We start from the raw sequence: 111,521 nt of genomic DNA on the forward strand, positions 1-111,521 counted from the left end.
GTCACCGGGGACGGACCCGTCACCTCCGCCCCGGCCGCGGGACCCCAGGCCCGGTCCGTCAAGTCCTCCGCGTACCGGCTGCAGCCGGTGACCGGCTACGGCCCGCCGCGTGCCGCGCCCCGCCGGACCCTGGTACGCCGCGAGGCACCGCTGAAGGTGTCCGGCCGCGGCCGCACCATGGTGCTGACCTTCGACGACGGCCCCGATCCCCGCTTCACCCCGGACATCCTCGACACCCTGGCCGAGTACGACGTGCGCGCGATGTTCTTCGTGTGCGGCGAAATGGTCGCCGGCGGCAGGAGGCTGCTGGCCCGGATGGCCGAGGAGGGCCATGTCGTCGGAAACCACACCTGGTCCCACCCGTTGCTGACCCGCCTCACGCGCCGTCAGATCCGCTCCCAGATGGAGCGCACCAGCGACGCCATCGAGGACGCCTGCGGGGAGCGCCCCGAGTGGTTCCGCGCGCCCTACGGCGCCTGGAACCGCGCCGCCTTCCAGCTCGGCGCGGAACTCGGCATGGAACCGCTCGGCTGGACTCTCGACACCCTCGACTGGACCACCCCGGGAGTCCGGTCCATCGCGAACCGGGTCGAACACGGCGCCGCCCCCGGCGTCGTGGTGCTCTCGCACGACGCCGGGGGCGACCGCTCGCAGAGCGTACGGGCCCTGCGGCGCTATCTGCCGGAACTGCTGGACTCCGGCTACCACGTCACCGTGCCCCGGCGGCACTACGCGTGAAGGACGCCCTCGGGCCTTTCGCCCGCCCGGCCGGGAGCGCTCAGCGCACCTCGACCAGGCGGGCGAAGGCGACGACGTTCCCCGCGTAGCCCTCCTGCTTGGAGAACCCCCCGCCGCAGGTGATGACCCGCAGTTCCGGCGCGCCCTTGGACGCGTAGACACGGTCACCGGGGAAGTTGTTCTTCTCGAAGACCTCGACGCCGTAGATCTCGAACATCGCGGTCTTTCCGTCCTGACGGGCGACCTCGACGCGATGGCCCTTCTTCAGAGCCCCGAGTCCGTAGAACACGGCCGGTCCCTGCTGGTTGTCGACATGGCCGACCACGACCGCGGTGCCCTTCTCGCCGGGGGTGACGGCACCGGTGAACCAGCCGGCCAGGTTGGGGTCCTCCGGCGGCGGTGCGCCGACCCAGCCGTCCGCGTCCAGGCCCACGGGGATCATCGGCGCGTCGACCTGGATCGCCGGGATCCGGACCCGGTCCGGGAGGGCGTAGGGCAGGGGCCGTACGGTCCCGGCGAAGGTGCCCTCGGGTACCCGGTTGTCCGCGGCGGCCGCCGTCGCCGGCTGCGGTGGGCCCTCGTCGAACTCCCCCGAACCGTTCCGGATGAGGGCGAGGCCGGTCAGCAGGACCAGCGCTATCACGCCCCACGGGGCGCGCTTCCTCGGCCGCGCCTCCTCTTCCGCCTGGGCCAGCTCGGACGCAGACATTCGCCATCCCCTCTCGACATGGCCGTCGCCGTGTCAATCGCGCCTATCCGAACGCTAAGTGGCACACGCGAAACCGGCGACGGGGCGGGGGCGAACGGGTGGCCCGGGGACGGAAGGGGTGCCTCGCGGACAGCAGGTGCGCCATCCGAGTTGCCACGGCGAGGAAATTTCTGACGGTCCGTGACCTGCGGCGATGTCCGATTGTGCGGTTTCCCCGCACCGCCTGGTCTCACCAGGACGGACCATTCCCGAAATGCGGCCCGTCGCACGGCAACTGACTGTCTCTCTGGGAGGCGCTTTCTCGCCGATCGACCGGGGACGGGTCCCGGGGCGTCTTCCGCGGAGGTTCACATGCGTAACACTCGTGCCCTGGCGGTCGCCGGCGCGGCGGTCGCCGCCCTCGGCCTCTCGGCTCCCGCGGCCGTGGCGTGGGAGACGCCCAGCAACATCACCGCCCTGCCCAGCGTGATCGCCCCCGGCGGCCAGCTGACCATCACGGTCGACGGCTGCCGGGGCGGCGGCACGGCGACGTCCAACGCCTTTTCGCCTACGCGGCTCTCGCCGGTCGGCGGCGGCGGAGGCGGAGGCAAGGGCAACGAGGGCGACCGGGGCGGCGCCGGCAGCGGGACCGCGCGGGGCACCGCCGTCATCAACAGCAACGCCCGCCCGGGCCCGTACGACATCACCGTCGACTGCAACGGCAGGCGGATGACCAAGCCGCAGGCCTTCACCGTCATCGGCGGTGTCCGCGGCGGTATCGGCGGCAGCACCACCACCGGCGCCACCCCGACCGACGTCGCCATCGGCGGTGGTCTCGTGGCCGCGGCCGTCGTCGGCGGCGGCGTGTTCTGGATGCGCCGCCGGGCCGAGCGGCGCATCTGACGCCTCGCTCCGCGCTCCTTCGACGACTCACCGCCTCGCACGTGAACGGCCCTCGCCCCGGCGCCCCTCCTGAGATCTTCAGGGGAGCCGGGGCGAAGGCCTGCGCCCATGGCGTCCATCGGCCGGCGTCCTGGTCGCGGCTAACCGGCGTCCTCGTCGGTGCGGCGGCGCGAGAAGTGGTAGGCGACGCCGAGGGATCCGGCGATCAGTGCGGCGCCGAGGCCGATCTCCTTGAGGTCGAAGCCGGCGAGGGTGCCGCCCTCACCGGCGTGCACACCCTTGTGCGGATGGCGCGTCGGGTGATGGGTGGGGTGGTGTGTCGGACGGCCGCCCGCGATCGTCAGGCGCGCGGTGCCGCTCGACTCGTCACACTCGAACTCCACGTCGTACACGGCGCCGGGCTTGGCGTCCCAGTCGACGGCGGCCGTCGCCCAGGACTCCTCCGGCGGGATGATGACCATGTCGAAGACCTCTGAGTTGACCGCCGCCTCCCCCTGGCACGCCTCGTTGCGTTCCACCCGCAGGGTGACTTCACCGCCCGCCGCCACGGTGGAGGGCATGACGCTGAAGCCGAAGTCGGTCTGGATGGCCGCGTCCGCGGCGGGCACGCAGGAGGTGAGGGCGCCGGCGCCCAGCAGTACGGCCGAAGCGAGGCCTATCGCGCGCATGGTGAATCCTCCGGGTCCCGAGGAGCAGTCGCGGACCTGTTCCGCTCACGTCACACATGCACCTCGATGCCCGAAACGCTAAGAAGGCGAGCGTGGTGGCGCGATCGCAGTAGCGCGAATGGGGCATGGGTGTGGGCCGCCCGGGGGAACGCCGCCCACGCGACCGGGGGACGGTGACGGTGTGTCGCGCGCCCCCCGGCCGGAAACCGTGCTGTGCGGCGCCGTCAGTCCCCGACGCCGGGGAAGAGGTTCAGGAACGGGTCCGCCGTGGCGGTCACGCCCCTGCTGTAGGGCGAGTCGAAGTCCCAGATCAGGAACAGCAGGAAGGCGATCAGAGCCGAGAACAGCCCGGCGAGGACCAGCTCGCGGGTCGTTCTGCGGATCTGCAGGGCGAAGATCATCCCGATGGTGACGACGGCCCCGGCGATCAGCCCGAACCACACCACCCCCGGCATGGTCTCCCCGGTCGACTCCGCCCGGGCGATCCGGGCCTGGTTCGCCGCGGTCACCTGGTCCAGCAACGGCTGGTAGGCCTGGGCCTCGAAGTCCGTCGCCGGCTCGTAGTCGGTGACGTCCTGGCGGATCCGCTCGAAGAGCTCGGCGCCGCGCGGGCTGACCTCGCCCTTGTCGGCCATGGTGTCCCACTCGGTGGTCACGACATGGCTCACATACGTCCGGATGTCGTCCCGGATGCGGTCGCGTTCCTCGGCCGGATAGACCCGTACCCGCTCCGAGATCTCGTGCAGCGCGGTCGCCTCGGCTTGGACGTGGTCCTGTGCGGCGCTGCGCCCTTCCCAGACACCGGCGATCGCCAGGCCCAGGACGATGGCGTAGACCACGCCGATCCACATGGTCATGTACTCGATGACGTCCGGGGTCTCACTGGGGTCCTCGTCCTCGGGCGCCGCGCGGTGGCGTACGAAGGTGATGATGACCACCACGGCACAGGCGGCCAGCATCGCGAGGGTGAGAACAAGCCATTCCGGCAAGAGGTACCTCCAGGGCTTCAGGGATCAGCGCGCGCGCAGCGCGGCGACGGCCACCACCGCGGGCACCGTGACGAGCAGGACGAAGGTGAGCGGCGACAGCGTGCCGTCCGCCCTCCGGGGCCGCGGCGGCGCGGCGCGGTAGCGCGGGTAGTGCACGGGCGTAGCGGACGGACGCGGCGCGGGGGTGGCCGGCGGGGCCGGTGCCGGCGGCGGGGGAGCGGGTGCCGGTGGCACGGACTTCGGGACCGGCCGGGGCGTGGGCGGTGCGGGGCGTGGCGCGGGCGGCGGTGGAGGCGGCGGCTCGGGCCGGGCCGTGGGGGCCGGCTCGGGGGGCGGGGGCTTCGGCGGGGGCGGCGGGTCCGGCGTCGGCTTCGGCGGCGGCTTCGGTGGTGGGGTCGGTGTGGGGGACGGGCTCGGCGTGGGTGTGGGGCACGGCCAGGTCTTCTTGCTGCCGGCGTACGCCACCGCCCCGGTGCCGTCCGGCCCCGTGGAGGCGTACGCGCAGGCGTCGGCCACCGCGACCCCGGCCGGTGCGCCGACGAGTGCCCAGGTCAGCGTCGCCGCCGCCAAGGCCCGTGCCGCACGGGCGGGTTGAGTCGAGAGGGGTCCTTGCACGACGAAGATCATGTGCCCTGTGCCGCCTGCACGGGCCGGAGCGCAAGGGGATTGCCCCGAAAGGGGGATGTCCGGGGCCACCGGTGTGATCGGCGGTCACCCGCGGGGTGTTTCCCGCGTACGGGTGTACGGCGGCGCGAGGGGCTCGTCACAGGTTCCGGAAAGAAATTTGGCCGACGGTTGAACACAAAGGCTGCTCCCGTGCGTACTCATGGCCGTGCGGCGGCGCAGCAGGGCGCTGCAACACCCTTGCGATTATGGGGAGTTGACGATGAAGACCTCCTGGCGGAGCGCCTCACTCGTGGCGAGCGCCGCGGCGGTCCTGGCGCTGACGACGGCGTGCGGTCAGGACAGCCCACCGGCGGCCAGCCAGAACGTGGGCGCCACGGCCGCGCCCGGGGACTACGGAAGCATCGGCTCGGGCACCGCGGGCGCGGCGGGCGGCGCCGCGAGTGCCCAGCCGTCCGCGCCGAGCGCCTCCAGCCCGTCCAACCCCGCAGGCAAGCTGTCCGTCTCCACCGCCGAGAAGGTCGGCAAGGTGGTCACCGACAGTCTCGGCCTCACCCTGTACCGGTTCGACCAGGACACGGAAGAGCCGCCCAAGTCGAACTGCGACGGTGACTGCGCCAAGACCTGGCCGCCGGTCCCGGCCGACGACGCCCAGGCCGGCGAGGGCATCGACAAGGCGCTGCTCGGTTCGGTCACCCGGGCCGACGGCACCAAGCAGCTCACCGTCGGCGGCTGGCCCGCCTACCGCTACGCCAAGGACGTCAACGCCGGTGACGTCAAGGGCCAGGGCGTGGGCGGCAAGTGGTACGCGCTCGCCCCCGACGGCAAGAAGGCGCAGGGCGGTGCGGGCGGCGGCGAGGCGGTCGAGGCCGGGCTGTCCACGCGCAACGACGCCAAGCTCGGCGAGATCGTCGTCGACAAGAACGGCATGACCGTGTACCGGTTCAAGAAGGACGAGGCCTGGCCCAAGCCGGTCTCCAACTGCACCGGTGCGTGCCTGGAGAAGTGGCCGCTCGTGGAGCCCGTCGACTTCGCCGACACCAAGGGCATCCAGAAGAAGGGCTACATGATCTTCGACCGGACCGACGGCAAGGGCAAGCAGCAGACGATCAACTGCTCGCCCATCTACACCTTTGCCGGCGACAAGGCCCCGGGCGACACCAACGGCCAGGGCGTCGGCGGCACCTGGTACGCCGTGCGGCCCGACGGAAAGCTGGTCGGCGCGTCGGAGAAGTAGAGAAACCTCCCCAGGGTTGATCGTTTCGTCCACCCGAAGCGCAGGCCCGGCCCACCCCTCCGTGCTCCACGGAGGGGTGGGCCGTTTTGCCGTGCTTCACCTGAACTCATTGAATTCCGCACACTCTTCCCCTTCCGGACCGGAACTCTCCGGAACGCCTCGGGTGCTGTTCGTCATATGTTCGAAGGGCATGCGGAGGGGTATCAATGCGGCACGTGCCGCAGGCAGTGACCGGGAACGGATGGTCAATTTCCGTTTCGGGTCGCTCCATTGGCGGGCGATCAGTAGCCTCTGCTCGAACACCGGATCGCCTAACGCCTTGGAGAGATAGATGGACCGTCCCGCCTGGGCCCCCCGGAGCATCGACATCTCGGTGCCCAGCGTTTCCCGGATGTACGACTACTACCTGGGCGGATCGCACAACTTCGAGGTCGACCGGGAAGCGGCCCGCAGGGCCATGGAGTTCATGCCTGGACTCCCCAAAGTCATGCAGGCGAACCGGGCTTTCATGCGCCGCGCCGTGCGCTACGCGGCCGGCCAGGGCGTCTCCCAGTTCCTGGACGTAGGCTCCGGCATTCCCACCTTCGGCAATGTGCACGAGGTGGCGCAGGCCGCCCGCCCCGGCGCGCGCGTGGTGTACGTCGACCACGACCCGGTGGCCGTGGCGCACAGCCAGGCGGTCCTGGAGGGCAGCGACGACGTGGGCGTCGTCGCCGCGGACCTGCGCAAGCCGCAGGAGATCCTGCGCAGCCCCGAGGTGGAGCGGCTGATCGACTTGAATCAGCCAGTGGCGCTGCTCCTCGTTGCCATACTGCACTTCGTGGAAGACGAGGACGACCCGTACGGGGCGGTGGCCGAACTGCGCGAGGCGCTCGCGCCCGGCAGCCTGCTCGTGCTCAGCCACGCCTGCTACGAGGGGATCCCGCTGCCGCCGGAGCGGGCCGGGGGTGCGGTGGACGTGTACGAGGACATCCGCAACCCGCTGATCATGCGCTCGCGCGAGGAGATCGCGCGGTTCTTCGAGGGGTACGACATGGTGGAACCCGGACTGGTGGCGATGCCGCACTGGCGCCCCGACACCGCACCCGAGGACGAGGATCCGTACGCGTTCTCCGGGCTCGCGGGCGTGGGGCGTACGGCGTGATCGCGGAACCGGACGGGCCGGAGGACAGACTGCGCCGGTTCGCGACGATCTGGAGCCGTGCCGTCTTCCCGGTGACGTCGACGTCGTCGACCCGCCCCGAGTTCGAGGCGCAGCTGCTGCCCCTGGCCCGGCGGCTGAGCGAGGCACTGCTGGCCCGGACCTTCGACTCCGACGCGGGCCGGGCGGTCGGCGCCGCCCTCGTGGACGCGCACTGCACCGACCCGGAGGCGCTCAGCCGCACCCTGGACTGCGTCGACGCCTACCTGGTCCTGTACTGCGGCGGCGACGGCGACCAGGAGGACCTGCGGGCCCGGTGCGCGCGGTTGCAGCACGCGATGGCCGCCGGTTTCGCCCGGACGCTGCGCGAGCGGACCCTGGCCGAGCAGGAGGCCATCGCCCAGGCGGCCCTCCAGGCACAGGGCGTGGTGGCGCAGGCCCTGCACGCGAGCGAGGCGCGGTTCCGCGCCGTCTTCGAGGGCGCGGCCATAGGCATCGGCATGGCCGACCTCGAAGGCAACATACTGCAGGTCAACGGCGCGCTGCTGCGCATGTTCGGGGTCTCCGAGCCGACGCTGCGCAGCCGCAACGTCCGGGAGTGGATCCACCCCGACGACGCCCCACAGACCTGGCGGCTCTACGACGAACTCGTCCGGGGCGAGCGGGAGCACTACCACCTGGAGAAGGCCTTCTACCGGCCTGACGGAACCGTCCTGTGGACCAATCTGACGGTCTCCCTGCTGCGGGACGCCGACGGCGATCCGCAGTACCAGCTCGCCCTCATGGAGGACACCACCGAGCGGCGGCTGCTCAACCTGCGGCTGCGCTACGAGGCCACGCACGACGCGCTGACCGGGCTGCCCAACCGCACCTTCTTCTTCGAGCGTCTGGAGAAGGCGCTGGGCGCCGGCGAAGGCCAGCGGTTCGGGCTGTGCTACCTGGACCTCGACGGCTTCAAGACCGTCAACGACAGCCTCGGCCACGCGGCCGGCGACCGGCTGCTGGTGGAGGTCGCCGACCGGCTCCAGTCCTGCGCCACCGCGCCCGGCGAGATGGTCGCGCGGCTCGGCGGTGACGAGTTCGTGGCGCTGACCACCGGCCCCGACACCCAGGACGCGGTGGACGAGCTCGCCGGACGCATCATGAACGCGCTGCTCGCGCCGATCAGCGTCGACGGCCGGGAGCTGACCGTGCGCGGCAGCATCGGCGTCGTGGAGGGCCCGGCCGGGGAACGCAGCCCGGCGGAGGTGCTGCGCAGCGCGGACATCACCATGTACCGGGCCAAGTCGGCGGGCGGCAACCGCTTCGAACTCGCCGACGCGGAGGCGGACGCCCGGGCCATCACGCGGCACGGGCTGACCACGGCGCTGCCGACGGCGCTGGAGCGGGGCGAGTTCTTCATCGAGTACCAGCCGCTGGTGCACCTCGGCGACGGCAGCGTCCGGGGAGCCGAGGCCCTGGTGCGCTGGCTGCACCCGCAGCACGGCGTGCTCGGGCCGGACCGGTTCATCCCGCTCGCGGAGCACACCGGGCTGATCGTGCCCCTCGGGCGGTGGGTGCTGGAGCAGTCGGTGCGCCAGGCCCGCGAGTGGCGGGAACTACGCGGTGGCGTCGAGGCGGCGGGGCCGCTGCGGATCAACGTGAACCTGTCGCCGTGCCAGCTGACGCATCCCGGGCTGGTCCAGGACACGGTCGACATCCTGGAGCGCACGGGCGTCGCGCCGGACGCGCTGTGCCTGGAGGTCACGGAGTCGGCGCTGATCGGGGCGGACGACGATCTGCTGAAGCCGCTGCGGCGCCTGGCGGAGATGGGTGTCGACATCGCCCTGGACGACTTCGGCACGGGCTACTCCAACCTCGCCAACCTGCGCCGGCTGCCGGTCAGCATCCTGAAGCTGGACCGGTCCTTCACCCAGAGCATGCAGCAGTTCCCGGCGGACCCCGTCGACCTGAAGATCGTCGAGGGCATCGTCTCCCTGGCCCACAGCCTGGACCTGGCGGTGACGGTGGAGGGCGTGGAGACGGGAGCCCAGGCCGAACAACTGCGCATCCTCGGCTGCGACACGGCCCAGGGCTGGTACTACGCGAGGCCGGGCCCACCGGAGCGCCTGCACGAACTGGCACTGGTGGACGCCACGGGCTAGAGGGGAGCGCCCTCAGAGGCGCGGGCGACCGCGCCATTTTGGGGGCGCGGGGAACTGCGCGAGCAACCACCACGGCCCCGCACCCCTGCACGGCGCCCCAAGCCCGCGGCGCTCATGGCACAGACCGCCTCACCGCTCGAGCAGCATCCGCTGCAACTCCCGAGCGGCCCGGGGCGGCGCCACATCGCTGCGGTGCGCCAGCGCGATCGTGCGATGCAGCCCGGGGCGCGCCAGCGGTGTCACCCGCAACCCCCGCCCCGCTCTCGCCGCCACCATCCGGGGCACCACGGCGACCCCCAGCCCGGCCCGCACGAACCCCAGCACCGCGTCCATCTCCCCGCCCTCCACGGCGAAGTCGGGTTCGAACCCCTCCGCACGGCACGCGGCCACGGTCAGCTCCCGCAGGTCGTACCCGTGCCGGAACATCACCAGCCGCTCACCCTCCAGGTCACCGACCCGCACGGTGCGGCGCCCCCGGCCCGGACGAGGGGCATCCGGCGAGGAGACCACGACAAGATCCTCCCGCAGCAGCTCGACCGTGGTCAGCGCCGGCGACGGCGTCGGCAGCGGCAGCACCACCAGCGCCAGATCCAGCGCTCCCCGCGCCAGCTCCCGTACCAGATCGTGCGAGCCGCCCTCCTCGATCAGCAGCCGGATCCCGGGGTAGCGGTCGTGGAACGCCCGCAGCACATCCGGCAGCAGCCCCGTGCACAGACTCGGTGTCGCGCCCAGCCGCACCCGGCCGCTGCGCAGCTGCACCAGCTCCTGCACCTCGTGCCGGGCCGTGTCGGCGTCGGCCAGGATGCGCCGGGCCAGCGGGAGGAGCGCCTCCCCGGCGTCCGTGAGCGTGATGTTGCCCCGGGCGCGCAGGAACAGATCCGCGCCCAGTTCCCGCTCCAGCGCCTTGATCTGCTGGGAGAGCGACGGCTGGGCGACATGGACCAGATCGGCGGCCCGGGTGAAGTGCCGGGTCTCGGCGACGGCCACGAAGTACTGGAGCTGCTGGAACTGCATGCATCCACCATAGCTCCAGCCTATGGATTCAAGCCGGACCATGTCTTGGACCGATCGCCCGAGGATCCGTAGCGTGCTGTTCCATGGCTCTGGCAACGCGGACGGACCGACGGCCGTCTCTCGCACGCACCGTGTGGGACTCCACCGTCGGCAAGAAGACCGTGATGGCGGTCAGTGGTCTGATCATGCTGCTGTACCTGGTCGTCCACATGATCGGAAACCTGAAGATCTTCTTCGGGGCGGGGGAGTTCAACCACTACGCGCACTGGCTGCGCGTCGTCGGCGAGCCGTTCATGCACGAGGAGTGGACGCTCTGGCTCGTCCGGATCGTGCTGGTCGTGGCCGTCGTCGCGCACGCCACCTCGGCCTACCAGCTCAGCCGCCGCGACATCAGGGCACGGCCCAGCAAGTACGTGCACAAGAAGGCACGGGCGAGCTACGCGACGCGGACCATGCGCTGGGGCGGGATCATCCTCGGCCTGTTCATCGTGTGGCACATCCTCGACCTGACGACCGGCACCGTGCACTCCGGCGGCTTCCAGGAGGGCCGCCCGTACCAGAACGTCGTGGACACCTTCTCCACCTGGTACGGCAACGCCGTCTACATCGTCGCGATGCTCGCGCTCGGCCTGCACGTCCGGCACGGCTTCTGGAGCGCGGCCCAGACCCTCGGCGTCGGCAGCCGAAGGCGCGACCGCGCCCTGAAGACCGTCGCCGACGTCCTCGCGCTGCTGCTCACGGCCGGCTTCATCGCCGTACCCGTGGGCGTCATGACCGGAGTGGTGAGCTGAAGATGACTTCGTACGCCGACTACACGACCGGCGAGCCGGTCGTCGACACCAAGGCCCCCACCGGGCCGGTCAACGAGCGGTGGGACACGCGCCGCTTCGAGGCCAAGCTGGTCAACCCCGCCAACCGGCGCAAGCACACCGTGATCGTCGTCGGCACCGGACTCGCCGGCGGCTCCGCCGGGGCCACCCTCGCCGAACAGGGCTACCACGTCGTCCAGTTCTGCTACCAGGACTCGCCCCGCCGCGCCCACTCCATCGCCGCGCAGGGCGGCATCAACGCCGCGAAGAACTACCGCAACGACGGTGACTCCGTCCACCGCCTGTTCTACGACACCGTCAAGGGCGGCGACTTCCGCGCCCGCGAGTCCAACGTCCACCGGCTCGCGCAGATCTCCGTCGAGATCATCGACCAGTGCGTGGCCCAGGGCGTGCCCTTCGCCCGGGAGTACGGCGGACTGCTCGACACCCGCTCGTTCGGCGGCGTGCAGGTCTCCCGCACGTTCTACGCCCGCGGCCAGACGGGTCAGCAGCTGCTGCTGGGCGCGTATCAGGCACTGGCGAGGCAGATCGCCGCCGGCAACATCGAGATGCACCCGCGCACCGAGATGCTCGACCTGATCGTCGTCGACGGACGGGCGCGCGGGATCGTCGCCCGTGACCTGGTCACGGGGAAGATCGACACGTACTTCGCGGACGCCGTCGTGCTCGCCTCCGGCGGCTACGGCAACGTCTTCTACCTGTCGACGAACGCCATGAACTCCAACGCCACCGCCATCTGGCGGGCGCACCGGCGCGGCGCCCACTTCGCCAACCCCTGCTTCACCCAGATCCACCCCACCTGCATCCCGCGCACCGGCGACCACCAGTCCAAGCTCACGCTGATGAGCGAGTCGCTGCGCAACGACGGGCGCATCTGGGTGCCGAAGGCGAAGGGCGACCGGCGGCCCCCGAACGAGATCCCCGAGGACGAGCGCGACTACTACCTGGAGCGCATCTACCCGTCGTTCGGCAACCTCGTCCCGCGCGACATCGCCTCCCGCGCCGCGAAGAACGTCTGCGACGAGGGCAGGGGAGTGGGCCCCGGCGGCCAGGGCGTCTACCTCGACTTCGCCGACGCCATCGCCCGCATGGGACGCAAGGCGGTCGAGGCCAAGTACGGCAACCTCTTCGACATGTACCAGCGGATCACCGACGAGGATCCGTACGAGGTGCCGATGCGGATCTACCCCGCCGTGCACTACACGATGGGCGGGCTGTGGGTCGACTACGACCTCCAGACCACCGTCCCCGGCCTGTTCGCCATCGGCGAGGCCAACTTCTCCGACCACGGCGCCAACCGGCTCGGCGCCTCCGCGCTGATGCAGGGACTGGCGGACGGCTACTTCGTCCTCCCCTCGACCATCAACGACTACCTGGCCCGCAACCCGCACCACGACGCGGTGACCGCCGAACACCCCGTCGTCCAGGAGGTGCTGGCCGAGACCCACGACCGGCTCAACCTGCTGCTGTCCGTCGACGGCGACCGCACCCCCGACTCCTTCCACCGCGAGGTCGGCGAACTCATGTGGGAGTTCTGCGGCATGGCCCGCACCGACTCCGGCCTGCGCAAGGCCCTGGAGCGCATCCCGCAGATCCGCGAGGAGTTCTGGCGGCGCATCAAGGTGCCCGGCACCGGCGAGGAGCTCAACCAGTCGCTGGAGAAGGCCAACCGCATCGTCGACTACCTGGAGCTCGCCGAGCTGATGTGCCTCGACGCGCTGCACCGCGAGGAGTCCTGCGGCGGCCACTTCCGCGAGGAGTCCCAGACGCCCGACGGCGAGGCCGCCCGCAGGGACGAGGAGTTCGGGTACGCGGCCGCCTGGGAGTTCACCGGCACCGGCGAGGCTCCCGTCCTGCACAAGGAAGACCTGGTCTTCGAGTACGTCCACCCCACCCAGCGGAGCTACGCATGAAGCTCACCCTGCGCGTCTGGCGGCAGCGCAACGCCGACGCCGACGGCACGATGTCCACGTACGAGGTGGACGGGATCTCACCCGACATGTCCTTCCTGGAGATGCTCGACACGCTCAACGAGGAGCTCATCGTCAAGGGCGAGGACCCCGTCGCCTTCGACCACGACTGCCGTGAGGGCATCTGCGGGGCGTGCTCGCTCGTCATCAACGGCGACGCGCACGGGCCCGAGCGCACCACCACCTGTCAGCTGCACATGCGGTCGTTCGAGGACGGCGACACGATCGACGTCGAGCCGTGGCGGGCATCCGCGTTCCCGGTGATCAAGGACCTGGTCGTCGACCGGTCGGCGTTCGACCGGATCATCCAGGCCGGCGGCTACATCACCGCGCCGACCGGGGCGGCACCCGAGGCGCACGCCACGCCGGTGCCGAAGCCGGACGCCGACCTCGCCTTCGAGCACGCCGAGTGCATCGGGTGCGGGGCGTGCGTGGCGGCCTGTCCCAACGGGGCGGCGATGCTGTTCACATCCGCCAAGATCAACCATCTCAATGTGCTGCCGCAGGGGGCGCCCGAGCGGGAGACGCGGGTGCTGGACATGGTGGAGCAGATGGACGAGGAGGGGTTCGGGGGGTGCACGCTCGCGGGCGAGTGCGCCACGGCCTGCCCCAAGGGGATTCCGCTCATGTCCATCACCAGCATGAACAAGGAGTGGTTGCGGGCCGCGCGGAAGGTGAAGCGGTAGCGCCGTAGGGACTTTGCGCTTGGGCGGCTGCGGATGGGCTGTGGCTGGTCGCGCAGTTCCCCGCGCCCTGGGGCGTCGCAGTTCCGCGCGTCCAGGAGCGCAATGAACGTTCGCCGGTAGGTGCGGACGGGCGGGGCCGGGGGTGGTGCTCTCCCGGTCCCGTCTCGCGTTCCGTCCGTCACACGCCGGGGTCGGCCAGCAGGGGCCCCAGCGGGCCGAGGTCCAGGTTGAGGTCGCTGCGCCGCAGCCCGTGCTGTGCGCACAGTTCGTCCATGCGCTCGTCCAGCAGCATCAGCGCGGTACCGAGCCGGTCCTCCTGCTCGGCGCTGAGCGTCCCCTCGTCGAAACGGCGGACCGCCTGGCGTTCCATGAGCTGCCGCAGGAGCTCCACCACGGTCAGCACCAGGGCCGCCAGATCGTTCGTGACGCGCTCGGGATCGAGGTCCAGCGCGTGGGTGCGCGGGGCGGTCACAGCGGCCCGCTGTCCGACCAGGGCGCCGGGACCCGGTCACTGACCGACGCCAGCAGGGCGCGCAGGGAGATCCGCACCAGCGGCACGTCGGCGATGGCCAGCACCAGGTCACCGCTGATCACGACGCCCGTCGCCAGCACCCGGTCGAGCAGGTCGACGAGCGGCACCCCGACGGGTGCGTACGGCTCCGGGGTGTCCCAGGGCACCGCCGTGCGGTCGGCACCGCCGGGCACGGGTACGGTCATGCGCCGGCCTCCTGCTGCGCGACACGCTCCGCCTCGTCCGAGCGGGCGAAGGAGTACGGGATCCAGGGCCCCGACAAGGTGACCTCCACGGCCGACCGGTGGGCGTCGCGGGCCAGTTCACCGACGGCCCGGACGAACTCGGCGCGCCTGCGGTCGTCGACCAGATACGCCGCGTTGAGCAGCTGCGGGACGCTCCTGCCGGTCAGCTGCTCGCTCTGCGGCCGGTGCCGCGTCGCCGCGACGGCGTACCGCCGCAGCTCCCGGTCGACCGCGTGGGCCCGCGCCAGCGCCCGCTCGCGCTCCTCGCGTTCGCTGCGTCGCCGCTCGCTCACCCGGCGCAGGTACGACCGCCCGTCGGCGGGCCCGTCCCCGGCGGCGCCGGACGCGTGCCCCGTTCCGGGGCCGTGCACCTTCACCGCCCACTCGGTGCGGTTGCGCAGCCGGTCCAGCAGGGTGCGCAGCGACGCGGCCCGGGCGGTGACGGCCCGCACGGCGTTGTGGTCGTCCAGGTACAGCGTCGCCATCGGCAGGGGGACGACCGGGCCCGCGCTCGCGGCCGTCTCCACGCCCCGGTGGTGGGCACGGGCGCAGCGCTCCAGTTCGTCCGGCCGGTTGAGCCGCTCCGCGAGCGCCTCCTCGCCGAAGGCCGCCGCGGGAACGTCCTGCACCAGCAGGTACAGCGGCCCCGCGGCCAGGACGCGCAGCGGACCGCCGCCGTCATGGCCCGGCGTCACCGACACCGCCTCGTTCCGCGGAGGCGTGTCCGTCACGGCGAACGCACAGGTGACGGTGGGGTGCGGCAGGTCCGGCCCGGTCGCGGGGGCCCGGTCGGCCGGCAGTGTGCTCATCGGGCCACCTCGGAGGTGTCGGCGTCCTCCAGGGCCTCGAGACGGGCGCGCAGCCGCGCGTTCTCCTCGCTGAGCGCGTCGCGCGCTGCGCGCGAGGACAGCGCCGGGTCCGTCTCCCACCAGTCGATGCCCGCCTTCTTGGCGGTCTCCACCGAGGCGATGAACAGGCGCAGACGGATGGTGAGCAGTTCGATGTCGAGCAGGTCGATCTTGATGTCGCCCGCGATGACGATGCCCTTGTCCAGGACGCGTTCGAGCAGGTCCGCGAGGCTTCCGGAGGGCGGGCCGGCCGGCTCTGTCTGGGGGCCCGCGGGCCAGGTGCCGAGGTCGGTCACGAGGCGCCCCCGCGATGTCCGGTGTACCGGACCGGACTGTCCAGTCCGGTGTACCGGACCGGACTGTCCAGGCAGGCGAGCAACCGCTCCTCCTCTTCCTCGAAGGTCGCCTCGTCGATGGCGCCCTCCTCCAGGGCCCGGTTGAGTGCCGCCAGCCGCGCCTGCACCGCACGCGGGTCCGAGGCCTGGCGTTCGGCCTCCCGGAGCAGGTGGTCGGCGACCCAGAGCGTGCCGCGCACCGGGGCGAGCGGCAGCAGCAGGAGCCCGGTCACGAGTCCCACCGGGTCACCGGCCGACCGTGGCGGACGGCGCGTCGACGAAGCTGTAGCACGGCAGCGGACCGGTCACGCCGAGTGCCAGCCGGTCCCCGACGTCGCGTGCCTGCGCGGCCACGGCCTGCCGGAAGCGCTGTTCGTCGGCGGACCGCACCAGGAACGACGTGCTGAGCACCTGCTCGTCGTCGACCGGCCCCTGCGCCGTGCGCACGGCGAGCGGGGCCAGGCGGTCGAGCACCTGCCGTGCCGCGCCCCGGGCCTCGCGCGCGACGCCCTTGGCGAGCGCCTCGCCCAGCCGCACGTTCGCCTCGTAGCCGGGGCGCTGCTGTGTCCGGCGGGCGAGCGTGCGCAGTGTGTCGTCCCTGCGCACGAGGTCGGCGAAGCAGCCGGGCACCACCGTGCCCTTCACGTTCATCTCGACGCAGCCCCGTACCCCGTCGAGCTGGGACATCAAGCGGGCCCGGTCGGTGCGCAGTTGGCCGCGCAGCGAGTCCGCGTCGGGGGTCAGGACGGCGAACCGCATCGGCAGGACGGGGCCCTGCGCGGCGAGCTCGCCGAGCACTGCCTGATGGGCCATCAGGTCCCGGCGTCGCGCCCGGACGGACTCCGGCGCGTCCGAGACGGCCGCGCACAGCCCGTCCTCGGTCAGCAGCCGCACCGCCGCGCCGTCCACCCCGGGCGCCCGCGGGGTCCGGACGCCCTCGGGGGCGATGCCGTACACGTACAGGGTGCCGAGCGTGCCGGCGGTGGTGAGGGCGGCGGTGGCCGTCACGGTCATTCCTCCTCGGCCTTGCGGCGCCGGGGCCGCGGGCGGTCTTCGTCACTGCGGCGCTTGCGCGCCGGGCGCGGGGCGCGCTCGGTACCGGAGTCGGCGTCGTCGTCACCCTCGTCGTCGTCCGGGGTGAGGACTTCGCGCACCTTTTCGGTCAGGGAACGGGCGGTGCGTTTGGCGCCCGCCTTGCCGATGGTCCTGGAGACCGGTCCGCCGAACAGCTCGGGCACGGTCTTGGAGCGGGTGTCGTGCTCCAGGTCCAGGCGGTTGCACGCCTCCGCGAAGCGCAGGTAGGTGTCGACGCTGGCGACCACGATGCGCGCGTCGATCTTGAGGATCTCGATCCCGACCAGCGAGACGCGTACGAAGACGTCGATCACCATGCCGCGGTCGAGAATCAGCTCCAGCACGTCGTAGAGGGTCCCGGCGCGGGGAGCACAGACGATCTCGTCGCTGTAGACGGTCATGCGGCGGTCCTTCCGGTGGGCGGTTGCGGCGGTCCGGTCACTGGTCCTGGGCACCGCGCCGGAACCGCGCGACCCGGCGGTACTGCACCAGCTCACCCGCCGAGTCCAGTTCCACCCGGTAGGTCGCGAGCAGGCTGGTGGTGTCGGGGATGCGGGCCAGTTCGAGCACGTCGACGTCGACGACCCAGCCGTCGTCCTCGCCGCGGCACACCGCGGACACCCCTTCGAGGGGGTGGCTGATCAGCTCCGTGAGCGCCTCGGCGGCGCGCCGGGCGGCCTCACCGGCACCGTGCACGGTGCGCCGGCGCTTGGTGGAGGGGGCCGAGCCCCCGCGTCGCCCGCCGGCTCCGGGTTCTGTCATGCAGCTCACTCTCGCCGCAGGAGCCGCTGTCCGCGTGCGCAGTTAGGCCATCCGGGCCTCGGGCGTGAAACCGGCCGGGGCACGCGGGCGCGAGCCGTTCAGCAACCCCACACCCGTTCTCTCTGCACATGACACGCGAAGGTCAGCCGGCCTCGGGAGAACAGAGGCGGAGGTTCGCACGCCACCGCTCAGCGCCCCGCTTCCCCGACCGGCCCGTGACCAGGAGAGTGCCATGACCGGCGTACTGACCGTCGACCGCCCCGCGCAGCCCACGGCCCCCACCCGCTACACCGTCGCCCTCGCCCGCGACGAGGAGGACGTGCGTGCCGCCCAGCGGCTGCGGCACGATGTCTTCGCCGGGGAGCTGGGCGCCCTGCTGGCCGGCCCGCAGCCGGGCCTCGACGTCGACTCCTTCGACGCGTACTGCGACCACCTGCTCGTCCGGGAGGAGACGACCGGCCAGGTCGTCGGCACCTACCGGCTGCTGCCGCCGGAGCGCGCGGCGGTCGCCGGGCGGCTGTACTCCGAGGGCGAGTTCGACCTGACCGCGCTCGACACGATCCGGCCGCAGCTCGTCGAGGTCGGCCGCTCCTGTGTGCACCCCGACCACCGCGACGGCGCGGTCATCGGCCTCATCTGGGCCGGCATCGCCCGCTACATGGTCGACCGGGGCCATGAATGGCTCGCCGGCTGCTGCTCCGTCCCGCTCGCCGACGGCGGCACCCTCGCGTCCGCCACCTGGGACCGGGTCAGCGACAAGCACCTCTCGCCGCAGGAGTTCCGGGTGCGGCCCCTGCTGCCGTGGACGCCGGGCCCCGCGCCCGCCGACCGTCTCGAACTGCCCGCCCTGCTGCGCGGCTACCTGCGCCTCGGTGCCTGGGTGTGCGGCGCACCGGCCCACGACCCGGACTTCGGCGTCGCCGACCTGTACGTGCTGCTGCCGATGAGCCGCGTCAACGCGCGCTACCTGCGCCACTTCCTCTCCCTCGTCCCGGCCTGATGAGCGTCTGGCTGCCCACCGCGCCCTGCACGCCCCGCGCCTGTGTCGAGGCGTCGGCGACCGTGCGGGCGCGGGCCGTGCCGCGCGCCGTGCTGCGGCTCGGCGCGGTCCTGCTGCTCCTGCTCGCGGGGATCGCGCTGACGCCCTTCGCCGCCCGGATCCCGCTCTCCCTGATCCGGCGCTGGTGCCGGTGGATCGTGCGGGCCGCCGGTGTCCGCGTCCGTATCACCGGTGCCGCCGCTCCCACCGGTGGACTGCTGCTGGTCGCCAACCACATCTCCTGGCTGGACATCCCGCTGCTCGCCGCCGTCCGCCCCGCCCGGATGCTGGCCAAGACGGAGGTACGGCACTGGCCGGTCGCCGGTGCGCTGGCCGCCCGCGGCGGCACCCTGTTCATCGACCGGGACCGGCTGCGGGCCCTCCCGGACACGGTCGCCCGGATCGCCGGTGCGCTGCGCGAGGGCGCCGCGGTCGCGGCCTTCCCCGAGGGCAGCACCTGGTGCGGCCGGGCGCAGGGCACCTTCCGCGGGGCCGTCTTCCAGGCCGCGCTGGACGCCGGGGTGCCGGTCCAGCCGGTGCGCCTCGGTTACCGGCTCAGCGGAGGCACGCCCTCCACGGTCCCCGCGTACGTCGGCGACGACACACTGCTCGCCTCCCTGTGGCGGGTGGCGACGACCCGCGGTCTGATCGCGGAGGTCGAGGTCCGCGACCCCATCGCACCGGGCGGCGGCCCCGACCGCCGCGCCCTCGCCCGCGCGGCACAGCAGCAGGAGACGGCCGCGCCCGCCTGGACGCACACGGTGCTCGTCGCGTAGGGACCTCAGCGGGAGCCGGTCAGGGTGCGCGCCGGATATACGGCGCCGTCCGGCTCTCCGCCGAACGCGCGACGTCCGCCGGTGGCCCCGCCGCCACGATGCGCCCGCCCGCGTCGCCGCCGCCCGGGCCGAGGCCGATCACCCAGCCCGCGCGGGCGACGACCGACATGCCGTGCTCGACGACGACCACGGTGTGCCCGGCGTCGACGAGGCCGTGCAACTGGCGCAACAGGACGTCCACACCGGCCGGATGGAGACCGGTCGTGGGGCGACTCTAACCGGAGGTGATCGCGGCCAGTCGGCGGTAGGAGTCCAGCAGGGCCTCGCGGTCGTAGGTGCTGGTCGTGACGAGGACCTCCTGCGCGCCCGTCTCCTTCAGCAGCGTCTCCAGCTCCTGCGCGACCTGCTCCTCGGTGCCGGCGATGTGGCCGGTCAGACCGGACTCGAAGAAGCCGCGCTCCTTGCCGGTCATCGTGAGTGCCTCCACGCGCTCGGCGGGCGGCAGCGGCGGGAAGGTGCCGTGGGTGCGGGAGTGCGCCATGGACCAGGCCTCGGGGATGAGGGCGAAGGGGCGCGCGCTGCACGGCGAGGTGCTTCCCGTGCAGCGCGCGGTACTGGCGAGGATGCTCACCGGCGACTGAGCGTCCGCCGGTGGCCGCTCAGATGGCCGACGCCTCCCGCCACAGCGTGGCGAGTGCCTGGTCGCCCGTGGCGCTCGGCAGGGGCGCCCGGTTCCACAGCGCCAGGTACAACTGCCCGGCCGGGGCTGACAGTTCGCACTCCGCCTCCCCGGACTCGTCCCGTGTGGTCACGGGCGGCTCCTGCGACAGGCGCAGCGTCCACACCGCGCCGGTGTCCTCGGTGCGGATCCGCAGGACACGCGGCTCGGAGGTGCGTACACGGCTCCTGGAACGGGCGTGGAAGCCGCGCAGCAGTTCGTCGATGCCGTCGGTCGCGAACTCGGGGGTGACGTCCGTCGGGGCCCCGCCGCGGGCGGACTCCGCGTCGACCCGGTGCACGGCCGTCTCGTGCGCCTGCCGCCGGGCCCAGAAGGCCAGCGGGGACGGCGCGGGCAGGAAGGCGAAGCACTCCACGTCGTGCGAGGCGCCGGCCAGTGTGCCGAGGAGCCGGCGGTGGCTGTCGCGGTACCAGGCGATGAGCTCCGCGCCGTCGAGGCCGGCGGGTTCGGCCGGCGGACGGCGTTCGGTGAGCTGCTCGGCGACGTAGGCGGCGGCCCAGCGGTGCACGGCGCCCGTGTGCCGCAGCAGATCGCGCACCTGCCACCCGGGGCAGGTCGGCACCTTCGCCTCCGTGCCGGCCTCCTCGGCGGCCGCTGCCAGCAGCCGGCCCTCCGTCTCCAGTGCGTCAAGGAACTCGGCGGTCTCCATGGCGCCGAGTCTGCCGCATGAAGCGCTCTCGAAGCCCGGGGATTTCCGGCGGCCGCCCGGGGGCTACGGCAGCGGCGTCCCGCCCGTCGCGTTGAGGATCTCGGCGGTGATGTACGACGCCTCCTGTGAGGCCAGGAAGACGTACGCCGGAGCCATCTCGGCGGGCTGGGCGGGCCGTCCGATGGGAGCCTGCTTGCCGAACGTCCGCGTGTCCGGCAGGGTCGCCGGGATCAGCGGCGTCCACACCGGGCCCGGCGCCACCGCGTTGACGCGGATGCCCCTCTCGATCAGCATCTGCGCCAGCCCCTGGGTGAAGGTGACGATCGCACCCTTCGTCGTCGCGTAGTCCAGCAGATGGGGACTGGGCTTGTACGCCTGCACCGACGTGGTGTTGATGATGCTGCCGCCCTCCGGGATGTGCGGCAGGGCCAGCTTGCACAGCCAGAACATCCCGTACAGGTTCGTGCGCATCACCCGGTCGAACTGCTCGGTGGTGATCGCCTCGATGCCGTCGGGCTGCGACATCTGGTACGCCGCGTTGTTCACGAGGATGTCGATCCGGCCGAACTCCGCCGCGGCGCGGTCGATCAGCGCCCGGCAGTTCTCCTCCTCCCGTACGTCGCACGAGACGGGCACGGCACGCCGGCCGGCCTCCTCGACGAGCCGGGCCGTCTCGGCGGCGTCGTCCTTCTCGTCATCCAGATGGGTGAACAGCACGTCGGCTCCCTCGCGGGCATACGCCAGGGCGACCGCGCGGCCGATCCCGGAGTCCCCGCCGGTGATCAGGGCCTTGCGGTTGGCCAGCCGGCCACTGCCCCGGTAGGACTCCTCGCCGTGGTCCGGGGGCGGGTCCATCGGGCCCGTCCAGCCCGGGTGCGGCTGGTCCTGGGAGGGAAACTCCGGGGTCGGGTGCTGCTCTCGGGGATGCTGCTGTTCGGTCACGGGTCTGCCTCCTCGTCCGCGGCGGTACGTCCCGGTGATCGCACCGGGCGTGGCCACGGGTACCCAGGATCACCGGCATCCCCCCTGGTGGCGCCCCTTCTCTCAGTCCCCGGCCGTTCGCCGCGCGGACGCTCCGACCAGGGCTCCGACGGCCGCCGCCACCGCCGCCAGGACCGCCACGCTGGTCAGTGCCGCCGGCAGGGAGAACCAGTCCGCCATGAAGCCGATCGCGGGCGGGCCGAGGAGCATGCCCCCGTAACCCAGCGTGGAGGCCGTCGCCACGCCGTCGGGGCCGGCGAGGGCCCCCGCCCGCTCGACGGCCACGGGGAAGAGGTTCGCGAGGCCGATCCCCGTGATCGCGTAGCCCAGCAGGGCCGCCCAGAGCGAGGGGGCGAGGGCGCCGAGCAGCATGCCGGCCGCCGCGGTGGTGCCGCCGGCGACGACGGTCCGGGTCCGCCCCAGGCGCTCCAGGAGCGTCGTGCCGGTCAGCCGCCCCACCGTCATGGCGAGCGCGAAGCAGGAGTAGCCCACGGCCGCGGCACCCGCCGAGGCGTGCAGGTCCTGCTCGAGGTGCAGGGCACCCCAGTCGGCCAGCGCCCCCTCGCCGTACGCGGTGCACCCCGCGATGAGGCCGAAGACGATCACCAGCGCACGGGTGCGGCCGTCCAGGAGGCGCGGGGCCCCCTCGGCGGGAACGCCCCGCTCCGGGGGCGCCGGCGGCTCGTGCCGCAGGAGGGTGGGGCCCGCCGCCGCGGTGACGAGCAGGCCGACGAGCGTGAGCAGCAGCAGGTGCCGCGTGGGGGAGAGGACCCCCGCGACCAGCGCGCCCAGCCCCGCTCCGACCATGCCGCCCAGGCTGAAAGCCGCGTGGAAGCTCGGCATGACCGGCCGCCGCAGCGCCGCCACGAGTTCCACGGCCGCGCTGTTGAAGGCGACATTGATCCCGCCGTACGCGGCCCCGAAGAGCATCAGGACGAGGCCCAGCGCGAGCGCCGAGTGGGTCAGCGGGGGCAGGGCGACGGAGAGGGAGAGCAGCACCGCGCAGACGACCGTGACCCGGTGGTTGCCGTAGCGGCGGCACAGGCGACCGGTGAGGGTCATGGTGATGACGGCCCCGGCGGAGACGCCCAGCAGGGCGAGGCCGAGGGTACTGGCGGAGGCGCCGGTCTGCGCCTTGATGGCGGGGATGCGCACGACCCATCCGGCGAAGACGAAGCCGTCGAGGGCGAAGAAGACGGTCAGGGCGATGCGGAGTCGGGTCAGGGAGCTGTTGTCACCCGGCACGTCGTTGTGCGTTCGGGTTTTGTTTATTTGCGGCACAAACTCAGGCTAGGTGGGTGCGGGGGCGAGGACAAGGTGCGACTCTGGGACGAGACCCATCGCTGAGGAGCGGACACAGCCGCCGCAGGAGCGCAGGAGGGCACATGGGACGTGACGTGCCGGCCCTGGTGTTCACCCGGGAGGACCGCCGTCGGTACCGGGAGAAGATGCACACCGACCTCGAGGTGCTCGCCCGGATGCTCCACGAGTCCGGCTTCGAGAGCGAGCGTCCCCAGGTAGGCCTCGAGATCGAGCTCAACCTGGTGGACGACGCCGGGCTGCCCGTGATGCGCAACACCGACGTGCTCCAGGCGATCGCCGACCCCGCCTGGTCCAGCGAGCTCGGCCGCTTCAACCTGGAGATCAACATCCCGCCGCGGCAGCTCACGGCAGGCGGCCCCGGCGCCTGGGAGCAGGCGATCCGCGACGCCCTCAACCACGCCGAGGACCGCGCGGCCGCGGTGGGCGCGCACCTGATCATGGTCGGCATCCTGCCGACCCTGGGCGAGTCCGACGTCAGCGGGTCCGCCCTCTCCGGCGACCCGCGCTACCGGCTGCTCAACGAGCAGATCTTCGCCGCCCGGGGCGAGGACCTGCGGATCAAGGTCGACGGTGTGGAACGTCTGTCGACGTACGCCGACACCATCACGCCCGAGGCCGCCTGCACCAGCACCCAGTTCCATCTCCAGGTCGATCCGAGGGCGTTCCCGCACTACTGGAACGCCGCCCAGGCCATCGCGGGCGTGCAGATCGCCCTCGCGGCGAACTCGCCCTTCCTGTTCGGCAAGGAGCTGTGGCGCGAGACCCGCATCCCCCTCTTCGAACAGGCCACCGACACCCGGCCCGAGGAGATCAAGGCCCAGGGCGTACGGCCCCGGGTGTGGTTCGGGGAGCGCTGGATCACCAGCGTCTTCGACCTCTTCGAGGAGAACGTGCGCTACTTCCCGGCCCTGCTGCCGCTGTGCGAGGACGAGGATCCGCAGAAGGAGCTGGACAGCGGCGGCGTTCCCCAGCTCGGCGAGCTGACCCTGCACAACGGCACGATCTACCGCTGGAACCGCCCCATCTACGCGGTCACCGACAGCGGCCCGCATCTGCGCATCGAGAACCGCGTGCTGCCCGCCGGCCCCACCGTGGCCGACATCATCGCCAACGGCGCCTTCTACTACGGGCTGACCCGCGCCCTGGTTGACGAGGACCGGCCGGTGTGGACGCGGATGTCCTTCTCGGTCGCCGAGGAGAACCTGCACACCGCGGCCCGCGACGGCATCGACGCCCGTCTGTACTGGCCCGGCGTGGGCGAAGTGCCGGTCACGGAACTGGTGTTGCGGCGGCTGCTGCCCCTGGCCCACCGGGGCCTGGAGCTGACCGGCATGGACGCCGCGTGGCGCGAACCGCTGCTGGGCATCATCGAGCAGCGCTGCGTCACCGCCCGCAACGGCGCCCTGTGGCAGGCGGAGATGGTGCACCACCTGGAGAAGGCCGGCATCTCCGACCGCTTCGAGGCACTGCGGCAGATGACCAGGACGTACATGGACTACATGCATATGAACGCGCCCGCGCACACCTGGCCCGTGGACTGACCTCAGTCGGGCAGGCCGTGCCACTGCGCGGCAGCCGTCAGGGGGACGAGCGGGGGCAGCTCGGCCGAGGTCGTCAGCTCGACCCGGCGCCCCTCGGCCGCCGAACGCAGCAGGGCGGTCATCGCCTCCAGCACGTGCAGGGCCAGTTCACCGCTCGCGCGCGGTGGCCGCCGCTCGTCGGCGGTCAGGAAGTCGAGCAGGCCGACGCCGCGTGCGCCGTCCGCGTAACCCGCCGACGTGGCCAGGGCGCGCCAGCGGGTGTCGCCGAGCGCGTGCAGGCGTACCTGCCCGTCGAAGCGGTTGGGGTCGGGCACGGACAGGGTGCCGCCGGCGCCGTGCACCTCGATGGGCGTGGCCGTGGTGGCCACGCCGTCGAAGCTCGTCGTGAGCGTCGTCAGCGTCCCGTTCACATGCTCCAGCACTCCGGAGACATGGCTGTCCACCTCCACCGGTATGCGCTCGCCGGCGCGCGGGCCGGATCCGATCACGCGCTCGGCGCGCAGCCGCCCGGCCGCCCCGGTCACGGCACGCACCGGCCCCAGCAGATGGACCAGGGACGAGAGGTAGTACGGCCCCATGTCCAGCAGCGGGCCGCCGCCGGCCGTGTAGTAGAAGTCGGGGTGGGGATGCCAGCGTTCGTGGCCCGGGGTGACCATCACGGCCGAGGCGAACTGGGGTCGTCCGATACTCCCGGCCTCCACGGCCGCCCGCGCGGTCTGAACTCCCGTGCCCAGCACGGTGTCCGGGGCGCAGCCGACACCGGTGCCCGCCTTCGCGGCGGCCTCCAGCACGGCCCGGGCGTCCTCCAGGCCCGCGGCCAGGGGCTTCTCGCCGTACACGTGCTTGCCGTGCCGGATCGCCCCGAGGGCTATCTCCGCGTGGGCGGCCGGAGTGGTCAGGTTCAGGACCGTGTCCACCTCCGGGCTGCTCAGCAGCTCCTCGACCCTCAGGGCCCGGGCGCCGGGCAGTCCGGCGGCGGCCGCGGCCGACCGGGAGGCGTCGAGGTCGGCGACCGCGGTGACGCGTACGCCGGGGTGGCCGACGAGCGTGTCCAGGTACGCGCGGGAGATGACGCCGAGCCCTACGACCCCGACGCGGTGCGCGTCACCCACAGCATGCCCCTCTCGATGATCGTGCGGACCTGGGGGTTCTCCAGCACGTCGACGCTGTGCCCCGGCGTCGTCACCACGATCTGCCCGGCGCCCCACCGGCGGGTCCAGACCGCCGGTGAGGTGACCGGCCGGTGCCAGGGCTGCCACGGCCGGACGGGATGCGTGGTGGTGGCCAGGACGTCGATCAGGTCGTCGTGGAGCACCCAGTACTGCTCGGTGTCCAGTGCGAAGTCCTCGATGCCGGCCGTGATCGGGTGCGCGCGGCCGGCATCGGTGATGTGGAGGGTGTGGGGCAGGAAGTTGTCGTCCGCCGCACCCCGGCGCTCACACGGTTCCTTGCCGGGGTGTGTGGCGAACTGGCCGCCGACCAGGTGGAGATAGTCCGAGGAGGCACGGAACGAGTCGGCGATGCCGCCGTGCCAGCCGGTGAAGCCGGTACCGGCCACGACCGCGGAGCTCAGCCCCGCCACCTGGTCGCGTGTGATCTCCGACATCGTCACGCACTGCACGACCAGGTCCGTGCCGGCCATCTCGGCGGCATCCGCGTAGATCTCGGTCGACTCCTCGATCCGGACGGCGTATCCGTTGCTCCGGAGGAAGGGCAGGAACAGTTCCGTGGCCTCGACCGGCTGATGCCCTTCCCAGCCGCCTCGCACCACCAGGGCTCTCTTCTGCGTCATCGTGATCTCACTATGCGCCGGTCGCCGCGATGGGAGAAGAGGGCCGGACCTCACGAAAGTTTCGCGGCGGCGGCCCGCGCCGAGATCATCCAACAGGCCGCCGTGTAGCGGACTTCCGTGCCGTGCACGAACGGGTCGAAGGCGGGCCGGACCACCTCGACGATCTCTGCCCGGGTGCGCTCGTCGGCGTCGGGCAGCACCGTGCCGAGCGGGCCGAGCCGGGTGAAGTAGGTGACGAGGTCCTTCTCGGGCAGGGTGCAGAGCACATCCACCGGCTCGATGTCGACCCCGGCCCAGCCGCTCTCCGCCAGGATGCCGTGCACCCGATGCGGGTCCGCCAAGGCGAACTGGCCCGGCTGGTCCGGCCGGCGGGCGGGAAGCTCCGGCAGGAAGGGGGCCGCGGCGCGTTCCGCCGTCGTCATGAACGGGTTCTCCTCGGCGCCCCGCCACACGACGCACCGCAGCGCGGCCCCGTCCTTCACCGTGCTCCGCAGATTGGTGAACGCCCGTACGGGGTCGCTGAAGAACATGACGCCGAAGCGCGAGACGACGGCGTCGAAGGCGGCGGGTTCGAACGCGTACTCCTGCGCGTCGGCCAGGATGAAGGACGCCGGTACGCCCTCCTGCTCGGCACGCGCCCGGGCCTCCTCGATCATCGGGCCGGAGATGTCGACACCCACGCAGTGCCCGAGCCTGCGTGCGACGGCCCGGGTGATGCTGCCCGTGCCACAGCCGACGTCCAGCACACCGGCCGCGTGTTCGGCGGACACGGCGTCCACGAGCAGCTCCTCGATCGGCCCGAACATCTCGTTCAGCATGCCCTGGAGATCCACCCAGGCGTGGCCGGCGGGCCCGTTCCAGCGGGCGGCCTGTTCGTCGTAGGACCTGCGTGAGGCATCCATCGTCGTATCTCCCTCTGCTTGTTTTCACCGGGACGGGATGACAGCGTTCTACTTCAAGTCGACTTGAGGTCAAGACAATGACAGACCTGGACATAGCGGAGGTGGCGCACCGCGCGGGAGTGCCCGCCTCGACGCTGCGCTTCTACGAGGAGAAGGGGCTGATCTCCTCGACCGGCCGGCGCGGCATGCGCCGCCAGTACGATCCCGGGGTGCTGGAGCGGCTGGCGCTGATCGCGCTGGGGCGGACGGCCGGGTTCTCCCTCGACGAGATCGCGCAGATGTTCGCGCCGGACGGGCGGCCACGCATCGACCGGGACATGCTGTCGGCCAAGGCGGACGAACTGGACCGCACCATCCGCGAACTGGGCGTCCTGCGGGACTCCCTGCGGCACGCCGCCGCGTGTCCCGCGCCGACCCACCTGGAGTGCTCCACCTTCCGCCGCCTGATCGCCGCGGCGGCGTCCGGCCGGGTGGCGACCCCCGCAAGGTGGCCTCCCGGGCGCCGTTGACGGGCCACGCGCTCCCGGCCCGGGCGGTCACCGGAGCACCGGCGAGAAAAACGTTCCAGGCCCGGTCACGTTATACTTGCGGCGCCCATGAAGACCGTCGTCGTGCCTGGTCGCGCGGCCGCAACAGCGAGGGGGGTGGACGCCGTTCCGGCACGCCCCGCCCGCATCCAGGACGTCGCCGAGGCCGCCGGTGTCTCGGTGTCGACCGTGTCGAACGTGCTCAACCGGCCCGAGCGGGTCAACGCCCGGACCGCCGAGCGCGTCCGCAGCGCCGTGGCCGCGCTGGACTACGTCCCCCACCCGGGCGCCGCGGGCCTGCGCACCGGACATTCCTCCGCGATCGGGCTGGTGCTGCCCGACGTCACCAACTCCTTCTACGCGCGCATCGCCCGGGGCGCCGCCGACGCGGCCTACGACCACGGCTACGCCCTCGTCCTCTGCCACAGCGGCGACGCCCCGGAACGGGAGCAGGGCTACTTCAACATGCTCGTCGGGCAGCGGGCCGTGGGAGTCGTCGTCGTACCGCTCAGCGCCGACCCGGGCCGGCTGGCCCGGCTGCGCGAGCGGGGCATCCCGCTCGTCCTGGCCGACCGCGCCATGCCCGACCGGGAGGGCTGCTCGGCCTCCGTCGACGACATCGCGGGCGGCCGCATCGCCGTACAGCACCTCCTCGACAGCGGGGCCCGCGACATCCTCGTCGTCAACGGCGAGCGCGGCATACGCCAGTGCGCCGACCGCTACCAGGGCGCCCGGCAGGCGGTGCGCAGCCGCCGCGGGGCCCGGCTCGACCAGGTCGTCGCCGAGCGGATGACCGTCGCCTACGGCACGGAGATCGCCCGCGGCCTCAAGGACCTGCCCGACGGGGTGTTCTGCACCAACGACTTCCTCGCCGCGGGTCTGTGCCGGGGCCTGACCGACCGGGGGATGCGCATCCCCGAGGACGTCCAGGTCGTCGGCTACGGCGACCTCGACGTCGCGACCTCCGGGGCGACGACCCTGACCACGGTCCGCCAGCCCGTCGAGGACCTCGGCCGGGCGGCCGTGGAGATGCTGCTCGACGAGATCGAGGCCCGCGCCGACCACCTCCACGAGACCCGCGTCTTCGCCCCCGGCCTCGTTCTGCGCGACTCCACCCGGCCGCCCTACGGCGACTGACCCCCGCCCGGGATCCGCAGCGTCACCGGCCCCCACATCCCCGACGGCAGCTGGCACGGGAACGCCCATGCGGTCGGCGTGGCCTCCGCGAGGTACGGCGCCAGCGTGCCCCGGACCGTCACCTCCAGCCGGACGGTCCGCCCCGCGGTACCGGGCAACGGGAAGCGGTACGGCGCGCAGAACGCCTCACCGGCGAACTCCCCGTCGACCGACACCTCCACACTGCCCCGCACCCGCCCGAGATCCAGCACGGGGTCGGGCCCGGGTGGCACCTCCATCACGCGCGTGTAGGTCACGCCGCCGCTCCAGCCGCCCAGCCCCTGCTCACGCCAGTCACCCAGGGCCAGCGGCGCCGGCACGGTCCGCACCCGGACCGGCCCGCGCCAGGCGGAGCCACCCCGCAGCACGGCCGTGGGCTCCGTGATCACTTCCACCCGGGTCGGTTCCGTAAGCGCCTGACGGAGCATCAACTGAGCGTCCGTCAACGCCAGTTCTGGTCCCACGCCGACGCGCACCCGCGCGGGCAGCGCCAACGGCAGCTCCAGCGACACCGTTCCGGCCGGCACGGTGAACCGGAAGCGCTGCTGCGACGCCCGGACGTCGTCGGTGGACCGCGACGGCCGTACGGCGCCGCCGAGCAGCGGGGGCCCGTCGAGCCACGCGGTGTCCGGCAGGGGGTGCGGCCGTACGGCGGCGTGACAGTGCCGCAACTCGCCGCGCCGGCGCGTGTCCTCGACGGTCCGGCCCCGCCAGCCGCCCGTCGCGGCCTCCCAGCCGGCGCCACTGACCAGGGACGTCACCTCGGACCCCGAAGTCGCCACCAGGTCGACGAACACGGCGTCCCGGACATCGGCGGAGTCGGCCACGACCTCCAGCGTGTGCTCGCCCGCCCCGAGCTCCGGCTCATGGCGGAAGAACATCGGCACGGCACCCCAGTCCGCCGCGTAGTACTCCACCTTCTCCTGCCGCGCCACCACCTCCCCGTCGAGCAGTACGGTCACCGCCGAGGAGGCACCCACGACGAGCACCGCCCGCGCCTGACCGGCCGGGACCCGGAGGCGTGCGCGATAGGCGATTCGCCCGTCGGGCCGGACTCCGTCGGGCGGGCGCATGAACCGTGGCCGGGGCCCGAGCCCGCCCGGCTCGGACAGGCAGAAGAAGCTGCCGAGCGGTGTGCCGGGGGCGGCGGAGATCGTGGAGGGCCGGTCCTGGGCGTTCGACAGCTCGTACTCCAGCACATTGAGGCCGCGGGCCACGGTGACCGGGGCGGAGGCAAGGTAGCCGCCGTCGTACGGGCCCAGCGGATCCCCGTTCCACCACACCCGCTTGACCGCCTCCGCGCCGATGTGCAGCTCGGCGGGCCCCCGATGGCCGGTCTCCACGATCGCCCGCACCCGGGCGGCCGTGCCGCCGACCGGCACCGGGACCCGTACGAACTCCTCGTTCACCAGACCCTTGGTGCCCAGCAGCCCGCTCTGGTCCGGGAGACCACGGCTCGCCGAGTACACGCCGGTCTCCCACTCCGAGTCCGGCGGCACGAGGGGCTGTTCACCGGCCAGGACCCGCTCCACGGCCGCGGCGTCCAGCGGTTCCGGAGCCCGGTCGGGCGACACCGGGGGCAGGACCCGGACCCGGTTGCCGTAGGTGACCCGGATCCGCTCCCAGAGCGTGCCCTCGGTCCACTCCATGGTCCAGATCTGCGGCTCCTCCACGGACGCTCCCGGGGGCAGCGCGAGATCGCCCCAGGTGTTGTCCATCGTGGGGACCAGCCGGCCGTGCCAGCCCGCCGAGACGTCGACCGTCCGGACCGCGGTCCTCCTCGCGGAGGAGGCCGGTGCGGGACGGCCCTCCCGCCAGACGACCAGGGCCGCGGGGGCGCCGTCCAGGGGCACGTCGATGGCCGACACGGCACCGTCGCCGGAGACCGTGACACGGGCGGGGCCGCGGCAGCCGGTCGCCGGGTTCCAGACCTCGGCCTCCGCGACGCACGCCCGGACGGTGACGGACGTGTCGCGGACCGGCTCGGGCGCGGTTCCGGACGGGCGCAGCGGATGCGCGCCGATCTCGGGGAAGGCCGCCGTGACCAGTGCCACCGCCTCGTTCCCCTGTCGCCGGACGAGCAGCGGTACATCGCCCGTCGCGTACCCGGCCGCGTCGGCCACCGCCACGGCGGCGGCCTCGGGGTCACCCACCCGTTCCAGCCGGGGATGCGCCAGAAGGGCCGCCACGACCGCGTCGTCACCGGCCAGGCCCGCTGCCGTCCCCGGCGGACGGCCCACGACCACCACCCGCCCTCCCGCGTCCAGCAGTTCGGACAGCCGCCGTGCCGTCCCCTCCTCCAGCACGCTCGCCGAGGGCAGCAGCACCGCCCGGTACGCCAGGCCCGCGATGCGCAGGGCGCCGTCGGTGGCCGCGGCGCGCTGGACCGAGTCGTCGTCGACGACGTCGAAGGAGATGCCGTGCCGGTCCAGGGCGCCGGCATGCGGGGTGAGCCAGTTGTTCGAGCCGCACAGGTCCAGATAGTGGCGCTGGGTCTCGTCGGCGTCGGCGTGGCCGTCGCCCAGCCGCCCGTCGCCGAAGTGCCGGACCGGCGCGTCCAGCGGGATCAGCGCCTGCATGGTGGCGGTCGGATGCAGCACCGCCACGTCGGCCGCGTAGCCGCCCCACGACATGATCGAGCAGGTCCGGGCCACGGCCCGGGAGAAGGCCGGGTACTGCTTCCAGTAGGGCTGGCGCCAGTCGGTGGACGGCGGCGCCCACTCGAACCAGCCGCCCGCGGTGCCGAAGTAGCTGGCGTGCGGGTTGTACAGGTTGGCGCCGCTGCGCAGGAACGGCAGCAGCCAGTCGTAGGTGTCCTCCAGCGTGCCGCCCCAGCCGGAGGAGTGGAACGCCTCGATCCACACGCGCTCGTGGCCGTGGAGGTGGGCCATGGAGGAGTGCACCTTGGCGTCGCCGTGGTGGTCGCTGCCCGCGGCGCCGTACCAGCGGTGGGTGCGGAAGTAGTCGGTGTAGATCTGCGTGGACTGGGCCGGGTAGCCCGCGCGGGCGGGATGGCTCTGGTCGCTGCCCAGCAGCAGACCGCGCTCGCGGTGCCAGGCGGCGAGCGGCCGGAACAGGGCCTCCTCGGTCAGCTGCGCGCGGACCGCGTAGTAGTCGGCGCGGATCTTCCCCTCCGGCGCCCCGGCGTCCGTGCCGAACAGGGCCGGCAGGTGGTCGAGCAGGTCGTAGCCGCGCCGGGCACGGAACTCCTCGGCGAAACGGTGGCTCCAGGCGTTGGTGCCGGGCAGTTCGTCCTGGAAGCTGCCCGCGATGACGCCGCCGAGGTACTCGGGCACGCGGCGGTCGTACTCGTGGTGGACGGTGTCCATCAACAGGCCCACGGCATGCGGGTCCAGGTAGTCGAACGCGGTGGGGACGGCGGTGACGAGCCGCACCTCGGTTCCGTCGGGGGCGGCCGTCCGCCCGTCCGCGTCGAGGCCGAGCCGACGGCCCCGCCGGGAGTACGCGGCCAGCGGCGCCTCGGCATCCGCCAGGGCGACCGAACCCCGCACGACGCGCACGTCACGGCAGCGCAGCGCGAGGCCGGCCGCCTCGGGGTGACGCCGCGTCACACCGCCCTGCACATTGGCCCCGGAGAACCCGATCTGGTCGTAGAACCACAGCCGCGTGCCCAGTTCGGTGGCGATCTCGCAGGCGTCGGAGAAGCGCGCCCACCACTCCTCGCCGAACCACGCCGGATCGTCGGCCCGGGCCCCGAACGTCGGGCCGGCCGGGGCCAGATTGATGACCACCAGGTTGTGGACCCCGCCCTCCGCGAACGCCCGCATCTGCCAGGCGAGTCGGTCACGGGTCACCTTCGCCCCCGACCACCACCACAGGGGAGTGGGGCCGAAGTCGCGGGGCGGATCGTCGAACAGTCGCCGGAGCTCGGGGGAGATCACGGACACGGTCCTTCCCCTGAAACGTTTTCAGGCCGTCCTCACCGTAGGCGAGCTGGGGCGGGCGGTCCATATCCCCGTACGGAACCCAGGATTTCGGCGTCATGTCGCCCATGCGTGCACGACACCTTGTTGCAACGTTTTTCCCGCCCTATATTCGCAGCGACCAGGCCCCCGGAACCGCGATGTCACCAGACGACGGAGTCGCATCATGGCCGGTACCCGCCCCATCCCCCCACCGCTCTGGAAGGCCGCCGCCCTGTCGGGCATGGCCTCCTACCTCGACGCCGGGCTGATCGTGAGCATCTCCGTCAACCTGGCCATCTACCGGGACAGTTACGACATGGGCGTGTGGATGGCCGGGGCGATCAGCGCGATCGTCACCGGCTGCATCGCCGTCGGATCCCTCGTCGGCGGACGGCTCGCCGACCTCTTCGGCCGCCGCCGCGTCTACAACTGGGACATCTTCTGCTTCGCGATCGGCGCCCTCGTCATCACCTTCGCACCGGACGACATCACCCTGCTCGTCGGCGTCCTGGTCGCGGGGCTCGCGGCCGGCGCTGACCTGCCGACGTCGCTGGCCGTGGTGTCGGACGCCGCACCCGCCTGGGCCCGGGGCAGACTGGTGGCGTTCACGCAGGTCATGTGGATGCTGGGCATCGCTGTCGCCGTCTTCCTCGGCTTCGTCCTGTCCACCACGGGCATGACCGGAGCCCGGCTCATCACCGGACAACTCGCCGTCGCGGCACTGATCACCTGGGCCCTGAGATCCCGGCTCAAACTGCCCGACGCGCTGTCGGAGCCGGACACCGGGACCGCGCCGGAGAACAGCTCCCTGAAGAGCGTGTGGACCCGCGCAGCCCTGCTGCCGATGGCCGCGACCTTCGTCTTCTATGTGACCTGGGGTCTCGGGGCCAACACCTTCGGCCAGTTCGGCACCTATCTGCTCGTCACCGTCAGCGACGCCTCGCAGAGCCTCGCCACCGGGATCAACCTGGCCTTCATCCCCGTAGGCGTGCTGCTCACCCTCGCCTTCGTGCGCGTCGCCGACAGCCCCTGGCGCGACCGGCTGTTCCACATGGCCGCGGTGGTGCAGATCCTCGCCTTCGTCATCGCGTCCCTGACCGCGGGCGCGCTCGTCGGCATGCTCGTCTTCTTCGTGCTCTACCAGCTCTCCCACCCGTTCGCCGGAGAGACCAACTACAAGGTGTGGTCGCAGCTCACGCTGCCCGCGGACACCCGCGGCACCACCCAGGGCCTGACCTACGCCCTGTCCCGGGGCGTCTTCGCGGTCGCGGCGTTCTTCACCCCGGCCCTGGCCGACCACAGCCCGTCCGTCCTCCTGTGGACGATCACCGCCTGCATGACCGCGGCGGCGCTCGCGGGCGTGTTCATCATCCGCGTCCTGGTCCCGCGATCCGCGAGCCCCGCGCGGGACGCGGCGGACCTGCGCGTCCCCAGCACCTGGCCCGCCGGCCTCTCCGACAAGGAGCACTGACCATGGCGACGACCACGGACCGCACGGCCGAACCGACCGCCGCCCTGCACGACCTGCTCCCGCCGGTCACCCGGCGCCGCACCCGGATCGGACTGGTCGCCGGCGGACTGGGCACCTACTGGCCGCAGTTCCCCGGCCTCCTGACGCGGTTGCGGGAATCGGCCGCCCATGTCGCCGGCCGGTTCCGGGAGATGGACGCGGAGGTGACCGACGCCGGGTTCGTCTCCGACGCCCGGGAAGGCGCCCGCGCCGCCGAGGAGTTGCGCAGGGCCGACTGCGACCTGATCGTGCTGTTCCTCACCACGTACCTCACCTCCTCGATGGTGCTGCCGATCGCACAGCGCTCGCACACCCCGGTCCTGGTCGTCGACCTCCAGCCGTCCGAGAGGATGGACCACGCGACCTTCGGCACCGGGGACTGGCTGGCCTACTGCGCCCAGTGCTCCGTCCCCGAGGTGGGCAACGTCTTCCGCCGTGCCGGCATCCCCTTCCGCTCGGTCTCGGGCTGGCTGCACCAGGAATCCGCCTGGCGGCGCATCGAGCAGTGGATCCGGGCCGCCCGCGTCCGGGCCGCGCTCCGGCACGCCCGGCACGGCCTCATGGGGCACGTCTACCCCGGCATGCTCGATGTGCAGACCGATCCGACCCTGCTCGCCACGACGTTCGGCTCGCACGTGGAGGTCCTGGAGTTCGACGACCTGCGGCACCGCGTGGAGCAGGTGACGGAGGCGGAGACCCGGGAGCGGATGGCGCTCGCCCGGCAGGTGTTCACCCTCGACGAGAGCGTGGTGGAGGAGGACTTCGCCTGGGGTGCGACCGTGTCCGTCGCCCTGGACCGGCTGGTCGCGGACTTCGGTCTCGACAGCCTCGCCTACTACCACCGCGGGCTGGACGGCGAACTGCACGAGCGGCTCGCCGCCGGCATGATCCTCGGCGCCTCCCTGCTGACCGCCCGGGGCGTGCCCGCGGCCGGTGAGTACGAACTGCGCACCTCCGTCGCCCAGTTGGCCTCCCAGAGCGTAGGTGCCGGAGGTTCGTTCACCGAGATCCAGGCCCTCGACTTCGAGGACGGCGTCGTGGAGATGGGCCATGACGGCCCCGCCCACCTCGCGCTCGGCGCCCGTGACCCGCTGCTGCGCGGCCTCGGCGTCTACCACGGCAAACGCGGCTGGGGCGTGAGCGTCGAGCTCGACGTCCGGCACGGCCCCGTCACCCTGCTCGGTCTCGGACAGGACGCCGACGGCAGTCTGTCCTTCGTCACCTCCGAGGGCACCGTCGTACCGGGACCGCTGCTGGAGATCGGCAACACCACCAGCCGGGTCGACTTCGGCCGCGACCCCGGAGAGTGGGTCGACGCCTGGAGCGCCACGGGCGTCGGCCACCACTGGTCCCTCGCGGTCGGCCACCACACCGCCGGCTTCCGGTCGGCCGCGAGTCTGCTGGGCATCGACCACCGGCAGGTCTGACCCCGGGGGAGCCTCGCCGAGGATGGGTGTCGTCCCCACCCGGATGTGGGTGCGGGCACCGATGGTGGCGGGCCGGGAGCCCGTGTGAGGCTGGCAGCACCGCCCGAGCCGCCGCGCCGCATCGTCATGGCCGCAGCCTCGGGATGCGCCGAGAGGCGCACGACGCCGCCCGCCGCACCCCCCTGGAGGAGGAGCCCCTATCCATCCCCGCTCGGTGAAACGATCCGCCTGCGCGTCCACGAAGGTGGTGAACCGTGGGACACGCTGACAGCCTTCTCGCCATGGGCGGAGCCTTCCTGGCCGCCGCTTTCCTCGCCCGCCTCGGCGGCAGAATCGGCCTCCCCACGATCCCGCTGTTCATGCTCGCGGGCATCCTGCTCGGCCCCCACACCCCCGGTCTGGTCATCGTCCAGGACGCACACGACTTCGAGATGCTCTCGGCACTCGGCCTGGTGCTGCTGCTGTTCTACCTCGGCCTGGAGTTCCACCTCGACGACCTCAGGAGCGGCGGCCGGCGGCTGCTGACAGCGGGCGGGATCTACCTCCTGCTCAACGTCGGCGCGGGCCTGGGATTCGGCTTCGCCCTGGGCTGGGGCGTCCGGGAGGCACTGGTCCTCGCCGGTGTCCTCGGGATCTCCTCCTCCGCCATCGTCACCAAGATCCTCATCGACCTGGGCCGCATCGGCCGCCCGGAGACCCGCCTCATCCTGGGCGTCATCGTGGTCGAGGACATCTTCCTCGCGCTGTACCTGGCCGCCCTCCAGCCCGTCATCGGCGGCGCCCAGGGCGTCGGCGACATGGTCCAGCAGGGCGCCAAGGCCTTCGGCTTCCTGCTGCTGCTGGCCGCGGCGGCCCGCTACGGCACCAAACTGGTCGGGCGGCTCATCGCGACCCGCGACAACGAACTGCTCGTCATCAGCTTCCTCGGCGCGGCCGTGCTGGTGGCGGGAGTCTCCGAGGTCCTCGGAGTCGCCGACGCCATCGGCGCGTTCATGGTCGGCCTGATCCTGGCCGGCACCCCCTCCGGCCCGCGGATCCGGGACCTGGTGCACCCGCTGCGCGACGCCTTCGCGGCCATCTTCTTCTTCGCCTTCGGCCTCTCCATCGACCCCGGCGACATCCTCTCCGTCGTCGGACCCGTCGCCGCGGCGGCCGCACTGACCCTCGTCATGAACGTCCTCGCCGGTCTCCTCGTCGCCCGCGTCTACCGCTACGGCATCGACCCCGCCGCCGAGATCGCCACCACCCTCGTGGCCCGCGGGGAGTTCGCGCTGATCCTGGCCGCCATGGCCGCCAGCGCCGGACTCGACGCCCGGCTCGCCCCGTTCATCGCCGGGTACGTCCTCGTCCTCGCGGTCCTCGGACCCATCGCCGCCGGACGCGCGCACCTGCTCGCCCGCGCGCTCCGGGCCGGCCAGGACCTCCTGCCCGGCCACCGCACCGCCCCGGCGTACGAGGCCGGGCCCGAGAGCGACGGCACGCCGTCCGCCCCCCAGCCGGCCGAGGCCGAACGGTAGCGGGGCGGCGGCGGTCCCCGGCCCGCTCACGGCTCGATCAGCCCGACGCGGATGGCGTAGCGGGTCAGTTCCAGACGGTCCTTCAGACCGAGCTTCTGGAGCACGTTCGCCCGGTGCCGCTCCACCGTCTTCGGGCTGATGACCAGCAGGTCCGCGATCCGCTGCGAGGTGTGGCCCTCGGCGACGAGCTTGAGGATCTCCTCCTCGCGGTCGGTGAGGGTCCGGGAGGACCCCGTGCCGCCCTCCCGGACCCGGTCGAGGTGGTCGCGGATCAGCGCGTCGACGGCACCGGGATACAGGAACGGCTCGCCCCGCATCGTGGCCCGGCACGCCTCGACCAGGTCGCGGTCCGCGACCGACTTGAGGACGTAGCCCGACGCACCGGCGCCCAGCGCCTCGAAGAAGTACTGCTCGTTGTCGTACATGGTCAGGATGAGGATCCGGGTCTCCGGACAGGTCCGGGACAGCTCCCGGGCGGCCTGGAGCCCCGTCAGGCGCGGCATGGCGATGTCGAGGACGGCCAGGTCGGGCCGGTGCTCCCGGGCACGGGCGACGGCCTCGGCGCCGTCGTCCGCCTCGGCGACCACGGTGAGGTCGGGCTCGGCGTCCAGGATGAGCCGGACGCCGCGCCGCACCAGGGCGTGGTCGTCGGCGAGCAGGATGCGGGTGGGGGAGTCGGTCATGATCGGCCGTTCCGGTCGGGATCGGGTAGGGGGGCGGGGCCGGGGACGATGAGGCGGACCTCGGTGCCTCCGCCCGGGCCGGGGCCCAGGACGAGACCGGCGCCGACCAGCAGCGCACGCTCGCGCATACCCCGGATGCCGGCCCCCTCCGCCGCGTCGCCGGTGCCGTGCCCGTCGTCGCGGACACACAGCTCCACCCCCGGGCCGGCACGCCGCAGCGCGATCTCGGCGTGCCGCGCCCGCGCGTGCCGGGCCACGTTGGTCAGCCCCTCCTGCGCGACCCGGTAGAGGACGAGTTCGGCCTCCCGGCCGAGCGGCGGCAGATCCGCGTCCAGCCGGTGCCGCACGGACAGGCCGGGCCCGCCGAAGTCGGTGGCCAGCGACTTGAGCGCGCTGGCAAGCCCGAGTTCGTCCAGCACCCCGGGGCGCAACCGGCGGGCGATCCGGCGGACCTCGTCCAGGCCGGCCCGGGTCGTCTCCTGCACCTGACGCACCTCCTCCCGCAGCCCGGGCGGCGCCTGCCCGGCCACGCGCTCGAGTTCGAGCAGGACGGCGGTGAGGGTCTGACCGACCTCGTCGTGCAGCTCCTGCGCGACACGGCGCCGCTCGGCCTCCTGGGCGGACAGCACCCGGGCGCTGCTGGTGGCCCGCTCCTCCTCGAGACGGTCGACCATGGTGTTGAAGGTCGTGATCAGCTCGGCGACCTCCCCCTGCCCGCCGACGGCGGGACGCTGACCCGGACGCAGCAGGTCGATCGTCGTCATGGCCCGCGTCAGGCGCTGGAGCGGGGCGAGACCGACCCGCAGCAGCAGGGCGTTCGCGACGAGCATCGCGGCGAGGCCCACCGTCAGCACCGCGGCCTCGGTGAGCAGGACCGGCGTGGACACCGTCACCGGGCCCAGCAGCAGCGCCGTGGCCGCGATGAGCACGAGGGCGTTCAGCAGGAAGATCCGCCAGAACAAGGGCACCGCGTACCGCCTCCTCGAGACCGTCCCCACCCAGCGTGGGCGTCCCCGGGCCCGGCCGCCATCCGTGACAGCACCCATCCTCGGGCCGAACACACGCCTGTCGGACCGGCGTTCATGGGGGACGGCCACCGGGAAGGATGAGGGTGGGGCCCGATGGTGGAAGCCGCCGGAGGGGGGAGAAGCTGAAGCCCTGGTGAGACAGCCGCGGCCGGCCGTACCGCCGCATCGCAGACCTGTCTCCCTCCGCACCGCACAGGGCCCGACACCCCAGGACTTGTCATGGCCTCGGCTGTGCCCTGCCTCGAAGCGCTCGGGTTCCGGGAAGGAGAAGCCGTGCCCCAGTCCGAAGACCAGCGCCTGGTCGATCTCGAAGCACGACTCGAGCGGGAGGACCCCCGTTTCACCCGGGCCATGAGAACCGGCCGGCCGGCCCGGCCCCGCGAGTACCGGCGCACCGGTGCCTGGTGGGGGCTGGCACTCGGCGTCGTCGTGCTGGGCACCGGCATCGCCCTGGCCCAGGGGCTGCTCATCGCGAGTGGGCTCGTCCTCGTCGGCATGGCGGCGCAACTGGCCGATCCGGACCCGGCCCGTATGACGCACCGGGGGTTCGGGAGGCGCTGACGCGGGCGGCCGTCCGAGTCCCTCCGGACGTGGCCGGAAGGCGCTGACGCGGCGGCCGTCCGAGTCCCTCCGGAGGCGGCCGGAGGGCCCTGGTGTGCCGCCGTCAGGGTGTCGTCTTAACCCATGTGCACGCCCTGGATGGTGGGACGGCCCGGCTCGTTTGACGGTGGTTCACGTCGAGGGCGGGTCTCGTGAGCTGGCGAGGCGTCAGCTGCCCGGCTCGCGACGAAAGGACTCACCGATGCGCTCTGCCCGCATGATGCTCGCGACGGCCACCGCCACGGCCGCCCTCGCGATCGCCGCACCCGCCGCCTACGCCGACGCGATGGGTGACAGTGACCACGACACCACTTCCTACAGCAAGGAGCACGGCAAGGAGCACGGCAAGGAGCACGGCAAGGACGACGGGGAGGAGAAGGGCTGGGAGGGCAAGCACGACAAGCACCACAAGCCCCACGGCGGCATGCACACCGGTGGCGGAGCGCTGTCCGCGGTCAACGCGGACGACTGGGACTCCTCCGAGAAGGACAAGGGCGACTGGGGCGACAAGGGCGACGAAGAGGGCAAGGAGCACGGCAAGGACGACGGGCAGGAGAAGAGCTGGGAGGGCAAGCACGACAAGCACGACAAGCCGCACGGCGGCATGCACACCGGCGGCGGGGCGCTGGCGTCCGTGAACTCGGACGACTGGGAGGGCTCCAAGTACGACCCGGACTCCTACAAGGACGAAGAGGGCGACTGGGGCGGCAAGGAAGAGGGCGGCTCCGGCGACAAGGGCGACTGGGGCGGCAAGGACGAAGAAGGGGGCAAGCACGACAAGGGCTCCTGGGAGGGCAAGCACGAGAAGCCGCGCGGCGGCATGCACACCGGTGGCGGCGGCCTGGCCTCCGCTCCGGGCGTGACCGCCGGTGGTCTGGCGGTGCTGGCGGTGGCCGGTACCGGTCTGTTCGCGCTGCGTCGCCAGCGGGCCGCGCAGGGCGCCGCGTGACCGGTGTCTGACATAGCGCCGTGGCCGCCGCACGTGCTCCTCGCGTCGCGGCGGCCCGGCCTGGGCGCTTCCGACGGATCTCCGCGGCGTCGCGACGTCCGGCACGTGCTCTCGCCGCTCCGGACGAAAGGCCTGGCGGCTCGGCTACGAGACCTCCCGGCCGGCCCGCCGGGAACGCGCACCGGACGCCGCTCCTTCCGCCGCGGAGATCCGTCAGAAGCCCCCTGGTCCCCCCTCCCGCGTGCCGTGCCCGCTGCCGTGCCTGAATGAGGTGGTCCTTGATGGCAGCCAGTCCCTCCCCTTTTCCCGACCTCGGCCCCGCCCCGGCGAAGCGACGCTTCCGCCACGTGGTGACGGTGCTCTGGGTGGTGGCCACCCTCGTCCTGACCGTGAACCTGGTCGGCGGCCGCGGTGAGTCGCCGGACGCCGGCCCGCCGCACGCGCCGCCCGCCGTGGCCACCGCCTCGGCCGGCCCCGACCTGCCCGACACACCGTCCCCGTCCGCGGTGCCCAACCGGCCCGGCGCGTCCGGCCCCCACCTGCCGCGGTCCCGGCCGGTGCGTCTGCTCATCCCCAAGATCTCGGTCGACGCGCCCTTCACCGCTCTCGCCATCAACGACGACGGGCAGCTGGAGCCGCCGCCGGCGAACGACACCAACCTCGTCGGCTGGTACGCCAAGGGCCACACGCCCGGGGAGGCCGGCACCGCGATCATCGCCGGGCACGTGGACACCGCGACCGCCCCGGCCGTGTTCGCCGGGCTCAACGCGCTGAAGAAGGGCGACCGGTTCCAGGTGGCGCGGGCCGACGGCAGCAAGGCGACGTTCGCCGTCGACGCCACGGAGTCCTTCGAGAAGGACGCCTTCCCCAGCGACCGCGTGTACGGCGACACCCCCAAGGCCCAGGTCCGGCTCATCACCTGCTCCGGCACCTACGACCGTCAGGCCCGGGACTACACCGAGAATCTGGTCGTCTTCGCCCACCTCGTCTGACTTCCGGGGCCCCGGCCTGACTTGGTGTTTTACAGTGACACCCACCAGTTCAGGCGACTGTGGGACCTGTGAGGGATTCGCGAACCATGACGACCGAAACGTTTGAGTTCCAGGTAGAGGCGCGTCAGCTGCTCCAGCTGATGATCCACTCGGTCTACTCGAACAAGGATGTCTTCCTGAGGGAGCTCGTCTCCAACGCCTCCGACGCGCTCGACAAGCTGCGTCTGGAGAAGCTGCGGGACGACTCCCTCGACGCCGACGTGTCGGACCTGCACATCGAGCTCGACGTCGACAAGGAGGCCCGCACCCTCACCGTGCGGGACAACGGCATCGGCATGTCGTACGACGAGGTCGGCAAGCTCATCGGCACCATCGCCAACTCGGGGACGGCCGCGTTCCTGGAGGAGCTGAAGGAGGCCAAGGACGAGGCAGGGGCCGAGGGGCTCATCGGCCGGTTCGGTGTCGGCTTCTACTCCGGCTTCATGGCCGCGGACGAGATGACGCTGGTGACCCGGCGCGCCGGCGAGGGCCAGGGGACCCGCTGGACGTCGCGCGGCGAGGCGACGTACACGCTGGAGCGGGTCGACGACGCGCCGCAGGGCACGTCCGTGACGCTCCACCTCAAGCCCGCCGACCCCGAGAACCAGCTGCACGACTACACCTCCGAGTGGACGATCCGGGAGATCGTCAAGCGCTACTCGGACTTCATCACCTGGCCGATCCGGATGGTCCCGGAGGCGGGGGACGGTGAGGACACGCCCGAGCCCGAGACGCTGAACTCGATGAAGGCCCTGTGGGCCCGCTCGCGCGACGAGGTGTCCGACGACGAGTACCACGAGCTGTACAAGCACATCAGCCACGACTGGCGCGAGCCCCTGGAGACGATCCGGCTCCAGGCCGAGGGCACCTTCGAGTACCAGGCCCTGCTCTTCGTCCCCTCGCACGCCCCGCACGACCTGTTCACGCGGGACTTCAAGCGCGGCGTCCAGCTGTACGTGAAGCGCGTGTTCATCATGGACGACTGCGAGGCGCTGCTGCCGCCCTACCTCCGCTTCGTCAAGGGCGTCGTCGACGCGCAGGACCTCTCGCTCAACGTCTCGCGCGAGATCCTCCAGCAGGACCGGCACATCCGGATGATGCAGCGCCGGCTGACCAAGAAGGTGCTCTCCACGGTCAAGGAGTTCATGACCAAGGACGCCGACCGCTACGCCGCCTTCTGGCGCGAGTTCGGCACCGCCCTGAAGGAGGGCCTGGTCACCGACTCCGAGAACCGCGACGCCCTCCTCGCCGTCTCCTCGTTCGCGACCACGTACTCCGCCGACGCGCCGACCACGCTCGCGCAGTACGTGGAGCGGATGAAGGACGGCCAGGACGACATCTGGTTCATCACCGGCGAGTCCCGGCAGAGCATCGAGAACTCCCCGCACATGGAGGCGTTCCGCGACAAGGGCATCGAGGTCCTGCTCCTCACCGACGCCGTCGACGAGGTCTGGGTCGACGCCGTCGGCACGTACGAGGGCAAGAAACTGCGGTCCGTCGCCAAGGGCGAGATCGATCTCGGCGCCGAGGGCGAGGAGAAGGCCGGCGAGGAGCGGGAGAAGCAGGCCGAGGAGTACGCCGGGCTGCTCGGCTGGATGCGGGAGCGGCTCGACGAGGACCTCAAGGAGGTCCGCCTCTCCACGCGGCTCACGGTCTCCCCGGCCTGCGTCGTCTCGGACGCGCACGACCTGACCCCGGCCCTGGAGAACATGTACCGGGCGATGGGCCAGGAGGTGCCGCGCACCAAGCGGATCCTGGAGCTCAACCCCGGCCACGCGCTGGTGAAGGGCCTGCACCAGGCGTACCAGGCGAGTGAGGACCGCACGGAGCTCGCCGAGTCCGCCGAACTGCTGCACACCCTGGCGGTGCTCGCCGAGGGCGGCCAGCCCAAGGACCCGGCGCGCTTCGTCAGGCTCGTGGCGGACCGCCTGGAGCGCACGCTGTAGTCACGGGGACGGATCAGGGGTGGTCCGGGGCGCCCGCCGGCCGGGCGCCGGGCGGGGTGGTGCCGTTGCCCGGCGGGACGACCTCGCCCTGCACCACCTTGGGCGCCGGGGCCGTCCCGGCCTCCTCTTCCTTCGCCGCGCGGGCCTCGGCCTTCAGGATGCGCGTCGCCTTGCCGGCCGAGCGGGTCAGCTCGGGGAGCTTCTTCATCCCGATGACGGCTATGACGACGATGAGAATGATCGCGAGCTCGCTCAGTCCGAACATGGTGTCCTGTCCTCTCTCGCCCGGGCCGGGCACGGCGTGAGCGTATCGGGCGGGGAGCACGGTGTGATCGCCGTCCCGGGACGCGGCCCAAGGTGCCGGCGCAGATGCGGCAGCATCCCGCGGTCCAGCAGCTCCTGCCGCCAGACCAGCCGGGCGTGCTCCACCTGGTCGGCGGCCGGGGGCCCACCGCGCCGTCGCAGGGCCGTGTGCAGCACGGCGGCCAGGGTGACGAGGCCGGTCACGGCCGCCACCAGCGCCATGGTCCAGCCGGCCGCGACGAGTGAAGCGGGCAACGGGCCGAGGGCGCCGGCGACGTGGAGGAGACCGCCGATCAGAAGCAGTGCCGCGGCGGACGTGCCCGCCACGAGCGGTGTGAGCACCGCGAGGGCCGGCAGCAGGCTGCCCGCGCCGAGCAGGCTCCACGCCTCGTGGCGGACGGCCCTGCGGACGGCCAGGTAGGAGCGGTACGGCCGTTCGGCCGCCGCCGCGATGTCGTCGGCGTGCGCCCGTGCGTGGGCGCGCAGGTGCGCCGCGGCCCGGCCGGTCGGGTCGGCGCCCAGGGCGTCGCGGATGTCCGCGGTGCCCAGTGCGTGGTGCAGTACGGCTTCGAAGTCCGCGCGGTCGTCCGGGCGGAGGCGGGACGGGTCGGCCACATGGTCTCCCGGTCGGTTGCTGGGGGCGGCCGCCGGGCCCGGCCACACGCGGTCGGGCCCGGCGGCGCGGTCGGTCCGTGTCAGACGTTGACGCCGAAGTCGGCGGCGATGCCGGCCAGACCCGAGGCGTAGCCCTGGCCGACGGCACGGAACTTCCACTCGGCGCCGTGCCGGTAGAGCTCGCCGAAGACCATCGCGGTCTCCGTGGAGGCGTCCTCGGACAGGTCGTAGCGGGCGATCTCCTGGCCGCCGGCCTGGTTGACGACCCGGATGAAGGCGTTGCGGACCTGTCCGAAGCTCTGGCCGCGGTTCTCGGCGTCGTGGATGGACACCGGGAACACGATCTTGTCGATCTCGGCCGGGACGGCGGCGAGGTTCACCTTCACGGACTCGTCGTCGCCCTCGCCCTCGCCGGTGAGGTTGTCGCCGGTGTGCTCGACCGAACCGTCCGGGCTCTTGAGCTGGTTGTAGAAGACGAAGTGCTGGTCCGAGGGGACCTTGCCGGAGGCGTCGAGGAGCAGGGCGGAGGCGTCGAGGTCGTAGTCGGTGCCGGTGGTCGTGCGCACGTCCCAGCCCAGGCCGACCAGGACGGCGGTCAGGCCGGGCGCCTCCTTGCTGAGCGAGACGTTGCCGCCCTTGGACAGGGAAACTCCCACGGGGTACTCCTTCTTGAGCGCTTGACGCGTGCGGTGTGGATGACGGCGTGGATACCCCTCTGAATCTACAGCAATGTAGAAGTAAGCGGGATCGGGCCGGTGGATCTATACGATGTCCGCAAGGGCAACGCAGGGCGGCGAAAGCGAGGCAGGGCGGTGACGGATCCCGGGCAGCGTCCCCGGCGGGGACAGGGTGAGCTGGAGGCGCTGGTGCTGTCGGCGCTGCGGGAGGCGGACGGCCCGGCCACGGCCGGCTGGGTGCAGGAGCGCCTCGGTGGTGACCTCGCGTACACGACGGTGATCACGATCCTGACCCGGTTGCTGGGCAAGGGTGCGGTCTCCCGGGAGCGGGTCGGCCGGTCTTTCGCCTGGACGCCGGACTCGGACCAGGCGGGCCTGGCCGCCCGGAAGATGCGCAAGGTGCTGGACGCCGAGAGCGACCGCGGGGCCGTGCTGGCCAGCTTCGTCACCGGCCTCGGCCCGGACGAGGAGCGACTGCTGCGAGACCTGCTGGATCAGGCCCAGGGTGAAGGGGAAGACTGACGCCTCATGGGGGTCTTCGTCTTTCTGCCACTGATCCTTCCGCTCACGGCCTGGCCGGTCGCCCGCCTCGCCGAACAGCATCTGCATCCGCGGACCGCGACCCGGCTGCTGACGGTGCTGGCCGTCGTGCTGGCGCTGTGCAGCACGGTCTGTCTGGCCCTGGTGATGGTGGTCGGCACCGCCCAACTCCCCGGCAACCCCTTGCCGGACGGCTGGTCCGACCCCGAGGTGCGGGCGGCGGTGCCCTACGACGAGGTCGTGGGCAAGGCCGCGATTCCCGCGCTGTGCGCGGTCCTCGTCGCCTGCGCCCGGACGGTGCGACGGCACGGGCGGGTGCGCCGCCAGGCCCATCTGGCCCTGGCCGGGCTGCGGGGGACGGAGGTGGCGGTCCTGCCCGACGCCGTGCCCTACGCGTACGCGCTGCCGCCCGCGGGGCGCCGGGGCGGGGGCCTGTCGGCCCGCGGTGCGGGGCGCGGCCGCGTCGTGGTGACGACGGCCCTGCTGGACCGGCTCCGGCCGGCGGAGCGACGGGCCCTGTTCGCCCACGAGCGGGCGCACCTCGCCGCCCGCCACGACCGGTTTCTGCTCGCCGTGCAACTGGCGGCCCGCGCCAACCCGTTCCTGCGGCCGCTGCGCACCGCCGTGGCGTACACGGCGGAGCGGTGGGCGGACGAGGAGGCGGCCCGGACGATCGGCAGCCGCCGCACGGTGGCGAGAGCGATCGGCACGGCCGCACTCGTCTCGCGCGGCACGCCGCTGCCGACCCTCGCGGGACTCGCCGCACCTGGCCCGGTACCGCGCCGGGTAGCGGCGCTGCTGGGCCCGGCCCCGGCTGTGCCCGACTGGCCACCGGTGTTCACGGCGGTCGGCCTGGCCGCCTGGGGCGCTGCGGCGGGAACGGCCGTCTCGGCGATGTCCTCCGCGAACGCGGCCGTGACGATGGTCCTCATCCTCCACGCGGCCACACCGCTCTAGCCCTGCGTTCACCCCGCCACCGGGCGCGCCCTCAGGGGCGGGGGGACTGCGCGACGAGCCACAACGGCGCCGCACCCGGCAGACATCGGGAGTTCCCACCCCGGAAGCCGCGGCGGGGGCCCGGGCGTGTGCGGCATGGTCTGGCGCTCCGGGCGCGCCCTCAGGGGCGCGGGGAACTGCGCGACAAGCCACACGGCGCCGCACCAGGCAGACATCGGGAGTCCCCACCCCGGAAGCCGCGGCGGGGGCCCGGGCGTGTGCGGCATGGTCTGGCGCTTTGGGCGTGCCCTGAGGGGCGCGGGGAACTGCGCGACAAGCCACAACGGCGCCGCACCCGGCAGGCATCGGGAGTCCCCACCCCGGAAGCCGCGGCGGGGGCCCGGGCGTGTGCGGCATGGTCTGGCGCTTTGGGCGTGCCCTGAGGGGCGCGGGGAACTGCGCGACGAGCCACAATGGCGCCGCACCGGCAGACGTCGGGAGTCCCCACTCAGGAAGCCGCGGCGGGGGCCCGGGCGTGTGCGGCATGGTCTGGCGCTCCGGGCGCGCCCTGAGGGGCGCGGGGAACTGCGCGACAAGCCACAACGGCGCCGCACCCGGCAGGCAACAGGAGGACCCCCTGCCCCTCAGCCCTCCTCTTCCTCCTCCTCGCCCTCGAAGAAGTCCCCGACCTCGTCGACGACTTCGGCCGCGACCATGCCACCGACGACACCGACCGCAAGTCCCGCCGCACCCGCGGCGACGGCCGTGCCCACGCCGGGGCCCGAGCCCCGGCCATCCTGGTGTCCGGCCCCGTGTCCGTGGCCGAAGCCAGGGCCGAACGGCGTGGGGGAGTCGTAGCCGGACGACCGCTGCTCGGCCAGCTGCCGCATCCACCCGTCGACGATCGCGGACCAGTCCTCCTGCCGCACCCCGTCATGGGAGACGGTGAACCGGGTGAGCGTGTCATGGCCCGCCGACACGAAACCGCCCCGCTTGTCCGCCTCCAGCACGACCTCCATGCCGCCCGGGCCCGCCAGGAACGTCAGCTCGATCTCGTTGAACCGCTGCGCGTACTGCGGCGCGGGGACGAGTTCGATCTCCTGGTAGAAGGGCAGTCGCTGGCCCGTGCCGCCGATGCGCCCGTACTCGAGGTCGGCCGACCTGAAGCCGAACCCGAGCCCGCCGAGGGCCTCGAGCACGGCCTCCTGCACCGGCAGCGGCGCGATGTTCAGCCGGTCCAGGTCGCCCTTGTCCTTCGCGCCCGCCACCGACAGCTCGGTGCGTACCCCTAGGACCACGCCCAGGCTCTGCCCGTGCAGCTCGGTGACCGGGGTCTCCCACGGCAGGACCACACTGAACGGCACCCTGTGCTGCTCGCCCTCCGCGAGCCGGAAACCGCCGCCGACGGTGAACCGGTCGAAGGCCACGACACCCTCGCTCTCACCGCCCTCGTGCTCCGCCTCGACGCGGGCCACCAGCTCCAGGGTGATGTGCTCGATCTCGAAGTCGGCCTTGCCGCCCACGAGATGGACCTGACCGGTGAGCGTGCCGCCGGGCCGGACCGAAGCGGGGTCGAGCACCGTGTCGACCGTGGGGCCGCCGACACCGAGCGCGCCGAGCAGTCGTTTGAACACCATGGTGGCGTCCACTCCTTCATGTGCGTGTGCTGGCTTCTACAAGCATGTAGAAGCATAGAGGGTGCGGGTGGAAGGAGGCCGCGCTGCGCGTTCCCGCGCGCCGGAATTGGCCGAAAGGAATCACTACCCCACGCGCCGGTGCCGCAGCCCGCCCCCTCGGGCGGACCTCGGCACGCCGAAACTGCCGCCCGAGGCGTTCTTCCAGCGCGACGGCTTACGCCTCCCCGAGCAGGGCCGCCACCAGCTCGACCTGCGCCACCCCGCCGCCCGCGCCCACCTCGACAAGACGGGCGACCGCATCGCCGGCGACCGGGGCGTGGGCCACCTCAAGCTCGACTACAACATCGTCGTCGACCGGGAACTGCGCCTCGGGCGGCATGCGCAGGACGCCGTCGACGTCTCCAGGTCGACCCACGCGGACCGGCACGACTCCGCGTCCCGGTCCGGCAAGGGGCGGCAGGGACGTCCGGACGGACGTCCTGCACCCGTCGTCGGCGGACGCCGGCGAGGCCCGTCTGGGACGCGGAGGGACTGACGGCGTCCGTGCCGCGCACGCCCGTGGTGCTGCTGATCCCGCTCGGTCAGGAGCCGTGAGACGGTCCGCTCACGCGCGTACGGCGCTGCGCTCCCGCGCCCGGTCGCGCGCGTCCCGGCGGAATGCCCACGCCATGTCGGGCTCCATCACCCAGCGGAACACCCGCCGCACGGGCGGGGTGCAGAGGACCGTCACGAGCGCCGCCGCGGCGACCGTCACGAGGATCTCGCCCGGGGGCCGGTGCACCCATGCCGGCTCGTACCAGCCCCAGAACTTGGAGCCCTGCGCGACGAAGCCGTGCAGCAGGTAGCCGTAGAGCGTGCCCGCGCCCAGCACGGTGAACCAGGTGCGGCGGCCGGGCACCCAGGCGAGGAAGCAGGCGACCAGGATCATCGAGCAGCCGAAGGTCACCAGCGTCATGACGGGCCCGTACCAGGAGGGCGCCTCGAGCTCCGCGGCGCTGTCGCGGTGGTAGAACCAGGCGCCGCTCATCCGCGGCACCGCCCAGTAGGCCACGGCCAGCGCACCGGCGAACACCGGCACGGCGAGGATCCGTGCCGAACGGCGCCGCACCAGGTGGAAGTGCTCGGGCCGCAGCAGCAGACCGAGGACGAAGTACGGCAGGAACTGCAGGGCGCGCTGCAGATCGAGGTCGTTGCCGATGGACGGCGAGAGCGTCGCCAGCATCGCGATGACGAGGGCGACGGGCAGCGGCCACCGCACGCGCTGCCAGATCGGCGTGGTCAGGCGCCAGACGAACAGGGCGATGAGGAACCAGGTCAGGTAGAGGGGGTCCAGCAGGCTCACCGGCCGGTCGGGCTCCTGGTCGGTCCAGCGCGTGAACAGCGTGTACGCCGTCTCGAACACGACGTACGGCACGGCGAGCCCCGTGACCAGCCGCCTGATCCGGCCCGGGCTCGCGTCGAAGGAGCGCGAGAAGTAGCCGGAGATCACGATGAACGCCGGCATGTGGAAGGCGTACACGACCATGTAGAGCGCGCCGGCCGCCCGGCTGCCGTCCCGCAGGGGCTCCCAGGAGTGCCCGATCGCCACCAGCACGATCGCCAGGTACTTGGCGTTGTCGAAGAACGCGTCCCGCCGGGCGGCCGGTTCCGGGGCGGGTGGCGCTTTGCGCTCCGCCTCGCCGGCCGCGACCGCGCGCATGCGCAGGGTGTCCTCGCTCATCACGCCTCCCGTACGGAGTGCGGGGAACCCAGGCGGGTGACAACGCGTCTTGCCGGAGATACGGCGAGGGGGAGCCGGTGCGACATCCCCGGCGCCTGACCACTGCGGGGCGGCGTAAACCGCTTTCCGCGTGACTGTAGCGCGGATCACATCAACGACGCCGATCACAGGCACGGCAGTGTCACACCCGCACGGCACCCGGGAACGGGTGCCGTGCGGACCGGGTCAGGCCGCGGCGCGGCTGCGCGTCACCGCCTTCCGCAGCAGCGGCCACACCAGCAGCAGCACGATCACCGCGTACACGGTCACCGCGAACGGCGTGTTGACCAGCCCCGTCACGCTGCCGTCGCTGATCTGCAGGGCGCGCCGCAACTGCTGCTCGGCGTTCGGCCCGAGGATCACACCGATCACGGCGGGCAGCACCGGCAGCCCGTAGCGGCGCATGCCGAAGCCGATCAGGCCGATGATCAGCAGGATCACCAGGTCGATCACCTCACCGCCGACCGCGTACGCACCGACCGCCGCGAAGAACATGATCCCGGCGTAGAGGTACGGCCGCGGGATGCGCAGCAGTTTCGCCCAGACGGGCGCCAGTGGCAGGTTCAGTGCGAGCAGCAGCACCATGCCGACGAACAGGGAGGCGATCAGGCCCCACACCAGGTCGGGTTCGCGCTCGAAGAGCAGCGGACCGGGCTGGATGCCGTACTGCTGGAAGGCGGCCAGCATCACGGCCGCGACCGCGGTGGTCGGCAGGCCCAGGGTCAGCATCGACACCAGCGTGCCCGCCGCCGAGGCCGACGCCGCCGACTCCGGGCCCGCCACGCCCTCGATGGCGCCCTTGCCCCACTCGTCCTTGTGCTTCGACAGGCGCTTCTCCGCCACGTACGACAGGAAGGTGGGTATCTCCGCGCCGCCGGCCGGGATCGCGCCGAACGGGAAACCGATGAACGGGCCGCGCAGCCACGACTTCCAGGTCCGGTTCACGTCGTCGCGGCCCAGCCACGGACGCCCCACCGGGATCGGCTCCGGCGGCCTGCGCCGCAGATGGGCCGCCACCCACAGGGCCTCGCCGATCGCGAAGAGCCCGACCGCGACGATCACCACGTCGATGCCGTCGGCGAGTTGGAGCGAGCCGAACGTCAGACGCTGCTGGCCGGTCATCTGGTCCAGGCCCACCAGCCCCAGGGTGAGGCCGATCAGCAGGGAGGCCAGGCCCCGGATGCGGGACGAGCCGAGCACCGAGGTCACCGCGATGAACGCCAGCACCATGATGGCGAAGTAGTCCGGCGCGCCGATGTCCACGGCCAGTTTCGCGACCGTCGGCGCGAGCGCCACCAGCAGCAGTGTGCCGATCAGGCCGCCCGCGAAGTGCCCGACGGCGGCCGCCGCGAGGGCCTGGGCGCCACGCCCCGACTTGGCCATGGGGTTGCCCTCCATGGCCGCCACCACGGCCGCGCTCTCGCCCGGGGTGTTGAGCAGGATGGAGGTGGTCGAGCCGCCGAACATCGCGCCGTAGTAGATGCCGGCGAACATGATGAACGCGCCGGTCGGGTCGAGCCCGTACGTCACCGGCAGCAGCAGCGCCACCGCCATCGCCGGGCCGATGCCCGGCAGCACCCCGATCGCCGTGCCGAGCAGCACACCGATCACGGCCCACAGGAGATTGACCGGCGTGAGGGCCGTACCGAAGCCGTCCAGAAGGGAGTTGAGGGCGTTCATGTCACAGCACTCCCATCAGCGGACCACCGGGCAGGGGCACTCCGAGCAGGTTGTTGAAGACGGTGTAGGTGACCAGGGACAGCCCGGCCGCGATGAGCGGATCGCGGTCGGTCCTGCGGCTGCCGAGCGCGAACGCGGCGCCCCAGAACAGCAGCGCGCCCGCGATGGGGAAGCCGAGCGGCTCGATCAGGACGGCGGCGCCGAGGAAGACCCCGGCGAGCAGCAGCACCGTGCGCCAGTCGGCGGGCTCGGACAGGTCGATGTCCTCACCGCCCTCGGCCTGGCCCCGGCCGCCGCGCAGCACGTCCACGGCGAGCAGCGCGGCGATGACCAGCAGGCCGGCGCCGACCACGACCGGCACGGTCCTCGGGCCGACCGGGCCGCGCTGGGCGATGTCGACGTCCATGGTGAGCGCGTCGGTCAGGACGAGGACGCCGAGTGCCAGCAGCAGGGCACAGACGCCGAGTTCGGAGTGCTCGCGCAGCCACGAGCGCTGTTCGCCGCCGGTCTCGGCAGGGGAAATGTCGGTCTGCGTCGTCACAGTCCCAGCTCCTTCAGCACCGAAACCACGCGCTTGTCCTCGGCGTCGAGGAACGCGCCGAACTCCTCACCGGTGAGGAAGGCGTCGTCCCAGCCGTTCTGCCGCAGGGACGTGCGCCACTCCTGCGAGTCGTGGAGCTCCTCGATCAGCTTCACGAGCTTGTCGCGCTCCCCGTCGTTCAGTCCGGGCGGGGCGACGATGCCGCGCCAGTTGGTGAAGTTCACGTCGTAGCCCGCCTCCTTCAGCGTGGGCGCGTCGAGGCCCTGGACGCGTTCCGGGCCGGTGACCGCGAGGAGGCGCAGCTCGCCCGCCTTGATCTGGTCCAGGTACTCGCCGACCCCGGAGACCCCGAAGGCGACCTTGTTGCCGAGGATCGAGGCGAGCAGCTCGCCGCCGCCGTCGAAGGGGATGTAGTTGACCTGCTTCGGGGGGATCCCGGCGGCCCGGGCCATCAGCATGGGCGCGAGGTGGTCGGGCCCGCCGGGCGAAGAGCCGCCGCCCACGGGGAGCTTGCCCGGGTTCTCCTTCCAGGCGCCGATCAGGTCGTCGATCGTCTTGTACGGCGAGTCCTTCGCCACGACCACCACGTCCTGCTCCTCGGTGAGCCGGGCGATCGGCGTGGTGTCCCCGAGCGTCTTCGGCGCGTCGTTGGAGCGGACGGCGCCCACGACCCCGAGGCCCATGGACATGGCGAGCTTGCCGTTGCCGTGCTCGCTCACCAGCCGGCTCAAGCCCACCGTGCCGCCGGCGCCGGGCAGGTTGAACACCTCGATGCTGTGGGTGAGTCCGGCGTCCTCGGCGTTCTTCGCGGCCGTGCGGGCCGTGATGTCGTAGCCGCCGCCCGGCGTGTTGGGGACCATGAAACGCAGGCCCGGGATCTGTGTGCCGGTCTCGGAGCCGCTGCCGGTGGTCAGCAGCGGTGGTCCGACGAGTACGAGCACGGCGGCCCCGAGCAGGGCGAGGGGGGTGCGCAGGCGCACGAGTGCCACCACCTGTCGGTACGTCGATGCGGGTAGGTAAAGGCCCTGTGGGGGAGGGTGACGCGGGCCACATCGTGCCCGGGCTCCGCCGCCCTGTCTGCCTTGCGGAACCAACGGTGGTTTTGGTCTTTGCGGTCACCGGGGCGACCGGGTCCGTCCCCGCCCGGTCAAAGCGATTCACGTTCCCGTGAAACTCGTGAAGAAACACGGAAATTCGACTGTGTGTTCGTCGATGCGCGGGGCATCAGGACGAGCGGAGGTTGATAACTATGGTTCCCCTGCTTCTCGTCCTGCTGCTGGCCCTGGTCCTGTTCGGCGCGGGTTTCGCGCTCAAGGCACTGTGGTGGATCGCGGTGATCGTGCTGGTGCTGTGGCTGCTGGGCTTCGTGCTGCGCAGCGCGGACAGCGGCGGCCGTAGGGGCCGCTGGTATCGCTGGTAGACCGGCAGAGACCCTGCGGCGAGCAAAACATCAGGAATGGGGTAAACGAAAGTGACCCGATTCTCTCCAGGGAAAGGCGTTCCATTTCCATGGCCGACACGAAAGACGTCGTAGAACTCATTCTTCAGGACCACCGGCGCATGGAAGACCTCTTCCGCCGCATGCGGAGCGTCGAGGACGACCGGGCGGGTGCGCTGCGGGAGTTCGCCGACCTGCTGATCGCGCATGCGCAGGCCGAGGAGGCCGAGGTCTATCCGGCGCTCAAGCGGTACAAGAACATCGATGACGAAGAGGTCGAGCACGGCGAGCACGAGCACGACGAGGGCAACGAGGCCCTCCTGGAGCTCCTCGAGGTCGAGGAGGTCGGCTCCGACGAGTGGGACTCGAAGCTCGAGGAGCTGGTGGAGGCCGTCACCCACCACGCCGACGAAGAGGAGCGCACCATCCTCAACGGCGCTCGCGAGAACGTGGCGATGGAGCGCCGGGAGGAGCTCGGCCTGGCGTTCCTGAGGGAGCGCGAGCGGCAGCTGAAGGCCGGGTGCGGTTCCGTGGAGAACGTACGCAAGATCGTCGAGTCCTGACCCGACCGGGCCGGCCCTGGTGGTCACCGTCCATGTGCGGTGACCACCAGGGCCGGCCGTTTGCCGTCGGGGGCGGGGATCCTGCGACGGTCCTCAGGCGGGTTGCGCGTCGGCCGCGCGCAGGGCGGTCCGGATGCCGAAGGTGACCACGACGATCAGGCACACGGCGATGACGGCCTCGGCCCAGAAGAAGGCGAACCAGTCCATCACGCAGCCGATCGGGGGCGTGCCGGGTGCGGTGTTGCGGAACGCCGCGAGAGCGAACAGCGTGGCGGCCATCCAGGCGAGGGCGGGCCACACCAGGCCCTGCCGGCGGGTCGTCAGGTACCAGGCCCCGAGGAGCACGGACGACGCCAGCGCCCACATCGCGATCATCATGAAGACCGCGAAGGTGAGCAGGCTGCCCGACCGGGACAGCTTCAGCGCCACGACGGCCTCCTGCCCGGAGGGCGGGGGCGTCACCGAGACGGAGAAGAGCGTGTCGGCGTTGGAGAACAGCATCCGCACCGGCACCGGCTCGCCGCCCTGCACGGCCCAGAACCCGATGTCGGTGTCGTAGGTGTCGAAGGGGTAGTCGCTGATCGATCCCCCCGTGATCGCGACCCGTACGTCCTGGGGCGCGATCCGCTCGTGTGCCTCGAACGCCAGGTCGCCGAGGGTCGCCCCGGACGTCTGGAGGCCGAGGTCGGCCGCCGGGGCGGTGCCCTGCTCCTCCCCGAGCGCCCCGCGCGGGCTGACCCTGACGCGCAGGACGAGCTCACCGGCCGCGGCGTCGACGCTCTGGACGGTGGCCTCGACGTCCACCCGGTCGGCGGCCCCGGACCCGACCGTGTGCACCGTGTCCTTCGTCTGCCGCTCGGTGAACTGCAGCCACGACCCCACGGACACCGCCACCAGGATCAGGACCGCGAGGGGAATCAGCACCAGCAGGACGGGCGGCCCGGAGCGGCGTGGGCGGGGTGGGTGCGGGGGCGGGGCCATGGCGCTCCGATGAGGTGGCAGGGCGACGGGCTCGTCCCGCCGGGCGGGGAGTCACCCTCCGATCACAGGAAGACACTGTAAGTGCTGCGTGTGGCGACTTCACGGAAGGCCGGGGAATGCCGTTTCCATGGCGGGCACAACAACCCGGATCTCTGCCCCAAGCTGGGACAATGCCCGCGCAGACCTTGTGCAGGTCGCTGCAAGGGGGTTGTCCAGACATTCCCTCGCGCCTAGGGTCCCTTCCGAGTGCAAGCGCTTTCCGAGCGCGTGTCCGCCGGTCGTCCGAGGAGCGCCATGTCCGTGACCCCAGGGTCTCCCGCCCGCCGCCGCGTGGCCGTCGTCGGTACCGGCGCCATCGTCAGCGGCAGCCATCTGCCCGCGCTGCGGGCCCACTCCGACCGGGTGGAACTGGTGGCCGCCGTCGACGTGGACCAGGAGCGCCTCGGCGCATTCCGTGAGCTGGCCGGTGCGCAGGTCGCCGGGTTCACCTCGGTGGACGCGATGCTGGACGCCGTACGGCCCGATCTGGTCCTGATCGGCACGCCGCCCTCCCTGCACCGGGACCAGACGGTGGCCGCGCTCAAGGCGGGCGCCTGGGTGCTGTGCGAGAAGCCGCTGACCCTGTCGCTCGCCGAGTACGACGAGATCGCCGCCGCCGAGGAGGCCTCCGGCGCCTACGCGGCGGTCGTCTTCCAGCACCGCTACGGATCCGGCGCCGTGCACGCCCGCGAGCTGATCACGAGCGGCGAGTTGGGCGCCCCGCTGGTCGCGCACTGCCAGACCACCTGGCACCGGGACGCCGCGTACTACGCGGTGCCGTGGCGCGGGAAGTGGGCGAGCGAGGGCGGCGGCCCCACCATGGGCCACGGCATCCACCAGTACGACCTGATGCTGCACCTGCTCGGTGAGTGGGAGGAGATCCAGGCGATGGCCGCGCGTCTGGTCCACGACACCGAGAGCGAGGACGTCTCCACCGCCCTGGTGCGGTTCAGGAGCGGCGCCCTCGCCACCGTCGTCAACAGCGTGCTCTCCCCGGACGAGGTGAGCCGCATCCGTGTCGACTGCGCGGACGCCACGGTCGAGCTCACCCACCTGTACGGCCACGGCAACGACAGCTGGGCCTACACCCCGGCCCCGCACGTCGCCTCCGAGCGCGCCACCGCCTGGCGCACCCCCGCGGCCGACGTGCCCAGCTCGCACACCGCACAGCTGGGCGCGCTCCTCGACGCCTACGACACCGGCACCCGCCCCCCGGGCAGCGGCCACGACGCCCGCGCCACCCTGGAGTTCGCCGCCGCCCTGTACAAGGCGGCGTTCACCGGCCGCTCGGTGCGCGCGGGGGAGATCGGCCCCGGCGACCCCTTCTACGAGGCCATGCACGGCGAGTACCCCGACTGGGCCCCCAAGGAGCGCGCATGACCATCCGCGTCACCCACACGCACGGCGAGGACATCGCCGTCACCGCAGGCGGCACGGAGATACTCCGCTACGTCTACCGCCCCGACCCGGACCCCTTCGAGTCCCGCAAGCCCTACGCCCACCCCGTGCGCACCCTCTCGGGCCGCACGGTCACCGGCTACCGCCCGAACGACCACCGCTGGCACAAGGGCCTGCAGATGACGGCGAGCCATCTGTCCGGCCAGAACTTCTGGGGCGGCAACTGTTACGTCCACGGCCAGGGCTACCTCCCCCTGCCCGAGCGCGTCGGCTCGATGCGGCACGACGGCTTCGCCGACTTCACCGTGGAGGACGACCGCCTCGCCTTCACCGAGCATCTCACCTGGATCGAGAACGGTGGCGAGGAGTGGGCGCGCGAGGTGCGCGGCCTGATGGTCCACTCGGTGGACGAGGAGGCCGGTTCCTGGGCCCTGGACTGGTCGATCCGCCTCACCAACGCCCGCTCCGCCCCCCTGGCCTTCGGCTCACCGACCACCGCCGGCCGCGACATGGCCGGCTACACCGGACTCCAGTGGCGCGGCCCGCGCGACTTCACCGGCGGCACGGTCTTCGCCCCGGACACCGACGCCGACGCGGGCAAGCTGATGGGCACCCAGGGCCCCTGGCTCGCCTTCACCACCGAGCACGACGACGTCGACGGCCACTCCACCCTGGTCTTCGCGCACGCGCCCGAGAACCTCGACGGGACGTCCCCGATCCACGAGTCGCACTGGTTCGTCCGCTCCGAGCCCTTCCCGACGGTCGCGTTCTCCTGGGCGTTCTTCGAGGAGTTCGAGCTGCCGCCGGGGGAGTCCTTCGGGTACCGGTACCGCGTCGTCGTCGCCGACGGCGCCTGGGACCGCGACCGGGTCGGCACCCACCTGGAGGGCCTGCCGTGGTGAGCGAGCCGAAACCGGCGGGCCTTGTGCATCCGCTGCCCGGCGCGATCGGCCTGTCCCACCTCAGCGCCTACGACTGGGAGGCCGCCGACGGTGTCTGCGGCGGCAGCCCGCACCTGCACCTGGTGTGCACGGAGGCCTACGTCGTCACCGGAGGCCGGGGCGCGGTCCAGACGCTGAGCCCCGACGGCTACCGGGACATCCCCCTGGAAGCCGGCTCGATCGCCTGGTTCACGCCGGGCACCGTGCATCGCATGGTGCAGGGCGGCGATCTGCGCATCACCGTGCTGATGCAGAACAGCGGCCTGCCCGAGGCCGGGGACGCCGTGTTCACCTTCCCGCCCGAGGTGCTCGCCGACCCCGACCGGTACGCCGCCGCAGCTGCCCTGCCACCCGGCACCGGACCGGAGACCGCCGCGGCCGCCCGGCGCCGCAGGGACCTCGCCGTCGAGGGCTACCTCGGGCTGCGCGAGGCCCTGGTGGCCGGAGACAGCGGCCCGTACCTGGAGTTCCAGAGCGCCGCCGCCCGGATCGTCCGCGGCAAGGTTCCCATCTGGCGGAAGCTGTGGCGCGAGGGCGCCCTGGCCACCGCGGAGCGCACCGGTGCCCAGCTCGACGCCCTGGCCGCCGGTGACCCCGGCTACCTCGGTGCGGCCACCGCCCACGAGGCCGCGCCCACCCGGCTCGGCGGCTTCGGCATGTGCGGCCGGCGCGACGAGTACGCGCTGCCGGGCACCACGCTGCCGTACCAGGAGGAGTAGCGGCGGCACGGGGGGACCGGGGGGTCCCAGTCAATCTCCGAGGAGAGGAGTGACCTCGGCATGCCCGGACACAGGACAAAGGGGTTCTGCGCGTCGGCCGCCGCACTGGCACTGTGCGCCGTGCTGGCGGGCTGCGGAGGATCCGGGGAGTCCGCCGGAGGCGGCAAGGTCGTGCTGCGCTACACGTGGTGGGGCAACCCCGACCGCGCGGAACGCACCGAGCGGGCCGTCGCGCTGTTCGAGAAACAGCACCCGAACGTCGACGTGACGACGTCGTTCTCCGGCTACGACGCCTACAAGCAGAAGCTCGCCACCCAGGCCGCCGGCGGCGACGCCCCGGACGTGATGCAGCTGGACTACCGCCAGATCGACCAGTACGCCTCCGGCGGCGTCCTGCTGGACCTGGCGGAACAGAAGCCGGTCCTGCGCACCGGCGAGATCGACCCGGGCCTGCTCGCCACCGGCCGCGTCGACGACGTGCAGTACGCGATCCCGCAGGGCCGCGGCACCGAGACCGTCGCCTACGACGTCCAGGCCTGGAAGAAGTCGGGCGTCCCCCTGCCCGGCAAGAGCTGGACCTGGAGCCGGTGGGCCGACACCATGCGGGCCCTCGCGAAGAAGACCGGCAAGCCCGGGGCGACCGACCCCGGCCAGAGCGAGGACGCCTTCGAGGTCTGGCTGCGCGGCCAGGGCAAGGCCCTCTACACGAAGGACGGCGGACTCGGCTTCACCGCCGGCGACCTCACCCGCTGGTGGACCTTCACCGACACGCTGCGCCGGGAGGGCGCCGTCTCGCCTGCCGAGCAGACCACCCAGCTCGACGGCTCAGTCGAGAACACCCCGCTGGGGCGCGGCACGGCCGTCACCGACGCCAACTGGGACGCCCCGGCCAGCGGCTTCATCGCGCTCGTCCCGACCGGCGTCGCGCTCGCCCCGATGCCGTCCGGCGAGGACGGCACGCCCGGCCAGTACTTCAAGCCCTCCATGTTCCTGGGCGTCTCGGCCGACACCGGCCACCCCAAGGAGGCGGCCCAGCTCGTCGACTTCGTGATCAACGACCGGGAGGCCGCGACGATCCTCGGCGCGAGCCGCGGCATCCCCGTCAACGAGACGATCCGTGCCGGGATCGGGCCGCAGCTCAAGGACTTCGACAAGACCATCGCGGACTTCCAGGCGTCCCTGGAGGGCACACTCAAGGACCCGCCCCAGGCACCGCCCTCGGGCGACAACGCCCTGCAGAGCACCTTCCAGCGCGACTACGACCAGGTGTCCTACGCGCGCATGTCGCCCCGCGAAGCGGCCGAGAACTACGTCACCGAGGCGAAGGCGGAGCTGAGGTCATGACCACCACCGCGATCCCCCCGGAGGCGAGGCGCGCCCCCGCCGCGGCCCCGAAGCGCCGCCCCAGGCGCGAACGCGAGGGCGCCGCCTGGGTGTTCCTCTCACCCTGGGTGCTCGGCGCGATCGTCCTGACACTGCTGCCGATGGCCGTGTCGCTGTACCTGTCGTTCACCGACTACGACCTGTTCAACCCGCCGAAGTGGGTGGGCGTGCGCAACTACGCGCAGATGTTCACCGAGGACCCGCGCTATTGGCGCTCGGTCGTGACGACGCTGACGTACGTCGTCATCGCCGTACCCCTCCAGTTGGCGCTGGCCCTCGTCGTCGCTCTCGCCCTGAAGGGCATGAAGCGCGGCAAGGGCTTCTACCGCTCCGCGTTCTACGCGCCCTCCCTGCTCGGCGCGTCGATGTCCATCGCGCTCGTCTGGCGGGCGGTCTTCAACGACGGCGGCACGGTCGACAACCTGCTCGGCACCGGCGGCTGGGTCAACAAGCCCGGCTGGGCGCTGCTCGCCGTCGCCCTGCTGACGGTGTGGCAGTTCGGCGCCCCGATGGTCATCTTCCTCGCCGGGCTCCAGCAGATACCCGCCGAGCTCTACGAGGCGGCAGCCGTCGACGGGGCCGGGAAAGGACGCCAGTTCCTGTCCGTCACCGTGCCCATGCTCTCCCCGGTGCTGTTCTTCAACCTGGTCCTCCAGACCATCCAGGCCTTCCAGGTGTTCACCCCCGCCTTCGCGGTCAGCGCGGGCAAGGGCGGACCGGCCGACTCGACCCTCGTCTACACGATGTACCTCTACGACCGCGGCTTCGTCGCCTCCCACATGGGCTACGCCTCCGCCATGGCCTGGGTGCTGCTCCTCGTGATCGGCGTCGTCACCGCGGTGCTGTTCCGCACCTCGCGCTCCTGGGTCTTCTACGCCTCCGAGGGGGACCGGTGACCTCTACGACTGTTGCGCACAAGCCCGTTCGGTGGGGACGCGTCGCCCTGCACGTCGGCTGCCTGCTCGCCCTGCTGGTCATGCTGTACCCCCTGGCCTGGCTGCTGGCCACCTCGCTCAAACCCGCCGACGAGGTCATCGCCAGCCTCGACCTGCTGCCCAGCCACCTGGAATGGGCCAACTACAAGACCGCCCTGGACGGCGTCAACGACGTCTCCATCTGGCGGCTGCTCGGCAACTCCCTGCTGATCGCGGGGGGCGCGGTCCTCGGCAACGTCATCAGCTGCTCACTCGCCGCCTACGCCTTCGCCCGCCTGAGGTTTCGTTTCCGTGGGCCGCTGTTCGCCTTCATGATCGCCACGATCATGCTGCCGCACCACGCGGTGCTGATCCCGCAGTACATCATCTTCAACCAGCTCGGCCTGGTGAACACCTACTGGCCGCTGATCCTGCCGAAGTTCCTCGCCACCGAGGCGTTCTTCGTCTTCCTTGTCGTGCAGTTCATGCGAGGCCTGCCGCGCGAACTGGAGGAGGCGGCCCGGATCGACGGCTGCGGGCCGTTCCGCAGCTTCTTCCAGGTCGTCCTGCCGCTCACCCGGCCGGCCCTGATCACCACCGCCATCTTCACCTTCATCTGGACCTGGAACGACTTCTTCACCCAGCTCATCTACCTCTTCGACCCGGACAAGTTCACCCTCACGCTCGCGCTGCGCTCCTTCGTGGACGCCTCCAGCACCTCCGCGTTCGGCCCGATGTTCGCCCTGTCGGTGATCGCGCTGCTGCCGATCGTGCTGTTCTTCCTGGCCTTCCAGCGGTTCCTGGTGGAGGGCATGGCCAGCTCCGGAGTAAAGGGGTGAGCGGGATGCCGGCACGCGAGACGGGCGAGGTGTTCGGCCCGCGCATGACCCTCTTCGCGGACGTGCTGAGCGTCGGATTCGCCACGACGGCGGCCTGCCTGCCCCTGGTCACGATCCCGGCCGCGGTGTCGACGGCGTGCGCCGTGCTGCGGGGAGCGGGACTGGATCAGCCCGTCACGGCGGGGCGGTACTTCGCCCTGCTGCGGCGGCGGTTGCGGGCGGGTGACCTGGTGGCGGGAGCCGTGTCCCTGGCGGGTCTTCTGCTGCTGGCCGCCGACTTGGCGCTGGCCCGGGCCGGGTTGCCGGGGGCGCCGCTGTTCGCGGTCGCGGCCGCGGTGATCGGCGGGTGCGCGGCGCTGGTCGGGCTGCGGGCCTGCGGGCGCCCCGAGTCGCTCACGGACTGGCGGGCAGCGGTGCGCGGGGCCGGCCGGGACGCCGTGGCGGACGTGGGGGGCAGCGGTCTGGTCCTGCTCGCCGTGGCGACGGCCGCGCTGTGCGCCTGGATGCTGCTGCCGCTGGCCTTCCTCGCGCCCGGGCCACTGGCCCTGGCGCTCACCGCCGTCGACGTGCGCAGGTCCGCTGCCGTTCTCCCCCGACAGCCGTAAATTCTGCGGCTGTTGGGGCACAACAGGTGTGAAAACTGGGGAGAGATGGTCATCATCTTGTCATGAACCTGCGGCCCGATGGGCGGGCCGCAGCCTCATGGAGGTGTGGGATGCACCGCAGATTCGCAACCGGTCTTGCAGCCTCGACTCTGACCCTCGTCACCGTGGTCGGCGCTGCAACGAGCGCGAGCGCCGCTCCTGCCGACAAGCCCCAGGTGCTCGCGAACTGGACGCAGACCAGCGCGTCCAGCTACAGCACCTGGGCCGCAGCCCGGGCCAACCAGGCCACGTGGGCCGCGTACGGCTTCGACTGGTCGACCGACTACTGCTCCTCCTCGCCGGACAACCCGTTCGGCTTCCCCTTCTCGATGTCCTGCGCCCGTCACGACTTCGGCTACCGCAACTACAAGGCGGCCGGCACCTTCAGCGCCAACAAGTCCCGGCTCGACAGCGCCTTCTACGAGGACCTCAAGAGGGTCTGTGCGGCCTACAGCGGCGGCACGAAGACCTCCTGCGACAGCACGGCCTGGACGTACTACCAGGCCGTGCGGGCCTTCGGCTGACGGTTCGTCACCACGAGGGCGCCGGGCGGCGGGGTGTGCTCCCGGCGCCCGGCCGACCCGCGGCTCACCGGCGCAGGGCGCCGACGATGCTGGTCCGCCGACATGAACGGGCAGCGGTGAGCAGAGCCTGCGTCCGCGCCGAGGGTGTGGCCGCCACTGCCGCCAGGGCCGCTGCCGCGCTCGCGATGCCGAGGACCGCGCCCGCCGCCACGTCGCCCGGGTAGTGCACGCCGGTGTGGACGCGCGAGTAGCCGACGGCGCCGGCCAGCGCCCCGAGCGGGACCGCCGCCGGGGGCAGGACCACGCCGACCGCGGTGGCGAACGCGACCGCCGACGCCGTGTGCCCGGACGGGAACGACGCCGAGGTCGGCATCTTGACGTGCCGGTCCACCGTCACCCGGGCGGCCTCCCGGTCGGGTCGCGCCCGGCGCACCAGCCGCTTGCCGAGGAGGTTGGCGGAGGCCGATGCCACGGCGATGGCGCCGACCCCCGCGAGAGCGGCCTTGCGCGGCCGCTTGCCGGCCAGGGCCAGGGCGGCGGCGATGGCGAAGGAGATCTTGGAGTGGTCGGCCGCGTGCGACAGGTGGCGCAGCGTCCGGTCCAGGGTCGGCGTGGGGGTGGCGGCCACCGCCGCGTAGAGGGCGCCGTCCACGGCCCGGAGATCGCCGAGCACGGCGTTCAGGAGCCGGCGGGGTCCGCCCGCGGAGTCCCGGGTGGTCTGGAGCGGACGGGGGGCGTCCGCGTGCGTGGTCCTCGGATCGGTCATGTGCTTCTCCCCGCAGTGGCCTTCCCCAGCAAGGTACCGGCTCACGCCCGGCGCACGCTCGGCGCCCCTGCGAGCCGGTACCTCCCGGGTGCCCCGACGGCGGACGCCCACCCCCGTGAGCCGGGACACTGACCACATGTCACTCCTGGCCCACCGGGCCCTGGGCGCACTGGACTGTTGCAGGCCGGCGGCGAGGCCCGGACCGTACTCCCCGGGGTGCGCCCGCGCCGCCGGCTGTTCCGGCGCTACACGCTGGTGTGGCGCCACCCCTGATCCGCCGATGCCTCAGCCGGTGGCCCGGAAGGTGCGCAGCCGCAGCGAGTTGCCGACCACGAAGACCGACGAGAAGGCCATCGCCGCCCCGGCGATCATCGGGGTGAGCAGGCCGGAGGCGGCCAGCGGCAGGGCCGCCACGTTGTAGGCGAAGGCCCAGAACAGGTTCGAGCGGATGGTGCCGAGCGTGCGGCGGGCGAGCCGGATGGCGTCGGCCGCGGCCCGCAGATCGCCGCGCACCAGGGTCAGGTCGCCGGCCTCGATCGCGGCGTCCGTGCCGGTGCCCATGGCCAGGCCCAGATCGGCCTGGGCGAGGGCCGCCGCGTCGTTGACACCGTCGCCGACCATCGCCACCGACCGGCCCTCGGCCTGGAGCCGCTTGACGACGTCGACCTTGTCCTGCGGGAGGACCTCGGCGATGACCTCCTCGATGCCCACCTCGCGGGCGACGGACCGGGCCACCGCCTCGTTGTCACCGGTCAGCAGGATCGGCGTCAGGCCGAGCGCCCGCAGCCGTCCGACCGCCTCCGCGCTGGTGTCCTTCACCGCGTCGGCCACCTCCAGCACCGCGCGCGCCTCGCCGTCCCACGCGACCGCGATGGCCGTGCGCCCGGCGTCCTCGGCCGCCGCCCTCGCCCCGGCCAGTCCCTCGGGAAGCCGCATCGCCCAGTCGGCCAGCAGCCGCTCCCGGCCGACGAGCACCGCGTGGCCCTCGACGACGCCCTGCACACCGAGGCCGGGGACGTTGGCGAAGTCCTCGGGCGTCGGCAGCGCGCCCAGCTTCTCCAGCGCCCCGTCGGCGACGGCCCGGGCGATCGGGTGCTCGGAGGAGTGCTCCAGCGCCCCGGCCAGCCGCAGCACGTCCGCCTCGTCCGTGCCCTCGGCGGTGTGCACGGCCAGCAGCGTCATACGACCGGTGGTGACGGTGCCGGTCTTGTCGAGGACGACGGTGTCGACCCGGCGCGTGGACTCCAGCACCTCCGGGCCCTTGATCAGGATGCCGAGCTGGGCGCCCCGCCCGGTGCCCACCATCAGCGCGGTCGGGGTCGCCAGCCCCAGGGCGCACGGGCAGGCGATGACGAGGACGGCGACCGCGGCCGTGAAAGCGGCCGTCAGCCCGACGCCGTTGCCCAGCCAGAAGCCCAGCGTGCCGAGCGCCAGGGCGATCACCACCGGCACGAACACCGCGGAGATCCGGTCCGCGAGCCGCTGCGCGGCGGCCTTGCCGTTCTGCGCGTCCTCCACCAGCCGGGCCATCCGGGCGAGTTGGGTGTCGGCGCCCACCCGGGTGGCCCGTACGACGAGCCGTCCGCCGACGTTGACCGTGGCGCCGGTGACCGGGTCGCCCGCGCCCACCTCGACCGGGACGGACTCCCCGGTGAGCATCGAGGCGTCCACGGCGGAGGACCCCTCTTCGACCGTACCGTCTGTCGCGATCTTCTCGCCGGGCCGGACCAGGAAGCGGTCCCCGGCCGTCAACTCCGCGACCGGGACGGTCTGTTCACGGCCGTCGGCCCGCAGCACGGTGACGTCCTTCGCGCCCAGCTCCAGCAGCGCCCGCAGCGCGGCGCCCGCCTTGCGCTTGGCCCGGGCCTCGAAGTACCGCCCGGCCAGGATGAAGGCGGTCACACCCGCGGCGGCCTCCAGGTAGATGTTCCCGGCGCCGTCCGTGCGCTCGATGGTCAGCTCGAAGGGGTGGGTCATGCCGGGTGTGCCCGCGGTGCCGAAGAACAGCGCCCACAGCGACCACAGGAAGGCGGCCGAGGTGCCCACCGAGATCAGGGTGTCCATGGTGGCGGCGCCGTGCCGCGCGTTGGTGAACGCCGCCTTGTGGAAGGGCCATGCCGCGTAGGTCACGACGGGCGCCGCCAGGGTGAGCGACAGCCACTGCCAGTACTCGAACTGCAGCGCCGGGACCATCGCCATGGCGACGACGGGAACCGACAGCACCACGGCCGTGATCAACCGCTCGCGCAGCGGCCGCAGGTCGTCGGCCTCCTCGGACGGGCCGGTCTCCCGGGCGGGGGGAGTGGGCTCCTGCGCGGTGTACCCGGTGGCCTCGACGGTGGCGACGAGATCACCGACGGAGACGTCGCCGGAGTAGCTGACCCTGGCCTTCTCGGTGGCGTAGTTGACGGTGGCGGTGACCCCCTCCATGCGGTTGAGCTTCTTCTCGATGCGCGCGGCGCAGGAGGCGCACGTCATGCCGCCGATGGCGAGCTCCACCTCGGCGCCGGTGCCGGTCGATGTGCCGGTGCTCATGCTCAGACCCTCCCGGTCAGCTCGTAGCCGGCCTCGTCGACGACCTCCGCGATCATGTCGTCGTCGGGCTCGGCGGCACTGGTGACGGTGACCTGGCCGCTGCCGAGGTCGACCTCGACACCGCTGACGCCGGTCAGCTCCCCGATGACCTTGGTCAGCGTGGCCCTGCAGTGGCCGCAGGACATTCCGGAGACGGCGTAGGTGGTGGCGGGCATCGGGTGCCTCCTCGGGACGGTACGACGGATGGGGTTGCATACGGGGCGGGGGTACCTCCCCGTCGACTTCAGGTATACCCCCACCGGGTATACGATGCAAGCGCCGAAACCACTTGACTCGATACCCCCCAGGGGTATGGTGAGCTGTATGAAGGCCCCGCGTTCGAGCGGGGGCCGGCATCTGAAGGAGCCGACGGCCATGAACACCGGACTCAGGATCACCACCTTCGCCGCCGCACTGGCAGCGACCTTCGGCGCGGCCTACGGCGTCGGCCGGGGCATCGACCCCGTCGTCGCCGACAGCCCCCCGAAGCACGGGGACGAGCACAGCCGGCCGCCCGCACAGGAGCAGGCGGAGGGCGGCGGTCATGGCGGACACGACACGCCCCCCGCCGGCGGACTGCAGGTCTCCGAGGGCGGCTACACCCTCGACCTCGACACCCCGCGCGTCACCGCGGGCAAGCAGGCCGGCCTGCGCTTCACCGTCCGCGACACCGGCGGCCGGGCGGTCACCGCCTACCAGCGCGAACACGACAAGGAACTGCACCTCATCGTGGCCTCACGCGACCTGGTCACCTACCGCCACCTGCATCCCACCCGCGCCGCCGACGGCACCTGGAGCACCCCCGTGAACCTCCCCCGCGCGGGCGGCTACCGCGTCTTCGCCGACTTCACCCCGGCCGGGAAGAACGCCGAGAACCTCACCCTCGGCGCGGACCTCGCCGCCTCCGGCCCGTACGAGGCCCGGCCCCTGCCGCCCGCGAGCACCACCGCCCGGGTCGACGGCTACGAGGTGAAGCTGTCCGGCGCCCCGCAGCCGGGCAGGGCGAGCGAGCTGAAGCTGAGGGTCTCCCGCGACGGCAGGCCCGTCACCGACCTCCAGCCCTACCTCGGCGCTTACGGCCACCTGGTCGCCCTGCGCTCCGGCGACCTCGCCTACCTGCACGTCCATCCGAACGGCGAACCGGGCGACGGCACGACCAGGCCCGGACCGGACATCTCGTTCACGGCCACGGCACCCAGCTCCGGCGCCTACCGCCTGTTCCTCGACTTCAAGCACGACGGCAAGGTGCACACGGCGGCGTTCACCGTCCGCGCCGGGGGAGCGGCGGCCGGCTCCGGTACCCCCGAGGGGCATGCGGACGACGGCTCCGGTACCCCCGAGGGGCATGCGGAGGACGGTCACGGGCACTGAGCGTCAGCCGAGCGCCCGGTCCAGGTTGAACGCCGCGCTGATCAGGGCGAGGTGGGTGAACGCCTGCGGGAAGTTGCCCTGCTGCTCCCCGGTGTGGCTGATCTCCTCGGCGTACAGGCCCAGGTGGTTGGCGTAGGTCAGCATCTTCTCGAAGGCCAGGCGCGCCTCGTCGATCCGGCCCGCGTGCACCATCGCCTCGACGTACCAGAAGGAGCAGATGGAGAACGTGCCCTCGTCACCGCGCAGCCCGTCGGGGCTGGACCGGGGGTCGTAGCGGTAGACCAGCGAGTCGGACACCAGCTCCTCGGTGAGCACGTCCAGCGTCGACAGCCACTTCGGATCGGTGGGGGCGATGAACTTCGTCAGCGGCATCATCAGCACCGCCGCGTCCAGGACGTCGCCGTCCTCGTGCTGGACGAAGGCCCCGCGCTCCTCGGACCAGCCCCGGCTCATGATCCGCCGGTAGATCGTGTCGCGGCACTCCCGCCAGCGCGGCAGGTCGGCGGGCAGGCCGCGCCGGTTGGCCATCCGGATGGCCCGCTCGATGGCCACCCAGCACATCAGCCGCGAGTACAGGAAGTTCTTGCGCCCGCCCCGCGTCTCCCAGATCCCCTCGTCGGACTGGTCCCAGTGCGCGCACACCCAGTCCACCAGTCCGCACACATCGTCCCAGTGGCCGCTGGAGATGGGCTTGGCCCACTTGTCGTAGAGGTAGATGGAGTCGATGAGCGCGCCGTAGATGTCGAGCTGGAGCTGGTCGGCCGCCGCGTTGCCGACCCGTACCGGCGCCGATCCGTGATGGCCCTCCAGATGGTCCAGGGTGCGCTCGGGCAGCTCGGTGCGGCCGTCGATGCCGTACATGATCTGCAGCGGGCCGGAAAACTTGCCGTCACCCGGGCTGATGTGCCGGGTCACGAAGTCCATGAAGGCCTCGGCCTCGCCGGTGAAGCCCAGCCGCAGCAGGGCGTAGACGCAGAACGCCGCGTCGCGCACCCACACGTACCGGTAGTCCCAGTTGCGCTCGCCGCCCAGCTCCTCGGGCAGGCTCGTCGTCGGCGCGGCCACGATCGCCCCGGTCGGCGCGTAGGTGAGCAGCTTCAGGGTCAGGGCCGAGCGGTGCACCATCTCCCGCCAGCGGCCCTTGTACCGGGAGGCCGACAGCCAGCGCCGCCAGTACGCCACCGTCGCCGCGAACTGCTCCTCGGCCTCCGTGCGCGCACACCGGCGGGGCGTCACCTCGCCGCCGACCTTGTCCAGCGCGAAGACCGCCGTCTCGCCCTCGGAGAGCTTGAAGTCGCCGCGTACATCGGGCCCGTCGGTCTCCAGCGGCACGGTCGCGGTCAGCGCCAGCGCTAGCCCTGGCGCTTCGAACACCGCGGTGTCGCCGGTCAGCCGGACGGTGTGCGGCAGGGAACCGTAGTCGAAGCGGGGTGCCACGCGCGTATGAAACGGGATCGAGCCGCGTACGCACACCACCCGCCGGATCACCCGGTGCCGCTCGGCCTCGGCCGGCCCGCCGCCGACCGGCATGAAGTCCTGCACCTCGCCGACCCCGTCCTGGGTGAAGAAGCGGGTGATCAGAACGTTGGTGTCAGGGAAGTAGAACTGCTTGGTCCGCGCCGGCACCGACGCCGCCAGCTCGAAGCAGCCGCCGCGCTCCGCGTCCAGGATCGACGCGAACACGCTCGGCGCGTCGAAGGCCGGGCAGCAGTACCAGTCGATGGTGCCGTCGGTCCCTACCAGGGCCACACTGCGCAGATCGCCGATCAGCCCGTGCTCGGCGATCGGCACGTAGCGCCGGCCGCCGCCCGGCACGCCCCGGTCTTCTGCGGCTTCACCCATGACGGCCTCCCTGCCCGGTAGGCGCTTCAGCCCCAGCCTAGAACCGCCCACGGACGGCCGCCGTCGGACGACTCCACGACGACGACGGCCGCCGTCGGACGGCTGCCGTCGCACGGTTGCCGTTGTGGAGTCGCCGTCAGGCCGTGATGCCTCGCATCTCGACTTCTTCGAAGCGCCGCACCGTCTCCGCACGGCCACCGCCGGACGTCGCTGCCGCACGGCCGCCGCCGGACGTCGCTGCCGCACGGCCGCTGCCGAACCGTCGCTGCCGCACGGCCCGCTGCCGGACGGCTGCCGCCGCACGGCCGCCGACGGACCGTCGCTCTCGGACGGCTGCCGCCGCACGGCCGCCGACGGACCGTCGCCGTCGTGGCGTCGTCGTCAGACCGTGATGACCCGCAGCCCCGCCTCCTCGAAGCGCCGGACCGCGCCCGCGTCGGCCGCCGTGTCCGTGACCAGTGTGTCCACCGCCTCGGCCGGGCAGATCCGGGCGAACGCCCGCTGCCCCAGCTTGCTGGAGTCCGCGGCCACCACCACCCGCTCCGCACGTTCGCACAGCAGCCGGTTGATCGCGGCCTCCGCCTCGTCGTGGGCCGTGGCGCCGTGCGTCGCGTCGAACGCGACCACGCCGAGCACCGCCACATCGACCGTGATCTGCCCGAGCACCCCGTCCGCGAGCGGCCCCACCAGCTCGTACGACTGGGGGCGGGCCACCCCGCCGGTCAGCACGATCTTGAACTGGGGCCGCACCACCAGCTCACCCGCGATGTTCAGCGCGTTCGTCACCACGGTCAGCGCGGGCGAACCGGACGCCAGATCCCCGCGCACGGCCAGGGCCCGGGCCACCTCGGTCGTGGTGGTCCCGCCGGTGAGCCCGACCGCCTCGCCCGGCGCGACCAGATCCGCCACCGCCTTGGCGATGCGCTGCTTCTCGGAGGCACGGCGGGCCGTCTTGTAGCGCAACGGCAGCTCGTACGACACACCGTGTACGACCGCGCCGCCCCGGGTGCGCACGAGCATCTGCTGCTCGGCGAGCCCGTCGAAGTCACGGCGGATCGTCGCCGCCGACACCCCGAGCTCCGCCGCCGCGTCCTCGACGTCCAGCCGGCCGCGCTCCACGAGCAGTTCCAGCAGCGCCTTCCAGCGGGCGTCGCGCGACATCCGCACCTCCACGTATCGATCTCCGGCGACCCTAGCGCACCCGATTCCGCCCGAATGCTTGATGATGCTCGAAAGCTGGCGATACCTTGCAGGAACAAGCAGAGCGGAGGGTGCGGTATGACGCATGTCGAGGACGAGCTGACCAGCCAGCCCGAGTGCTGGGCGCGTGCCGCGTCGCAGGCGCCCCGATGGGCGAAGGTACTGCCGGCGCCGGGGGAGCGGGTCGCGATCGTCGGCTGCGGCACCTCGTACTTCATGGCGCAGGCCGCCGCCGCCCTGCGCGAGGGCGCGGGGCAGGGCGAGACCGACGCGTTCGCCGCCTCGGAGTTCCCCCACGGCCGCCGCTACGACCGGGTCGTCGCCCTCACCCGCTCCGGCACCACGACCGAAGTCCTGGACCTGCTGGGCCGCTTGAAGGGCGGCACCCCGACCACCGCGATCACCGCCGACCCGGACACGCCCGTCAGGACGGCCGCCGACGCCCTCGCCGTCCTGGACTTCGCGGACGAACGCTCCGTCGTCCAGACCCGGTTCGCGACCACGGCCCTCACCCTGCTCCGCGCCCACTTCGGCCTCCACCCCGACACCGCCGTCACCGACGCGCGCACCGCCCTCGCGGAGCCGCTGCCCGAAGGGGCTGTGCAGTGCGGTCAGTTCACCTTCCTGGGGCGCGGCTGGAGCGTCGGACTGGCCAACGAGGCCGGGCTGAAGATGCGCGAGGCCGCCCTGGCCTGGGCGGAGGCCTACCCCGCGATGGAGTACCGGCACGGCCCCATCAGCATCAGCACCGAGGGCACGGCCACCTGGATGCTGGGCGACGCACCGGACGGACTCGCCCAACAGGTGCGCGACACCGGCGCGTTGTGGATCGCCGGGGCACTGGACCCGCTCGCCGAACTCGTCCGCGTCCACCGGCTGGCGATCGCCGTCGCCGCCTCCCGGGGGCTGGACCCCGACACCCCACGCCACCTGACGCGCTCGGTGATCCTCGAACCCTGACCCTGGAGACCCCGTGCCCCTCACCACCACCGGCGACCTCGTCACCGCCGCGGCGGCCGCCCGCTCGGCCGTCGCCTCCTTCAACGTCATCACCCTGGAACACGTCGAGGCCGTCATCGCGGGTGCCGAGTCGGTGCGCGCCCCCGTCGTGCTCCAGGTCAGCGAGAATGCGGTCAAGTTCCGCGGCGGACACCTGCTCCCGCTCGCCCGCGCGGCCGTAGCCGCCGCCGAACACGCCGCCGTCCCGGTCGCGTTGCACCTCGACCACGTGCGGAGCGACACCCTGCTGCACCAGGCGGCGGACGCCGGCTTCAGCTCCGTGATGTACGACGCGGCCCGGCTGCCCTACGCGGAGAACCTCGCCGCGACCCGGGCGGCGGTCGAGCGGGCGCACGCCCAAGGGCTCTGGATCGAGGCCGAGCTGGGCCAGATCGGCGGCAAGAACGGCAGACCCCCGCTGGACGCGCACGCACCCGGCGCCCGCACCGACCCCGACGAGGCACGCGTCTTCGTCGCCGACTCGGGCGTGGACGCCCTGGCCGTCGCCATCGGCAGCTCCCACGCCATGACCACCCGCACGGCGGCCCTCGACCACGCCCTGCTCAAGCGCCTGTCGGCCGCACTGGACGTCCCGCTCGTCCTGCACGGCTCCTCCGGCGTCCCGGACGACGAACTCACGGCGGCGGTCGCGGGCGGCATCACCAAGGTCAACGTCGGAACGGCCTTGAACATCGCGCTGACCGGTGCGATCCGGGAGTTCCTCGCCGAGCGGCCCGAGGCGGTCGACCCGCGCGGTTACCTGACCCTCGGGCGGCAGGCGATGACACGGGCGGTGGCGAGGATCCTCCAGACCCTCGGCGCCGCTACCGCTTGACGGCCTCCAGACCCTCGGCGCCGCTACCGCTTGACGGCCTTCAGCACCACGAACTTCGGGTCGCTCGCGACGAGCCGGCTGTTGCCGAACAGCTTCCGCAGCTTCACGTGGTAGCCCAGGTGCCGGTTGCCGATCACCCACAGCTCCCCGCCCGGCCGCAGCGCGCGCCGCGCCCCGGTGAACATCCGCCAGGCCGTGGCGTCCGTCGTCGCCTGGTGGGAGTGGAACGGCGGGTTGTTCAGAACCAGGTCGACACTGCCGGAGGGCACGCCCGCCAGTCCGTCGCCGACCCGGAACTCGGCATGCCCCGATACGCCGTTCGCCTTGTACGTCGCCTCCGCCGAGGCCACGGCCTGGAAGGACTCGTCCACGAACAGCACCTCGGCGTCCGGGTCGGCCAGCGCCACCGAGGTACCCACGACGCCGTTGCCGCACCCCAGGTCCACCACCCGCCGGCCCCGCCCCCCGGGCAGATGCCGGAGGAAGAACCGCGTCCCGATGTCGAGCCGGTCGGCGCAGAAGACCCCCGCGTGATTGACGACGGTGCCTCCCGCGGCGGCGCCGATCCCGTCCGGCAGCGTGTAGACGTACGGCCACGGATTGCCGGGCCGCTCCAGGGCGGGCTCCGGTGTGCAGAAGATCAGCCGGGCCTTCCTCTCGGCGAGCGAGGTGCGGGTCGGGCCGAGGATCCGCTCGAACAACGCCAGCGTCGAGGTGTGGATCTCCTTCACCATGCCCGTGCCGACGACGACCGTCCCCGCGTGCACGGCCGGAGCCAGGCGCAGCAACTGGTCCTCCAGCAGCGCCAGGCTCTTCGGCACCCGCACCAGCAGCACGTCGATCCGCTCCGGCGGCGGATCCTGCGTGGTGAGCAGCCGCACCGCACCCGGCTCGACGCCGGCCCGGGCGAGGTTGGCCCGGGTCGCCTCCTGCGCGAGGTGGGAGTCGGTGATCTGCACGGGCCGGTGCGCGGCGAGCGCCGTGACCAGCGCGCCCCAGCGGTCCCCGAGGACCACGACCGTGCCGTCCAGCGCCACCCGCTCCTCGGCCAGGTGCCTCAGCAGGTACTCGTCCGAGGCGTCCCAGGCGCGCAGCCTGTCGCGCGGGTCCTCGGGGAAACGGGTCAGCGCCGGCTCGCCCCACGGCGTCGTCATACGGTCGTCCATCGTGCGACCAGGCTAGCCGAGCCCCAGTTCAGGGCGTGTCGGGCACCATGGAAGGCATGGACGCCGAGCTGTTCCCCAGGGACCGCACGCAGGTCGCGCCCGGCGCCGTGCACCTGCCCGACTGGCTGGACGCCGAAGAACAGCGGGCGCTGCTGCACGCCTGCCGCGACTGGGCCCGCCCGCCCGCCGGGCTCCGCACGGTCCGCACACCCGGCGGCGGCACGATGACCGCCCGGCAGGTCTGCCTCGGCTGGCACTGGTATCCGTACGCCTACGCCCGCACGGTCGCCGACGGGGACGGCGCCCCGGTGAAGCCGTTCCCGAGGTGGCTCGGCGAACTGGGCCGCCGGGCGGTGCACGACACCCTGGGCGGGCCGGCGCCGGACTACGACATCGCACTGATCAACTTCTACGACGCCGACGCCCGCATGGGCATGCACCGCGACAGCGACGAGAAGTCCGAAGCGCCGGTGGTGTCGCTGAGCCTCGGCGACACCTGTGTCTTCCGCTTCGGCAACACCGAGGCGCGCACCCGGCCCTACACCGACGTCGAGCTGCGCAGCGGCGACCTGTTCGTCTTCGGCGGCCCGTCCCGCCTGGCCTACCACGGCGTCCCACGCGTCCACCCCGGTACGGCACCGCCCGGTCTGGGCCTGACGGGCCGGCTGAACGTCACCCTCCGGGTCAGCGGCCTGTGATGCCCGGCCACCCGCATCGCCGCTCGTCCCCGCCGCCCGGCCGGCAGGCTCGGTCACCGTCCCTGCGGATCATGGGAGACTCGCCCTCATGAGCGGGAAGGCGGACCCCCGGCAGGCGGGGAACGGGAGCACTGGGAGAGCGCGGCTGGACCGGGGGCGCGGAGCACTCGGACCCGCACTGGAACTCGTGCACACCGGACGCGCTCCCACCCGGGCCGTGCTCACCGCCGAGCTCGGGGTGACACGGGCGACGGCCGGTGCGGTCGCCGCCGAGCTGGAGGCACTCGGGCTGATCCGGGTCGACGCCAGGCCCGGCGCTGCGGCCGGCTCGCAGGGCAGGCCCTCCCACAAGCTGGCCGTCGCCGACGACGGGCCCGTCGCGCTCGCCGCGCAGGTGCACGCTGACGGCTTCCGGGCGGCGCTGGTCGGACTGGGCGGGCGGATCGTCGCCACCGCGCCCGGCTGCGAGGTCGTCGACGCCGACCCGGCCAAGGTCCTCGCCTCCGTCGTCGAGGCCGGCGCCGAGCTGCTGCGCCGGACCGGACGGCGGTGCGTGGGCGCGGGCCTCGCCGTGCCCTCCGCCGTCGCCGAGCCCGAGGGGCTGGCCCTGAACCCCCTCCACCTGGCCTGGCCCGCGGGTGCGCCCGTGCGGGACATCTTCGCCGAGCAGGTGCGCGCGGCCGGCCTCGACGGACCCGCGTTCGCCGCGAACGACGTCAACCTCGCCGCGCTCGCCGAGCACCGGCACGGCGCCGGCCGCGGTTCCCGTGACCTGCTGTGCGTGGCCACCGGCCACCGCGGCGTCGGTGGCGCGCTCGTCCTCGACGGCCGCCTGCACCGGGGCAGTTCGGGCCTCGCGCTGGAGGTCGGGCACCTCACCGTGCATCCCGAGGGCCGCCCCTGCCACTGCGGCAGCCGCGGCTGCCTCGACGTGGAGACCGACCCGCTGGCCTTCCTCACGGAGGCCGGACGCGAACCGGGCCCCGAGGTGTCCCTGCTCCAGCAGTCCATCGACCTGATCCGCCACCACTACGACGACCCGGGCGTGCGCACCGCCGCCGAGGTCATCGTCGACCGCCTCGGTCTGGGCCTGGCCGGCCTGGTCAACATCCTCAATCCGGACCGCATCATCCTCGGCGGCCTGCACCGCACCCTCCTCGACGCCGACCCCGGCCGCCTCCGCGCGGTCGTGGCCGACCGCAGCCTGTGGGGCCAGAGCGGCGGCGTCCCCATCCTGCCCTGCACCCTCGACCACAACAGCCTGGTAGGCGCGGCCGAACTGGCCTGGCAGCCGGTCCTGGACGATCCGCTGGGAGCGCTGACCGCGCGGGGGTGAGCGGGCACCGGCCGTGCTCCGGCGAGACTGATCCCACCGGTATCAGGCTTGGCCGCGCCGCTTCCGGGAAGGCGCGCCGCCGAGCGGGCAGGCTGGGTCGCAGGCAGTCCGTCCGCACCCGCACCACCGAGGAAGTTGACGCAATGACCGACAAGCTCACCGTGAGCGTCCTGGGCACCGGCATCATGGGCGCCGCGATGGCCCGCAACCTCGCCCGGGCCGGACACACCGTCCACGCCTGGAACCGCACCCACGCCAAGGCCGAGCCGCTGGCAGCCGACGGCGTGCGGATCGCCGACACCCCCGCGCAGGCCCTCCAGGACGCCGATGTCGTCCTGACCATCCTCTACGACGGTCCCGCCGCACTGGACACGATGCGCGAGGCCGCCCCCGCCCTGCGCCCCGGCACCGCCTGGGTGCAGTCGACCACCGCGGGCCTCGAGGACGTGGCCGAGCTGGCCGCCTTCGCCCGCGAACACGGCCTGGTCTTCTACGACGCCCCCGTCCTCGGCACCCGCCAGCCCGCCGAGGCGGGGAAGCTGACCGTGCTCGCGGCCGGCCCCACCGAAGGCCGCGAGAAGGCGACGCCGGTCTTCGACGCCGTCGGCGCCCGGACCGTGTGGTGCGGCGAGGACGGGGCCCAGGGCGGTGCCACCCGGCTGAAGCTCGTCGCCAACAGCTGGGTCCTCGCCGTCACGGCCGCCGCAGGCGAGGCCCTCGCCCTGTCCGAGGCCCTCGGTGTCGACCCCCGCGGCTTCCTCGACCTCATCGCCGGTGGCCCGCTCGACATGGGCTATCTGCGCGCCAAGTCCGAGCTCGTTCTCGAGAACAGGCTCACGCCGCCCCAGTTCGCCGTGAGCACCGCCGCCAAGGACGCCCGGCTGATCGTCGAGGCCGGCACCGCGCACGGGGTACGCCTGGACGTCGCCGAAGCGGCCGCCGCCCGCATGGAGCGTGCCGCCGCGCGGGGCCACGCCGACGAGGATATGGTCGCGGCCTACTTCGCCAGCTTCGACGACAAGACCGACTCCTAGGAGGTTCCCCATGTCCAAGCCGCCGCTGCCGCCCGAGGCCGACGAACTGCTGAGCGGGCCCAACCCGTGCGTCATGGCCACCCTTCGCTCGGACGGCGCACCCGTCTCCGCCGCCACCTGGTACGCGTGGAAGGACGGCCGTGTCCTGATCAACCTCGACGAAGGCCGGGTACGGCTGAAGCACATGCGCCGCGACCCGCGCGTCACCCTCACCGTCCTCGCCGCCGACAACTGGTACACCCACGTCACCCTCATCGGCCGCGTCGCCGAGATGTACGACGACGAGGACCTGGCCGACATCGACCTCCTCGCCCGGCGCTACACCGGCAAGCCCTACCCGGACCGCGACCGCCGCCGGGTCAGCGCCTGGATCGAGGTCGACCGCTGGCACGGCTGGGGCGCGCTGAAGGACAGTGACCAGGCCGGCGGCTGAGCCCGTCGGCCTGACCGGTCAGCGCCACTCGGTCCCGAACGCCCGGCCCGGGTTCTCCGTGAGGATGCGCTCGACCAGCTCCTCACCCACGGCGTGCACGAGCCGGGGCCGCACCCGGCGCAGCAGGTAGGGCATCCCGGGGCCGCCGTCCACCGAGCGGGCGGCGGCCGTGGTGGTGTCCGCACCCAGCAGCACCCGGTCGCCGAACCCGGCCTCGGCGAGCGCCCGGACGGCCTCCGGCATCCGCCAGTCCGTGGCGTGGTGGGCGAGGGAGGGCCCGTCGAAGGCCAGATAGCAGCCGGACTCGGCCGCCTGCCGGTGCACCACGAGATCGGGGGAGCGGTTGAGATGCCCGAGCACCACGCGGTGCGGCGGCACCCCCGACTCCCCGCACAGCAGGTCCAGTACGTCCAGCGCGCCGGTGCCCATCTCCAGGTGCACGGTGATCGTCGCGCCCGTCGCGTGATGCGCCTCGGCCGCTGCCGTCATGGTCCAGCGGGCGTGCGCGTCCAGCGCGTGGAAGCCGCCCGCGACCTTGACCAGACCCGCCCGCACCCCCGACGTCCCGATGCCCACGGTGAGTTCGGAGACGAAGACCTCGGCGAGCCGGCTCCGCAGCCCGGCGAGCGTGTCCTCGTCGTAGTGCACGGCCTGGTGCAGACCGGTCGCGGCCACCACGTGCACGCCCGTCTCGCGGGACAGCGGCGGCAGATCGGCAGCCCGCCGCCCGAGCCCGTACGGCGTCCACTGCACGACGGTCCCACCGCCCTGCTCGCGGAACGCGACCAGCTCCGCCCGCGCCGCCGCCAGGCTGCGCAGCTCCTGACCGGGCAGCCGGGGACTGCCGAGGAACAGATGGTCGTGGGCGTCGCACACGCCCAGGTCCGCGGGCGGCACGTCCCCCAGGACCGTACGGACCGCGCTCACCACTGGCGTCCCCGGGGCAGCCGGTCCCGGCCCGGCGCGGACAGACGCAGCACCTCGAACACCTCGCCGTCGGCCTTGGGCGGGTCCTGCTCCCAGAGGGAGAAGTGCACCAGTTCCCAGCGGCTCGTGTCGACGGCCGCGGCGGCACACAGGGCCCCGCTCTGCGCCGCCAGCCGCCGGGCCTCGCCCACCGCGTCCTCCACGACCTCGGCCAACAGCCCGCCCTCCGGCACGGGTTGGCGGCGCCGTACCGCCAACCGCGCGTGCGAACCGTCCCCTTCCTCGTATGCGAGGCCCGTCCACTGCCGCGCCGAGGGCCGCCCGAAGTCGTCACCGACTCCCTGGAACCCGCCGCCCCACAGGAAGGAGTTCATGCCCTCGACGGTGTTCCACAGGTAGAAGGGGGCGTACTGGTTGACCGGCGAGCCGCGCAGGCCCCGCTCGCGGACCAGATAGGCCTTGAGGCCGAGTCCGTCCCAGTCGTCGAGCAGATGCCCCCGGCGGGCGACGCGGTCGCGGATGACGCCCATGTCGTAGTCGGCGGGCAGGGTGATCTCGTACTGCAGGGCGTGCATGGAGGTCTCCTCAGGAGGCCCGGGGTGCCAGCAGGGAGAGCAGCCCCCGGACACCCGCGTCGAACACGGCGGGGGAGCCGGAGGCGCGGGCGAGGACGTAGCCGCCCTGGACGGTCGCGACGACCGTTGCCGCGATCTCCCCGGCGTCGAGGCCGGGCGCGAACCGGCCCTGCGCCTTTCCCTCTTCGACGATCGCGGCGATCCGCCCGCGCAGCCAGTCGAGCGTCTCCTCGACGGGTGCGCGCAGCTCGGGGCTCGCGATCACGTCCGGGTCCATCGTCAGCCGGCCGACCGGGCAGCCCCGCAGCACGTCGCGCTCGCGCCGCAGATATGCCTCGATGCGCTCGTAGGGCGTGCCCGGGCCGTCGAGTACGTCGGCGGCGGTGGCGCGCATCTCCTCGGCGGTCCGCCGGATCGCGGCCAGGGCGAGATCGGGCTTGCCCTTGAAGTGGTGGTACATGCTGCCCTGCCCGGCGTCCGCGCGCTCCAGGATCGCCTTGGGGCTGGTGCCCGTGTAGCCGCGCTCCCACAGCAGCTCGCGGGTGGACTCGATCAGCCGTTCCGGGGTGCTCATACCCGGCACTGTACATACTAGTAGTTACAGAAGTCGAGGGTGCGAGGAGCAGAAGGGTCCCGCCCGTCTACTCCCCACGCGGTACGCACGGTGTCGCTGCCAGTACGACGACCGGAGCCCCTCGCCGGACGACTCTGGAAAGCGACACGGAACACGAAGCGATCGAGGAGTTGGACGACATGCGGACCCTGGCGAACTTCGGCGACGGCGGCGGGCCCGGCCCGTGGATCCTGCTCTTCCCGGTGATCTGGGCGCTGCTGATCGGCGGCGGCATCGTGCTGCTGCGCCGCACGGTGTGGCGCGGACGCCGCGGCGGCCCCTGGCAGCGGCCCACCGTCGAGAGCGACTCACCCCTCGCCGTACTCGGCCGCCGCTTCGCCTCCGGCGAGATCGACGAGGACGAGTACTGGCGCCGGCTGTCCGTGCTGAACGAGGAGTTCGGCCGCAGGGGAGGCGCGGCATGACCACGACGACCGCCACGATGCCCGCCGCCCGGGTCATCGACGCGGTACATCACCCACTCTGCCCCGGACCTGGCGAGCGGGGCGACCCGGCGTGGATCGAGGCGCTGCATGGTCACCCTCGGTCCCGTCGCCGCCGCCCTCGCCGATGAGGTCGTCTTCCTCGCCGACGGCCGCCTGGTCGACCGCAGGGAGTCCCCGACCGCGGACCGCGAGCGCACACCCGACGGCGTGCGCCCCCGGGTGCCCCCGAGGGGACGGTGGTCACCGCCCGGTCAACCGGCAACGGCGGACCGGGCGGGAGCATGGTCGGGCCGGAGCCCGTCGGTCGAAGCGCCGACCTCGGCGAACCGGCGCGCCGGTTTCTCCTGGATCGTGCGCCGGGAGCGGAGCGACGGCGACGTCACCACGGGGGCGGACGTCGGCAGGGTGAACCACACGACCTTGCCGGACTCGCCGTCCGGCCGGACGCCCCAGCTCTCACTCATGGCGGCCACCATCGCGAGCCCACGCCCGCAGGTCGCCAGCGGCTCGGCCTCGTCGATCACGGGCATCCGCGGATCCCCGTCGCGCACCGAGACCGTGAGCCGGTCGAGCAGCAGCTCTATCTCCACGGTGCACGTCTTGTCCGGCTGGGCATGCCGGTGGACGTTGGACAACAGCTCCGTCACGCCGAGCGAGGCCCGGTCGATCAGGGGGTCGAGATGCCAGTAGCGCAACTGCGCAGATACGATTCTGCGGACCTGGCCGATCCGCGACGGCAGGGCTTGGAGCTCCACCGTGCAGTGCCTGCTTGGGTAGCTGATCACGGCTGCGACTCCCCGACGTGAGGTCCGGAAGAACACGGGATTCGGATCCAGCAGGGCGCCTGCGTGACACTGCCGCCTGCTGTCGTGGCCGGCGGGCTGGTTCGCAGCGTTATCGCCGGTAAACCCAGAGTGACGTGAGACCAGAGTGACGCAGGGGATGAGGTACCGCAACTCGCGGACATCTCAGCCGTCACGCCCCGCTGCCCGGCGCACGGCTTCGATGAAACGCCGCGCGGCCGGCGGGCCGGGCTCTCCCGGGGCGGGGTCGTGGTCGCCCAGGGTGAGCAGGTACCGCTTGCCGTTGAGATCCGCCGTGGCCCGGTCATCGGGGCCGAACCAGGGCTTGGAGGCGCGCACGGCCTGCACCGGCGCGCTGTCGATCTCACTGCCGTAGCTGGTCAGCAGCTCGAGCCGGCCGTCACTGATGCGGACCTGGCCGGCCCGGGTGAGCGACCGCAGCCGCTTCCCGATCCGCACGCCCGTGGCCCTGAACTCCGGCTCTCCCATGCCACCCGCCCCCTCCTGCGCGTCGGCGTACCGGCCCCCTGCGCGGTGCCCGGTACGGGCTCGTGTCCTGATCCAGTGTGCCCCGTCCGGACGCATGGTCCCCTCCGGGCGGGGCGTCCCGCCCGGCCCGGCCGTGCGGTGTGCCCCTCGGTCCCACGCCCCGGCCTGCGGTGCCGGAGGTGTGCCCCTCCGTCCCACGCCCCGGGGGGTGTGGTGCCGATGCCCGGAAGCCTGCTCCGGGAGGCGGTCGTGCCCTGCGCTCACCCTGTCCGGGGCCTTGGTCCCGCCGTGCAGTCTGCCCCCGCCCGGCGCCGAGCACCAGTGCCCGCGAGCCCCCCGCCTGGGGGCGCCCGCAGCACACTCGCCCATGCGCCCCCAGGAGTGCGCGCCCCCTTGCCCCGGGTCCTGCCCCTGGGGGCGCTTTGGGGGGCTCAAAGATGCGTTTATGCAGGTGAGGAGCGTGCGCCGGGTGTCTATGATCGGAGGGGTCGGCCGCGCGACGCGTCGGCGGCGCGCAGCGTTAGGAGCCCCCCGTGAGCACTCCCCAGCAGACCCGGACCGGCGTGACCCTCGACGTCGACCACAGCGACACCGGCTACCGGGCCTGGCTCAAAGAAGCCGTCCGCAGAGTCCAGGCGGACGCCAACCGCTCGGCCGACACCCACCTGCTGCAGTTCCCCCTGCCGGAGCGGTGGGGCATCGACCTCTATCTGAAGGACGAGTCCACCCACCCCACTGGCAGCCTCAAGCACCGCCTCGCCCGTTCCCTCTTCCTCTACGGCCTCTGCAACGGCTGGATCCGGCCGGACCGGCCCGTCATCGAGGCGTCCAGCGGCTCGACGGCCGTCTCCGAGGCGTACTTCGCGAAGCTGATCGGCGTGCCGTTCATCGCCGTCATGCCGCGCACGACGAGCACCGAGAAGATCCGCCTGATCGAATTCCACTCCGGCCGCTGCCACTTCGTGGACGACCCGCGCACGATGTACGAGGAGTCCGCCCGCCTCGCGGCCGAGACCGGCGGCCACTACATGGACCAGTTCACCTACGCCGAACGGGCCACGGACTGGCGCGGAAACAACAACATCGCCGAGTCCATCTTCCGCCAGCTGCGCCTGGAGCGGTTCCCCGAGCCGGCGTGGATCGTCGCCACGGCGGGCACCGGCGGCACCTCCGCGACCCTCGCGCGCTACGTCCACTACATGCAGTACGACACCCGCGTCTGCGTGGCCGACCCCGAGAACTCGTGCTTCTTCGAGGGCTGGACCACCGGCGATCCGGACGTCACCTGCGACTGCGGCTCGCGCATCGAGGGCATCGGCCGGCCCCGCATGGAACCGAGCTTCGTGCCCGGCGCGATCGACCGGATGATGAAGGTGCCCGACGCGGCAAGCGTCGCCGCCGTACGGGCCCTGGAGCGCGCCATCGGCCGCAAGGCCGGCGGCTCGACCGGCACCGGGCTGTGGAGCGCGCTGAAGATCGTCGCCGAGATGGTGTCCGAGGGCCGGCACGGCAGTGTCGTGACCCTCCTGTGCGACCCGGGGGACCGGTATCTCGACAAGTACTACTCGGACGCCTGGCTGGCCACACAGGGGATCGACACGAGGCCGTACACGGCCGCGATCGACTCGCTTCTGGAGACGGGCGTCTGGCCGGACTGAGGCACCGGCCTTGCCGGAACCGGGCCGGCCGAAGCCGCATCCTCAGGCCGCCAACCGGCGTTCCAGCGGCCGCAGTCGACGAGCCATGGGCGCAGCTCTCCTGGACGGGCGCGGGTGATGCCGGGAGCGTCATCCTGGCCGGCGCCCCGTCAGATGTCCGTGTCGTCCTCGGGCTCGCCGGCGACCACCAGCCGCCGCAGATGCTCCGTGACCACCCCGCGCGCCTCGTCCGGCAGGCCGGCGTCCGTCACGAGCGTGTCGATCCGCTCCAGCGAGGCGAACGAACTCAGGCCCACCTTGCCCCACTTGGTGTGGTCGGCTACCACGACCACGCGACGGGCCGACTGCACGAGCCGCCGGTTCGTCTCGGCCTCCGCGAGGTTCGGCGTCGACAGGCCGGCCTCGACCGATATGCCGTGCACCCCGAGGAACAGCAGGTCGAAGTGGAGCGCCGCGATCGCCTGGTCGGCCACCGGCCCCACGAGCGAGTCGGAGGGCGTGCGCACCCCGCCCGTCAGCACGACCGTGGCCGCGCCCTGCCGCGGGCCCGAGGTGCGCTGCGCCGCGTGGAACACGTCGGCGACCCGCACCGAGTTGGTGACCACCGTGAGGTCCGGGACGTCCAGCAGCTGGTGCGCCAGCGCGAAGGTCGTCGTACCGCCCGACAGGGCGATCGCCGCACCGGGCGCGACCAGCTTGGCCGCAGCGCGTGCGATGTCCTCCTTGGCGGTCAGCTCCAGGCCGGACTTGGCCTCGAAGCCGGGTTCGTGCGTACTCGCCTCGACCACCGGGACCGCGCCGCCGTGCACCTTCTCCAGCACGCCCTGGCGGGCGAGCGCGTCGAGGTCGCGGCGGACGGTCATGTCCGACACGCCGAGCTTGCGGGTCAGTTCGTTGACCCGGACACCGCCCCGGCGCCGGACCTCGTCGAGGATCAGGGATCGCCGCTGCTCCGCGAGGAGGTTCTGATTCTCGCTCACGTACGCTCCGGTCCTTTCGCCTCAATGCCGTCCGACACCCCCCGCACCGGCTCCGACTAGGACATTCTTACTGGCTCCGGTGCGAGGACGTCCCATCCTCGCATGGCGCGGACCGGAGAGCGTCACCGCGCTCACTCGTCGCGCACATGCCACCGCCGGCCCTTTTCCGCTCCCGCTTCATCACGGATCGGGGAGATTCCGTGACAGGAGGTGTGGGGCGCCGCCGAAGTGGAGATCCTTGTGCCCGCACGGACGGAGCAGACGACGTGTCACGGGGGAAGTGCGAATCAGTGGAACGTGCGCAGGAACAGGCCTCGACCAGCGGACCGGACGGTCCCGCGGCCCGGCCCGGCGAGCCCGGGACCGCCCTGGAACTCCTGGTCCACGGCGTGGGCGGCACCACGCCGCAGGAGATGCTGAACGACCCGCGGACGGTGCGGATCACCGGCGACCACACCGCGGCCGTCTTCCGGCGCGCCGACGACGTCGACGCCGAGCACAGCCCGGACGACCGCCGCCGCGACGGACCGGTGCCCGAGGCCTACGTCTGGTGCAACCTCACCTCCGGCAACGGCACCCGCGCCCTGTGGCTGCTGCTCCTGCCGTTCATGGTCGTCAACCTCGCCCACTGGATGCGCCCCACCGCCCACGGCCGCCGCCGCACCGTGCGCCTGTACGGGCTCCTGGTACGGCTCGCCGGGCTCACGCTGACGGTGCTGCTCGTCGCCGCGGCCTGCGAGGTCGCGCTCGACCTGGCGGCCTGGCAGTGCGCGGGCACCGCGGCGTGCGCGGACCGCCACTCCTGGCTGGGCTTCCTCTCACCCACCGTCTCGGACGGCGGCTGGTGGAGCGCCCCCGGCCGCAGACTCGCCCTCGCCGCCGTCGTGCCCACCGCCCTGACCGTCCTGCTCTGGTACCTGTCCCGGCGCACCTGGAGCGACTACGAGTCCCAGCAGCCCATCGAGCGTGTCCCCGAGCCCGAGGGGGAGGGCGGCCCGACCGCGCTCGGCCGGCCCGGCTTCTGGTACGGGCGCCGGCTGGTGGCCCGGCTGCGTGCCGCGCACACCGCCGCCGGCCTGATCACGGTCGCCGCCGCGGTCGGCAGCGCCGCCGCCCGCTACGACCGACGCCCCGGCGGCCCGGCCGTACTCGACGCTCTGGGACTGATGCTCGAAACGGCCCTCGCCGTCTGCGCCGTAGCCGTGGTGTGGGTGGTGTGCCGCCGCGGCCGCAGCGAGAAGCGCCTGGACCGCACGCTCGACGAACGCTTCGTACGGCGCCTGCCGCTCGCCGCACTCGCCCTGCTCCTCCTCGCCGTGCTGTACGCCGGGTGGGAGCGCCCGGGGTGGACGTCGCGGGGCCGGCTGCCGGGTGACACGACCTTCGGTGGGATCGCCCTGGTGCAGGGCCTGCTGGTGATCGTCCTCGGCGTCGTGGCATACGTCCTGCACCGCACCGACCCCGACCGGCGGGCGGTGCTGCGGGGCCTGGGCGGGCCCGCCGTGGCGATGCTGGCCTGCGCCCTGGGCGGCGTGATGTCCGGTGGTGTGTCCCAGCGTGTGTCCGACTGGCTCGACGGCACCGGGGCGTCGATCGACGGCCCGCCGGTGCTGCTGACCTGGCAGGCGTCCGTGATACCGCCGCTGCTCGTCGTGCTGCTGGGGCTGTTCGGCTGGCTGGCCCACCGCGCCTGGCAGCTCGCCCGCGCCGAGCGCGCCGCGGTGGCACTCGACTACCCGGACGAGGCCCAGGACCGCGCCCGCACCCGGCGTATCGCCTACACCCGCGCGATGGCCTCCCTCACCGACCGGGGACCCCGCATCGTCGCCGTCACCTCCGGCGTCACCCTGCTGCTCGGCGCCGGAGCCCTCGTGGGCGCCCTCGCCACCGACGAGACCCCGGGCGAGGCCGCGCAGGGCACCTACCCCGTCGTCCACGGCGCCGCCGAGACCGCACAGGCCCTCGGCTCCTGGCTGATCGGCCTCGGCTTCATACTCTTCGTCACCTGGGGCCGGCGCGCCTACAAGGACCCCGCCGCCCGCCGCACCATCGGCATCCTGTGGGACGTCGGCACCTTCTGGCCACGCGCCTCCCACCCCTTCGCCCCGCCCTGCTACGCCGAGCGCGCGGTGCCCGACCTGACCTGGCGGATGGCGACCTGGACCCGCGCCACCGGCGGACGACTGGTCATCTCCGGGCACTCGCAGGGCAGCGTGCTCGCCGCCGCCGCGGCCTGGCAACTCGCCCCGTCCGCCCGCAAACGGGTCGCGCTGTTGACCTACGGTTCCCCACTGGAGCGCCTCTACGGCCGCTGGTTCCCGGCGCACTTCGGGCCGGCCGCGCTCGGTTCCCTGCACCGGGACGTCGACTGCTGGCGCAACCTCTACCGGCTCACCGACCCCATCGGCGGCCCGATGCGCCTGCCCGGCGCGCAGGTCGACCACGCCCCCCTGATGGACCCCCTCGCCTACGGCCGCACCGCGCTGCTGCCGCTGCCCGCCCCGATCCTCGGACACTCCGACTACCAGGCCGACCCGGCCTTCGCCGAGGAACGCCGCAAGCTGCTGGCCCGGCTCCGGCCGACGGCTCCGGATGCCCCCGAAGGAGAGGCCTCGGAGGGAGCGGAGGCGCCGGACGTGCCGTCGCCACGGCACGAGCCCGAGCCGCCCGCCGCATAGGCGGGCGCCGCGTAGCGCCGCGTAGGCGGGCGATGCGTAGGGGTACGCCTCCTCAGAGCACCTCGGGGAGGTCCTCGGCGTAGAGCAGCGTCAGGTCGTCCGTGCTCGGCTCCGGCAGCTGGGCGACCCGGCTCGCGTGCCGCTCGACCATTGCCTCGAAGGTCTGCCGCGCGGTACGGCCGTTGCCGAACGCCGGGCCCTTGGGGAGCACCGTGAAGTACTTCCGCAGGCCCTCCGCCGCACCCTGCGCCAGCCGGTACTCGTGCTCCTCGGCCTGCTGCTCCACGATCCGCAGCAGGTCGTCGGGGCCGTAGTCGCTGAAGGTGATGGTCCGCGAGAAGCGGGACGCCACACCCGGGTTGACGGACAGGAAGCGCTCCATCTCGGCCGTGTAGCCCGCGACGATCACCACGACCGCGTCCCGGTGGTCCTCCATCAGCTTCACCAGCGTGTCGATGGCCTCCTTGCCGAAGTCGCGGCCCGCGTCCTCCGGGGACAGCGCGTACGCCTCGTCGATGAACAGCACACCGCCGCGCGCCTTCTCGAAGGCCTCCTGGGTGCGGATCGCCGTCGAGCCGATGTGCTCGCCGACCAGGTCGACCCGGGACACCTCCACCAGGTGGCCCTTCTCCAGCACACCGAGGGAGGCGAGGATCTCGCCGTAGAGCCGCGCGACCGTGGTCTTGCCGGTGCCGGGGGAGCCGGTGAAGACCAGGTGCCGCTTGACCGAGGCCGCCTTCAGGCCGGCCTGCTGCCTGCGCCGGCCGACCTCGATCATGTCGGTGAGGGCGCGCACCTCGCGCTTGACGCTCTCCAGGCCCACCAGCGCGTCGAGTTCACCGAGGACGTCCTTGGAGGAGCGGGCCGGCTGCTCGGGCTCGGCGGCCGGAGCCGGGGGCTCGGGCTCGGCGCGGGGACCGGGGACCCCGCCCAGCAGACCGGCGGAGTGGCTCACCGTCTGCACGGCCGTCTCCGGCGCGGCGGGCGCGCGCAGTCCCGCGCTCTCGTCGCTCGTGCAGTCCTCCACGAGCGGGCTCGCTCCGGATGCCGCGTCCGCGCCGCTGTCCGCGAACTCGTAGCCCCCGCGCGCGCACCGCTCCGTGCGGCACTTCCGCAGCGTCGTACGACTGCCGTCGATCACATGGAAGCCGTAGCCTCCGCTGCCCGTGACCCGGCAGTTCAGGAAGCTGCCCCGGCCGCCCGCCGAGACGTAGACACCGGCCTCCGCTGGGGAGTCGATGGTGCAGCGCTCCACGGTGGGGTCGGCGCCCTTGGTGACGATCACGCCGGTCTGGGTGCCGTCCACCGTGCAGTTGCTCAGCGTGCCACCGCTGCCGTGGTCGCGGAACCAGGCGCCCGTCGCCGCGTCCCGGATCCGGCAGTCGTCGAGCTGCGCGGTCGCGCCGTCGCTCACCGACACGGCCGTGTTGCGCACCTGCGACAGGTCGGTGTCGACGACGTCGGCGCGCGAGCCGCGGTCGAGCACGAACAGCGCGTCCGGCACGTCGTGCACCCGGCAGGAGTCCAGGACGGCGGTGGCGCCGTCGCTGACCCACACCGCCGGGTAGTCGCCCGTGCTGTCGAAGATCTCGCACTGGTTGGCGTCCACGCGGGTGCCCGGGTCCCACACCGACAGGCCGTTGCGCCCGAACTGCCGCACCGTGGTGCGTGTCAGGGTGAGTACGGAACGGGAACGCAGGTCGACCGCGTTCTCCGGGATGTCGTGGATGCGGCAGTCGGCGAGGGTCAGCACGGCGTCCGTGTCGAGCGTGACCCCGTCGGCCGTCGTGCGGTGCACGTCGCAGTCGGTGAGGTGCGCGGTGGCGCGCCCGGTGATCTGCACACCGCTGCCCCGGACTTCGTAGATCTCGCAGCCCACCGCTTCCAGCGCGGAGTTCTCCCCGGTCGCCGACAGGCCCGAGCCGGAGGTGTGGTGCACCCGGCAGCGCTCCAGGCGGGGATGGGCCCCGCCGCGCACCGCGACGCCCGCCTGGCCGGCCGCGACGACCTCGCACTCCTCGAACACCCCGCCCGCGCCGTCGAGTACGGCGATGCCGATGCCCGCCGGGTTGTCGACCGCGCAGCGCCGCACCGTGGGCCGGGCGCTGCCGCGCACCTCGATGCCGGCCGCCGACCGCGTCACCACCCGCACGTCCCGCAGCTCCGGGGTGCCCTCCTCCACCAGCACGGCGGGGGCGGCCGCGTCCTGGCCCTCCACGTGGAGGTCCTGCACCACCGCCGAGGCGCGCACGGTCAGCGGCACACCGTCCACGGGCGCGATGCGCACCGAGCCGGGGGAGCCCTCGGGACCGCGCAGGGTCACCGCGCGCTGCAGGACGAGGTTCTCCCGGTAGGTGCCGGGCGCGACGGTGAGGACGTCCCCGTCGGCCGCGGCCTCCAGGGCGGCGGCGAGCGATGCGTACTCACCCGTGCGGCGCCGCCACCGCGACGTGCCGGTGTGCGTCACCTGGACCGTGCCCTGTGCCATGGTGTAGCTGTGCCCCCACCTCGGTCGTACTGATGGCTCGTCCGCCGTCGGGGCGCTCCACCCCGGGGTCGCGACCGCGGCCGAGCCCGCCCTTCCGGGCCTGGGCGCGCACGCGGCATCGACACCGGCGCGTCCCTGAGGCTCGCTCGCGCGCGGGTTGTGCCGAACGGTTCGGCCGGACCACCGTAGCGTGCGCGCGCGTGGTGGGTTGACCAGAGCCGGAAGGCGGTCAGCTGCCGGTGCCCGTCCTGCCCCAGTCCGGGCCCGCCTTGTCCCATGCCTGGTCCCAACGGGCGTACCGGCGGCGGACCATGCGCCAGACGATCAGCCGTCTGCCGCCCTCTATGAGACCGCCCGCCGCGAGGGCGGCGCCGAAGCCGGCGAGGACCGCGTGCGTCGAGGCCGTCGCGGAGTCGAGCGGGCGGGCGACCATCCGGCCGTGCCGGTCGGTCCATATCCGGAACGTGTCGCCCTGCCGCGGGTCCTTGAGGCTCGCCAGCACCGGGCCCTGGTGCGGGGTGCCGTCCGGCGCGGTCCAGTCGGCGAGGACGCGGGTGCGCAGATCCCTGCCCGACGAGGTCTCGGGGTCGGAGTCCAGCGCGGAGCGGTCCAGCTTGCGGATCACCGTGGCCGTCACCAGATGCCGCGCCTCGTGCTGTGACCGGACGGAGCGCTGCAGCGCGTCCTGAGCCGTGTCCCCGACGAGCGAGCCGACCAACGGGGCGGCCAGCAGGATCAGCAGCAGGGCGGCCAGTGCCACCCAGGCCTCGGCCAGGTCGGTCGGGCGGCACAGCGGATTGCGCCGCCAGCGCCAGAGTCCCCTGATCGCTCGCACCGCCTGCACCCCCTTCCCGCTCCGTGATACTCCCCGGCGGAGCCGTCCACCCGCGGACCCGTCGAAGAGAGAGCCACATCACCTCTCCCCGGGGCCTCTCACGAATTTCTCACACAAGCCCAACGCCCGGGCCCGCGGCACGGTTCCCGCACCGCTCGCAGAGCTATTCGACGATCCTGACCGGGTCCCCGACCCGGATCGTGCCGCGGGACAGCGGCACCAGGTTCTGCCCGAAGACCAGCTTGCCGCCGAGGCGGCGATGCCGTCCGAGGCTGTGCAAGGGCTCGCGGCCGCGCTCGCCGGTGTCCTGGTCGGTGGTGGTCACCACGCAACGGCCGCAGGTCTTGGCCACGCGGAAGGGCACGTCGCCGATGGTGAGCCGCGACCAGTGGTCCTCGGCCCAGGCGGGGGTGTCCGCGACGACCACGTTCGGCCGGAAGCGGTTCATGGGCAGCGGGCCCTCGCCGGCGTACTCGCCCTGCGCGATCAGGGAGTTGAGGGCGTCGAGGGAGGCAGTCGTGGTGAGCAGCAGCGGAAAACCGTCGGCGAAGGAGACGGTCTCACCGGGTCGCCCGTATTCCGGGGCGACGGGCCGGCGCGTGGCCGGGTCGTCCATGTACGCCAGTCGCACGGCGGTGCCGAGGCAGGAGCTGAACCAGGCGTGCGCGGCCTCGTCCTCGGCCTCGACCGCCTCGACCTTGTCGCGGAAGATCTCCACCGGCACGGTGACGGACGGCCGGGGGACGGGCACCGTCAGCGGCGGCATGCCCGGCGCCGACAGACCGACGGCGCCCCCGGGCCGAGGCTCGGCGGCGACGAGGGCGAGGCGCGGCAGCAGGCGTTGTGTGAGGACCTTTCCCCTGTCGTCGATCAGCACCCAGCGCCGGTCTCCGGCCAGCCCCCAGGGCTCCACGGCGGCCTCCCGGGGCGCGATGCCCCGTACCGCCTTGACCGGATGAACATGGATCGAGTGCAGATGAGCGTTCCCCATGGGGCCATGGTGCCAGTCGGCACCGACAGCCCCCGGAGGCCGGCTCAGTACCCGCGGTACTGCTGGTTGTTGTACGGGTCCTGATAGGGAGCCGGGGCCGGCCGGGGAGCGGCGGGGCGCATCGCCTCGTAGCCCGCGGGGGCCGCCGGACGCGGCTGCTGCGGGCCGGGGTAACCGCGCGGAGCGGTGGCCTGCTGCGGGATGTACGCCGCGGGTGCCTGTTGCAGCGGCGCGGGCTGCTGCTGCGGATAGCCGTAGGCGGACTGGGAGGGCGCTGCCGGGAGGGCGGGCAGCGCCGAGGGGAGCGCGGGCAGGTGGCTGCCCGGCATGTCGTACTGAGCGGGGACCCGGATCGGGGCGATCTGCGGGGTGCCCCGCTCGGCGACGAGCCTGTCGTAGATCGGGGTGTCCGGGAAGGAGGCGGAGTAGTAGCCGCCGCCATAGGTGGAGCGGGGGGAGGTCATGGCACATAAGTTAAGCCCACGATGTGCTGGTTGGGGAGACCGATAAGAGGGTTGTTTTCCGTGTCCGCAGTGACCCGGGATCCCCAATGCGAGCGAACTCGGCAAAAAGGGGCACCGAACGGGGCTCTGATCGTGTAAAGGCCGAGTTCCGGGCGGGTTACCGGCGGTTGGCCGCGGTCTTCCGCGCGGTCGCGCATGGGACTTCGTCGCCGTAACGAATAGGTTGTCCGCACGGAACCCGATGAACCGCCGGGACGGGCCTGGCGCGGTGACACGCAATGGGGGCGGACATGCACATGCTGAAGGGGTCGAACACTCCGGTGCCCACCGCGGCGCTGCGGGTGGAACTGGGATGGCGAACCGGACCCGGAGTGCCCGACGCCGACGCCTCCGCCCTGCTCCTGGTGAGCGGCAAGGTCCGCTCCGACGCGGACTTCGTCTTCTACAACCAGCCCGCGCACTCCTCCGGTGCCGTCCGGCACGAGGGCAAGCGCGACGCCGGCGGCCGGGTGACCGACACACTCCTCGTCGACCTCGCGCGCGTGGAGCCCGGGATCGAGACACTGGTGCTCGCCGCCTCCTCCGACGGCGGCGCGTTCGGACAGGTCCCCGACCTCTACATCGAGGTGCGGGACGCGGCGCAGGGCGCACCGGTGGCCCGCTTCGACAACCCGGGCGCCACCACTGAAACCGCTTTCGTGCTGGGCGAGTTCTACCGCCGCCAGGGCGCCTGGAAGTTCCGCGCCGTCGGCCAGGGCTACAGCAGCGGACTCGAAGGGCTGGCCACGGACTACGGCATCACGGTGGACGAGCCCCAGCAGACGGCACCGGCACCGGCACCCGCACCGGCACCGGTCACGGCCCCGGCGCCGCCCGCCGCCCCACCGGCCGCCGCGTACACACCCCCGCCGATGCCTCAGTCAGCACCTCCGCCCCCGCCCGCCGCGCCGCCCGCGCCCGTCCGCCTCACCAAGGTGACGCTCACCAAGGCGTCCCCCTCCGTCTCCCTCACCAAGCAGGGCGGCACCTCCGGTGCCCTGCACGTGAACCTCAACTGGGAGGTGCGCAAGCAGTTCTCGGGATGGAGCAGCAAGTTCGGGCGCCCGACGGCGATGCACTCCGACCTCGACCTCGACCTGTGCGCGCTGTACGAACTCAACGACGGCAGCAAGGGCGTCGTCCAGGCCCTCGGCAACAGCTTCGGGGCCCTGCACCAGCCTCCGTACATCCACCTCGACGGCGACGACCGCACCGGAGCCGTGTCGACGGGTGAGAACCTCACCGTCAACCTCGACCACAAGAACGCCTTCCGGCGCATCCTCGTCTTCGTCACCATCTACGAGGGCGCCCGCTCGTTCGCCGACCTGCACGCCTCGGTCACGCTCCAACCGCAGCACGGCGCGCCGATCGAATTCTCCCTCGACGAGTGCACGGTCCCTTCTCTCGTGTGTGCACTCGCCCTGATCACCAACACCGGCGGCGATCTGATCGTCCAGCGGGAGGCCCGCTATCTGGTGCCCGACCGCGGGGTGAGCCCGCAGCGGACCGTCGACCACGCCTACGGGTGGGGCATGAACTGGACACCCGGCCGGAAGTGACTCCCCACGCCGGCCGTCAGCCCTCGTCGGGCACGGCGTCCGGGCGCGCGTAGGTGCGGCCCTTCCAGGCCGCACCCCGCCCCCGGTAGTGCTGCACCGCGGAATCCACCGTCATGAGGAGATAGAGGAACGCGGTGAACGGCAACAGCGGGGCGAGCCACAGCGGCTGCCGGTAGTGGCGGAGCATCGGGACGTACGTCCCCGCCATGATCAGCCACGCGAGACCCCCGAACACCGCCGCGGGCACGCGGCCGGTCGCGAGGCCCGCCAGGACCGCCACCGGCGGAACCAGATACACCAGCGCCAGCCCGGCGACCGTGCCGGCCAGCAGCAGCGGGTGGTGCCGCAGCTGGGCGTACGCACTGCGCGACACCATGCGCCACAGGTCGTGCAGCCGCGGATACGGCCGCACGCTGTCCACCCGCTCGGCGAGCCCCAGCCAGACCCGGCCGCCGCCCTGCTTGACGGCCCGGGCGAGCGCGACGTCGTCGATCACGGCGTGCCGGATCGACTCCGGGATCCGCGCCCGCTCGGCGGCCTCCGCCCGCAGCAGGACACAGCCCCCGGCCGCGGCCGCCGTCCGCCCCGCCCCGGCGATCCGGCGGAAGGGGTAGAGCTGCGCGAAGAAGTAGACGAACGCCGGCACGACGAGCCGTTCCCAGACGCTCTCCACCCGCAGCCGGGCCATCTGGGAGACGACGTCGAACCCACCGGAGCGGGCCGCCGCCACGAGCTCGCGCAGACTGTCCGGCGCGTGCGCGATGTCGGCGTCCGTGAGGAGGAGGTACTCGGGCTCACGCGCGCGTGCCAGCCCGATGCCGTGCCGCACCGCCCACAGCTTGCCGGTCCAGCCGGCCGGGGGCTCGCCCGGCGCATCCACGGTCAGCGGCAGCCCGCCGTGCCGGCGCGCCAGCTCCTGCGCCAGCTCACCGGTGCCGTCCGAACTGCCGTCGTCGACGAGGAAGACCTCCGCCCGCCCCGGATAGTCCTGCGCGAGCAGCGACGGCAGCGCGGCGGGCAGTACGGCCGCCTCGTCACGGGCGGGGACGACGACGCACACGGACGGCCACGCCTCAGGCTCCGCGCGTGACGGCAGCCGCACATCGGTGCGCCAGAAGAAGCCCTGACAGAGCAGCAGCCACAGCCAGGCGAGCAGTGATCCAGCGGCAGTCCACACAACGGCGCTCACGCGCGCAGTCTGCACCACCCGGGCTGCCCTGGACGGCTCATCGTCTATCGTGATCGGGTGAAGATCGCGCTCATGGACTCCGGAATCGGTCTGCTGGCGGCCACCGCCGCGGTTCGGCGGCTGCGCCCCGACGCCGATCTCGTGCTCTCCCTGGACCCCGACGGCATGCCCTGGGGCCCGCGCACCCCGCAGGACCTCACCGAGCGCGCCCTGGCCGTCGCCGAGGCCGCCGCCGCGCGCCGCCCCGAGGCCCTGATCGTCGGCTGCAACACCGCCACCGTGCACGCCCTCACCGCCCTGCGCGCCCGCCTCGAACCGGACATCCCGGTCATCGGTACAGTCCCCGCGATCAAGCCGGCCGCGGCCGGCGGCGGGCACCTCGCCATCTGGGCCACCCCGGCCACCACGGGCAGCCCCTATCAGCAGGGTCTGATCCGGGACTTCGCCGGCGGTGTCCCCGTCACCGAGGTGCCGTGCTGGGGTCTCGCCGAGGCCGTGGAGCACGCGGACGAGGCGGCGATCGACGCGGCGGTGTCCGCGGCCGCCGCCCTCACCCCGGACGACGTGACCACCGTCGTCCTCGGCTGCACCCACTACGAACTGGTCGCCGAGCGCATCCGCACCGCCGTCCAGCGCCCCGGCCGCGTGCCCCTCGTGCTGCACGGCTCCGCGGGAGCCGTGGCCGCCCAGGCCCTGCGCCGGCTCGGCGAGCAGCCCGCGCCGGGAGCCGCCCCGCACGGCACGCTCACCGTGCTGCTCAGCGGACGCGAGGGCACGCTGCCCGCCCCCGCCCTGGCGTACGCCGAAGGGCGTCTGCTGCAGGCGGTCACCCCCGCCCGCTGACCGCCACCCGTCACCGACGGTCACCCGCCGGGCCGGATCGGCCTGACGCCCACCCGGCGCAGTCACGCTCCGCCACGGGGTACCAGCGGAGCGAATCCTGAGTACCCTCAAGGCATGAGGGACCACCGCCACGGGGAGAACGCCCCCCAGCCGCACACGGTCGTGTGGACCGGCCGTGCCACCAACCGGGTGCAGTGGCTGCTGGCGCTCGTGGGCGCCGCCTGCATGGCGCTCGGCATCGAGCTGGCCGTCGACTCCGCGTGGACGTCCGGCGTCGCCCCGCTGGTCATGGCCGTCGTCGGGTGCATCGCCGCCGGACTGCTGGTCCTCTTCGGAACGCTCGCGTTCGTGCACGTCGCCCTGCGGGTCGACGAGGACCACCTCGAGGTGCGCTGCGGCCACATCGGCGTTCCCCGCCGCCGTATCCCGCTCTCCAGCGTGGTCGGCGCCACGTACATCTCCCATGTCACCCCGCGCCACTGGGGTGGCTGGGGCTACCGCTGGCGGCCCGAGAAGGGCACCGCGGTGGTGGTGCGACGAGGTGAGGGTGTCGAGCTGGAGCTGTGGGACGGGCACACCTTCACGATCACCGTGGACGACGCGGAGGCGGCCGTACGGGTGATCGAGGCGCGGCTGCGTCCCACCAAGCCGGGCGCTCCCGCGCACTGACCCACCGGACGTTCGTCACCCGCGGTGATCGACGGCAGTGATCACTGACTGTGATCGCCGGCCGTCCCGGTGGCCGGGGACCACGGACCGGGCATCGGGCCGGTCACCGCGCCGCAGTGCGTCCCGCGCCGCGTGCCCGCGTGTCAGGGGAGCGGCCCGCCGGTTCGTCGGCCAGGGGGCGTGCCGTGGCCATGCCCGCCAGCAGGCCCGCCCCCACCGACACCGCCGTGAAGCTCAGCGCGTTGCCGATGGCGGCGATGGCGGCGAGCGCGGTCAGGGCCGCGCCCGCGGTGAGCGCCACCGGGGTCGGGCGCGGGCCGCGCCACAGCGCGTACAGGACCCAGCCGAACGCCGCCGCCAGCAGGGCCACCCCGACGATCCCCTGTTCCGCCGCCTGTTGCAGGGGAGCCGAGTGCGGCTTGCCGTCGGACAGCAGCGACTGGGCGGACGTCGCGCTCAGCTCCCCGAAGCGGCCCGGGCCCGCCCCCAGCGCGGCGTCGTCGCCGAGCAGACGCCAGGCGTCATGCCACAACCGCACGCGGTGCGGCGTGAGCCGCCCCTCCAGAGCCGCCACGAACCCGCCCGGGACGGCCCGCGCGGCGACCGCCCAGATCAGACCGGTCACCAGGGCGGCGACCACGCCCAGTAGGGCCATGGCGGCGCCGCGGTGACGGGTGTGGCCGGCGGCCAGCGAGCACACCAGCACCGCGAGACAGGTCACGAGGCCGCTGGCCGAGCCGAGCAGGGCCGCCAGCACCGCCGTCCCCGCGGCCAGCAGGCGCAGGGCGAGGCGAACGGCCGGAACCTGCGCGGCCCAGGCCGCACAGCACGCGGCCCCGGCCGACAAGGTCAGTACGGCGGCGGTGGCCCCGGCATGCCCGAGAGGCGCGGCGATCTGCGGGCCCGGAGCAAGGTGCGGAACGGCCACCGTCAGCGCGATGCCGGCCAGCGCCCCGGCGAAGGGCGCCCCGACCGGCAGCAGCGCCCCGCCGATCCGCCCGGCGGCGTACCCGGCGGCCACCGCGAGCACCGCCAGGAGAACCCCCTCCGGCCTGCCGTCGTGCACGGCCGCCGTGATCAGGGACCAGGCGGCGCAGGCGCCCAGCACCGCGACCCCCGCCGCGTCAGAAACGATTCGTCTCTCGCCGTCCGCGTCCGGCCCGGACGCGGACGTCACCCCACTGGAACCCACCCCGCCCGCCCCCCGGCGCAACCAAAGCCCCCGACCTGTGACGACCCCGGCCGCACCGGCCGCCACGGGCCGTACGACTGAGGCTTGGCACACCGTAGCCGCTTGTGGACGGTTTGAGGATGTGTCATGACGAAATGAACAGGACGCCCGTCACGCCCACCGGCGCTGTCGGCCCCAAGGTCACGCGCCTTAGACTCCGGGAGTGACCGTCACCGCAACCTCCGTCGGCGAATCGGACCAGCTGAAGCCGCGGATCGCGCCCCGGGCGCGGACGTGGGCCCAGCGGCTGGCACGTCTCGTCCCGGCCGCCGCAGCCGCCCTCTCCGGCCTGCTCCTCTACGTCTCCTTCCCGCCCCGCACGCTGTGGTGGCTGGCCCTTCCGGCCTTCGCCGTCTTCGGCTGGGTGCTGCACGGCCGCGGCTGGAAGGCGGCACTCGGGCTCGGCTACCTCTTCGGCCTCGGCTTCCTGCTGCCGCTGCTGGTGTGGACCGGAGTGGAGGTGGGGCCGGGGCCCTGGCTCGCCCTGGTGGCGATCGAGGCTCTCTTCGTCGCCGCGGTCGGCGCCGGGGTCGCGGCCGTGTCGAAACTGCCCGGCTGGCCGCTGTGGGCGGCAGCCGTGTGGATCGCCGGCGAGGCGGCACGCGCGCGTGCGCCGTTCAACGGCTTCCCCTGGGGGAAGATCGCGTTCGGCCAGGCGGACGGAGTGTTCCTGCCGCTCGCCGCGGTGGGGGGCACTCCCGTGCTCGGCTTCGCCGTCGTCCTGTGCGGCTTCGGGCTGTACGAGGTCGTCCGGCTCACCGTGCGGTGGCGGCGCACCGGTGAGGTCCGCCGGGCCGCGGCGGCCATGGGCCTCATCAGCCTGGCCGTCCCGGTCGTGGCCGCCGTCGCGGCCCGGCCGCTGGTCAGCGACACCGCCGAGGACGGCCGGGCCACCGTCGCGGTGATCCAGGGCAACGTGCCCCGCGCCGGCCTCGACTTCAACTCCCAGCGGCGGGCCGTGCTCGACTACCACGCGCGCGAGACCGAACGTCTGGCCGCCGAGGTCAGGGCCGGCAAGGTCGCGCGACCCGACTTCGTGCTGTGGCCGGAGAACTCCTCCGACATCGACCCCTTCGCCAACCCCGACGCCCGTGCCGTCATCGACACGGCGGCCCGGTCCATCGGCGCGCCCATCTCGGTCGGCGGCGTCGTCGAACGGGACGGCAAGCTGTACAACGAGCAGATCCTGTGGGACCCGGCGAAGGGCCCCGTCGACACCTACGACAAGCGCCAGATCCAGCCCTTCGGCGAGTACCTGCCGCTGCGCTCGCTCATCGGCGCGATCAACGAGAACTGGACGGCGATGGTCCGCCAGGACTTCAGCCGGGGCACCAAGCCGGGCGTGTTCACCATGGACGGCGCCAAGGTCGGCCTCGTCACCTGCTACGAGGCCGCCTTCGACTGGACCGTGCGCTCCGAGGTCACCGACGGCGCCCAGCTGATCTCCGTGCCCAGCAACAACGCCACCTTCGACCGCAGCGAGATGACCTACCAGCAGCTCGCCATGTCCCGCGTGCGGGCGGTCGAGCACAGCCGGACCGTGACGGTGCCGGTGACCAGCGGAGTCAGCGCGATCATCATGCCGGACGGCCGGATCACCCAGAAGACCGGAATGTTCGTGGCCGACTCCCTGGTGCAGAAGGTTCCGCTGCGGTCCTCGCAGACCCCCGCCACCCGGCTCGGCATCCTGCCGGAGATCGCCCTCGTGCTGGTCGCGGCCGGCGGACTCGGCTGGGCCGTCGGCGCCGGGCTGCGCGGGCGACGCGCCGGTGACGTGTAGCCGTACGCCGTTCGCACGCCGCCTCAATCGCGCCAGGGCGCCGGAAGCGGCCCATTAGGGTCGACGGCATGGCTACTCCCGACTTCATCCGCACGCTCCGTGCCTCGGCCGGTCATCAGCTGCTCTGGCTTCCCGGGGTCACCGCCCTCGTCTTCGACGACGAGGGCAGAGTGCTGCTCAACCGCCGCGCCGACACCCGCGCGTGGTCCGTCCTCGGCGGCATCCCCGACCCGGGGGAGCAGCCCGCGGCCTGCGCGGTACGGGAGGTCTACGAGGAGACGGCCGTACGGTGCGTCGCCGAACGGGTCGTCCTCGTCCAGGCCCTGCAGCCCGTCACCTACGAGAACGGCGACACCTGCCAGTACATGGACATCACCTTCCGCTGCCGTGCCGTCGGCGGTGAGGCGAAGGTCAACGACGACGAGTCGCTGGACGTGGCCTGGTTCGACGTCGACGCGCTGCCCTCCGGACTCGACGAGTTCGACCTGCTCCGGATCAAGCAGGCCCTGTCGGACGCCCCCACATGGTTCGAACCCACTGCTTCCCTGTGAACTATGGGGCTTGACCACATGGGGCGGGGGAGGGGCGCTGCCTAGGGTCGAGCCATGACCGCGCCCCGTGCCCTCCCGGCCCCCCACGCCTCCCCGCTCGACCTGGGCGGCCGCACCGCGCTCGTCACCGGCGCCGCCGGTGGCATCGGCCGAGCCTGTGCGCTGCGGCTCGCTGCCGCCGGGGCCAAGGTGAGAGCCGTCGACCGGGACACCGCGGGCCTTGAGGCCCTGGCCGGCCAGGGGCGCGGCCTCGCCGGCACGGTGGAGCCGCACGTCCTCGACCTCACCGACCTGGACGCCGCCGAACTCGCTGCCGCGGGCACCGACGTCCTCGTCAACAACGCCGGACTCCAACTGGTCCGCCCCATCGAGGACTTCCCGCCCGAGGTGTTCCACACGGTGCTCACCGTGATGCTGGAGGCACCGTTCCGGCTCATCCGCGGCGCCCTGCCCCACATGTACGGGCAGGGGTGGGGCCGCATCGTGAACGTGTCGTCCGTCCACGGCCTGCGCGCCTCGGCCTACAAGTCCGCCTATGTGGCCGCCAAACACGGTCTGGAGGGACTGTCCAAGACCACCGCCCTCGAAGGCGCGCCCCACGGTGTCACCTCGAATTGTGTGAACCCCGCCTATGTGCGCACACCCCTGGTCGAGAAGCAGCTCACCGACCAGGCCCAGGCGCACGGCATCCCCGAGGAGCGGGTGCTGTCCGAGGTGCTGCTGCAGGACAGCGCCGTCAAACGGCTGATCGAACCGGATGAGGTCGCCGAGGCGGTGGCGTACCTGTGCAGTCCCCAGGCCTCCTTCGTGACCGGCACCTCGCTGGTGCTCGACGGTGGCTGGACCGCCCACTGAGCAGCCGCTTTCCGTCCGCCCCGGGGAGTTGTCCACAGGGCTGACGGGACCGGCCGGTCATGGTGAATCCTGTGAGCATGTCCAGCGATCACGTGCAGTCCGCCGAAATGCCGTTCCTCGAGCTCCTCGCCCGGGGCGCCTCGGCCGACGCCTATGAGCAGCCGGAGCTGCTCGCGCGTGCCGAAGGGCGCCCGGCGGAGTGGATCGCCGCGCTCCGACAGGCCAAGCCGCTCGCCCTGCGCGTGCGCGCCGAGCTGGAGGGGCGACGCCGGCGTGAGGCCGAGCTGTCCGCGCTGTTCGAGACCGCCCACGACCTCGCCGGGCTGCGCGACCTCGACGCCGTGCTCCAGGCGATCGTGCAGCGCGCCCGCTCGCTGCTGGGCACCGACGTCGCCTACCTCAGCCTGAACGACACCGCGCGCGGCGACACCTACATGCGCGTCACGGAGGGCTCGGTCGCGGCCCGCTTCCAGCAGCTGCGGCTCGGCATGGGGGAGGGGCTCGGCGGCCTGGTCGCCCAGACCGCCCGCCCCTATGTCACCGACGACTACTTCAAGGACGACCGCTTCCAGCACACGCTCAGCATCGACGCCGGTGTGCGGGACGAGGGGCTGGTGGCCATCCTCGGTGTGCCGCTGACGCTCGGGCACCACGTCATCGGCGTGCTGTTCGCCGCGGACCGCCGCGCCCGGGTTTTCGAGCGGGAGCAGATCGCCCTGCTCGGGTCCTTCGCCGCGCTCGCCGCGGCGGCCATCGACACCGCCAACCTGCTCGCCGAGACCCGGTCGGCCCTCGCCGGCCTGGAGCGGGCGAACGAGATCATCCGCGACCGCAGCGGCGTCATCGAGCGCGCCTCCGACGTGCACGACCGGCTCGCCGAACTCGTCCTGCGCGGCGGCGGGGTGCACGACGTGGCCGCCGCGGTCTCCGAGATCCTCGACGGCACGGTGGAGTTCGCCGAGGCCGCCGCCGCACCCGCCGGCGCCCTGGAGAAGTCCGGCGCGGAAGGGCACGCGGTGCTGCACGAGGACGACTGGATCGCCGCCGTGGCCGCCGGCGGCGAACTGCTCGGCGCGCTGGTCCTGCACGGGCACCCGGGGCTCGACCCCGTCGACCAGCGCACTCTGGAGCGCGCCGCGATGGTCACCTCCCTGCTGCTCCTGGCCCGCAGATCCGCCGCCGAGGCCGAACAGCGTGTGCGCGGTGAGCTCCTGGACGACCTGCTGGACGCCCGCGACCGCGATCCACGCCTGCTGCGGGAGCGCGCCGTCCGGCTGCACGCCGACCTGGACGCGCTCCACGTGGTGCTGGCCGCGCGACTGGAGGGCACCGCGGCCGACGCCGACCAGGAGGCGGACGCCCGCAGACGCCTGGCAGCGGCGGCGTCCCATCTGGCCGCGACCAGGCACGGTCTGGCCGCCGCGCGCGACGGGGGCACCGTCCTGCTGCTGCCGCTCGGCGCCGGCGACACGGCGACCGACCTGGCCCGGCGCGCCGCCCGGCATCTGGGCACGGCGGTCCACGCACCGGTCACCGTCGGCGCTTCCGCACCCGCCGAGGACCTCGCCACCCGCCCCGAGACCGTGGCCACGGCCTACGGGGAGGCCCGCCGCTGTCTCGAAGCCCTGCGGGTCCTCGGCCGCGCCGGGGACGGTGCCGCCGCCGAGGACTTCGGCTTCTTGGGACTGCTCCTGGCCGGCGACCGCGACATCCCCGGCTTCGTCGACCGCACCATCGGCCAGGTCGTCGCCTACGACCGGCGGCGTGGCACGGAGCTGCTGCGCACCCTCGACGCGTACTTCGCCTGCGGCATGAGTCCGGCCCGCACCAAGGACGAACTGCACGTCCATGTGAACACGGTCGCCCAGCGTCTGGAGCGCGTCGGCCGTCTCCTCGGCGACGACTGGCAGAGCCCGGCCCGGGCCCTGGAGATCCAGCTCGCCCTGCGCCTGCACCGGTTGTCGGCCCCGGCACAGCACTGACCCCCGTACGCAGTCCGCGTACGGGGGCCGTAGACCGGTGCTCCCGGAGGGTCAGACGGTGCGGGCGTCCTCCGGGGCGGCAGCTGTCCGGTCCGCGCCCGGGCCAGTGGGAACCGCGACGTCGGCCAGGTCCCGGTTGCGCGTCTCCTTGGCCGCCGCCACCGCGATGACCGTGAGCACGGCGGCGGCGATGACGTACAGGGCGATCGGGGTGGAGCTGCCGTAGCCGGACAGCAGCGCGGTGGCGATCAGCGGTGCGGGCGCGCCCGCCGCGACCGAGGCGAACTGCGCGCCGATCGACGCACCGGAGTAGCGCATGCGCGTCGCGAACATCTCGGAGAAGAAGGCGGCCTGGGGTGCGTACATCGCCCCGTGCAGAACCAGCCCGATCGTCACGGCGAGGATCAGGTTGCCGAAGCCGCCGGTGTCGATGAGCGAGAAGAACGGGAACATCCACAGCCCCACTCCGACCGCACCGATCAGGTAGACGGGCCGGCGGCCGATCCGGTCGGACAGCGCGCCCCAGGCGGGGATCACCGCGAAGTGCACGGCCGAGGCGATCAGTACCGAGTTGAGCGCGGTCTGCTTGGAGACGCCGGCCGAGGTGGTGGCGTAGACGAGGATGAACGCGGTGATGACGTAGTAGCTGATGTTCTCCGCCATGCGCGCGCCCATGGCGACCAGCACATCACGCCAGTGGTGCCGCAGCACGGAGACGAGCGGCAGCTTCTCGGCCTTCGCCGCGCCGTCCGCCTTGCGGGCCTCGGCCTGCGCCAACGCCTCCTTGAAGACCGGCGATTCATCGACAGACAGACGAATCCACAAACCGACGATCACCAGTACGCCGGACAGCAGGAACGGGATCCGCCAGCCCCAGCTGCCGAACGCGGCGTCCGACAGCAGGGCCGTGAGCAGCGACAGCACACCGGTGGCGAGGAGCTGCCCCGCCGGCGCGCCGGTCTGCGGCCACGACGCCCAGAACCCGCGCCGCCGGGCGTCCCCGTGCTCCGACACCAGCAGCACGGCACCGCCCCACTCGCCGCCGAGCGCGAACCCCTGGACGAGCCGGAGCATGGTGAGGAGCACCGGCGCGGCCGTCCCGATGGAGGCGTACGTGGGCAGCAGCCCGATGGCGAAGGTGGCCCCGCCCATCAGCAGCAGGCTCAGCACCAGCAGCTTCTTGCGTCCGAGCCGGTCACCGTAGTGCCCGAACACCAGCGCGCCCAGCGGCCGGGCGGCGAATCCGACCGCGTACGTCAGGAACGACAGCAGGGTGCCGACGAGCGGGTCGGAGTCCGGGAAGAACAGCTTGTTGAACACGAGCGCGGCGGCGGAGCCGTAGAGGAAGAAGTCGTACCACTCGATGGTGGTGCCGATGAGGGACGCGGCGACGATGCGCTTGAGGTTGCCCTGGGGTGGGGGAACGGTTGCTGCGGAGGCCATGGGGCGCCACTTCCTCGTGTGCGGTGGGGACGGGTGGGTGTTCGCACACGGTAGGAACGTGCAGGTCAGCGGCACATGTGGTGGGACTACATAGTTCGGGGCGTGGCTATGCGGCGGGCCACCATGCTGGCCGGGGCCCTGCGGCTCCCGGCGGTACGCGGCAACGCCAGGCCGAGGCCGCACCGCGTCTCGGTACACAGCGCGCAGCCAACCAGCAGTGCCGTGGCGGGCCGGTGGCCGGGCCGCGGCCCGGCCACCGGGATCGTTCCGGCGCGGCTACTGCGCCATCTCGTACGTGCCGGACAACGCCTCGACCCGCTGCCAGACGCGCCCCGTACGCGCCTCGTCGACGACCGGCCGGCGCACCGCTGCCAGCGCCCACTCCTGCTGCTGCTCGGTCGCCGAGTCCTTGCCGTGCAGTTCGACGGCGTGGCCGGAGAAGTCCCGTACGAGGACGGCGAAGAGTTCGTCGAGTACGTGCTCGTCCAGTCCTGTCAGGCCGGCCTGCTCCAGGACGAGCTGCCCGTGCACGACGAGCGCGAAGAGCTGGCCGATCGAGAGGACCAGGTCGAGGTCGCGGCTCTGCTCCGTGTCGGGGGCGGCCGTGGCGACGAACTCGCAGAGCGCATCGGCCTGTTCACGCAGGCGAGCGACGTTGGGCAGATGCGCGTACGCCTCGAAGGCCGGGCGCCAGTCGTGGAAGCGCACCGAGCCCAGGCCCCGGGCCGGTCCCTGCCGGAACAGGAAGTCGTCGTCGGCCGCGTCGAGACGGGTCGGCACAGCCGGGTACTCGGCCGGGTCGAGGAGGTGGTTGCGCAGGAACTTCAGGATGAGCGCGAGGTTGACGTGGACCGTGCCCTCCAGCTTCGGCAGGCCACGGATCTCCACGGCCGCCTGGCTGAAGTAGTTGTCCTTCTCGAAGCCCTTCGCGGCAATGACGTCCCACATCAGGTCGATGACCTTCTCGCCCTCCGTGGTCACCTTCATCTTCGTCATCGGGTTGAAGAGCAGGTAGCGGCGGTCGTCCGGGCCGGCGGAGCGGAAATAGTCGACGGCCCGGTCGCTGAACAGCTTCATGCCGACGAGCCTGACGTATGCGTCGGTCAGCTCGCGCCGCACGTGCGGGAAGGCGGTGACGGGGCGGCCGTAGAGGACGCGGTTGTGGGCGTGGGTGACGGCCTCGTACATGGCGTGTTCACAGATGCCGATCGAGGCGGTGCACAGATTGAACTTGCCGACGTTGACCGTGTTGAGGGCGGCGTCGAAGGCGGCGCGGCCGGTGTGCAGGACGTCGCCGGACGTGACGGGGTAGTCCTCCAGGCGGAACTCGCTGACGAACTTGGAGGAGTCGACGACGTTCTTGACCAGGTGGTAGGCCGGATGACGGCTGTCGGCGGCGAAGAACACATAGCCGTCGGGGCCCTCGACGTCGGTACGGCGGCCGAAGACGGAGACGAGTCCGGCGGCGTTGCCGTTGCCGATGTAGTACTTGGAGCCGGTGGCGCGGAAGCCGCCGTCCCCGTCGGGTTCGAGCAGCATGTCGGTGGAGTAGATGTCGGCGCCGTGGGCCTTCTCGGACAGGCCGAACGCGAACACCTCGCCCTGCGCGAGGAGTTCCGCGGCGCGGACGCGGGCGGCGGCGTTGTCGCTCTGCCAGACCGGGCCGAGGCCGAGGATGGTGACCTGCCAGGCGTACCAGTAGTCCAGGCCGTAGAAGCCGAGTATCTCGTTGAGCGCGGCGATACGGGCGGTGTCCCACCGCTTGTCCGGCTCCTCTTCACCCGCACTGGACGACGGCGTCAGGAAGGTGGCGAACAGGCCCTCCTTCGCGGCGAAGGAGAGGAAGTCGCCGAGCCACGCCCGCGTCCGGTAGTCCTCGATCAGCTGCCGCTTTCCGCGCTGCTCGAACCAGTCGACGGTGGCACGCAGCAAGCGGCGTGTCTCGGGGTCGAAGTGCGCGGGGTCGTACGTGCGCGGGTTGAAGAGCAGGTGGTCGGCCATGGAGGACCTCTTTCGGCTGGTGGGCGGATGGGAATCGAGAGGTGGGCGGCCGGAGCGGCGGGGCCGGTGGGGTGGAGTGCGGTCAGTGGCCCGGGTCGAAGCGGGCCAGCGTGGCGAGCACGTCGTCCAGCCAGCCGATCATCATCCGCTCGTACGCGATGCCGCCGCGCAGTACGGCGTGCTGGAGCTCCCGCTCCGCGTCCGGCGGCGCTTCTGGAGTGGCCGTGCCCGCTCCGGGCCCCGTGAAGTCCCGCTCCTCGCCTGCCAGATAGTGCGCCAGCCGGTCCCGGTGCGCCTGCCGGTGTCGCTCCACCTCGCGGATCAGGGCGGCAGGGGCGTCGAAGGCCGCGCCCCGGATCTTCACCGCCAGGTCGTGGCGGACGCTCTCCGGCTCGATCGGGTCGTGCAGCCACGAGGACAGCGCGGCCCGGCCGAGGTCGGCGACGGAGTACTCCTTCTTGTCCGGCCGTCCTTGCTGGGGGATGTCCCGGGCTTCGACCCAGCCGTCGTTCTCCATGCGCTTCAGTACGCGATAGATCTGCTGGTGGGTCGCGGTCCAGAAGTAGCCGATGGACCGTTCGAAACGCCGGGCCAGCTCATAGCCGGAGCCCGGCTTCTCCAGGAGCGACACCAGGATCGCGTGCTCGAGCGCCATGACGGCGATCGTGCTATGCAACTCGTTGCATAGCAAGTCTCATCCCTGGCGATGCGACGCGGCTCACGCCCGCACGCCCTCCCTGCCCCGGTGCCGGAGCCTCGCCGCGGGCCGGCGGTGACCGGGCCGCGGCGAGGGACGGGGATCAGGATCCGGTGAGAGACGGGGATCAGGATCCGGTGAGGGAGATGGCGAGGTCCGTGATGTTCAGCGGGAACTGGCCGATGGAGGTGGCCTGGCCGGTGAAGACGTTGACGCTGTACAGCGAGGGGGTGCCGGCGCCGTTCGGGGTGAGGGAGGCGAAGGCGGCGTTGTCGACCGTCTTCCCGCCCGAGAGGGTGCTGTAGATGTCCATGCCGGCGTTGATTCCGGCGTCGATTCCTAGGCTGCCGGTCGGGGCGAGCGTGCCGTTGTTCGCCGGGGACTGGAGGACGACCTGGTCGGTGGTCGTGTTGATGTCGACGAGCGTCGTCGCGGTGGCCGCGTTGAGGTCGTTGTTCGTGTAGGCGGCGGCCGAGACACCCTTGGTCGTGCCCTCGGTCGGCGGGGTGGTGAGGTTCTGGTCCTGGACGGTGCTGTGGTCGTTGAGGTTGTGCCGCAGATTCTGGCCGTTGTCGCTGATCACGCGCAGGCGGTCGGCCGCCGGGTTGAAGTCGACGCCGAAGTTGGCGCCGTGCAGGGCGTACTGGAGCTGGGACACCTTGGTGACCACGACGTCCGTGGTGGCCGGCGGGGTCTTGATCGTGTAGATGCCGCCCTTGTTGCCGACGCCGTACATGAGGCCGTCCTGCACGCGGAAGTCGATCCCGATCAGGCCTGTGTCGCCGCTGAGGCCGGTGACGACCCTGACCCAGTCGAGGACCTGCGGCCGGTCGGTCGTGAACGTGGCCATCAGGGTGCCGTCGCCGCTGATCCCGAAGGCGCGCAGACTGGGCGTGGCGGCGGGGGCGGCCGAGCCGGTGCCTGGTGTGCCGAGCATGAGCGCCGTCGATGTCACCATGACCGCGACCGCCGCCATGATTCTCTTTCTCGTGTCCGTCGTCATCGGAGTTTCCCTCCCGTGGGGGCGAGCGCCGTTCGCGGCGCCTCGCTGTGAATTGCCTCTGCTCCTGCCGGTATTGATCACCGTGGTCATGCCGAAGGCGGTTCTCATTAAGGCCGCTTCACAGTTCCCCCACAAGCAGAAGGGTTGACGGAAACACCCCGATCCGGGAATTTTGCGCACGGTGATAAAGGCCCTGACGATATATCTGCCACCGGTTTGTGCGGAGTGATGAACGCCGTCCGGATCTCCCCTGTCGGCCCGCTTGTCGTGAAGGGCATGCTCGCGTTCATGGGGAGTCTCTTCGCCGAGCTGGCCCGGCGGGCGTCGACCAACGCCCGTCGTGAGGTCGAGACGTACACGCGTGAGATCCCGGAGTTCGGGTTCCTGGACAAGGACGCCCGGGCGCGGGCGAAGACGCTGGAACACTCGATGTGGTTCCGGCGTCGTACCGTCGAACTATCGCCTCACAACAGCGAGTTGAGCGCAGACGATCTCGACTGCATCGCGTCGATGGGGGAGCTGCGGGCAGGTGCCGGGATGTCGCTCGACGCACGGCAGCGGGTGCTGCGCGTGCACACCGCCCTCATGCTGCGCGAGATCAACGAGGCGACCGACGCCCAGCGCGGCGGCGGTGTCGACGAACTCATGCGCATGATGACCTGGTTCGCCCCGCAGGGTGAACGCGGCATCGCTTCCTACCGCCAGGGATTCGTGCGCGTACTGCGCCGCCGAATGCCGTACACCGAGCAGGCGGCCCTGCTGGCCCGGTCATTGCTGAACGGAGATCCGATTTCGGCGGAACTCGCCACGGCCGTCGGCATGGAACTCCCGGATCGCTACGCGGTGACGGTTTTTCGTATTCCGGACCGGCCCGCCCTCGATCGTTTTCTGGATGACGAGATCGGGGCGCTGGTGAAGGGCCACCGTGCGCCGGTCATGTGGGGACCGGAGGGCGGCGACGGGAGCGGCGAGCTGATCACCCTGCTTCCGCTGTTCGCCGGCCCCGCGGCACCGGAGGGCGCACCGCCGCACGCCGTTCCCGACCTTGTGCGCGACCTCATCCCCGATCACCTGCCGGACCTCGTACAGGACTTCGGACAGGCCCTCGGCCGCACCTGCGCCGTCGGCACGTCCATCGCACCGCTGCCGGAGCTGGCCCGTGCTCTGGACCGCGCCCGGCGGATCAGCCGGGCGGCACCGTCGCGCCGGGCGTCCGCCCGGCTGCGGCCGCACACGCTGGCAGACGTCTTCGTCGAACTCGCCGTCGCGGACGTGCCACTCGTCGACGACTGGCTCCGCACGCTGGCCGGCCGGCTGGAGGGCGGCCCCGACCTCCTCACCACCCTCGACGCGTACTACCGCCACGACATGCACCGCGGTGCCACGGCGACCGCGCTCAACGTCCACATCCGCACCTTGGACTACCGCCTGCGCCGGGTCCGTGAGCTCACGGGCATCGACCCCGGATCGACACGGGGCGTGCGCACGCTCAGTGCCGTGGTCACCCGGTGCCTGTCGGGAGCGTGGCGCTGACACGCGCCGCGGGCGTGCCGGACCCCGCAACGACTCGCCTCACAGGTCGGCTGCCCAGCGGTCCAGGAGCGCGTCCGCGTCGTCCGCACCCGGGGCGGGCTGCTGCATGACCTCGGGCAGGGCCTGTTCGGCCCAGATCACCTTGCCCTGCGGGGTGTACCGGGTGCCCCAGCGCTCCGCCATCTGCGACACCAGGAACAGACCCCGGCCTCCCTCGTCGGTGGTCGCGGCGTAGCGCAGATGCGGTGAGGTGCTGCTGCCGTCGGCCACCTCGCAGATCAGGGTGCGGTCGCGGATGAGCCGCACATGGATCGGCCCGGCGCCGTAGCGGATGGCGTTGGTGATGAGCTCACTGAGGATGAGTTCCATGGCGAAGCCGAACTCCGACAGGCCCCACTCCTCGAGCCGTCGCGACACGGCGTCCCGCATGCCGGAGACGGCGGCCGGGTCCGGGGGTACGTCCCAGTCGGCGACCCGGTCGGGGGGCAGTTGCCGCGTGCGGGCGACGAGCAGGGCGACGTCGTCCTTGGGGCGCCCCGGGAGCAGGGTGTCCAGCACGTCCTGGCAGGTCTCCTCGGGCGGCCGGCCGGGGTGGCCCGTCAGCGCATCGCGCAGCAGCTCCATCCCCACGTCCAGGTCGCGCCGGCGGTCCTCGATGAGGCCGTCGGTGTACAGGACGAGCTGGGTCCCCTCCGGGAGGCACAGCTCCGCGGTCTGGAACGGCATGCCGCCGAGCCCCAGAGGCGGACCGGCCGGCACGTCCGGGAAGGTGACGGACCCGTCGGGGTGGACCAGCGCGGGCACCAGATGCCCCGCGCGGGCCACGACGTAGCGGCGCGTCACGGGGTCGTAGATCCCGTACAGGCAGGTGGCGCCCACGACACCCGCCGCGGTCTCCGCCGTCTCGTTCTGGTCGATCTTCCCGACCAGGTCGTCCAGATGGCTCAGCAGCTCGTCGGGTGGCAGATCCAGCGCGGAGAAGTTGTGGACCGCGGTGCGCAGCCGACCCATCGTGGCGGCGGCGTGCAGACCGTGGCCCACCACGTCGCCGACGGCCAGAGCCACGCGGCTCCCCGGCATGGGAATCACGTCGAACCAGTCCCCGCCCACGCCCGCCTGGGCGGGGAGGTAGCGGTAGGCGAGGTCGAGGGCGTTCTGCTCGGGCATCGCCTGCGGCAGCAGGCTCTGCTGGAGGGTGACGGCCAGGGCGTGCTCGCGGGTGTAGCGGCGGGCGTTGTCGATGCTGATCGCGGCCCGGGCCACCAGCTCCTCCGCCAGTGACAGGTCCTCCTCGTTGAACGGCTCGTGCTCGCGCCCGCGCCAGAAGCTGGCCATGCCCAGCACGACACCACGGGCCTGGATCGGCGCCGTGATCAGGGAATGGATGCCGTAGTCGATGATCGCCTGGGCACGCTCGGGGTCCTGCAGCCGCCAGCCCGTGGCGGCCGGCAGATCGCTCACCAGCTGCGAGTGACCGCTGCCGTAGCCGCGTGCCTGGGGAGTGGAGGGAACGTAGTCGAAGAGCCGGCCCTGCGCGGACAGCGGGTGGTCCTCCCGGATGCCGCACACGGCCGCGCGCCGCATGTCCGTCGCCGTGGGGGCCGGCTCATCGCCGTGCAGGACGGTGTCGGCCAGGTCCACGGTCACGAAGTCCGCGAAGCGGGGGATGGGGACCCGCGCCAGCTCGTCGGCGGTGCGCAGCACGTCCAGGGTGGTACCGATGTGGAGCCCGGCGTCGTAGAGCAGCCTGAGCCGTTCCCGTGCCACCTCGGCCCTGCCGGTCACCGTCTGCAGCTCGGTGGAGTCGCGCAGCGTCACCACGGTTCCCTTGGGGCCTCCCCGGTGCTCCGTGGGCCGCTGGTTGACCGCGAGCAGCCGCTCTCCCGCGAGGTGCACCTCGTCGCTGGCCTCGCGGCCGGAGGCGAGCAGCGCCCTTGTGTCGGGATCGAGGCCCGGCAATCCCGAGACGAGCCGTCCCTCCGCGTCCGGGGGCAGCTCCAGCAGCCGTCTGGCCTCGTCGTTCGCCAGCATGAGCCGCCCGTCGGCGGACACGATCAGGACCCCTTCCCGGACGGAGTGGAGCACCGTGTCGTGGTGCTCGTACATCAGGGTCATCTCCTCCGGGGCCAGGCTGTGCGTCTGGCGTCGCAGCCGCCTGCCCACCAGCGCCGTCACACCGGTGGACAGCGCGAGCGCTCCGGCTCCCGCGCCCAGGATGATCGGCAGTTGCCGGTTCAACTGGCTTTCGACGTTCTTGACCTTCATCCCCGCCGAGACGAGGGCGACCACCTCGTCGCGGGCGTTCTCGATCGGGACCGTGGACTGCACTTCGCGCCCGAGCGGGCCGTCGACGCTCTCTACGAAGACCCTGCCCGCCAGCGACGGTCCGATCTCGCCCACGAACTGCTTTCCGATGCGGTCCGGCAGAGGGTGCGTGTAGCGGATGCCGTTGGTGTTCATGACCACGATGAAGTCGACACCGGCAGCCCGGCGGGCCTCCTCGGTGAGCGGCTGGAGAATCCTGCTCGGGTCCGGGGTCCGCAGGGCCGCCAGAACGCCCGGTGAGTGCGCGAAGGTCTGCGCCACGGCTGTGGAGCGGCGCCGGGCCTCGGCGGCGGAGTCGCGCTCCGACTGCAGGATGAGAGCGAAAACGCCGCAGGCCACGAGCAGGACCACGAGAGCCACCTGGAAGATCAACACCTGCCCGGCCACGCTCCGCGTGGTCCTGCTGATCACGCGCTTGACCGAGAGATGTCGAGGGCGGGCGAAGCGATTCGCCATGCGACCTTTCTAACACTGGTGATCCCGAGCGGCCAGGCTCGGCCTGATCCTCGCCGGTCGGCCTCGGGAGTCTGCGGGGGCCGGGCGTGCCTGCCGCGAGCCCCGGCGTCTCCGGGCCGGGCTGTCCGCCGTAGAGCGTGCGGTGCACGATTCTCTCCGCGCCCGTTGCCGGTTTTGGTCGATATCATGCGTTTTGTGATCATGTCTGCACGGCTGAGGCGCCGTCGTCCCGCCTACAGCGGCCGATGGGATGCCGCCCGGTTGTCACCCGTGGTCCTGACCGTCCTCATCGCCGTGCTGGCGTTCTCCACGCCCCGGGAGATGGCCTTCAGCCGCCTGCTGCCCGCCGCGCCGGCGCTGGCGGCGGCGATGTGGCCGGTGGTTCCCACGATGCTGCTGGGGGCGTTCTGTCTGCTGCTGATGACAGTGCTCAGCCTCTTCTACACCGATCTGGGGACGCAGTACACGGCGGCCGCCATCGTCGCCGTCACCCTGGCGGCCGCGTACGGGAGTCATGTCCGGCTTCAGCGAGAGGAAACGCTCTTCCAGCTCCGGCTCGTCGCCGACGCGGCGCAGAAGGTTCTGCTGCGCCCGCTGCCGCGCCGCATCGGCGATCTCGAGATC

107 protein-coding genes and 4 pseudogenes (2 of these 111 cut by a window edge) are annotated in these 111,521 nt (G+C 72.5%); 55 read left to right on the forward strand and 56 right to left on the reverse strand.

What is annotated here, in order from left to right:
- Positions 1 to 738, forward strand: the 3' portion of a protein-coding gene (locus tag IGS69_RS31055; RefSeq protein ID WP_190903780.1) for a polysaccharide deacetylase family protein. The gene continues 105 nt to the left of window position 1, outside the view; 738 of the gene's 843 nt are visible here — the last part of the coding sequence; its start codon lies beyond the left edge, outside the window; its stop codon occupies positions 736 to 738.
- A gap of 40 nt (positions 739 to 778) precedes the next feature.
- Here IGS69_RS31055 and IGS69_RS31060 read toward each other — a convergent pair whose 3' ends face one another.
- On the reverse strand, positions 779 to 1,447 hold the full coding sequence (locus IGS69_RS31060; protein WP_190903781.1) for a class F sortase: 669 nt from the start codon (positions 1,445 to 1,447) through the stop codon (positions 779 to 781).
- 351 nt (positions 1,448 to 1,798) lie between these two features.
- Between IGS69_RS31060 and IGS69_RS31065 the strand changes: the two genes are divergently transcribed.
- Positions 1,799 to 2,329 (forward strand): hypothetical protein, encoded by a 531-nt coding sequence (locus tag IGS69_RS31065; protein WP_190903782.1) that lies wholly within the window; start codon positions 1,799 to 1,801, stop codon positions 2,327 to 2,329.
- Between the two features lie 140 nt (positions 2,330 to 2,469).
- Here the strand turns inward: IGS69_RS31065 and IGS69_RS31070 are convergent, their stop codons facing one another.
- The 3 genes from IGS69_RS31070 to IGS69_RS35010 all read right to left on the reverse strand — a co-directional run bounded on the left by IGS69_RS31070 (position 2,470) and on the right by IGS69_RS35010 (position 4,142).
- Entirely contained in the window at positions 2,470 to 2,997 is a 528-nt protein-coding gene (locus IGS69_RS31070; protein WP_190903783.1) for a hypothetical protein, read from the reverse strand.
- A 224-nt stretch (positions 2,998 to 3,221) separates the two neighbouring features.
- A complete protein-coding gene (locus IGS69_RS31075) occupies positions 3,222 to 3,986 on the reverse strand; it encodes a bestrophin-like domain (RefSeq protein WP_232543685.1) in 765 nt (254 codons plus the stop codon).
- A 24-nt stretch (positions 3,987 to 4,010) separates the two neighbouring features.
- Positions 4,011 to 4,142, reverse strand: a complete 132-nt coding sequence (locus IGS69_RS35010) for a hypothetical protein (protein WP_260419336.1) — start codon at positions 4,140 to 4,142, stop codon at positions 4,011 to 4,013.
- A 28-nt stretch (positions 4,143 to 4,170) separates the two neighbouring features.
- Between IGS69_RS35010 and IGS69_RS34855 the strand changes: the two genes are divergently transcribed.
- The 4 genes from IGS69_RS34855 (at position 4,171) to IGS69_RS31095 (ending at position 9,132) form a co-directional block, all read left to right on the forward strand.
- Positions 4,171 to 4,581 carry a hypothetical protein gene (locus IGS69_RS34855; protein ID WP_232543686.1) on the forward strand — a complete coding sequence of 137 codons (411 nt, stop codon included), beginning with the start codon at positions 4,171 to 4,173 and terminating at the stop codon, positions 4,579 to 4,581.
- 291 nt (positions 4,582 to 4,872) lie between these two features.
- Positions 4,873 to 5,847 (forward strand): SCO0930 family lipoprotein, encoded by a 975-nt coding sequence (locus IGS69_RS31085; protein WP_190903785.1) that lies wholly within the window; start codon positions 4,873 to 4,875, stop codon positions 5,845 to 5,847.
- Between the two features lie 331 nt (positions 5,848 to 6,178).
- Complete coding sequence (locus IGS69_RS31090; RefSeq protein WP_190903786.1) at positions 6,179 to 6,991, forward strand: SAM-dependent methyltransferase; 813 nt, start codon at positions 6,179 to 6,181, stop codon at positions 6,989 to 6,991.
- Positions 6,988 to 9,132 carry a putative bifunctional diguanylate cyclase/phosphodiesterase gene (locus IGS69_RS31095; protein ID WP_190903787.1) on the forward strand — a complete coding sequence of 715 codons (2,145 nt, stop codon included), beginning with the start codon at positions 6,988 to 6,990 and terminating at the stop codon, positions 9,130 to 9,132. Before IGS69_RS31090 ends, IGS69_RS31095 begins: the two co-directional genes overlap by 4 nt.
- A 129-nt stretch (positions 9,133 to 9,261) precedes the next feature.
- On the opposite strand, the gene IGS69_RS31100 is transcribed toward IGS69_RS31095, so the two are convergent.
- Positions 9,262 to 10,146, reverse strand: a complete 885-nt coding sequence (locus IGS69_RS31100; RefSeq protein ID WP_190903788.1) for a LysR family transcriptional regulator — start codon at positions 10,144 to 10,146, stop codon at positions 9,262 to 9,264.
- A gap of 83 nt (positions 10,147 to 10,229) precedes the next feature.
- On the opposite strand from IGS69_RS31100, the gene IGS69_RS31105 reads away from it, so the two are divergent.
- The 3 genes from IGS69_RS31105 to IGS69_RS31115 are packed head-to-tail and all read left to right on the forward strand — an operon-like array spanning position 10,230 to position 13,632.
- Positions 10,230 to 10,937, forward strand: coding sequence for a succinate dehydrogenase (locus tag IGS69_RS31105; RefSeq protein WP_190903789.1), 708 nt, complete (start codon positions 10,230 to 10,232; stop codon positions 10,935 to 10,937).
- 2 nt (positions 10,938 to 10,939) lie between these two features.
- Positions 10,940 to 12,889 carry a fumarate reductase/succinate dehydrogenase flavoprotein subunit gene (locus IGS69_RS31110; protein WP_190903790.1) on the forward strand — a complete coding sequence of 650 codons (1,950 nt, stop codon included), beginning with the start codon at positions 10,940 to 10,942 and terminating at the stop codon, positions 12,887 to 12,889.
- Positions 12,886 to 13,632 carry a succinate dehydrogenase/fumarate reductase iron-sulfur subunit gene (locus tag IGS69_RS31115; RefSeq protein ID WP_030851268.1) on the forward strand — a complete coding sequence of 249 codons (747 nt, stop codon included), beginning with the start codon at positions 12,886 to 12,888 and terminating at the stop codon, positions 13,630 to 13,632. Before IGS69_RS31110 ends, IGS69_RS31115 begins: the two co-directional genes overlap by 4 nt.
- 178 nt (positions 13,633 to 13,810) lie before the next feature.
- Here the strand turns inward: IGS69_RS31115 and IGS69_RS31120 are convergent, their stop codons facing one another.
- From IGS69_RS31120 to gvpO, 8 genes are read right to left on the reverse strand one after another with little or no spacing between them, the layout of a single operon-like run.
- Positions 13,811 to 14,104 carry a gas vesicle protein K gene (locus IGS69_RS31120; protein WP_003994569.1) on the reverse strand — a complete coding sequence of 98 codons (294 nt, stop codon included), beginning with the start codon at positions 14,102 to 14,104 and terminating at the stop codon, positions 13,811 to 13,813.
- Entirely contained in the window at positions 14,101 to 14,349 is a 249-nt protein-coding gene (locus tag IGS69_RS31125) for a gas vesicle protein (protein WP_190903791.1), read from the reverse strand. Before IGS69_RS31125 ends, IGS69_RS31120 begins: the two co-directional genes overlap by 4 nt.
- On the reverse strand, positions 14,346 to 15,197 hold the full coding sequence (locus IGS69_RS31130; RefSeq protein WP_190903792.1) for a GvpL/GvpF family gas vesicle protein: 852 nt from the start codon (positions 15,195 to 15,197) through the stop codon (positions 14,346 to 14,348). The genes IGS69_RS31125 and IGS69_RS31130 overlap by 4 nt, the downstream gene beginning before the upstream one ends.
- Entirely contained in the window at positions 15,194 to 15,532 is a 339-nt protein-coding gene (locus IGS69_RS31135) for a gas vesicle protein (protein WP_190903793.1), read from the reverse strand. The genes IGS69_RS31130 and IGS69_RS31135 overlap by 4 nt, the downstream gene beginning before the upstream one ends.
- A complete protein-coding gene (locus tag IGS69_RS31140) occupies positions 15,529 to 15,813 on the reverse strand; it encodes a gas vesicle protein GvpG (protein WP_190903794.1) in 285 nt (94 codons plus the stop codon). The genes IGS69_RS31135 and IGS69_RS31140 overlap by 4 nt, the downstream gene beginning before the upstream one ends.
- A gap of 4 nt (positions 15,814 to 15,817) precedes the next feature.
- Positions 15,818 to 16,585: a GvpL/GvpF family gas vesicle protein gene (locus IGS69_RS31145; protein ID WP_190903795.1), complete on the reverse strand. Its 768-nt coding sequence runs from the start codon at positions 16,583 to 16,585 to the stop codon at positions 15,818 to 15,820.
- Positions 16,582 to 17,046 (reverse strand): gas vesicle structural protein GvpA, encoded by a 465-nt coding sequence (locus tag IGS69_RS31150; RefSeq protein ID WP_190903796.1) that lies wholly within the window; start codon positions 17,044 to 17,046, stop codon positions 16,582 to 16,584. Before IGS69_RS31150 ends, IGS69_RS31145 begins: the two co-directional genes overlap by 4 nt.
- 37 nt (positions 17,047 to 17,083) lie before the next feature.
- The gene (gvpO, locus tag IGS69_RS31155; protein WP_190903797.1) at positions 17,084 to 17,407 is read right to left on the reverse strand and encodes a gas vesicle protein GvpO; all 324 of its coding nucleotides are present in this window, start codon (positions 17,405 to 17,407) and stop codon (positions 17,084 to 17,086) included.
- Positions 17,408 to 17,639: 232 nt separating this feature from the next.
- Here gvpO and IGS69_RS31160 point away from each other — a divergent pair, with 232 nt between their 5' ends.
- The gene (locus tag IGS69_RS31160) at positions 17,640 to 18,407 is read left to right on the forward strand and encodes a GNAT family N-acetyltransferase (protein WP_190903798.1); all 768 of its coding nucleotides are present in this window, start codon (positions 17,640 to 17,642) and stop codon (positions 18,405 to 18,407) included.
- Positions 18,407 to 19,222: a lysophospholipid acyltransferase family protein gene (locus tag IGS69_RS31165; RefSeq protein ID WP_190903799.1), complete on the forward strand. Its 816-nt coding sequence runs from the start codon at positions 18,407 to 18,409 to the stop codon at positions 19,220 to 19,222. The genes IGS69_RS31160 and IGS69_RS31165 overlap by 1 nt, the downstream gene beginning before the upstream one ends.
- A 19-nt stretch (positions 19,223 to 19,241) precedes the next feature.
- On the opposite strand, the pseudogene IGS69_RS31170 reads toward IGS69_RS31165, so the two are convergent.
- Positions 19,242 to 19,490, reverse strand: a pseudogene (locus IGS69_RS31170) (ABC transporter); the annotation flags it as partial.
- 6 nt (positions 19,491 to 19,496) lie between these two features.
- A pseudogene (locus tag IGS69_RS31175) lies at positions 19,497 to 19,799 on the reverse strand (LLM class flavin-dependent oxidoreductase); the annotation flags it as partial.
- Between IGS69_RS31175 and IGS69_RS31180 the strand changes: the two are divergent.
- Positions 19,780 to 19,863: pseudogene (locus IGS69_RS31180) on the forward strand (MarR family winged helix-turn-helix transcriptional regulator); the annotation flags it as partial. The pseudogenes IGS69_RS31175 and IGS69_RS31180 overlap by 20 nt on opposite strands.
- Positions 19,864 to 19,881: 18 nt before the next feature.
- On the opposite strand, the gene IGS69_RS31185 reads toward IGS69_RS31180, so the two are convergent.
- From IGS69_RS31185 to IGS69_RS31195, 3 genes are all read right to left on the reverse strand, one after another.
- The gene (locus tag IGS69_RS31185; protein WP_190903800.1) at positions 19,882 to 20,610 is read right to left on the reverse strand and encodes a maleylpyruvate isomerase family mycothiol-dependent enzyme; all 729 of its coding nucleotides are present in this window, start codon (positions 20,608 to 20,610) and stop codon (positions 19,882 to 19,884) included.
- Positions 20,611 to 20,673: 63 nt separating this feature from the next.
- The gene (locus tag IGS69_RS31190) at positions 20,674 to 21,552 is read right to left on the reverse strand and encodes an SDR family oxidoreductase (protein WP_190903801.1); all 879 of its coding nucleotides are present in this window, start codon (positions 21,550 to 21,552) and stop codon (positions 20,674 to 20,676) included.
- A 102-nt stretch (positions 21,553 to 21,654) separates the two neighbouring features.
- A complete protein-coding gene (locus IGS69_RS31195) occupies positions 21,655 to 22,836 on the reverse strand; it encodes an MFS transporter (RefSeq protein ID WP_190903802.1) in 1,182 nt (393 codons plus the stop codon).
- A 140-nt stretch (positions 22,837 to 22,976) separates the two neighbouring features.
- Between IGS69_RS31195 and IGS69_RS31200 the strand changes: the two genes are divergently transcribed.
- Positions 22,977 to 24,455, forward strand: a complete 1,479-nt coding sequence (locus IGS69_RS31200; RefSeq protein WP_190903803.1) for a glutamate--cysteine ligase family protein — start codon at positions 22,977 to 22,979, stop codon at positions 24,453 to 24,455.
- A 2-nt stretch (positions 24,456 to 24,457) separates the two neighbouring features.
- On the opposite strand, the gene IGS69_RS31205 is transcribed toward IGS69_RS31200, so the two are convergent.
- The 3 genes from IGS69_RS31205 to IGS69_RS31215 are packed head-to-tail and all read right to left on the reverse strand — an operon-like array spanning position 24,458 to position 27,149.
- A complete protein-coding gene (locus IGS69_RS31205; protein WP_190903804.1) occupies positions 24,458 to 25,567 on the reverse strand; it encodes a Gfo/Idh/MocA family protein in 1,110 nt (369 codons plus the stop codon).
- On the reverse strand, positions 25,537 to 26,247 hold the full coding sequence (locus IGS69_RS31210) for a ThuA domain-containing protein (protein ID WP_190903805.1): 711 nt from the start codon (positions 26,245 to 26,247) through the stop codon (positions 25,537 to 25,539). Before IGS69_RS31210 ends, IGS69_RS31205 begins: the two co-directional genes overlap by 31 nt.
- Before the next feature lie 50 nt (positions 26,248 to 26,297).
- Positions 26,298 to 27,149: a class I SAM-dependent methyltransferase gene (locus IGS69_RS31215; protein ID WP_190903806.1), complete on the reverse strand. Its 852-nt coding sequence runs from the start codon at positions 27,147 to 27,149 to the stop codon at positions 26,298 to 26,300.
- A gap of 77 nt (positions 27,150 to 27,226) precedes the next feature.
- Here IGS69_RS31215 and IGS69_RS31220 point away from each other — a divergent pair, with 77 nt between their 5' ends.
- Positions 27,227 to 27,658, forward strand: a complete 432-nt coding sequence (locus IGS69_RS31220) for a helix-turn-helix domain-containing protein (RefSeq protein ID WP_190903807.1) — start codon at positions 27,227 to 27,229, stop codon at positions 27,656 to 27,658.
- Between the two features lie 87 nt (positions 27,659 to 27,745).
- Positions 27,746 to 28,813 carry a LacI family DNA-binding transcriptional regulator gene (locus IGS69_RS31225; protein WP_385863804.1) on the forward strand — a complete coding sequence of 356 codons (1,068 nt, stop codon included), beginning with the start codon at positions 27,746 to 27,748 and terminating at the stop codon, positions 28,811 to 28,813.
- Here the strand turns inward: IGS69_RS31225 and IGS69_RS31230 are convergent.
- Positions 28,801 to 32,754 carry a glycosyl hydrolase gene (locus tag IGS69_RS31230; RefSeq protein WP_190903808.1) on the reverse strand — a complete coding sequence of 1,318 codons (3,954 nt, stop codon included), beginning with the start codon at positions 32,752 to 32,754 and terminating at the stop codon, positions 28,801 to 28,803. The genes IGS69_RS31225 and IGS69_RS31230 overlap by 13 nt on opposite strands.
- 208 nt (positions 32,755 to 32,962) lie before the next feature.
- On the opposite strand from IGS69_RS31230, the gene IGS69_RS31235 reads away from it, so the two are divergent.
- The 3 genes from IGS69_RS31235 to IGS69_RS31245 all read left to right on the forward strand — a co-directional run bounded on the left by IGS69_RS31235 (position 32,963) and on the right by IGS69_RS31245 (position 37,232).
- Positions 32,963 to 34,249: an MFS transporter gene (locus tag IGS69_RS31235; RefSeq protein ID WP_190903809.1), complete on the forward strand. Its 1,287-nt coding sequence runs from the start codon at positions 32,963 to 32,965 to the stop codon at positions 34,247 to 34,249.
- 2 nt (positions 34,250 to 34,251) lie between these two features.
- Positions 34,252 to 35,715, forward strand: a complete 1,464-nt coding sequence (locus tag IGS69_RS31240; RefSeq protein WP_190903810.1) for an L-fucose/L-arabinose isomerase family protein — start codon at positions 34,252 to 34,254, stop codon at positions 35,713 to 35,715.
- Positions 35,716 to 35,969: 254 nt separating this feature from the next.
- Positions 35,970 to 37,232, forward strand: coding sequence for a cation:proton antiporter (locus tag IGS69_RS31245; protein ID WP_190903811.1), 1,263 nt, complete (start codon positions 35,970 to 35,972; stop codon positions 37,230 to 37,232).
- Positions 37,233 to 37,258: 26 nt separating this feature from the next.
- Here the strand turns inward: IGS69_RS31245 and IGS69_RS31250 are convergent, their stop codons facing one another.
- Both IGS69_RS31250 and IGS69_RS31255 read right to left on the reverse strand, forming a co-directional pair.
- Positions 37,259 to 37,915 carry a response regulator gene (locus IGS69_RS31250; RefSeq protein ID WP_190903812.1) on the reverse strand — a complete coding sequence of 219 codons (657 nt, stop codon included), beginning with the start codon at positions 37,913 to 37,915 and terminating at the stop codon, positions 37,259 to 37,261.
- Entirely contained in the window at positions 37,912 to 38,883 is a 972-nt protein-coding gene (locus IGS69_RS31255) for a HAMP domain-containing sensor histidine kinase (RefSeq protein WP_198427732.1), read from the reverse strand. The genes IGS69_RS31250 and IGS69_RS31255 overlap by 4 nt, the downstream gene beginning before the upstream one ends.
- A gap of 333 nt (positions 38,884 to 39,216) precedes the next feature.
- Between IGS69_RS31255 and IGS69_RS31260 the strand changes: the two genes are divergently transcribed.
- From IGS69_RS31260 to htpG, 4 genes are all read left to right on the forward strand, one after another.
- Positions 39,217 to 39,504: a DUF3040 domain-containing protein gene (locus IGS69_RS31260; protein WP_190903814.1), complete on the forward strand. Its 288-nt coding sequence runs from the start codon at positions 39,217 to 39,219 to the stop codon at positions 39,502 to 39,504.
- 241 nt (positions 39,505 to 39,745) lie between these two features.
- A complete protein-coding gene (locus IGS69_RS31265; protein WP_190903815.1) occupies positions 39,746 to 40,492 on the forward strand; it encodes a hypothetical protein in 747 nt (248 codons plus the stop codon).
- Positions 40,493 to 40,773: 281 nt separating this feature from the next.
- Complete coding sequence (locus IGS69_RS31270) at positions 40,774 to 41,484, forward strand: class F sortase (protein ID WP_190903816.1); 711 nt, start codon at positions 40,774 to 40,776, stop codon at positions 41,482 to 41,484.
- A gap of 86 nt (positions 41,485 to 41,570) precedes the next feature.
- Positions 41,571 to 43,469: a molecular chaperone HtpG gene (gene htpG / locus IGS69_RS31275; RefSeq protein ID WP_190903817.1), complete on the forward strand. Its 1,899-nt coding sequence runs from the start codon at positions 41,571 to 41,573 to the stop codon at positions 43,467 to 43,469.
- A 13-nt stretch (positions 43,470 to 43,482) separates the two neighbouring features.
- Here htpG and IGS69_RS31280 read toward each other — a convergent pair whose 3' ends face one another.
- From IGS69_RS31280 to IGS69_RS31290, 3 genes are all read right to left on the reverse strand, one after another.
- Positions 43,483 to 43,734 carry a twin-arginine translocase TatA/TatE family subunit gene (locus IGS69_RS31280; protein WP_190903818.1) on the reverse strand — a complete coding sequence of 84 codons (252 nt, stop codon included), beginning with the start codon at positions 43,732 to 43,734 and terminating at the stop codon, positions 43,483 to 43,485.
- Positions 43,722 to 44,387 carry a hypothetical protein gene (locus IGS69_RS31285; protein ID WP_190903819.1) on the reverse strand — a complete coding sequence of 222 codons (666 nt, stop codon included), beginning with the start codon at positions 44,385 to 44,387 and terminating at the stop codon, positions 43,722 to 43,724. Before IGS69_RS31285 ends, IGS69_RS31280 begins: the two co-directional genes overlap by 13 nt.
- 80 nt (positions 44,388 to 44,467) lie before the next feature.
- Positions 44,468 to 45,043 carry a TerD family protein gene (locus IGS69_RS31290; protein ID WP_190903820.1) on the reverse strand — a complete coding sequence of 192 codons (576 nt, stop codon included), beginning with the start codon at positions 45,041 to 45,043 and terminating at the stop codon, positions 44,468 to 44,470.
- 156 nt (positions 45,044 to 45,199) lie between these two features.
- Between IGS69_RS31290 and IGS69_RS31295 the strand changes: the two genes are divergently transcribed.
- On the forward strand, positions 45,200 to 45,586 hold the full coding sequence (locus tag IGS69_RS31295) for a BlaI/MecI/CopY family transcriptional regulator (RefSeq protein ID WP_031112169.1): 387 nt from the start codon (positions 45,200 to 45,202) through the stop codon (positions 45,584 to 45,586).
- A 6-nt stretch (positions 45,587 to 45,592) separates the two neighbouring features.
- Entirely contained in the window at positions 45,593 to 46,561 is a 969-nt protein-coding gene (locus IGS69_RS31300) for a M56 family metallopeptidase (RefSeq protein ID WP_190903821.1), read from the forward strand.
- Between the two features lie 623 nt (positions 46,562 to 47,184).
- Here IGS69_RS31300 and IGS69_RS31305 read toward each other — a convergent pair.
- A complete protein-coding gene (locus IGS69_RS31305) occupies positions 47,185 to 48,177 on the reverse strand; it encodes a sporulation protein (RefSeq protein ID WP_190903822.1) in 993 nt (330 codons plus the stop codon).
- Between the two features lie 106 nt (positions 48,178 to 48,283).
- Between IGS69_RS31305 and IGS69_RS31310 the strand changes: the two genes are divergently transcribed.
- Complete coding sequence (locus IGS69_RS31310) at positions 48,284 to 48,712, forward strand: alpha-galactosidase (protein ID WP_190904785.1); 429 nt, start codon at positions 48,284 to 48,286, stop codon at positions 48,710 to 48,712.
- Between the two features lie 69 nt (positions 48,713 to 48,781).
- Here the strand turns inward: IGS69_RS31310 and IGS69_RS31315 are convergent, their stop codons facing one another.
- The 4 genes from IGS69_RS31315 to IGS69_RS31330 all read right to left on the reverse strand — a co-directional run bounded on the left by IGS69_RS31315 (position 48,782) and on the right by IGS69_RS31330 (position 53,137).
- The gene (locus tag IGS69_RS31315; RefSeq protein ID WP_190903823.1) at positions 48,782 to 49,897 is read right to left on the reverse strand and encodes an acyltransferase family protein; all 1,116 of its coding nucleotides are present in this window, start codon (positions 49,895 to 49,897) and stop codon (positions 48,782 to 48,784) included.
- A gap of 225 nt (positions 49,898 to 50,122) precedes the next feature.
- Entirely contained in the window at positions 50,123 to 51,616 is a 1,494-nt protein-coding gene (locus tag IGS69_RS31320; RefSeq protein ID WP_190903824.1) for a tripartite tricarboxylate transporter permease, read from the reverse strand.
- Between the two features lies 1 nt (position 51,617).
- The gene (locus IGS69_RS31325; RefSeq protein WP_190903825.1) at positions 51,618 to 52,157 is read right to left on the reverse strand and encodes a tripartite tricarboxylate transporter TctB family protein; all 540 of its coding nucleotides are present in this window, start codon (positions 52,155 to 52,157) and stop codon (positions 51,618 to 51,620) included.
- Complete coding sequence (locus tag IGS69_RS31330; protein WP_190904719.1) at positions 52,154 to 53,137, reverse strand: Bug family tripartite tricarboxylate transporter substrate binding protein; 984 nt, start codon at positions 53,135 to 53,137, stop codon at positions 52,154 to 52,156. Before IGS69_RS31330 ends, IGS69_RS31325 begins: the two co-directional genes overlap by 4 nt.
- Before the next feature lie 269 nt (positions 53,138 to 53,406).
- Between IGS69_RS31330 and IGS69_RS31335 the strand changes: the two genes are divergently transcribed.
- Positions 53,407 to 53,577 (forward strand): DUF5670 family protein, encoded by a 171-nt coding sequence (locus IGS69_RS31335; RefSeq protein WP_031139394.1) that lies wholly within the window; start codon positions 53,407 to 53,409, stop codon positions 53,575 to 53,577.
- A gap of 89 nt (positions 53,578 to 53,666) precedes the next feature.
- Positions 53,667 to 54,158, forward strand: a complete 492-nt coding sequence (locus IGS69_RS31340) for a hemerythrin domain-containing protein (RefSeq protein WP_190903826.1) — start codon at positions 53,667 to 53,669, stop codon at positions 54,156 to 54,158.
- Positions 54,159 to 54,251: 93 nt separating this feature from the next.
- On the opposite strand, the gene IGS69_RS31345 is transcribed toward IGS69_RS31340, so the two are convergent.
- Complete coding sequence (locus tag IGS69_RS31345; RefSeq protein WP_190903827.1) at positions 54,252 to 55,139, reverse strand: DUF4436 family protein; 888 nt, start codon at positions 55,137 to 55,139, stop codon at positions 54,252 to 54,254.
- Between the two features lie 294 nt (positions 55,140 to 55,433).
- On the opposite strand from IGS69_RS31345, the gene IGS69_RS31350 reads away from it, so the two are divergent.
- From IGS69_RS31350 to IGS69_RS31385, 8 genes are all read left to right on the forward strand, one after another.
- On the forward strand, positions 55,434 to 56,558 hold the full coding sequence (locus IGS69_RS31350) for a Gfo/Idh/MocA family protein (protein ID WP_190903828.1): 1,125 nt from the start codon (positions 55,434 to 55,436) through the stop codon (positions 56,556 to 56,558).
- The gene (locus IGS69_RS31355; RefSeq protein ID WP_190903829.1) at positions 56,555 to 57,478 is read left to right on the forward strand and encodes a DUF6807 domain-containing protein; all 924 of its coding nucleotides are present in this window, start codon (positions 56,555 to 56,557) and stop codon (positions 57,476 to 57,478) included. Before IGS69_RS31350 ends, IGS69_RS31355 begins: the two co-directional genes overlap by 4 nt.
- The gene (locus IGS69_RS31360) at positions 57,472 to 58,236 is read left to right on the forward strand and encodes a cupin domain-containing protein (RefSeq protein ID WP_190903830.1); all 765 of its coding nucleotides are present in this window, start codon (positions 57,472 to 57,474) and stop codon (positions 58,234 to 58,236) included. The genes IGS69_RS31355 and IGS69_RS31360 overlap by 7 nt, the downstream gene beginning before the upstream one ends.
- A 60-nt stretch (positions 58,237 to 58,296) precedes the next feature.
- Complete coding sequence (locus IGS69_RS31365; RefSeq protein WP_190903831.1) at positions 58,297 to 59,580, forward strand: ABC transporter substrate-binding protein; 1,284 nt, start codon at positions 58,297 to 58,299, stop codon at positions 59,578 to 59,580.
- Positions 59,577 to 60,515: a carbohydrate ABC transporter permease gene (locus tag IGS69_RS31370; protein ID WP_190903832.1), complete on the forward strand. Its 939-nt coding sequence runs from the start codon at positions 59,577 to 59,579 to the stop codon at positions 60,513 to 60,515. The genes IGS69_RS31365 and IGS69_RS31370 overlap by 4 nt, the downstream gene beginning before the upstream one ends.
- Positions 60,512 to 61,372, forward strand: coding sequence for a carbohydrate ABC transporter permease (locus tag IGS69_RS31375; protein ID WP_190903833.1), 861 nt, complete (start codon positions 60,512 to 60,514; stop codon positions 61,370 to 61,372). The genes IGS69_RS31370 and IGS69_RS31375 overlap by 4 nt, the downstream gene beginning before the upstream one ends.
- A 5-nt stretch (positions 61,373 to 61,377) precedes the next feature.
- Entirely contained in the window at positions 61,378 to 61,977 is a 600-nt protein-coding gene (locus IGS69_RS31380; protein ID WP_190903834.1) for a hypothetical protein, read from the forward strand.
- A 110-nt stretch (positions 61,978 to 62,087) separates the two neighbouring features.
- Positions 62,088 to 62,540, forward strand: a complete 453-nt coding sequence (locus tag IGS69_RS31385; RefSeq protein WP_190903835.1) for a phospholipase — start codon at positions 62,088 to 62,090, stop codon at positions 62,538 to 62,540.
- A gap of 64 nt (positions 62,541 to 62,604) precedes the next feature.
- On the opposite strand, the gene IGS69_RS31390 is transcribed toward IGS69_RS31385, so the two are convergent.
- The 3 genes from IGS69_RS31390 to IGS69_RS31400 form a co-directional block, all read right to left on the reverse strand.
- Positions 62,605 to 63,306, reverse strand: coding sequence for a phosphatase PAP2 family protein (locus tag IGS69_RS31390; RefSeq protein ID WP_232543687.1), 702 nt, complete (start codon positions 63,304 to 63,306; stop codon positions 62,605 to 62,607).
- 285 nt (positions 63,307 to 63,591) lie between these two features.
- Complete coding sequence (locus IGS69_RS31395) at positions 63,592 to 65,841, reverse strand: heavy metal translocating P-type ATPase (protein ID WP_190903836.1); 2,250 nt, start codon at positions 65,839 to 65,841, stop codon at positions 63,592 to 63,594.
- Positions 65,842 to 65,843: 2 nt separating this feature from the next.
- Positions 65,844 to 66,056, reverse strand: coding sequence for a heavy-metal-associated domain-containing protein (locus IGS69_RS31400; RefSeq protein ID WP_190903837.1), 213 nt, complete (start codon positions 66,054 to 66,056; stop codon positions 65,844 to 65,846).
- A gap of 199 nt (positions 66,057 to 66,255) precedes the next feature.
- Between IGS69_RS31400 and IGS69_RS31405 the strand changes: the two genes are divergently transcribed.
- A complete protein-coding gene (locus IGS69_RS31405) occupies positions 66,256 to 67,251 on the forward strand; it encodes a hypothetical protein (protein ID WP_190903838.1) in 996 nt (331 codons plus the stop codon).
- A gap of 3 nt (positions 67,252 to 67,254) precedes the next feature.
- Here IGS69_RS31405 and IGS69_RS31410 read toward each other — a convergent pair whose 3' ends face one another.
- Together IGS69_RS31410 and IGS69_RS31415 are read right to left on the reverse strand one after the other, a co-directional pair.
- A complete protein-coding gene (locus IGS69_RS31410; RefSeq protein WP_190903839.1) occupies positions 67,255 to 69,093 on the reverse strand; it encodes a glycoside hydrolase family 15 protein in 1,839 nt (612 codons plus the stop codon).
- Between the two features lie 381 nt (positions 69,094 to 69,474).
- Positions 69,475 to 70,254, reverse strand: a complete 780-nt coding sequence (locus IGS69_RS31415) for a DeoR/GlpR family DNA-binding transcription regulator (RefSeq protein WP_190903840.1) — start codon at positions 70,252 to 70,254, stop codon at positions 69,475 to 69,477.
- A 117-nt stretch (positions 70,255 to 70,371) separates the two neighbouring features.
- Between IGS69_RS31415 and IGS69_RS31420 the strand changes: the two genes are divergently transcribed.
- Positions 70,372 to 71,253, forward strand: coding sequence for an SIS domain-containing protein (locus IGS69_RS31420; protein WP_190903841.1), 882 nt, complete (start codon positions 70,372 to 70,374; stop codon positions 71,251 to 71,253).
- Between the two features lie 13 nt (positions 71,254 to 71,266).
- Complete coding sequence (locus IGS69_RS31425) at positions 71,267 to 72,127, forward strand: class II fructose-bisphosphate aldolase (protein ID WP_190903842.1); 861 nt, start codon at positions 71,267 to 71,269, stop codon at positions 72,125 to 72,127.
- Positions 72,128 to 72,150: 23 nt separating this feature from the next.
- On the opposite strand, the gene IGS69_RS31430 is transcribed toward IGS69_RS31425, so the two are convergent.
- Positions 72,151 to 73,281 (reverse strand): methyltransferase, encoded by a 1,131-nt coding sequence (locus tag IGS69_RS31430; protein ID WP_190904721.1) that lies wholly within the window; start codon positions 73,279 to 73,281, stop codon positions 72,151 to 72,153.
- 68 nt (positions 73,282 to 73,349) lie between these two features.
- On the opposite strand from IGS69_RS31430, the gene IGS69_RS31435 reads away from it, so the two are divergent.
- From IGS69_RS31435 to IGS69_RS31450, 4 genes are all read left to right on the forward strand, one after another.
- Positions 73,350 to 73,991 carry an alpha-ketoglutarate-dependent dioxygenase AlkB family protein gene (locus IGS69_RS31435; RefSeq protein WP_190903843.1) on the forward strand — a complete coding sequence of 214 codons (642 nt, stop codon included), beginning with the start codon at positions 73,350 to 73,352 and terminating at the stop codon, positions 73,989 to 73,991.
- 88 nt (positions 73,992 to 74,079) lie between these two features.
- On the forward strand, positions 74,080 to 75,327 hold the full coding sequence (locus IGS69_RS31440) for an ROK family protein (RefSeq protein ID WP_190903844.1): 1,248 nt from the start codon (positions 74,080 to 74,082) through the stop codon (positions 75,325 to 75,327).
- A 143-nt stretch (positions 75,328 to 75,470) separates the two neighbouring features.
- Positions 75,471 to 76,361, forward strand: a complete 891-nt coding sequence (locus IGS69_RS31445) for an NAD(P)-dependent oxidoreductase (RefSeq protein WP_190903845.1) — start codon at positions 75,471 to 75,473, stop codon at positions 76,359 to 76,361.
- Between the two features lie 10 nt (positions 76,362 to 76,371).
- Positions 76,372 to 76,794, forward strand: a complete 423-nt coding sequence (locus IGS69_RS31450) for a PPOX class F420-dependent oxidoreductase (protein ID WP_190903846.1) — start codon at positions 76,372 to 76,374, stop codon at positions 76,792 to 76,794.
- An 18-nt stretch (positions 76,795 to 76,812) separates the two neighbouring features.
- Here IGS69_RS31450 and IGS69_RS31455 read toward each other — a convergent pair whose 3' ends face one another.
- From IGS69_RS31455 to IGS69_RS31465, 3 genes are read right to left on the reverse strand one after another with little or no spacing between them, the layout of a single operon-like run.
- Positions 76,813 to 77,721 carry a phosphotriesterase family protein gene (locus IGS69_RS31455; RefSeq protein ID WP_190903847.1) on the reverse strand — a complete coding sequence of 303 codons (909 nt, stop codon included), beginning with the start codon at positions 77,719 to 77,721 and terminating at the stop codon, positions 76,813 to 76,815.
- Entirely contained in the window at positions 77,718 to 78,296 is a 579-nt protein-coding gene (locus IGS69_RS31460; RefSeq protein WP_190903848.1) for a DUF4865 family protein, read from the reverse strand. The genes IGS69_RS31455 and IGS69_RS31460 overlap by 4 nt, the downstream gene beginning before the upstream one ends.
- A gap of 10 nt (positions 78,297 to 78,306) precedes the next feature.
- Entirely contained in the window at positions 78,307 to 78,870 is a 564-nt protein-coding gene (locus IGS69_RS31465; RefSeq protein ID WP_190903849.1) for a TetR/AcrR family transcriptional regulator, read from the reverse strand.
- Between the two features lie 179 nt (positions 78,871 to 79,049).
- On the opposite strand from IGS69_RS31465, the gene IGS69_RS31470 reads away from it, so the two are divergent.
- Together IGS69_RS31470 and IGS69_RS34860 are read left to right on the forward strand one after the other, a co-directional pair.
- Positions 79,050 to 79,334 carry an SHOCT domain-containing protein gene (locus IGS69_RS31470; RefSeq protein WP_190903850.1) on the forward strand — a complete coding sequence of 95 codons (285 nt, stop codon included), beginning with the start codon at positions 79,050 to 79,052 and terminating at the stop codon, positions 79,332 to 79,334.
- A 102-nt stretch (positions 79,335 to 79,436) separates the two neighbouring features.
- Positions 79,437 to 79,544: pseudogene (locus IGS69_RS34860) on the forward strand (ABC transporter ATP-binding protein); the annotation flags it as partial.
- Between the two features lie 62 nt (positions 79,545 to 79,606).
- Here IGS69_RS34860 and IGS69_RS31475 read toward each other — a convergent pair.
- Both IGS69_RS31475 and IGS69_RS31480 read right to left on the reverse strand, forming a co-directional pair.
- Positions 79,607 to 80,140 carry an ATP-binding protein gene (locus IGS69_RS31475; RefSeq protein WP_190903851.1) on the reverse strand — a complete coding sequence of 178 codons (534 nt, stop codon included), beginning with the start codon at positions 80,138 to 80,140 and terminating at the stop codon, positions 79,607 to 79,609.
- A gap of 183 nt (positions 80,141 to 80,323) precedes the next feature.
- Positions 80,324 to 80,647, reverse strand: a complete 324-nt coding sequence (locus IGS69_RS31480) for a hypothetical protein (protein ID WP_190903852.1) — start codon at positions 80,645 to 80,647, stop codon at positions 80,324 to 80,326.
- A gap of 533 nt (positions 80,648 to 81,180) precedes the next feature.
- On the opposite strand from IGS69_RS31480, the gene cds1 reads away from it, so the two are divergent.
- Complete coding sequence (gene cds1, locus IGS69_RS31485) at positions 81,181 to 82,305, forward strand: L-cysteine desulfhydrase Cds1 (RefSeq protein ID WP_190903853.1); 1,125 nt, start codon at positions 81,181 to 81,183, stop codon at positions 82,303 to 82,305.
- A gap of 149 nt (positions 82,306 to 82,454) precedes the next feature.
- On the opposite strand, the gene IGS69_RS31490 is transcribed toward cds1, so the two are convergent.
- Positions 82,455 to 83,285 (reverse strand): DeoR/GlpR family DNA-binding transcription regulator, encoded by an 831-nt coding sequence (locus IGS69_RS31490; RefSeq protein WP_190903854.1) that lies wholly within the window; start codon positions 83,283 to 83,285, stop codon positions 82,455 to 82,457.
- Between the two features lie 290 nt (positions 83,286 to 83,575).
- Here IGS69_RS31490 and IGS69_RS31495 point away from each other — a divergent pair, with 290 nt between their 5' ends.
- Positions 83,576 to 85,963 carry a hypothetical protein gene (locus IGS69_RS31495; RefSeq protein WP_190903855.1) on the forward strand — a complete coding sequence of 796 codons (2,388 nt, stop codon included), beginning with the start codon at positions 83,576 to 83,578 and terminating at the stop codon, positions 85,961 to 85,963.
- A 52-nt stretch (positions 85,964 to 86,015) separates the two neighbouring features.
- Here the strand turns inward: IGS69_RS31495 and IGS69_RS31500 are convergent, their stop codons facing one another.
- From IGS69_RS31500 to IGS69_RS31515, 4 genes are all read right to left on the reverse strand, one after another.
- A complete protein-coding gene (locus tag IGS69_RS31500; RefSeq protein ID WP_190903856.1) occupies positions 86,016 to 88,451 on the reverse strand; it encodes a right-handed parallel beta-helix repeat-containing protein in 2,436 nt (811 codons plus the stop codon).
- A gap of 229 nt (positions 88,452 to 88,680) precedes the next feature.
- Positions 88,681 to 89,286, reverse strand: coding sequence for an Rv1733c family protein (locus tag IGS69_RS31505; RefSeq protein ID WP_190903857.1), 606 nt, complete (start codon positions 89,284 to 89,286; stop codon positions 88,681 to 88,683).
- A gap of 163 nt (positions 89,287 to 89,449) precedes the next feature.
- The gene (locus IGS69_RS31510) at positions 89,450 to 90,277 is read right to left on the reverse strand and encodes an MOSC domain-containing protein (protein ID WP_190903858.1); all 828 of its coding nucleotides are present in this window, start codon (positions 90,275 to 90,277) and stop codon (positions 89,450 to 89,452) included.
- A gap of 44 nt (positions 90,278 to 90,321) precedes the next feature.
- A complete protein-coding gene (locus IGS69_RS31515) occupies positions 90,322 to 90,741 on the reverse strand; it encodes a DUF6643 family protein (RefSeq protein WP_190903859.1) in 420 nt (139 codons plus the stop codon).
- A 296-nt stretch (positions 90,742 to 91,037) separates the two neighbouring features.
- Between IGS69_RS31515 and IGS69_RS31520 the strand changes: the two genes are divergently transcribed.
- Positions 91,038 to 92,339, forward strand: a complete 1,302-nt coding sequence (locus IGS69_RS31520) for a TerD family protein (RefSeq protein WP_190904722.1) — start codon at positions 91,038 to 91,040, stop codon at positions 92,337 to 92,339.
- A gap of 16 nt (positions 92,340 to 92,355) precedes the next feature.
- Here IGS69_RS31520 and IGS69_RS31525 read toward each other — a convergent pair whose 3' ends face one another.
- The gene (locus IGS69_RS31525) at positions 92,356 to 93,546 is read right to left on the reverse strand and encodes a glycosyltransferase (protein ID WP_190903860.1); all 1,191 of its coding nucleotides are present in this window, start codon (positions 93,544 to 93,546) and stop codon (positions 92,356 to 92,358) included.
- A gap of 39 nt (positions 93,547 to 93,585) precedes the next feature.
- Here IGS69_RS31525 and IGS69_RS31530 point away from each other — a divergent pair, with 39 nt between their 5' ends.
- Together IGS69_RS31530 and IGS69_RS31535 are read left to right on the forward strand one after the other, a co-directional pair.
- Positions 93,586 to 94,371 (forward strand): glutamate racemase, encoded by a 786-nt coding sequence (locus IGS69_RS31530; protein ID WP_190903861.1) that lies wholly within the window; start codon positions 93,586 to 93,588, stop codon positions 94,369 to 94,371.
- A 114-nt stretch (positions 94,372 to 94,485) separates the two neighbouring features.
- Positions 94,486 to 95,040, forward strand: coding sequence for a hypothetical protein (locus IGS69_RS31535; RefSeq protein WP_190903862.1), 555 nt, complete (start codon positions 94,486 to 94,488; stop codon positions 95,038 to 95,040).
- 103 nt (positions 95,041 to 95,143) lie between these two features.
- Here IGS69_RS31535 and IGS69_RS31540 read toward each other — a convergent pair whose 3' ends face one another.
- The gene (locus IGS69_RS31540; protein WP_232543688.1) at positions 95,144 to 96,217 is read right to left on the reverse strand and encodes an O-antigen ligase family protein; all 1,074 of its coding nucleotides are present in this window, start codon (positions 96,215 to 96,217) and stop codon (positions 95,144 to 95,146) included.
- A gap of 217 nt (positions 96,218 to 96,434) precedes the next feature.
- Between IGS69_RS31540 and lnt the strand changes: the two genes are divergently transcribed.
- The 4 genes from lnt to IGS69_RS31560 all read left to right on the forward strand — a co-directional run bounded on the left by lnt (position 96,435) and on the right by IGS69_RS31560 (position 101,439).
- Positions 96,435 to 98,051 (forward strand): apolipoprotein N-acyltransferase, encoded by a 1,617-nt coding sequence (gene lnt, locus IGS69_RS31545; protein ID WP_190903864.1) that lies wholly within the window; start codon positions 96,435 to 96,437, stop codon positions 98,049 to 98,051.
- Between the two features lie 68 nt (positions 98,052 to 98,119).
- Complete coding sequence (locus IGS69_RS31550) at positions 98,120 to 98,602, forward strand: NUDIX hydrolase (protein WP_190903865.1); 483 nt, start codon at positions 98,120 to 98,122, stop codon at positions 98,600 to 98,602.
- 54 nt (positions 98,603 to 98,656) lie between these two features.
- Positions 98,657 to 99,457 (forward strand): 3-hydroxybutyrate dehydrogenase, encoded by an 801-nt coding sequence (locus tag IGS69_RS31555; RefSeq protein WP_190903866.1) that lies wholly within the window; start codon positions 98,657 to 98,659, stop codon positions 99,455 to 99,457.
- A gap of 77 nt (positions 99,458 to 99,534) precedes the next feature.
- Positions 99,535 to 101,439 (forward strand): helix-turn-helix domain-containing protein, encoded by a 1,905-nt coding sequence (locus tag IGS69_RS31560; RefSeq protein ID WP_190903867.1) that lies wholly within the window; start codon positions 99,535 to 99,537, stop codon positions 101,437 to 101,439.
- A gap of 51 nt (positions 101,440 to 101,490) precedes the next feature.
- Here the strand turns inward: IGS69_RS31560 and IGS69_RS31565 are convergent, their stop codons facing one another.
- The 4 genes from IGS69_RS31565 to IGS69_RS31580 form a co-directional block, all read right to left on the reverse strand.
- The gene (locus tag IGS69_RS31565; RefSeq protein WP_190903868.1) at positions 101,491 to 102,882 is read right to left on the reverse strand and encodes an MFS transporter; all 1,392 of its coding nucleotides are present in this window, start codon (positions 102,880 to 102,882) and stop codon (positions 101,491 to 101,493) included.
- Between the two features lie 276 nt (positions 102,883 to 103,158).
- Positions 103,159 to 104,883: an acyl-CoA dehydrogenase family protein gene (locus IGS69_RS31570; RefSeq protein ID WP_190903869.1), complete on the reverse strand. Its 1,725-nt coding sequence runs from the start codon at positions 104,881 to 104,883 to the stop codon at positions 103,159 to 103,161.
- 82 nt (positions 104,884 to 104,965) lie between these two features.
- On the reverse strand, positions 104,966 to 105,538 hold the full coding sequence (locus IGS69_RS31575) for a PadR family transcriptional regulator (protein ID WP_190903870.1): 573 nt from the start codon (positions 105,536 to 105,538) through the stop codon (positions 104,966 to 104,968).
- 169 nt (positions 105,539 to 105,707) lie between these two features.
- Entirely contained in the window at positions 105,708 to 106,583 is an 876-nt protein-coding gene (locus IGS69_RS31580; RefSeq protein ID WP_385863841.1) for a DUF4394 domain-containing protein, read from the reverse strand.
- 288 nt (positions 106,584 to 106,871) lie between these two features.
- Here IGS69_RS31580 and IGS69_RS31585 point away from each other — a divergent pair, with 288 nt between their 5' ends.
- Positions 106,872 to 108,116, forward strand: coding sequence for a PucR family transcriptional regulator (locus IGS69_RS31585; RefSeq protein ID WP_190903871.1), 1,245 nt, complete (start codon positions 106,872 to 106,874; stop codon positions 108,114 to 108,116).
- A gap of 39 nt (positions 108,117 to 108,155) precedes the next feature.
- Here the strand turns inward: IGS69_RS31585 and IGS69_RS31590 are convergent, their stop codons facing one another.
- Positions 108,156 to 110,897 carry a SpoIIE family protein phosphatase gene (locus IGS69_RS31590; protein ID WP_190903872.1) on the reverse strand — a complete coding sequence of 914 codons (2,742 nt, stop codon included), beginning with the start codon at positions 110,895 to 110,897 and terminating at the stop codon, positions 108,156 to 108,158.
- A gap of 195 nt (positions 110,898 to 111,092) precedes the next feature.
- Between IGS69_RS31590 and IGS69_RS31595 the strand changes: the two genes are divergently transcribed.
- Positions 111,093 to 111,521: the 5' portion of a PP2C family protein-serine/threonine phosphatase gene (locus tag IGS69_RS31595; protein ID WP_385863845.1), read on the forward strand. It continues 690 nt past the right edge of the window; 429 of the gene's 1,119 nt are visible here — the first part of the coding sequence; it begins with the start codon at positions 111,093 to 111,095; the stop codon falls past the right edge of the window.

This window comes from Streptomyces tuirus, assembly GCF_014701095.1.
Classification (GTDB): Bacteria; Actinomycetota; Actinomycetes; order Streptomycetales; family Streptomycetaceae; genus Streptomyces; species Streptomyces tuirus.

Coding starts and splice junctions, on each gene's coding strand:
- IGS69_RS31305 (WP_190903822.1), bottom strand. CDS start 48,177: ATGGTGTTCAAACGACTGCTCGGCGCGCTCGGTGTCGGCGGCCCCACG.
- IGS69_RS31450 (WP_190903846.1), top strand. CDS start 76,372: ATGTCCAAGCCGCCGCTGCCGCCCGAGGCCGACGAACTGCTGAGCGGG.
- IGS69_RS31130 (WP_190903792.1), bottom strand. CDS start 15,197: ATGAGCACACTGCCGGCCGACCGGGCCCCCGCGACCGGGCCGGACCTG.
- IGS69_RS31565 (WP_190903868.1), bottom strand. CDS start 102,882: ATGGCCTCCGCAGCAACCGTTCCCCCACCCCAGGGCAACCTCAAGCGC.
- IGS69_RS31250 (WP_190903812.1), bottom strand. CDS start 37,915: ATGACCGACTCCCCCACCCGCATCCTGCTCGCCGACGACCACGCCCTG.
- IGS69_RS31090 (WP_190903786.1), top strand. CDS start 6,179: ATGGACCGTCCCGCCTGGGCCCCCCGGAGCATCGACATCTCGGTGCCC.
- IGS69_RS31470 (WP_190903850.1), top strand. CDS start 79,050: ATGCGGACCCTGGCGAACTTCGGCGACGGCGGCGGGCCCGGCCCGTGG.
- IGS69_RS31430 (WP_190904721.1), bottom strand. CDS start 73,281: ATGACGACGCCGTGGGGCGAGCCGGCGCTGACCCGTTTCCCCGAGGAC.
- IGS69_RS31510 (WP_190903858.1), bottom strand. CDS start 90,277: ATGGGGAACGCTCATCTGCACTCGATCCATGTTCATCCGGTCAAGGCG.
- IGS69_RS31300 (WP_190903821.1), top strand. CDS start 45,593: ATGGGGGTCTTCGTCTTTCTGCCACTGATCCTTCCGCTCACGGCCTGG.
- IGS69_RS31145 (WP_190903795.1), bottom strand. CDS start 16,585: ATGACCGTGACGGCCACCGCCGCCCTCACCACCGCCGGCACGCTCGGC.
- IGS69_RS31110 (WP_190903790.1), top strand. CDS start 10,940: ATGACTTCGTACGCCGACTACACGACCGGCGAGCCGGTCGTCGACACC.
- IGS69_RS31320 (WP_190903824.1), bottom strand. CDS start 51,616: ATGAACGCCCTCAACTCCCTTCTGGACGGCTTCGGTACGGCCCTCACG.
- IGS69_RS31500 (WP_190903856.1), bottom strand. CDS start 88,451: ATGGCACAGGGCACGGTCCAGGTGACGCACACCGGCACGTCGCGGTGG.
- IGS69_RS31060 (WP_190903781.1), bottom strand. CDS start 1,447: ATGTCTGCGTCCGAGCTGGCCCAGGCGGAAGAGGAGGCGCGGCCGAGG.
- IGS69_RS31125 (WP_190903791.1), bottom strand. CDS start 14,349: ATGACCGTACCCGTGCCCGGCGGTGCCGACCGCACGGCGGTGCCCTGG.
- IGS69_RS31535 (WP_190903862.1), top strand. CDS start 94,486: ATGAGGGACCACCGCCACGGGGAGAACGCCCCCCAGCCGCACACGGTC.
- IGS69_RS31215 (WP_190903806.1), bottom strand. CDS start 27,149: ATGGATGCCTCACGCAGGTCCTACGACGAACAGGCCGCCCGCTGGAAC.
- IGS69_RS31105 (WP_190903789.1), top strand. CDS start 10,230: ATGGCTCTGGCAACGCGGACGGACCGACGGCCGTCTCTCGCACGCACC.
- IGS69_RS31405 (WP_190903838.1), top strand. CDS start 66,256: ATGAACACCGGACTCAGGATCACCACCTTCGCCGCCGCACTGGCAGCG.
- IGS69_RS31395 (WP_190903836.1), bottom strand. CDS start 65,841: ATGAGCACCGGCACATCGACCGGCACCGGCGCCGAGGTGGAGCTCGCC.
- IGS69_RS31165 (WP_190903799.1), top strand. CDS start 18,407: ATGAGCGTCTGGCTGCCCACCGCGCCCTGCACGCCCCGCGCCTGTGTC.
- IGS69_RS31150 (WP_190903796.1), bottom strand. CDS start 17,046: ATGACCGTCTACAGCGACGAGATCGTCTGTGCTCCCCGCGCCGGGACC.
- IGS69_RS31410 (WP_190903839.1), bottom strand. CDS start 69,093: ATGGGTGAAGCCGCAGAAGACCGGGGCGTGCCGGGCGGCGGCCGGCGC.
- IGS69_RS31345 (WP_190903827.1), bottom strand. CDS start 55,139: ATGGCCCCGCCCCCGCACCCACCCCGCCCACGCCGCTCCGGGCCGCCC.
- IGS69_RS31070 (WP_190903783.1), bottom strand. CDS start 2,997: ATGCGCGCGATAGGCCTCGCTTCGGCCGTACTGCTGGGCGCCGGCGCC.
- IGS69_RS31550 (WP_190903865.1), top strand. CDS start 98,120: ATGGCTACTCCCGACTTCATCCGCACGCTCCGTGCCTCGGCCGGTCAT.
- IGS69_RS31480 (WP_190903852.1), bottom strand. CDS start 80,647: ATGGGAGAGCCGGAGTTCAGGGCCACGGGCGTGCGGATCGGGAAGCGG.
- IGS69_RS31265 (WP_190903815.1), top strand. CDS start 39,746: ATGCGCTCTGCCCGCATGATGCTCGCGACGGCCACCGCCACGGCCGCC.
- IGS69_RS31560 (WP_190903867.1), top strand. CDS start 99,535: ATGTCCAGCGATCACGTGCAGTCCGCCGAAATGCCGTTCCTCGAGCTC.
- IGS69_RS31465 (WP_190903849.1), bottom strand. CDS start 78,870: ATGAGCACCCCGGAACGGCTGATCGAGTCCACCCGCGAGCTGCTGTGG.
- IGS69_RS31440 (WP_190903844.1), top strand. CDS start 74,080: ATGAGCGGGAAGGCGGACCCCCGGCAGGCGGGGAACGGGAGCACTGGG.
- IGS69_RS31555 (WP_190903866.1), top strand. CDS start 98,657: ATGACCGCGCCCCGTGCCCTCCCGGCCCCCCACGCCTCCCCGCTCGAC.
- IGS69_RS31100 (WP_190903788.1), bottom strand. CDS start 10,146: ATGCAGTTCCAGCAGCTCCAGTACTTCGTGGCCGTCGCCGAGACCCGG.
- IGS69_RS31200 (WP_190903803.1), top strand. CDS start 22,977: ATGGGACGTGACGTGCCGGCCCTGGTGTTCACCCGGGAGGACCGCCGT.
- IGS69_RS31210 (WP_190903805.1), bottom strand. CDS start 26,247: ATGACGCAGAAGAGAGCCCTGGTGGTGCGAGGCGGCTGGGAAGGGCAT.
- IGS69_RS31225 (WP_385863804.1), top strand. CDS start 27,746: ATGAAGACCGTCGTCGTGCCTGGTCGCGCGGCCGCAACAGCGAGGGGG.
- IGS69_RS31370 (WP_190903832.1), top strand. CDS start 59,577: ATGACCACCACCGCGATCCCCCCGGAGGCGAGGCGCGCCCCCGCCGCG.
- htpG (WP_190903817.1), top strand. CDS start 41,571: ATGACGACCGAAACGTTTGAGTTCCAGGTAGAGGCGCGTCAGCTGCTC.
- IGS69_RS31350 (WP_190903828.1), top strand. CDS start 55,434: ATGTCCGTGACCCCAGGGTCTCCCGCCCGCCGCCGCGTGGCCGTCGTC.
- IGS69_RS31570 (WP_190903869.1), bottom strand. CDS start 104,883: ATGGCCGACCACCTGCTCTTCAACCCGCGCACGTACGACCCCGCGCAC.
- IGS69_RS31340 (WP_190903826.1), top strand. CDS start 53,667: ATGGCCGACACGAAAGACGTCGTAGAACTCATTCTTCAGGACCACCGG.
- IGS69_RS31280 (WP_190903818.1), bottom strand. CDS start 43,734: ATGTTCGGACTGAGCGAGCTCGCGATCATTCTCATCGTCGTCATAGCC.
- IGS69_RS31590 (WP_190903872.1), bottom strand. CDS start 110,897: ATGGCGAATCGCTTCGCCCGCCCTCGACATCTCTCGGTCAAGCGCGTG.
- IGS69_RS31415 (WP_190903840.1), bottom strand. CDS start 70,254: ATGTCGCGCGACGCCCGCTGGAAGGCGCTGCTGGAACTGCTCGTGGAG.
- IGS69_RS31575 (WP_190903870.1), bottom strand. CDS start 105,538: ATGGCGCTCGAGCACGCGATCCTGGTGTCGCTCCTGGAGAAGCCGGGC.
- IGS69_RS31085 (WP_190903785.1), top strand. CDS start 4,873: ATGAAGACCTCCTGGCGGAGCGCCTCACTCGTGGCGAGCGCCGCGGCG.
- IGS69_RS31445 (WP_190903845.1), top strand. CDS start 75,471: ATGACCGACAAGCTCACCGTGAGCGTCCTGGGCACCGGCATCATGGGC.
- IGS69_RS31580 (WP_385863841.1), bottom strand. CDS start 106,583: ATGACGACGGACACGAGAAAGAGAATCATGGCGGCGGTCGCGGTCATG.
- IGS69_RS31385 (WP_190903835.1), top strand. CDS start 62,088: ATGCACCGCAGATTCGCAACCGGTCTTGCAGCCTCGACTCTGACCCTC.
- IGS69_RS31235 (WP_190903809.1), top strand. CDS start 32,963: ATGGCCGGTACCCGCCCCATCCCCCCACCGCTCTGGAAGGCCGCCGCC.
- IGS69_RS31315 (WP_190903823.1), bottom strand. CDS start 49,897: ATGAGCGAGGACACCCTGCGCATGCGCGCGGTCGCGGCCGGCGAGGCG.
- IGS69_RS31390 (WP_232543687.1), bottom strand. CDS start 63,306: ATGACCGATCCGAGGACCACGCACGCGGACGCCCCCCGTCCGCTCCAG.
- IGS69_RS31365 (WP_190903831.1), top strand. CDS start 58,297: ATGCCCGGACACAGGACAAAGGGGTTCTGCGCGTCGGCCGCCGCACTG.
- IGS69_RS31355 (WP_190903829.1), top strand. CDS start 56,555: ATGACCATCCGCGTCACCCACACGCACGGCGAGGACATCGCCGTCACC.
- IGS69_RS31435 (WP_190903843.1), top strand. CDS start 73,350: ATGGACGCCGAGCTGTTCCCCAGGGACCGCACGCAGGTCGCGCCCGGC.
- IGS69_RS31270 (WP_190903816.1), top strand. CDS start 40,774: ATGGCAGCCAGTCCCTCCCCTTTTCCCGACCTCGGCCCCGCCCCGGCG.
- IGS69_RS31160 (WP_190903798.1), top strand. CDS start 17,640: ATGACCGGCGTACTGACCGTCGACCGCCCCGCGCAGCCCACGGCCCCC.
- IGS69_RS31185 (WP_190903800.1), bottom strand. CDS start 20,610: ATGGAGACCGCCGAGTTCCTTGACGCACTGGAGACGGAGGGCCGGCTG.
- gvpO (WP_190903797.1), bottom strand. CDS start 17,407: ATGACAGAACCCGGAGCCGGCGGGCGACGCGGGGGCTCGGCCCCCTCC.
- IGS69_RS31380 (WP_190903834.1), top strand. CDS start 61,378: ATGCCGGCACGCGAGACGGGCGAGGTGTTCGGCCCGCGCATGACCCTC.
- IGS69_RS31335 (WP_031139394.1), top strand. CDS start 53,407: ATGGTTCCCCTGCTTCTCGTCCTGCTGCTGGCCCTGGTCCTGTTCGGC.
- IGS69_RS31240 (WP_190903810.1), top strand. CDS start 34,252: ATGGCGACGACCACGGACCGCACGGCCGAACCGACCGCCGCCCTGCAC.
- IGS69_RS31115 (WP_030851268.1), top strand. CDS start 12,886: ATGAAGCTCACCCTGCGCGTCTGGCGGCAGCGCAACGCCGACGCCGAC.
- IGS69_RS31520 (WP_190904722.1), top strand. CDS start 91,038: ATGCTGAAGGGGTCGAACACTCCGGTGCCCACCGCGGCGCTGCGGGTG.
- IGS69_RS31515 (WP_190903859.1), bottom strand. CDS start 90,741: ATGACCTCCCCCCGCTCCACCTATGGCGGCGGCTACTACTCCGCCTCC.
- IGS69_RS31400 (WP_190903837.1), bottom strand. CDS start 66,056: ATGCCCGCCACCACCTACGCCGTCTCCGGAATGTCCTGCGGCCACTGC.
- IGS69_RS31420 (WP_190903841.1), top strand. CDS start 70,372: ATGACGCATGTCGAGGACGAGCTGACCAGCCAGCCCGAGTGCTGGGCG.
- IGS69_RS31585 (WP_190903871.1), top strand. CDS start 106,872: ATGGGGAGTCTCTTCGCCGAGCTGGCCCGGCGGGCGTCGACCAACGCC.
- IGS69_RS31220 (WP_190903807.1), top strand. CDS start 27,227: ATGACAGACCTGGACATAGCGGAGGTGGCGCACCGCGCGGGAGTGCCC.
- IGS69_RS31065 (WP_190903782.1), top strand. CDS start 1,799: ATGCGTAACACTCGTGCCCTGGCGGTCGCCGGCGCGGCGGTCGCCGCC.
- IGS69_RS31460 (WP_190903848.1), bottom strand. CDS start 78,296: ATGCACGCCCTGCAGTACGAGATCACCCTGCCCGCCGACTACGACATG.